Here is a 103,065-nt window from a genome sequence, read left to right as displayed (position 1 = left end):
GATGTTTAGCGCAGCGGTAGTTCAGTCGGTTAGAATACCGGCCTGTCACGCCGGGGGTCGCGGGTTCGAGTCCCGTCCGCTGCGCCATATTTCACTTCCAGGGCCTACTGAACACCCGGAAGTAACAGAGAAAGCGACCTTAGGGTCGCTTTTTTTGTGCCTGTGATTTGGTGTTTCGCCGAAATTTGCAAAAAGTTCGATAAGTGCTTGCCAGAGCGTAAAGTCGCCCGTAGAATGCGCGCCACACCGAGAGACATGGGTGATTAGCTCAGCCGGGAGAGCATCTGCCTTACAAGCAGAGGGTCGGCGGTTCGATCCCGTCATCACCCACCACTCGATGTTTAGCGCAGCGGTAGTTCAGTCGGTTAGAATACCGGCCTGTCACGCCGGGGGTCGCGGGTTCGAGTCCCGTCCGCTGCGCCATATTTCACTTCCAGGGCCTACTGAACACCCGGAAGTAACAAAGAAAGCGACCTTAGGGTCGCTTTTTTTGTTTCTGCATTGAGCAAAAAACCAACAGGCGATGCCTGGCCCCTGTGGGCGCGGGTTTACCCGCTCCCACAGAGGATCTGTAGCAATTTCAGCTACGACGTTCTTCTTCTCGCAACGTCAGCACTTCAAACCCATCCTCGGTCACCGCCACCGTATGCTCCCACTGCGCCGACAGGCTGTGGTCACGGGTAATCACCGTCCAGCCATCCTTCAGCGTGCGCGTCCCGCGCCCACCCTGGTTGATCATCGGTTCGATGGTAAACACCATCCCCGGCTTCAACTTCATGCCCATCCCGCGCTGGCCAACGTGCAGCACCTCAGGCCCTTCATGCATCTGCTGGCCAATGCCATGTCCGCAATACTCACGTACAACGCTGTAACCCGCCGCTTCGGCATGGGTCTGGATGGCATGGCCGATATCACCCAGCGTCGCCCCGGGGCGTACCTGTTCGATGCCTTTCCATAGCGCGTCATAGGTGGTGTCGACCAGGCGCTGCGCCTCATCGCTGATCGGCCCGATGCTGTACATCTTCGACGAGTCGGCGATATAGCCGCCTTGCTCCAGGGTGATGTCGACGTTGATGATCGAGCCTTCCTTCAGCACTTCATCGACCTTGGGCATGCCATGGCACACCACATGGTCCACCGAGGTGTTGAGCGAGTAGGGGAAACCGTACTGGCCCTTGCTTGCCGGGCGGGCCTTGAGCGTGCCGACGATGAACGCATCGGCACGGTCGTTGATCTGCATCGTGGTCACGCCGGGGCGGATGAAGCTGTCGAGGTCGGCGAACACCTGGGCCAGCAACTGGCCGGCGCGGCGCATCAGGTCGAGTTGGGCGGGGGTCTTGAGAATCACCTGGGACATGGGGGAGGGCAGTGGCTCATGCTGGAATGTGCCCCAGCATAGCGCCACGGGGTGCGGGGTTGCCACCGCATGGTGCGCTCCTGTGCCGGCCTCTTCGCGGGTGAACCCGCTCCCACAGGGACTGCACAGTCTGCAAACCTGTGGTGATCCTGTGGGAGCGGGTTTACCCGCGAAAGGGCAGGCACAGCTGGCCCATTAATTGCTGATCTACCGCTACCCAGGGCTATCAACGTCGACAGCCCACAAACCTTCACGACAAAGGCGCCGTGTTGCCCCGCTTGCCCAGCAAGCAGGGGCAGCCGGCGCCTTTTTGCGTTTCTCACAGGAGCCCGCCCATGGCCAACAGCGAAGTGCGCAGCGTCTGCCCTTACTGCGGCGTCGGTTGCGGCATCGTCATGAGCGTTGCCGATGGCAAGGTCGGCAAGATCAGCGGCGACAAGCTGCACCCCAGTAACTTCGGCCGCCTGTGCACCAAAGGCCTCACCGCACACCTGCCGCTGACCGCTGCCGGCCGTATGGAAGATGCCTATGTGCGCCAGCAGCGCAGCCAGCAGCCAGCGCGTACCGGCATCGACCAGGCCATCGCCACTGCCGCTAGCCGCCTGCTCGGCATCATCGACCAGCACGGCCCGGACGCCGTGGCGCTGTACGTTTCCGGGCAAATGTCGCTGGAGGCCCAGTACCTGGCCAACAAGCTGGCCAAGGGCTTTATCCGCACTCGCCACATCGAGTCCAACTCGCGCCTGTGCATGGCCAGCGCTGGCAGCGGCTACAAGTTGTCGCTTGGCGCCGATGGCCCGCCCGGCAGCTACCAGGACTTCGAGCACGCCGACGTATTCCTGGTGATCGGCGCCAACATGGCCGACTGTCACCCGATCCTGTTCCTGCGCCTGCTCGACCGGGTGAGGGCGGGCGCCAAGCTTATCGTCATCGACCCGCGGCGCAGCGCCACCGCCGATAAGGCCGACCTGTTCCTGCAAGTGCGTCCCGGTAGCGACATGGCCTTGCTCAATGGCCTGTTGTATCTGTTGCAGCGCAACGGCCACACCAACCCCGACTTCATCGCCCGCCACACAGAAGGCTGGGACGAACTGCCGGCTTTCCTCGACGACTACACCCCTGAACGCGTGGCCGCCATCACCGGGCTGGCCGAGGCCGACATCATCAGGGCCGCCGAATGGATCGGCGGCGCCAGCAACTGGATGAGCTGCTGGACCATGGGCCTGAACCAGAGCATCCATGGCACCTGGCACACCAATGCGATCTGCAACCTGCATCTGGCCACGGGCGCCATCTGCCGCCCCGGCAGCGGGCCGTTCTCGCTGACCGGCCAGCCCAATGCCATGGGCGGCCGCGAGATGGGCTATATGGGCCCGGGCTTGCCAGGCCAGCGCTCGGCGCTGGTAGCGCAAGACCGCGCCTTCGTCGAGCAGCAGTGGCAACTGGCACCGGGCAGCCTGCGCAGTGAGGGCGGCGAGGGCACGGTGGCGCTGTTCGAACAGATGAAAAGCGGCGCGGTGAAAGCCTGCTGGGTCATCTGTAGCAACCCGGTGGCCAGCGTCGCCAACCGCCAGCAGGTGATCGACGGCCTGCGCCAGGCCGAATTGGTGATTACCCAGGATGCCTTCCTCGACACCGAAACCAACCGTTACGCCGACATCCTCCTGCCGGCCGCACTGTGGGCTGAAGGGGAAGGCGTGATGATCAACAGCGAGCGCAACCTCACCCTGATGCCACGCGCCGTCGAGCCGCCCGGGCAGAGCCTGCCCGACTGGCAGATCATCGCCCGGGTCGCCTGCGCCATGGGCTACGCCGACGGCTTCGACTACCCCGATGCCGAAGCGGTGTACGAGGAGATCCGCCGCTTCCATAACCCGGCCTCCGGCTACGACCTGCGTGGTATCGGCTATGCCGAACTGCGCGAGCAGCCGCGCCAGTGGCCCTGCGCCCCGGGCCGCGACAACCCGCGCAGCCCGCTGCGCTACCGCAACGACGGCAGCAGCCAGGCGCTGTTGCACGACGCCCAGGGCGAATGCCCGGCGTTGGCCTTCCCGACCGCCAGTGGCAAGGCCCGTTTCTTCGCCCGGCCCTGGTTGCCGGCAGCGGAGCTGCCGGATGCCGATTACCCCATGGTGCTCAATACCGGCCGCGTACAGCATCAGTGGCACACCCTGACCAAGACCGGCAAGGTGCCGGCGCTGAACAAGCTGGAGCCTGGCCCCTTCATGGAGATCCACCGCGACGATGCCGCCCGTCTGGGCATCGCCGAAAAGGACCAGGTGGCCATCCGCTCGCGCCGTGGGCAGGCCGTGCTGCCCGCGCGAATCAGCGACCGGGTCATGCCGGGCAACTGCTTTGCCCCATTTCACTGGAACGACCTGATCGGCGAGCAGCTGGCGATCAACGCCGTGACCTGCGATGCGGTCGACCCGCTGTCGCTGCAGCCGGCGTTCAAGCACTGTGCCGTGACCCTGGAGCGGGTTGCAGGCGAGCGGATCGAAGCCCTTGATCTGAACACTGCCATTCCGCCGACCGCCGCCCTGTCCCGTCTGCTTGGCCTGGACACCCTGCCAGCCCCGGTACTGCCCGATGCTGCGCTGGCGGCGCCACGGCACCAGGTGTTGTGGGCCTCGCAGACCGGCAACGGTGAGTTGCTGGCCGAACGCTGTGCCGAGCGCCTGCGTGGTGCCGGCCTCGATGTGCAGCTCAGTTGCATGGACGCGATCAGCCCGCTTCAGTTGCAGGGCGCCGCCAGCGTGGTGCTGATCGCCAGCACCTTTGGCGATGGCGACGCGCCCGACAGCGCGGCGGCGTTCTGGCACGCCTTGCAGGGGGAGCAGGGCGCCCACTGCGCCGAACTGCGCTATGCCGTACTGGCCCTGGGCGATTCCAGTTACGACCAGTTCTGCGGCTTTGGCCGCAAGCTTGACCAACGTCTGGCCGAACTGGGTGGGCGGCGCCTGCTGCAACGGGTGGACTGCGAGCCGGACTTCGACGACGCCTTCGCCGCCTGGCTCGATGCGCTGTTGCCTACGCTGGGCAGTGCCGCCGCACCGCAACCGGTCACCGAGCCTGCGCCCGTGGCGGCTTACAGCAAGCAGCAACCCTGGGCTGCCACCTTGCTGGAAAACCGCCTGCTCAACGGCCCGGGTGCCAGCAAGGAAACCCGTCAACTGGTGTTCGACCTGAGTGGCAGCGGCTTCACCTATGCCGCGGGCGATGCCTTGGGCGTGTGGCCGCGCAACTGCCCGCAGCTGGTCGACGAACTGCTGGCGCTGATGCAGCTCGATGGCCAAACCATGGTCGAGCTCAAAGGCCAGCCCGCCATGCCGCTGACTGAAGCCCTGCAAGCGCACCTGGAGATTGCCAAGGTCACCGCGCAGCAGTTGCAGGCCTTCGCCAGCAATGCCCCGGACCTGCAGCGCCTGCTGCAGCCCGAGTGCAAGGCCGAGCTGCAGGACTGGTTGTGGGGCCGGCAACTGGTCGATGTGTTGCGCGCCTTCCCCCAGCAGTTGCCGCTGGCCAGCTGGCTGGCCCTGCTCAAACCGTTGCAGCCGCGCCTCTATTCGATCAGCTCCAGCCTGCTGGCGCACCCGGAGCAGGTGCACCTGACCGTTTCCACGGTGCGCTATGGTGCGCGCAAAGGGGTGTGTTCAAGCTTTCTTGCCGACCGTGCACAGGCGCTCAAGGTGGCCATCTTCCCGCAGGTGTCGAAGCACTTCCGCCTGCCCGAGGATGACTGCGTGCCGGTGATCATGGTCGGCCCCGGCACTGGTATTGCGCCGTTCAGGGCTTTCCTCGAAGAACGAGAGGCACGCGGGGCGAAAGGGGCTAACTGGCTGTTCTTCGGCGAGCAGTACGCGGCCACCGATTTCTATTACCAGGAGCAGCTACAAGCTTGGCAGGCTGCAGGGCACTTGCGGCTGGACACGGCGTTTTCACGCGACCAGGCCGAGAAGGTCTACGTGCAGCAGCGCATGCTCGAACAGGGCGCGCAGTTGTGGCGGTGGCTGGAGGCGGGGGCGTACTTCTTTGTGTGTGGCGATGCGCAGCGCATGGCCAGGGATGTGGATGCGGCGTTGCGGGCCATCGTGGCCGAGCATGGCGGCATGGATGCGGCGGCGGCGGGGGCTTATGTCGAAGCGCTGGGCAAGGCCAGGCGGTATCGGCGGGATGTGTATTGATGTGCGCCAAGATGGGGAGTGATGCACTTGGAATGTGCACTTGCTGTGCTGGCCTCTTCGCGGGCACGCCCGCTCCCACAGGTACTGCAAAGGTCTGAAAAAACGTGGAGGACCCTGTGGGAGCGGTCGTACACCGCGAAGAGGCCAGTACAGGAAACAGGGTTGGCACAGTCCCTGCTTTATCCCAGTTACAACAAAGCCCACTGATCAACGGCGATCAACCCGGGCCCACTACCGCGATGAATACAGGCAAAGGCGCCTGGAGCTTCGGCTCCAGGCGCTTTTTTTTTGATCGAGGATCGGCTTATGAAGGCAACAGCGAGCAGCGGGCAACGAGAGCGACTGGTCATCGTCGGCAACGGCATGGTCGGCCACCATTGCGTCGAACAACTGGTCAGCCGCGGCGCCCTGCAGCGCTTCGAGGTGCATGTGTTCGGCGAAGAGCGCCAACGCGCCTACGACCGCGTGCACTTGTCCGAGTACTTCGGCGGCAGCTGTGCCGAAACCCTGGCCCTGTGCGGGCAGGACTTCTACGGCGCCAACGGTGTGCACCTGCACCTCGGCGAAGCGGTACTGGAAATTGACCGTGAGTGCGGCGAAGTGGTCACTGCTGAGGGCCGCTACGGTTACGACCACCTGGTGCTGGCCACAGGCTCCTATCCCTTCGTGCCACCGATCGAAGGCTCCAGCGGCAATGCTCGGCTGGTCTACCGCACCCTCGACGACCTCGACGCCATCCGCGCTGCCGCAGCCAGCGCCCGCCGTGGCGTGGTAGTGGGCGGTGGCCTGCTTGGCCTGGAAGCGGCCAACGCCCTCAAGTCGCTGGGCCTGGAAGCCCATGTGGTGGAGTTCGCCCCACGGCTGATGCCGGTGCAGCTGGACGGCGAGGGCGGCGCCGCGCTCAAGGCACAGATCGAAGCGCTGGGCGTGGGTGTGCATCTGTCGCGTGCCACCCAGTCGATCAGTGCGGGGGAAGACTACCGCTACCGCATGAACTTCGATGGCGGCGAGCACCTGGAAACCGACCTGATCGTGTTCTCCGCGGGTATCCGCCCGCAGGATGCCCTGGGCCGTGCCTGTGGCCTGGATATCGCCGCGCGTGGCGGGGTGGTGATCGACAACCACTGCCGCAGCAGCGACCCACGCATTTTCGCCATCGGTGAGTGCGCCTCGTGGAACGGCAGCGTGTTCGGCCTGGTTGCCCCGGGCTACAGCATGGCGCGCAACCTGGCGGCGCTGCTGATGGGGGAAGCCGCTGGCGAATTCACCGGTGCCGACATGTCCACCAAGCTCAAGTTGCTGGGCGTGGATGTCGGCTCCATCGGCGATGCCCATGGCGCCACCCCGGGGGCACGCAGCTACCGCTTCATTGACGAAGCCAACAGCGCCTACCGCCGGCTGGTGGTGGATGCCAGCGGCAAGCACGTACTTGGTGCGGTGCTGGTCGGCGACAACAGCTATTACGACACCCTGTTGCAGTACGCCCAGAACGGCATTGCCCTGCCGGCCGACCCGGCGGCACTGATCCTGCCGCAAGGCGGCGGCGCACCGGCGCTGGGCGCCGATGCGCTGCCCGACAGCGCGACCATCTGCTCCTGCCACAACGTCAGCAAGGGCGCGGTCTGCGCCGCCATCGACAGCGGCTGCGGCGACCTTGCCGCCGTCAAGGGCTGCACCAAAGCTGCCACCGGTTGTGGTGGATGCGCGGCCCTGCTCAAGCAGGTATTCGAGCACGAGCTGACCGCCCGTGGCGTGGCGGTGGACAAGAGCCTGTGCGAGCACTTTGCCTACACCCGCCAGGAGCTGTACGGGCTGGTACGGGTGGAGGGCATCCGCACCTTCAGCGAGCTGCTCGAACGTCACGGCAAAGGCCATGTTGGGTGCGATATCTGCAAGCCGGCGGTGGGCAACATCCTGGCCTCGTGCTGGAACCAGCCGATCATGGACCCGGCGCTGGTGCCGCTACAGGACACCAACGACACCTTCATGGCCAATATGCAGAAGAACGGTACCTACTCGGTGGTGCCGCGTATCCCCGGTGGTGAAATCACCCCCGACAAGCTCATCGTGATCGGCCAGGTGGCCAAGAAGTACGACCTGTACACCAAGATCACCGGTGGCCAGCGCATCGACCTGTTCGGCGCCCAGTTGCACGAACTGCCGCTGATCTGGGGCGAGCTGATCGAAGCCGGCTTTGAAACCGGGCATGCCTATGGCAAGTCGACCCGCACGGTGAAATCGTGCGTCGGCAGCACCTGGTGCCGTTACGGCGTGCAGGACAGTGTTGGCATGGCCCTGCGCCTGGAAGACCGCTACAAAGGCCTGCGCAGCCCGCATAAGCTCAAGTTCGCCGTATCTGGCTGCACCCGTGAATGTGCCGAGGCGCAGAGCAAGGACATCGGCGTGATCGCCACCGACAAGGGCTGGAACCTTTACGTGTGTGGCAACGGCGGCATGCGCCCGCGGCATGCCGAGCTGTTCGCCACCGACCTTGATGACGAGACCCTGGTACGCCTGATCGACCGCGTGCTGATGTTCTACATCCGCACCGCCGACAAGCTGCAGCGCACCTCGGTGTGGCGCGAGAACCTGGAAGGCGGGCTGGACTACCTGAAACAGGTAGTCATCGATGACAGCCTGGGCCTGGCCAGCGAGCTGGAAGCGCAGATGCAGCATGTGGTGGACCAGTACGAATGCGAGTGGGCCAACGCCCTCAACGACCCCGAGAAGCTCAAACGCTTCCGTACCTTCGTCAACGACCGCCGTGCCGATCCGGACGTGCATTTCGTGCGCGAACGCGAACAGCGCCGGCCTGCTGCGCCGCTGCACCTGATCCCAACTGTCGAGGAGGCTGTCTGATGAACCTGTCCAATGCTGCTGTGAAAACCCGAGAAACCTGGCAGGCCGTGTGCCAGGCGGATGACCTGGTGGCGGATTCCGGGGTGGTGGTGTGGCTTGACGGTGCCCAGGTGGCGCTGTTCTACCTGCCAGGGCAGGCGCAGCCGCTGTACGCGGTGGACAACCGCGACCCGCGCTCCGGCGCCAACATCATCGGCCGCGGGCTGGTGGGCAGTGTGCAGGGCGAACTGGTGGTGGCGGCGCCGTTGTACAAGCAGCACTTCAGCCTGCGGAGCGGGGAGTGCCTGGAAGATTCCGGGCAGCGTTTGCGGGTGTGGCCGGTGCGTTTGAGTGGTGAGACGGTGGAGTTGGCTGTGGCCTGATATTCATCTGCCGCCTGCACTGGCCTCTTCGCGGGTAAACCCGCACCCACAGGGATCTGCACAGGTCTGGAGAACTGTGCAGATCCCTGTGGGTGCGGGTTTACCCGCGAAAGGGCCGGTACAGGCTATCTGCATGCGGTAAGCTTGAGCCCATGAACCTCGACACCCGCATCAAGTACCGCCACCTGCTGTGCTTCCTGGAGATTGCCCGGCAGGGCAGCCTGGCCAGGGCTGCCGACATCCTGGCAATCAGCCAGCCGGCCATCTCCAAGACCCTCAAGGAACTCGAAGAGCTGCTGGAAACACGCCTGTTCGCGCGCAGCCGCCAGGGCGTCGAGCTGACCCCGGCCGGCACGCGTTTCATGCGTTACGCCGGACCCAGCGTGCAAGCCCTGCGCGATGGCGTGAGCAGCCTGCGTGGTGAAGCGCGGGCGCCGTCGCAGGTGCGTATCGGCGTGCTGTCCACGGTCGAAGGCCTGCTCATGCCCGAGGTGCTGTGCCGCCTGCACCAGCGGCATGACGCGTTGGTGATCAGTGTGGTCACCGGGGTCAGCGCGCAACTGCTCGGCCAGTTGCGCCTGGGCGAACTGGAGCTGGTGGTCGGGCGCATGACCGACAGCCCGCAGATCCAGGGCCTGTCGTTCGAGCACCTGTACAGCGAGTCGATGAGCCTGGTGGTGCGGCCTGGCCACCCGTTGCTGGCCGGCACGCCGGTGGAGCGGGCGCAGGTGGGGCGTTACCCGTTGGTATTGCCGCCCGCAGGCACCACGATCCGCCAGCATGCCGACAGCCTGTTTGTGCAATGTGGCATCCAGATGCCGGCCCAGCGCCTGGAAACCCTGTCACTGGCGCTGAGCCGGCGCTACCTGCTGGGCAGCGATGCAGTGTGGGTGGCGCCGCGCGACGCGGTGCTGCTCGACCTGCGCCGGGGCGAGCTGGTCGAGCTCGACCTGGGTGTGCGCGAGCCGGGCGGCTCGGTGGGCATCTGCCGTAATGCTGCGTTGCCGCAGAGTCTGCCGGGGCAGTGGGTGTGCGAAGTGCTGCGCGAGGTGGCGGGGCAGTACCGTGAGGGCAATTACCCCTGAGGGCCAATGCAGGCTTCTCGGCATTCAGCGAAATAAATCCCCCGCAAAACCGGGCAAAGGCGGCACAACCGGTCAATACTGGCCAATGGCTGCACATCCTTTGATGAATAACCGTTTAACTACTGAACTTCCTTACCAAAACCCGCTCCTATGCCGGTAGCCATTGGTCATGGCCGCCTGCTAAGCTCGCGGCTTTACCCTGATTGCCCTTATGGCGCATGAACAAGGAAATAGCATGAAACAGCATCGTTTGGCGGCTGCGGTTGCCCTGGTAGGCCTGGTACTGGCTGGCTGTGATCAACAGACCAGCAGCCCCGAGCTGAAGACTCCGGCACAGAAAGCCTCCTACGGTATCGGCCTGAACATGGGCAAGAGCCTGGCTCAGGAAGGCATGGAAGACCTTGATTCGAAAGCAGTCGCCCTCGGCATCGAAGACGCCGTTGGCAAGAAAGAACAGCGCATCAAGGACGAAGAGCTGGTAGAAGCCTTCACCGCGCTGCAGAAGCGTGCCGAAGAGCGCCTGGCCAAGGCCAGCGAAGAAGCCGCCTCCGCCGGCAAGAAATTCCTTGAGGAAAACGCCAAGAAGCCAGGCGTGGTCACCACTGCCTCGGGCCTGCAGTACGAAGTGGTCAAGAAGGCCGACGGCCCGCAGCCCAAGCCGACCGACGTGGTCACTGTCCACTACGAAGGCAAGCTGATCGATGGCAAGGTGTTCGACAGCTCCGTCGAGCGCGGCAGCCCGATCGACCTGCCGGTCAGCGGCGTGATCCCGGGTTGGGTCGAAGGCCTGCAACTGATGCACGTCGGCGAGAAGTACAAGCTGTTCATCCCGGCTGAACTGGCCTACGGCGCGCAGAGCCCAAGCCCGCTGATCCCGGCCAACTCGGTACTGGTGTTCGACCTGGAACTGATCGCCATCAAGGATCCGGCCCAGCTGCAAGGCGCCGAGCCGGAAGCTGAAGCCCCTGCTGACGCTCCAGCCGAAGCGCCTGCCAAGTAACACTGGCTGGCCCACGCAAAACGCCCCGTCCTGACGGGGCGTTTTCGTTTGTGCAGGGTGGTTGGACGAACCTGCAACTGCTGATACTGTCCGAGGAAATGCAGCGTGAAGCAGCAAGATGCTTCTGACGCAAATCGTTTGCGACGTAGGCACCCATGGTGTGAAACGACTGTGTAAAAAACGCCCGATCTGACCGGGGCCCTTGCCTGGCAGGCACCCGGGGTCAGAAACGTCGCCCTGTTCACAAGGTTATCCACAATAAATGTGGATAACCTTTTCCGCCTGGAGGCTCCATGAGCGCACCCTGGAATTTCGCCCGTTTCCTGCCCTTGGCCGAGCGCCTGCTCAGCCGTGGCCGGTTGCCGGCCTTGCTGTTCGCAGTCGCCCGCAAAGGCCCGCGCATCGGCCAGCTGCGTGAAGACGTGAAGCTGCTGCAGTCATTGTGCCTGGCCTGGTGGCGCGGCGAGTACCGTGCCATCAGCCCCAGGGCCCTGGTCACCATCGTCGCTGGCCTGTTGTATTTCGTCAGCCCCATCGATGCCATCCCCGACTGGTTGCTGGGCGTGGGTTTCCTCGACGACATCGCGGTGCTGGGTTGGGTACTGAAGACCGTGGCCGACGAACTGGCGCGCTTCAAGGCCTGGCGCGACAGCCAGGCGCCCGAGCGGCTGCGTGTGGTCGAGCGCCTGCCGGCCACTCCCGAAGCCCTGCGTTTGGAGCGCAATACGCAGTGAAACTGGCCCGAGCTACTCCTCAACTGCACAGACCCCGGAGTTGGTAATATAATTGGCATAAGGGTTATGCCTACGGATTACATGCTGTAATCCTTTTTAAAGGGGTTTGTAATGGGTATTCAGGTCATCAGCCGGGACGGTCAGCCCGAGTACGCCGTCGTTCCCTGGGAGCAGTACCAGGCACTGCTCAAGGCTGCGGGGCAGGCGCCTGCCGAGGTGGTTGCCATTGAAGCGCAGGGCGATGCAGCCAGTGCGCCATTGCCGGCCTTCAGCGAAGTGGCACAGATTCGCCAGGCCAAGGGCATAGCCCCTGAGCAACTGGCGCGCAATGTCGGCGTGAGCCCGGCTTACCTGGCCATGATCGAATCGGGCGAACGCCAGCCTGATGCTGCCATCCGCCGCGCCCTGGCCTGGCATCTGGGGGTGGCTGGCTGGAGCGAGCCATCATGAGCCAGGTCAGGATCAGCCGTCAGCACTGGGATAACCTGCTGGGCGAGCTTGACCTGGCCCGTCGTCAACGTCACTTGCTGACATACCGAGCGTTGATCGAACGCTTGCAATTACCCAGCCCGGCCATGCAGACGCTGACCGCCGCGCTGGAGTACCTGGCGGTGCTGGACGCCCGCGCCGAGCAACCATTGCGCAGCTCGCTGGTGATCAGCCAGGGTGCCAGCCGTTTGCCGCGTACCGGCTTCTTCGAGTGCGTTGAACGGTTGGGCCGATTTTCCGGGCCGGTCGACGGCATGGAGGCGGCCTCATGGCATGCCTCCGAGGTGGTCAGGGTGTTCGAGTACAGCTACCCCGAATCGGCCTGAAGCGTTGCCTGTTCCGGCCTCTTCGCGGGCACGCCCGCTCCCACAGGTACAGCACAAGGCTCAAGATCCGTGATGAACCTGTGGGAGCGGGCGTGCCCGCGAAGAGGCCATAACAGGCAGTGCATGCCTGTGAATCAATCCACAAGCCCGGCCATCGGCATCCACCACCTCCAATGCCTCCAGGTGCTGATGCCGGCCAAACAGCTCCAGCAACTGCCCAATCGTGGCATTGAGCCGCACCGTCGGCTGTTCGGCCAACGGCAGCTTCATCAGCGCCGGTAGTGGCAGGCTTTCGCGCACCCCCAGCTCCTGCGGCCGCCCCAGCAGGTAACCCTGCACCAGGTCCACGCCCATCTCCATCAGCACCGCCAGCTCCTCCGCCAACTCGATGCCTTCGGCAATCACCTGCGCCTTCGACGCCCGGGCGATCTGCAATATCGACCCGACGAACTCACGCTTGAGCGGGTCGCGGTGGATGCCGTCGATGAAATGCCGGTCGATCTTCACATATTCGGGGCGCAGCTCCGACCACAGGCGCAGGCTCGAATAACCCGCCCCCAGATCGTCGATTGCAATCGAGAAGCCCATGTCACGGTAGTGGTGCAGGGCATTGGATAGCAGCTGGAAGTCGTCGGTCGGGGTATGTTCGGTCAGCTCGATCACCACCCGGCTGGGCGACAGGCCGACCTGCTCAAGCAGTTTCAGGGTCTGGCCGGATGGGTAATGCGGCTCCAGCAGCGTCTCCGGCGAGACGTTGAGAAACAGCTTGCCCTGCAACTGCTGTTCGCTGAAACGCCGGCAGGCGCTTTCCCGGCAGGCGGCCTCCAGCTCGGTCAGGCGACCGGCCTGGCGGGCGATGGTAAACAGGTTCAGCGGTGCGTGCAGTGGGCTGTTGGACGGCCCGCGGCTCAGCGCCTCATGGCCGTAAACCCGTTGTTCGCTCAGGCACATGATCGGCTGGAACAGACTGTGAATGCTGCGTTGAGCCAGGATGGCACTCAAGGCACTGAGCTGCTCGGCAACGGTCATGACGTATTCCTGAAAATGAAAGGGCCGGGCGTTTCCACGCCCGGCCCCTCCATTTCACGACAGCGCGATGACTGCTTGATGACAGGTCGCATTATTCTGCCATCATTGCCATTGCGCCTTACTTCTTGGCCACCTTGGTGCTCGCACTCAGGTAGTCGATCAGGATGCGACCGGTTTCCGACAGGTAGGCATCGTCTTCCGGCTTGGTGTTCTCATCCTCGGTCGGCAGCGCATCCTCGTCCTCTTTCTTCAGCTCTTTCAGCGGCTCTTCACCCTTGGCCTTGCGACGGATGTTTTCCAGCGCCAGCTGCTTGGCCTCGATCTCATCGTGGCGTGCGCGGCGGTCCTGCTCGTTGAGGCTGACGGTCTTCTCGTTCAGCAGCTTCTGGGTCAGGGCCAGGCGGTCGCGGATGTAGGTGAACTCCGCGTCCTTGTCGCTGCGGGCTTCATGCTGGGCTTTCAGCTGGGCCAGGAACGGCTTGAACGGATCGGCCGCCGGCTTGACTACCGGGCGGATGGTGTCCCACGGCATGGCCTCGGGCAGGGCGCTCTCGCCGATTTCCTTGGTGTCGATGATCGATGGGTAGTCGATGTCCGGCAGCACGCCCTGGTGCTGGGTGCTCTGCCCGGAAACCCGGTAGAACTTGGCCAGGGTCAGCTTCAGCTCGCCATGGTTGAGTGGCTGGATGGTCTGCACGGTGCCTTTGCCGAAGGTCTGGCCGCCGATGATCAGCGCGCGGTGGTAGTCCTGCATGGCACCGGCGAAGATCTCCGAAGCCGAGGCCGACAGGCGGTTGACCAGCAACGCCAGCGGGCCCTTGTAGAAGGCACCGGGGTTTTCGTCTTCCAGCACGTCGACGCGGCCGTCGCTGTTGCGTACCAGTACGGTCGGGCCTTTTTCGATGAACAGGCTGGTCAGTTCGGTGGCTTCCTGCAGCGAGCCGCCGCCGTTGTTGCGCAGGTCGATGACCACGCCGTCGACTTTCTCTTTCTGCAGTTCGGTGAGCAGTTTCTTCACGTCACGCGTGGTGCTCTTGTACTCCGGATCACCGGCGCGGTAGGCCTTGAAGTCCAGGTAGAAGGCCGGGATCTCGATGATGCCCAGCTTGTAGTCACGCCCGTCCTGCTTGAGCTTGAGCACCGACTTCTTCGCCGCCTGCTCTTCAAGCTTAACCGCCTCGCGGGTGATCGCCACGATCTTGCTGGTCTGGTCGCTAGGCGCGTTGCTGGCCGGGATGATTTCCAGGCGCACCACCGAGCCTTTCGGGCCACGGATCAGCTTGACCACTTCGTCCAGGCGCCAGCCGACCACGTCGACCATTTCCTTGTTGCCCTGGGCCACACCGATGATCTTGTCGGCCGGGGCCACCTGCTTGGTCTTGGCCGCCGGGCCTGCCGGCACCAGGCGCACGATCTTGACCTGGTCGTTGTCGCTTTGCAGCACCGCACCAATGCCTTCGAGCGACAGGCTCATGTTGATGTCGAAGTTCTCGGCGTTGTCCGGCGACAGGTAGTTGGTGTGCGGGTCGTAGGACTGGGCGAAGGTGTTGATGTAGGCCTGGAAGATATCTTCGGCACGGGTCTGGTCCAGGCGCGCCAGCTGGTTCTTGTAGCGCTTGGTCAGGGTTTCCTGGATCTGCTTGGGTTCCTTGCCGGCGATCTTCTGGCGCAGCACTTCGTCCTTGACGCGTTTGCGCCACAAGTCGTCGAGCTCGGCCTGGTCCTTCATCCACGGGGCATCCTTGCGGTCGATCAGCAAGGTTTCCTTGGCGTTGAAGTCGATCTTGTCCACGCCTTTGTTCAGCTCGGCCAGGGCGAAGTCCAGGCGTTGCTTGACGCGGTCCAGGTAGCGTTTGTAGATGGTGAAGCCCGGGTCGAGGTTACCGCTCTTGAGGAAATCGTCGAATTGCGTTTTCCATTTGTCGAATTCGGCAATGTCGGCAGCGGTGAAGTAGCTGCGCGCCGGGTCCAGCAGCTTGATGTAGCTGTCATAGATGATGACCGAGCGGGCGTCGTCCAGCGGCGGCTTGCTGTAGTGGTGGCGCTTGAGCAATTCCACCACGTTGAGGCTGGCGACGATCTCGTCGCGGTCCGGCTGCAGGCTGTCCCACTTGTTGGCGGCCGCCGCATTGCCGCCGAGCGTGAGGCTGCCCAGGCCGATCATCAGCGCCAGGGCGGTGCTTGGGAGGAAATGCTTCATGCTGATTCGACGTGGAGACAATTGATCACGCATAGTAGGCCGTCTTTTCTGTTCACCGGTTGCAAAAAACCGGATGCATACTGCAAAAAGCCTGGGGACTTGGCGTTCCCAGGCTCGGTCATATGATTCAACTATGGAGGCACTGTGAAGGCATTGCAAGGCGTTGACGGACATGTGGCCTGGGTCGAGGCCGAACGCCCGACCTGCGACGCGGGCCAAGTGCGCATTCGCGTGGCTGCTGCGGGGCTGAACCGCGCCGATCTGCTGCAGATGAAAGGTTTGTACCCACCACCGCCAGGCGCCAGCCCGTACATGGGCCTGGAGTGTTCCGGCGTGATCGAAGAAGTGGGCGCCGGTGCCGACTGGCGCGTGGGTGACCGTGTTTGCGCGCTGCTGGCCAGCGGCGCCATGGCCGAGGAAGTGGTGGTCGATGCCCGCCACGTGCTGCCGGTACCCGAGGGCCTGAGCCTGCATGAAGCGGCGGCGTTGCCGGAAGTGTATGCCACTGCCTGGCTGAACATCTTCCAGCTGGGTGGCGTGAAAGCTGGCGAGAAGGTGCTGGTGCACGCTGGCGCCAGCGGCGTTGGCTCGGCCGCGATCCAGCTGTGCAAGGCGTTCGGCAGCCCGGTGTGGGTCAGTGTCGGTTCGCAGGACCGCCTGGCCTACTGCGAGGCGCTGGGCGCTGCCGGTGGCGTGGTACGTAACGAGAACCTGGAGGCGCTGGAAGGTTTCGGCCCGTTCGATGTGATTCTCGACCCGGTGGGTGCCAGCTACGGCGAGCTCAACCTCAAGCTGCTGGCCCGTGACGGCCGCTGGGTGATCATCGGCCTGATGGGCGGGCGCAAGTTCGAGCTGGACCTGGCACAGGTACTGGGCAAGCGTCTGGAGATTACCGGTTCCACGTTGCGCAACCGCGATGACGGCTTCAAGGCCGAGCTGCTGCGCGAGTTGCAGCAGCAGGTGTGGCCGCTGTTTGCCGAAGGGCGCCTGTCGCCGCAACTGGTGGATACCTACCCGGTGGAGTTTGCCCAGGCGGCGTATGCCGAGCTTGAGACCAACCAGGTGTCGGGCAAGCTGGTGATGGTGATAGACCCTGGCCTGGCGTAGGCAGGCCCGGCCTCTTCGCGGGTAAACCCGCTCCCACAGGGATTACCACAGGCTTGAAAACTGTGTGGTCCCTGTGGGAGCGGGTTTACCCGCGAAAGGGCCGGTGCAGGCGATGCGATTACCTCAGGCCCAGCTCAGGATCGGCCACTTGTTGATCTCGGCATGCTCCCGCAACACCGCATCCGGGTTCACCACATGCGGATGATCCACCTTCAGCAACAGTGGTAAATCATTCCGCGAATCGGAATAGAAACTTGCCCCCTCCAGGTTCTCCTGCTCCTGGTCCAGCCACTCCAGCAACCGCGTGATCTTCCCTTCGCGATAGGTCAGTACCCCATGGGTGTTGCCGGTATACACCCCGTTCACCGCCTCCAGCTCGATCGCCAGGTACTCGTCCACCCCCAGCCGCGCCGCAATCGGCCCGACCAGGTGCGTACCCGAAGCCGAAATGATCAGGATGCGATCCCCGCGTTTGCGGTGCTCGGCAATGCAGCGGCAGGCGTCGCCGTAGATGATCGGCTCGATCACCTCTTCGACCCATGGCTCCACCAGGTGCTCGACCTCTTCCAGGGTACGCCCGGCAATCGGCTCCAGGCTGAAGGCCATGTACTCCTCCATGCTCAGGTGGCCCCTGCCGTAGGCTTCCATCAGTTCATGGTCGCGGCGCAGGAACGCCTTGCCGTCGACCCAGCCCAGCCGGGCCATCTGCTCACTCCACAGCGACGCGCAGTCGCCATGGATCAGGGTTTCATCCAGATCGAAAATTGCCAGTGCCATGTGTTGATGCTCCTTAGGCCACTTCCCGTAGCGCCGTGGGGTCGATCGACAAGCTTACCCGTTGCCCGTCCGCATGCAGGTCGGCCGGTGAGCGGTTGAGCACGTCGACCACCAGTTCCACCTCGCGCACCTGCACCCGGTAGCGGATCACGTTGCCCAGCAGGCTGTGGCTGCGCACTTCGGCGTCCAGTTCGCCGTTGATACCCAGGGTGATCGACTCGGGGCGGATCGCCAGGCGGCTGGCCACCGGGCGTTGCAGCAGGCGGCTGGCGCTGTCGGCGTCGAGCAGGTTGTAGTTGCCGATGAAGCCGGCGGCAAACAGGTCCACCGGCGCGGTGTAGAGGGTTTCGGCATCGCCGCTCTGGACGATGCGCCCCTGGTTCATCAGGAAGATGCGGTCGGACAGGGTCAGCGCCTCTTCCTGGTCGTGGGTGACGAAGATGGTGGTCAGCCCCAGCTCACGCTGGATGGCGCGGATCTGCTCGCGCAGGTGCTTGCGGATGCGCGCATCCAGTGCCGACAGCGGCTCGTCGAGCAGCAGCAGGCGCGGACGGGTGACCAGTGAGCGGGCCAGGGCCACGCGCTGGCACTGGCCGCCGGACAACTGGTGCGGGTAGCGCCCGGCGAAGTTGCCCAGCTCCACCAGTTCCAGCGCCTCGCGCACCCGGGCCTGGCTTTCATCGGCCTTGACCTTCTGCATGCGCAGACCGAAGGCGACGTTCTGCTCCACGGTCATGTTGGGGAACAGCGCGTAGCTCTGGAACACCATGCCAATGCCGCGCTTTTGCGGGCTCAGCGGCACGATGTCATGGCCGTCGAGCAGGATCTGCCCACTGTCCACCGGGGTTAGCCCGGCGATGCAGCGCAACAGCGTGGACTTGCCGCAACCGGACGGGCCAAGCAGGGTGACGAACTCGCCCCGTTCGATATGGCAGTCGATGTTCTCGAACACCGGGCTGCCGGCGTAGCTTTTTTGCAGTTTCTGTACGCTGACGAAGCTCATGTCAGGTCTTGTCCTTGTTCAGGCGGTTGGCGACCCAGGTCAGTACCAGCACGAAGGCGAAGTACGAGATCACCAGCGCGCTGTTGAAGTGGCCGCTGCTGTTGCGCATGTTGTTCAGGTACACCTGCAGGGTCTCGTAGCGGGTACCGACCAGCAGGTTGGCGAACACGAACTCGCCGAACAGGAACGAGAACGACAGCAGCAATGCCACCATCAGGCCCTTGCGCAGGTTCGGCAGGACCACCAGCAGCGCCGCCTGCCAGGTGTTGGCGCCCAGCAGCTGGGCGGCGTCCATCAGGTCGCGCAGGTTGATCGCCTGCAGGTTGTTGGTGATGGCCCGGTACATGAATGGCAGGGCGATGGTGAAGTAGCAGCCGATCAGGATCCACGGTGTACCGACCATGGCCATGGGCCCGCTGCCATACAGCTGCAGCAGCCCCACCGACGACACCACCGGCGGCACCGCGAACGGCAGCAGGATGAGGATGTTCATCAGTGCATCGAGCCTGGGGAAGTGGTAGTGCACCACGAACAGCAGCGGCAGGATCAGCACCACTGACAGCAGCAGCGCGCCCACGCACACCAGCAGCGACTGGCCGAAGGCAGCCAGGAAGCGCGGCTCGCTCCACAGCGCGATGTACCACTTGAAGGTCAGACCGCTGGGCAGCAGGCTGGCCGACCAGCTGGTGGCCAGCGAGTAGAGCAGGGTGCCAGCCAGCGGCAGCAGCAGGATGAGGAACAGCAGGTAGACCACGACGCGGTGGTACCAGCCGCCGGAACGGGCGTCAGCGCGCATGGTAGCTCCTTTTCAGCAGCCATTGATGCACCACCGTGACCAGTGTCATCAGCCCCACCAGGACCATCGCCAGGGCGCTGGCCAGGTTGGGGTCGAGGCTGATGTCACCGGCTACCAGGCCGGCGATGCGGATCGGCAGTACGTTGAAGTTGCCGGTGGTCAGCGCGTACACGGTGGCGTAGGCACCGAGGGCGTTGGCCAGCAGGATGACGAAGGTGCCCAGCAGTGCCGGGGTCAGCACCGGCAGGCCGATGTGCCGCCAGAACTGCCAGTGGCTGGCACCCAGCAGCGCAGCCGACTCACGCCAGTCTTCACGCAGGGCGTCGAACGCGGGGTACAGCAGCAACACGCCAAGCGGGATCTGGAAATAGGTGTACACCAGGATCAGCCCGCTCTTGGAATAGATGCTGAAGTCTTCCAGCAGGCCGACCTGCTTCAGCAGCAGGGTCAGTGCGCCGTTGAAACCGAGCAGGATGATGAAGGCGAAGGCCAGCGGCACCCCGGCGAAGTTGCTGGTCATGTTGGCGAAGGCGCTGACGAAGTCGCGCAGCTTCGAGTCCACCTGGCGCAGCGAGTAGGCGCCGACCGTGGCGATGACGATGCCGAACAGGCTCGACCAGAAGCTGATCTCCAGGCTGCGTTGCAGGGCCTGCAGGTAGAACTTCGAGGCGAACACCTTGCTGAAGTTGTCCACGCCCCAGCCCGCTTCCGATTGCAGGCTGTTGATCGCCACCCAGGCCAGCGGGGCGATCTGGAAGATGACGAAGAACACGGCGAACGGTAGCAGGCAGAGCAAGGCCAGGTAGCGGCCACGGGTGCTGCTGCTCTTGGCTGTAGTCACTTCAGCAGCTCCCGGCAGACGCTCTTGTCATGTGGCGCGCCGAGCAGCTCGCAGATGGTCCCGCACAGCTCGGTCTGCAGCGGTTTGGCTGCCGGGTCCAGGCTGAAGGCATCGCCGAAGACGAACAGCGGCACTTCGCGCTCCTCGGCCAGCAGGCCATTGTGCGAGCGGTCGTTGTTCATGCCGTGGTCGGCGGTGACCAGTACCTGGTAGCCTTCCTCAAGCCAGTCTGGCAGGTAGTCGGCCAGCAGGATGTCGGCGCTGCGCGCGGCGTTACGGTACTGGCTGCTATCCAGACCATGGCGGTGGCCGATGTCGTCGATACTCATCGGGTGCACCAGCAGGAAGTTGGGGGCGTGGCGGCGGCGCAGGTATTCGCCATCGGCCAGCAGGTGCGAATCGGGGTAACGGTCGTCCCAGTAGAACAGCCCGTGCTGAATCGGCAGCTTCGGCGCGTGGGTATGGCGGTCGCGCTGCGGGTCGAAGGGCGAGCGGTTGTACAGCTCGCTGATCCAGTGATAGGCCGCCGCCGCAGTGCCCAGGTTGGCCTCGCGGGCGTAATGGAACACGCTGCGCTGGTTGGACAAGCGGTTGACGTTGTTGTGCACGATGCCGCTGTCGATTGGTGGTACACCGGTGAGGATGCACTCGTACAGTGGCCGCGACAGCGACGGCAGTTCGCATTCCACGCGGTACAGCGCGGCACGGTCGGCCTCGACGTAGGCGTGCAGGTGGCCCATGGCGTGGTGGGCGACCTGGTAGTTGAGGCCGTCGAGCAGGACCAGGATGACGTTGTGTTGCATGGTGGCTCCAGTCATAAACCGCGTTGGCTTCTTCGCGGGTAAACCCGCTCCCACAGGGTCATGCGCCAGCCATGAGACGCGTGCTTTACCTGTGGGAGCGGGTTTACCCGCGAAAGGGCCCGTCCAGGCGCTAGAGAAGCTAGCCCCTTACTCCATCTCGATGATCACCTGCTCCTGCCACATCTGCGGCAGTTTCTTCGAGCTCGCTTCCCAGGCCTCGGCATTCTTGATCGGCTGCGCGGCCTTGTACTGTTCGTTGGGCAGCAACTTGGCCTGCACATCGTCCGGCAGCTTCAGGTGCTCGGCACGGATCGGCCGCGCGTGCCCCTTGGCCAGGTTGATCTGCCCGGCGTCGCTGAAGATGTATTCACGGGCCAGCTTGGCCGCATTCGGGTGCTTGGCGTACTTGTTGATGATGGTGGTATAGCCGGAGATCACCGAGCCATCCGACGGGATCAGTACGTCGAAACGCTTGGGGTCGATCTGTTCACGGTAGCTCAGGCCGTTGAAGTCCCACACCACACCCACTTCCACCTCGCCCTTTTCCAGGGTCTGGATGGTCGGGTTGGCCAGCGACAGGCGCTTCTGCTGGGCCAGCTTGGTGAACAGTTGCAGGCCCGGCGCCAGGTTGGTTTCGTCACCCTTGTAGGCGATCGCCGCAGCCAGCACGCCGTTGGCGGCCTGGGCGGCGGTGCCGACGTCACCGATGGCGACCTTGTACTTGCCTTTTTCCAGGTCATGCCACGAGGTTGGCCGCTCACCTTCCTTGACCAGGTCCTTGTTGATGATGAAGGCGATGGTGCCGGTATAGGCCAGCGCCCAATGGCCGTCCTTGTCCTTGGCCCAGGTCGGTACCTGGTCCCAGGTGCTCGGTTTGTATGCCTGGCTCACGCCCTTGCTCACGGCGATCGGGCCGAAGGCGGCACCCACGTCGCCGATGTCGGCGCTGGCGTTGTCCTTCTCGGCTTCGAACTTGGCGATTTCCTGGGCCGAGCTCATGTCGGTGTCGCTGTGCTTGAGGCCGTACTTGCTGGCCAGGTCTTCCCAGGTGCCTTTCCAGTTGGCCCAGGCGTCGGGCATGCCCACGCTGTTGACAGTGCCTTCCTTGCGGGCGGCGTCTTCCAGGGCCTTGAGGTCGGTGCCGGCGGCCATGGCCGTGGTGCACAACGCGATGGCCGAACCGAGCAGTGACGCCATGAAGAACTTTTTCATCCGAAGCTCCTTTGGGTGGGTGCCTTTGCGATCGTTGTTCTGGGTAAAACCGTTGCAAGCCGTTGACTGGCACCTTTGGTCTAGGTCAGCAAACCTTGAGCCAAGGTAGGCCGCTTGCATGACAGTTTGATGTAGGGACGGGCCGGTGAAGGCCCTGAAGCTACAGCGTAGACCACGCAACCAACCCGGTTCTGCTGGCTTGGCGCGTTTCTGGTAGTGTCTGGCCAAAGCCTTTGTCACAGGATGTTCATCAGCCCTGCCTAGGCTTGCACTATTCTCCACATGCCCTGTGATGGGGCTGGACTAGTCCAGATAGGTAACCTTTCGATGCAGTCGATGCCACCGCGTGCGGTAACAGCCATCTGCCATGCCTTGCAGGAGCAGATCGAGCACGGCCTGCTGGCGCCGGGCGGCAAGCTGCCGGCCGAGCGCAGGCTCAGCGAGGTATTCGATACCACGCGCATTACCCTGCGTGAGGCGCTGGTGCAGCTGGAAGCCCAGGGGCTGATCTATCGCGAAGAGCGCCGTGGCTGGTTCGTCGCGCCCGAGCGGCTGACCTACGACCTGATCGAGCGCAGCCACTTCCATGCCATGGTCCGCGACCAAGGGCGGGAGCCCAGTACCGAACTGTTGTCGGCGCGACTGCAGCCGGCCTCGGCGGCCATCTGTGCGCGCTTGCAGCTGCCAGCGTTGTCCAGCGTGGTGCGTATCTGCCGGTTACGGCGGATCGATGGTCGGGCGGTGCTGTATGCCGAGCACTACCTCAACCCCCGGTACTTTCCGGAGATTCTCGAACAGGACCTGGCGCAGTCGCTGACCGAGATTTATGGGCGGGTGTATGGCATCCAGTATGGGCAGGTGTGCTTCGAGATCTTGCCGACGGCGTTGCCGGTGGAGGCGGCCAGTGCCTTGAAGGTATCGGCGGGAAGCCCGGGGTTGCATATCACCCGGGTCAACAGTGACCAGCATGGGCACCTGATCGACTGTGACCTGGAGTATTGGCGGCATGATGCCATCCGCATCCGCGCTCAGGCTGGATGAAATGTTGGCCTCTTCGCGGGTAAATCCGCTCCCACAGGGACCGCACAGGTTTCAGCCTTTGCGCAGTACTTGTGGGAGCGGGTTCACCCGCGAAGAGGCCCTAACTGGAGGAACCGGCAGTCACTACCTGCACTGACAACCTTGGCGTTGCCAAATCCAGCCCGGCCTCATCCAGCTGCCGCTTCAACGCCAGGTTGAACGCCCGCGAAACCTCCCACTGCTTGATCGGTGCGGTCTTGAACCGCGCCCTCAAGATCGCCGAACCCGACTCGAAGCTCTCCACCCCCTGCAGCTCCAGCGGCGACCAGATGTTGCGGCGCATCAGCGGGTCGTTGCGCAGCTTCTGCCCCACCTCGCGAATCAGCGTGATCGCCTGGTCGATGTTCATGCTGTGCGGGATCGCCACGCGGAAGATCGCGTAGCCGAACTCGCGCGAGTAGTTCTTGATGCTCTTGATCTCGCTGAACGGGATGGTATGCACGATGCCGTCGATATCCCGCAGGCGCACGGTACGGATGGTCAGTCCCTCCACCGTGCCCAGGTGCCCGCCCACATCCACGTAGTCGTCGATGGCCAGCGAGTCCTCGATGATGATGAACAACCCGGTGATCAGGTCGGCCACCAACGACTGCGCACCAAAGCCGATGGCCAGGCCGATCACACCGGCACCGGCCAGCAGCGGGGTGACGTTCATGCCCATGTTGGCCAGGGCGACGATCACCGCGATGATGAAAATGACCACGAACATCACGTTGCGGATCAACGGCATCATGGTTTGCGCGCGGGCGTTGGCCAGGCCCCGGCGCGAACGCACCAGGGCGTGGTGCACGGCGGTGTCGGCCAGGATCCACACCAGCCAGGCGACGATCAGCGTGCCGGCCAGGCCCAGCAGGCGCACGCTGATGTCGTGGCCGTCGCCCTCGGCGAAGCCGATCATCGACAGGCCCCACACGCGCAGGCCCAGCTCGATGAACACCAGCCAGATGAACAGGTGCACCAGCAGGTAGCCGAAGTTGCGCAGGCGTTCGGCGTACACTGCCTGGCGCTTGCTGGCGCGCTTGGGGTTGGCGGCGTGGCGGCGCACCAGGCCGTTGAGCACCATGCACACCACCACCAGCACCGTGCACATCAGCGACTGGCGCAGGGCGGTGCTGGTATCGCCGGCCGAGATGAAGGTAGCGAACAGCGAAATCGCCACCAGGATCAATGCCGGCACGAACCAGAAGCTGCCGAGGATCTCGATGGTGTCGCTGAGGGTGCGCCGGGTCAGGCGCCGTGACAGCGGCTGGTTGCGGATCAGGTGGGCGATCGGGCGGCGGAAGCGCAGAATGAACAGCCCGGTGCACAGCGCCGCAATCACGTTGGCCAGGGTGGCCAGGGCGTGGGCCAGGTGGGTGCCGAGGGCGACAGTCAGGCGCGGGTCGCTCATCGCTTCGCCAAACGCGGCGAAGCTGCCGATCAGCCACAGCGGGCGGAACGCCTGGTGGCGCAGGATGTGCAGGGCGCGGTGGCGGTGCGGGCCGTCGAGCAGCGAGAAGGCGATCACGCAGATGGCCGAGAAGCAGGTGCCGACCACCAGCGCGTAGGCCAGCACCATGGCCAGCGATTTGCCCAGTGACGGTGGTAGCACGACGCTCAGGTACACGGTGAACACCAGTGCCACCAGCCACGGGCCCAGCTTGCGCAGGGCAAAGCGCACCAGGTCCCAGGTGCGCGGGTGCTGCGGCAGTTCCTCGCTCAGGCCAAAGCGCAGGCGTACCCGGTGGCCGACCCAGTTGAAGGCGTAGGCCAGCACGCTCCAGACGGCGATGACGGCGGCAAAGCCGAACAGGATGGCCGGCCACTGGTGTACCGGCACCATCAACTCGGTCAGTTCGGCCTGGGCCTGTTCGATTTCTGCGGCCCAGCGATGGAACGGGCTGGCATCGCCGCTGAACTGTTTTTCGAAGTCATTCAGGGCGCCGCCGATCAGGCCGAGCACGCCCTGTTCGACGGTGGGTTGCGATTGCCTGGTGGCGTCGCGCAGTTTTTTCAGGTCGGCCAGCAGCTTGGCCCGCTGCTGGTCGTTTTCCAGGTTCTTGATCACCTCGTCCAGCGACTTGCCCAACGGTTCGGTCGCTTCCGGCTGTGCGGGCGCACTGCCACCAAGCAGGCCGGGCAGGCCAGCGGCCTGTACCGGGGTGACAAACAGGAACAGCAGCAGGAAAAGGCAACGCAGAAGGGCAGGCACTGGCAAAACTACCTCAGGTCAAACGATTGACCGAGTGTAGAGGTTCACGACGGCAGTTGCTCCAGGATTTTCCAGCAGGTGAGGCCGAAGATACCCAGCGTGCCGACCCACATCATCAGTACGCCGATGTTGCGCTCGCGCAGGCTGAAACCGATGGTCAGCAGCATCAGGAACAGGAACACCGGCACGAACAGGGAAAGGAACGGGGACATGGACAGCAATCCTTTTGCAGTGGGGCCATGTAACAAGCATAGCGGGTGACAGGCGAAGCGGGATTGACCTTGAGCAGGCCTGGCCTCTTCGCGGGTAAACCGCTCCCACAGGTACCGCACAGCTCCTGAAGGTTGTGCGGTCCGTGTGGGAGCGGGTTTACCCGCGAAGAGGCCGGGCCTGACTACATCAAGGCAGCTCGCGGCTACGGTAGAAGGCGCTCAGCACTTTCACCAGGTGCGCCAGGTCATGGCTACCGCACAGCTCGCGAATCGAATGCATGGCAAAGGTTGGCAAGCCGATATCCACCGTACGCACGCCCAGGTGGCTGGCCGCAATCGGACCGATGGTCGAGCCACAGCCCATGTCGCTGCGCACCACAAAGCTCTGCACCGGCACTTCCTCGGCCATGCACAGATGGCGGAAGAACCCGGCGGTCTCGCTGTTGGTGGCGTAGCGCTGGTTGTTGTTCACCTTGATTACCGGCCCGGCGTTGAGCTTGGGCCCGTGGTTGCCGTCGTGCTTGTCGGCGTAGTTGGGGTGCACGCCGTGGGCGTTGTCGGCCGACACCATCAGCGAGCGCTGGATGGTGCGCACGTAGGCGTCGCCATCCGGCAGCAGGCGCTGCAGGGTCTGCTCCAGCATCGGGCCGTCGGCACCACAGGCCGAGCAGCTGCCGACTTCTTCATGGTCGTTGCACACCAGTACGCAGGTTTCGTCGCTGTCGGCGGCCAGCAGGGCCTGCAGGCCGGCGTAGCACGACAACAGGTTGTCCAGGCGCGCACCGGCGATGAAGTCGCCGTTCAGGCCGACCAGGGCGGCGTCCTGGGTGTCGTAGAAGCTCAGCTCGTAATCCAGCACCACGTCGGCGATCAGCTCGTGCTCGCGGGCCAGTTGCTCGGTGAGCAGGGCGCGGAAATCGATGCGCTCGTCACCCGCCACCTGGGCCAGGATGGGCGGCAGCTCGTTCTGCGGGTTGATCGCCCAGCCTTCGTTGGCGGTGCGGTTGAGATGGATGGCCAGGTTGGGGATGATCGCGATCGGCAGCTTGAAGTCGATCAGCTGGCTTTCGACCTTGCCGTCACGGCGATAGGTGACCCGGCCGGCCAGCGACAGGTCGCGGTCGAACCATGGCGCCAGCAAGGCGCCGCCATACACTTCTACACCCAGCTGCAGGAAGCCCTGGCGCTGCAGTTCAGGCTGCGGCTTGACGCGCAGGCACGGGCTGTCGGTGTGGGCACCGACCATGCGGATACCGTTCAGCAGTGGGGCTTGCTTGCCCAGCTTGATGGCGATGATCGACGAGTCGTTACGGGTGACGTAGTAGCGACCGCCAGGCACTGTGGCCCAGCTGTCGCGCTCGTCCAGGCGCTGGTAGCCGGCAGCTTCCAGGCGCTGGGCCAGGCTGGCGGTGGCGTGGAAGGGCGTGGGGGAGGCCTTGAGGAAGTCGATAAGGCCAGAATTCAGTGCGTCGCGCATAGCTCACTCCAGACAGCAGTGGCGCGAGTTTAGCGTATTAAGTCGACAAATTGTGTCTGCCTCTTCGCGGCTGCAGCCCCACAGGTACTGCACAACCCTCGAAAGCGGTGCGGTCCCTGTGGGAGCGGCTTTAGCCGCGAAGAGGCCAGTACAGGCTGTACACATTCAGAAGGGCGCAGGGCACTCGAACTTCAGCCGCTCCCCGGACACCGGGTGGGTAAAGCTCAGCATCGAGGCATGCAGGCACAACCGCTCATGGGCCGCCAGTGCCTCGGGGTTGGCATACAGCCGGTCGCCCAGCAGCGGGTGCCCGATCGACAGCATGTGCACGCGCAACTGGTGCGAGCGCCCGGTAATCGGTGTCAGTTCTACCCGGCAGTAATCACCGCAGCGCTCGACGATGCGCCAGAAGGTCAGCGCGTGCTTGCCCTGTTCGTGGTCCACCACATGCCGTGGCTTGGTCGGCGGGTCGTAGCGCAGCGGCAGGTCGATGCTGCCGCTGTCCAGCGCCGGTTGGCCCCAGCACAGCGCGGTGTAGGCCTTTTCGGTTTCGCGGTCGTGGAACTGGCGCGACAGCTCACGGTGGCTGTCGGCATCCCGGGCCAGCAGGATGATGCCAGAGGTTTCCCAGTCCAGGCGGTGCACGATCAGCGCGTCGGGGTAGCCGTTTTCCTGCAGGCGGGTGATCAGGCAGTCCTTGTTGTCCTCGGCGCGGCCGGGTACCGACAGCAGCAGGGTCGGTTTGTTGATCACCAGGATGGCGGCGTCTTCGTGCAGGATCTGGATGTTGGACAGCGGCATTGCTTGGTCTCGGTTATATCGGGGAAAACACTGGGGCCGCTTTGCGGCCCATCGCCGGCAAGCCAGCTCCCACAGGTACAGCGCGAACCCTGTGGGAGCTGGCTTGCCGGCGATGGGCTGCAAAGCAGCCCCAATGATCCAGGCCTGGTCGCGAAATCAGCGATCCGGCAAGGTGATGTTCAGCTCCAGAATCGAGCAGCTACCCTGGTTTTCCAGCTCGATATGCACATCATCGTTGCCGATGTTTACATATTTGCGGATCACTTCCAGCAGTTCTTTCTGCAGCGCTGGCAGGTAGTCCGGTTCGCTGCGTTGGCCGCGCTCGTGCGCCACGATGATCTGTAGACGCTCTTTCGCTACCGACGCGCTGGTCTGTTTCTGTCTGCCACGAAAGAAGTCAAAAAGGTTCATGGTTTACTTGCCTCCAAACAGGCGCGCGAAGAATCCTTGCTTCGGCACTTCGATGAACCGCAGGGGCTTTTCTTTGCCCAGCAGACGGTCGACGGTATCGCTATAGGCCTGGCCGGCATCGCTCTGGTCGTCGAGGATGACCGGGATACCCTGGTTGGAAGCCTTGAGCACGGCCTGGCTCTCGGGGATCACACCCTTGAGCTTGATCGCCAGGATTTCTTCGACGTCGGCGATGCTCAGCATCTCGCCCTTTTCCACGCGCTCCGGGTGGTAGCGGGTGATCAGCAGGTGTTCCTTGATCGGCTCTTCGCCATTCTCGGAGCGGCGCGACTTGCTCGACAGGATGCCCAGCATGCGGTCGGAGTCACGTACCGAGGACACCTCGGGGTTGGTGACCACGACGGCTTCGTCGGCAAAGTACATGGCCAGGTGTGCGCCTTTCTCGATACCGGCTGGCGAGTCGCAGATGACAAAGTCGAAGTCTTTCTTCAGCTCCATCAGGACCTTTTCCACGCCTTCCTGGGTTAGCGCGTCCTTGTCACGGGTCTGGCTGGCGGCCAGCACGTACAGGTTCTCGAGGCGCTTGTCCTTGATCAGGGCCTGTTGCAGGTTGGCTTCGCCGTTGACCACGTTGACGAAGTCATACACCACGCGGCGTTCGCAGCCCATGATCAGGTCGAGGTTACGCAGGCCCACGTCGAAGTCGACGATGACGGTCTTGTGGCCACGCAGTGCGAGGCCGGTACCAATGGCGGCGCTGGTAGTGGTCTTGCCCACCCCCCCCTTGCCGGAAGTAACCACGATAATCTTGGCCAAGGTGTTTCACCCCTAAAATAATCGGGACACAAGTCCCTGCAAAAATACAAAAAAATGGCAACGGTAAGAAAAGTTGCACTAAAAATGCTGGCAAGTATCCGTTAAAGACGGGTGATGTTCAACACGTCGCCAGACAGGCTGACTTGCACGCCGGTGCCCCACAGCGGGTCGCGGCGCAGGTCTTCGCAGACCTTGTACTGGCCGGCGATGGAGACCATTTCGGCGGTCATCTGCTGGCAGAAGATACGTGCCTTGGTATTGCCTTTGATGCCGGCCAGGGCGCGGCCGCGCATGGCGCCGTACACATGGATGTTGCCATCGGCCAGAAGTTCCGCCCCCGGGCTGACCGAACCGGTCACCACCAGGTCGCCGCCCTGGGCGTAGATCTGCTGGCCGCCACGTACTGGCGAAGTGATGATGCGGGTCGGGCGCACCTCGGGTTCAAGGATCGGCGGCGGGACCGGGGCCGGCTCGGGCTTCTTCACCTCGGGCTCGGGCTCCAGCGGCCGTTCGCGGGCGCCGGATGGCGGCAGCACCGGCAGGTCGATGGCGATGGCCGCGGCGATGTCTTCGATACGGCTGGCGCGGATGGCCAGGGTGCGCAGGCCGTGGTGGCGGCAGATCCGCATCAAGCCGGGCAGGTCGATTGCCCCTTCGCCGGCCGGCAGCTTGTCCAGCGCCAGCACCAGCGGCGTGTTGCTGAAGAAGTTCGGTGCCTGGGCGACTTTGGCCGCCAGTTGGCGGTCGAGGGCCTCAAGGTCATTGCGCGCCAGCTCCAGCACTGTAATGGCGAGCATGCTGCCCTTGAGCTGGAACACGGAGGCGGTATCGGGTGTGTGGTTTGGGCTCATGGTCTGCATAGACGGCTTGTTGCGAAAAAAGTGCCCTGACTTATAACGATAAGACCGGTTGCCCGCAACATGCGCTGATCCGTTGTAGAATGCGCGGCCTTTGTCTTTCCGGAAGCTTCAATGGAACGCCCGCGTTTTCGTCCCTATTTCCTTCACCCACGTTTCTGGGGCCTGTGGTTGGGCCTGGGCCTGCTGTGGCTGGTGGTCCAGTTGCCGTACCGGGTCCTGTTGAAAGTCGGTGCCGCGCTGGGTGCGGTGATGTACCGCTTTGCCGGTGAGCGGCGGCGCATTGCCGCGCGCAACCTGGAACTGTGCTTCCCGGAGCTGTCGGTCGACGAACGGCAGCGTCTGCTCAAGGCCAACTTCGCCTCCACCGGTATCGCCTTCTTCGAAATGGCCATGAGCTGGTGGTGGCCCAAGGCCCGGCTGGCGCGCCTTGCCCATGTCGAGGGGCTGGAGCACCTGCAGGCCGCCCAGCAGGCGGGGCAGGGTGCCATCCTGATGGCGGTGCACTTCACCACCCTGGAAATCGGCGCCGCGCTGCTCGGCCAGCAGCACACCATCGACGGCATGTACCGCGAGCACGGCAACCCGCTGTTCGACTTCATCCAGCGCAGCGGCCGCGAGCGGCATAACCTCGACTCGCTGGCGGTGGAGCGCGAGGATGTGCGCGGCATGCTCAAGCTGCTGCGTTCGGGCCGGGCGATCTGGTACGCACCGGACCAGGACTACGGCGCCAAGCAGAGCCTGTTCGTGCCGCTGTTCGGCATCCCGGCGGCGACGGTGACGGCCACCACCAAGTTTGCCCGGTTGGGCAAGGCGCAGGTGATTCCGTTCACCCAGAAGCGCCTGGAAGATGGCAGCGGCTATCGTCTGGTGATCCACCCGCCGTTGGCGGACTTCCCCGGGGAGAGCGAAGAGGCGGACTGCCTGCGCATCAACCAGTGGGTCGAAAGCGTGTTGCGCGAATGCCCCGAGCAGTACCTGTGGGCGCATCGCCGGTTCAAGTCGCGGCCCGAAGGGGCGCCGCGGCTGTATGACAAGAAGAAGCGTTGAATCTTGTTTTGCCTGTGCCGGCCTATTCGCGGGTGAACCCGCTCCCACAGGTTTTCCACAGGCCCTGAAGGCTTTGTAATACCTGTGGGAGCGGGTTTACCCGCGAAAGGGCCGGCACTGACAGCACATCAACCCCAGGAAGGACTCCTATGGCGCCACCCCCGGTAACCGGTCTCATCCTTTCTGGCGGCGGCGCCCGCGCCGCCTACCAGGTCGGCGTGCTGGCCGGCATTGCCGAGTTGCTGCCCGCCGGCGCGCACAACCCGTTCCCGGTCATCGTCGGTACCTCCGCCGGCGCCATCAACGCCGTCACCCTGGCCAGCGGCGCCACCCATTTCAGCGAAGCCGTACAACGGCTCACCGCCTTCTGGCAGAACTTTCGCAGCCATCTGGTGATCCGCAGCGACTGGCCTGGCGTGGTCCGCCAGGCCAGCCGCTTCGTCGGCCACAACCTGCTGGGCCTGGGTGGCCCGGCGCCGGTGGCGCTACTGGACAGCAGCCCATTGCGCGGCCTGCTGCAGGCGCACCTGAACCTGGACGGCATCGCCCACTCCCTGGCCGCCGAGCAACTGCGCGCCGTCGCAGTGACCGCCTTTGGCTACGAATCCGGCCAGGCGGTGACTTTCTACCAGGGCCGCGGCACCATCGAAGCCTGGTTGCGCCACCGCCGCATCGGCATGCCCACGCCGTTGACCATCGACCACCTGCTGGCCAGTGCGGCCATCCCGCTGCTGTTCGCCCCGGTGCGGCTGGGCGACGAATATTTCGGTGATGGTGCGGTACGCCAGTCGGCGCCGATCAGCCCAGCCTTGCACCTGGGCGCCAGCCGGGTACTGGTCGTCGGGGTCAGTGGCAACCCGCAGCGGCCGGCGCCACCGTTGCCGACCCAGCGCGTGTTCAGCGGGCAGCAGCCGAGCCTGGCGCAGATCGGCGGGCACATGCTCAACAGCACGTTCATTGACAGCCTGGAAGATGATATCGAGCTGCTGCAGCGCCTGAACCACCTGAGCCACCTGTTGCCGGCGCACCTGGATGCCCGGCGCCTGGGCCTGGCGCCTATCGACGTGCTGGTGGTGGCGCCCAGTCAGCCGCTGGACGAGATTGCCGCGCGGCACCGGCGCGAGTTGCCGGCGGCGTTGCGCGTGTTCCTGCGCGGGCCAGGGGCGACGCGTACCAGCGGGGCGGGGGTGTTGAGCTATTTGCTGTTCGAGGCCAGTTACTGCAGCGAGCTGATAGAGCTGGGGCGAAAGGATGCCTTGGCCAAGAAGCGGGAGCTTTGCCAGTTCCTGGGGACTTGATGTTGCCAGTGCCGGCCTCTTCGCGGGTAAACCCGCTCCCACAGGGATCGCACAATACCTGAGGGTGGTGCAGTCCCTGTGGGAGCGGGTTTACCCGCGAAGAGGCCTGGCCGGCCTACTCGGCTATCTGCAGCTTGCGCGCCTGGGTATACACATACCGCACCTTCTCGTACTCGAACGGCGAGTTGAGCTGGCCATAGCGGAATTTGGTGCTGTAGCGCTTGTCCACCACACGCAGGACGGAGATTTCCGGGTGGTCGCTGCTGGCTTCGGCCACATTCAGGTAGTTGATCGCCTGTTCGCCCGCATAATCCACCACCAGCCCGGTCGTATCGCGCAGGTTCGACGGCCCCAGCACTGGCAGCATCAGGTACGGCCCGTCCGGTACGCCGTAGAAGCCCAAGGTCTGGCCGAAGTCTTCACTTTGCCGCGGCAGGCCCATGCTGGTAGCCGGGTCCCACAGCCCACCCACGCCGATGATGGTGTTGAACATCAGCCGTGCGGTGATCTCCGCCGAGCGCTTGGCCTTCAACTGCAACACGCTGTTGAACAGGTTCGGCACGTCGCCCAGGTTGTTGAAGAAGTTGGTCACCCCGGTGCGCACGAAGCGCGGCGTGACGTACTGGTAGCCGCTTACCATGGGCAGCAGCACCCATTGGTCCAGGCGGTAGTTGAAGTGATAGACGCGCCGGTTGATCGACTCCAGCGGGTCGTACACGTTCAGTGCCTGCAGGGTAGAGCGCTCGAACTCGCGCTGGTCCAGCCCCGGGTTGAATTTCAGCTCGCGCAGCGGGTCGAGGAAACCATCGGCCTCGGGCGCCAGTGGTGCTTCGGTAACTTGCGGGTCGGCTTCGACCACGCTGGCCCGGGGGGCGGTTTCGGCGGCCAGGGCATGGCCGGTGGCGAACAGGGCAGTGGCGAAGAGGAGTTTGTTAACCACGGAAGAACTCCAGCATGGCGTCACTGTTGACGCGGTAATTGAGGTTGCCGCAATGGCCGCCGTGGGGGTAAAGGGTCAGGCGCTCACCGAATACCTTGCGCAGGAAGCCGATGTCGCCGGGGCCGAGGATGACGTCGTCGGCGTTGTGCATCACGGCGATCTTGTCGCTGCTGCTCAGGTAGTCCTCCAGCGCATACAGGCTGACCTGGTTGACCAGTTGCAGGATGCTGTTGCCATCGGTGCGGGCGCGCCACATGGGGATGACCTGCTCGGTCATGTAGCAGTCGAAGTCGCACTGCAGGGCACGCTTGAAGAACGGCGTGAGGCTGCTGCCTTCGGTGATCGGGAACTTCGGCGGAATGATCAGGCCGCGGCGGTTGATCAGGTCGGAGGTGAAGGCAATGTCGGCCGCCGAGAAGCGGAACGAGGTGCCAATCAGCATGGCCATCTGCTCGTTGGACAGGTGCTGGCGCGACTGCTGGAAGTCGTACAGCAGGGCTTCATTGAGGTCGATGTAGCCCTTTTCCTGGAAGTAGCGGGTCAGCTTGGCCAGCATCAGCTCGTAGAAGGTAGTGCTGCGGTCGATACCCTTGACCTGGGTCTGTACCAGCTTGTCGAGGTTGTTGATCGAGGTGTACAGGTTGACCGGCGGGTTCAGCAGCAGCACGCGCTTGAAGTTGAAGCTGCGGCGGGTTTCGTCCAGGTGGCTGACGAAGGCCGCGTCGAGTGCGCCCAGGCTGTAGCCGGTGAGGTAGAACTCGCTGATTGGCAGGCGCGGGTGCTGGGCGCGCACGGCCTGCATCACCCGGTACATGTCTTCGGCATCCTCCTGGCTGACGCCGGGGGTGGCGAAGCGCGAGGCGGCGCTCATGAAGTCGTAGCTGGTGGGCGACGACAGCTGCACCACGTGGAAGCCGGCCTGGTAGAACAGCTTTTTCAGGTATTCGTTGATGCTGCTGGTGTAGGGCGCACCGGTGCCGGCGATGATGAAGATCAGCGGTGCCTCGTGGTCCTGGCGGGCCAGGCGGTACTTGAGTTTTTTCACTGCCCAGAAGTTGTCGGGCAGGGTGAACTCACGGTCCGGGCGCAGATTGAGGCTGTAGTCGGACTGGCTGATTTCGTCATCGTCGGGCAGGGTGGGGCGCTGGTCTGGTGGCGTGGTGGCGATGGTTGCCTCGAACGGGTTGGTCAAGGGGTAGCCATAGCTCGCGGCGTCGATATCCCGCGCCGAAGCGGCCACAGCCATGAGCAGGCCGCCGAGCAAGGCAGCGAGGCGCAAAGATCGAAGCATGTAATCCCCCAGAAGAACGCAAGGTCGAGCAGTGTGCAGGCTAGGACCACAGCGGACCGGGCAAAGTTGCCAAGTGCGGTGGTCTTTGGTGTGCTTGTTAACTGCAACATAGCTGCAGAGATGTGATTTTGCCTTACAACAGGGCATAAGCGATCATGGATGCTTTCGATTACCGCTATTGGAGAACTGGATGTCTCGTTCGCTGCCGGCTGCGCTGCTTTTGCTGTTTCTGGGGCTGTGGCTTGCTGCCAGTTATGGCGTGCGCTACGGGCTGATGGAAGACGGGCAATGGGTTGGGCTGTGCACGGCGCCGGCGGCGTACTGGCAGTGTGAGGTGCGGTCGTTGCTGGGGTTGGGCATTCATCATCAGGTGATGGCCTGGAGCGGGCTGGCGCTGGCGCTGCTGGCGCAGGTCGTTGCTGGCCGTAGCGGCTGGTGGCTGGCAGTGGTGGCGTTGGTGTTCGCAGTACCGGCGCTGGTGCTGTATACCGCCAGCATTGCCGTGTTCGCGCTGGTGCTGGCGGGGTTGCGGTTGGTCAGGCAAGCGCGGCGTGGCTGACAGGGAGATGCCATGGTTGTTGTGCCCCTGCCGGCCCCACCCTAATGCTCAAGCCGGTCGCAATCGCAAGCTCCGCCACAAGGCAGCCGTCATCAGCACACTCACCCCGGCCCACCCCCAGGCCTGCTGGTTCTCCAGCCCTTCCACAAACAACTGCGGCGCCACCCCGGCACCGACGATGAACGCCAGCAACGCCACCTCCGCCCGCGGCGCCCGCACCGGCCACCGTGCAAACACCAGCGCCGGCAGCGCCAGCGCTGCGCTGGGGAAGCTGCGATAGCGTGGGTCGAACACCATCGCCAGCATGCTGACCGCTGCGGCAAAACCTGCCGCCAGCAACAACCAGCCGGCCCGCGCCTGCAGCCAGGCGTACAGGCGCTCGCGCCAGCCCGTGCGCCGCGCCAGGGCCAGCACGGCATGGGCCAGTACCAATAGGTTCAGCCCCGCCAGCAGCAGCGCCCACAGCCATTCCCCGGCAAACCGCGCATGGGTGCGCATCAGCTCGCCCCAAAGCCCCAGGCAAGCGGCACCAAACGCCGCCAGCAACGGCAGCAATATGGCCGCTGTCGGGGTGGCAGGGCGCCCGGCAAGCATCAGCATCAGCACCATCAGCACGGCACCGGCCAGCAACCATTGCGGCCAGTTAGGCAGGTTGCTCACCGGCCCTTCAAGTACGCCCTTGTCCTGCCGGTCGGCATCGTAAAGCCCCCAGTAACCACCGACCGCCCCTTCATTGGCGCGCTTCCATGGCTGGTCGAACGCCTCGATCAGGTTGTAGTGCCAGCCGTTGTTTTCGGCCATGGCCACAAACCCACGAATGAAGCGCGCCTCGTTGACCCGGCTGGGCTCCGCGGTCTCGCGCTGGCGGCCTTCGCTGGGCCAGCCGGTTTCGCCGATCAGAATGTCCTTGGGCGCGAAGCGCGTGCCAAACACCCGGCGCACATCGGCGACGTGGGCCAGGGCTTCGTCGATGCCTCGCGGGTCGTCTTCCCAGTAAGGCAGCAGGTGGATAGTCAGGAAGTCCACCGCAGGTGCCACCTGCGGGTGCTGCAACCAGAATTCCCACACATCGGCGTAGGTTACCGGCACCTTGACCTGGCTTTTCACCCGGGCGATCAGCGTGGCCAGGTGCGCGCCGGTTACTTCCTTGCGAAGCAGCGTCTCGTTGCCGACGATCACCGCGCTGACCACGTCGGGGTTGGCGTTGGCGGCGGCGATCAGCAGGTCGATTTCTTTCTCGGTGTCTGCCGGGTGGGCATTGACCCAGGCACCCAGCATCACTTTCAGGCCATGCTTGCGCGCCAGCGCCGGGATCGCCTCAAGACCGGTCTGGGAATAGGTACGGATGCACTGAAAACGCTCGGCCAGCAACGCCAGGTCGGCATCCATGCGTGCCGGGCGCAGGCGCAACGGCTGGTCGTAGGGCGACTGGTCCTTGTCGAACGGGGTGTACGAGGCGCATTGCAACTTGTGTGTCGGGCTGGCCGCGTCGGGCAGTTGCACCGGCTTGCCAAGCCCGTACCAGAGCCCTCCGAGCCCGAGCAGGGCGAGCAGGCAGGCAAGCAGGTACAACGGCAGCAGCAGGCGGGCAGAACTGGGCATCGGGCGGTCCATCGTCAGGCGCAAAAGGGTAGATAGTAGCCCGGCGCCAAACCTTTGGCATGCAAGGATCGCGCAGGTCGGCGTACGCCGATGCCGCTAATGGCATAGTGCTGTCGCATATGGGGCGGCTACAGGTCGTAGCTGGAGCAGGTCGACTATTGTTGCAGGACGATGATGCAAATTCCGAGACCTGACGAGGGGATGCTTTGATGGCTGCTATTACAAGAATGCGACGTTTCCTGGGTGTGGGCACCGCCATGGTACTGGCCATGAGTGCGGCACAGGCAATGGCCAAAGAAGTAAGCATTGGTTACGTGGATGGTTGGGCTGACAGCGTGGCGACCACCAACGTGGCCGCCGAAGTGATCAAGCAGAAACTCGGTTACGACGTGAAGTTGCAGGCCGTGGCCACCGGGATCATGTGGCAGGGCGTGGCAACCGGCAAACTCGACGCCATGTTGTCGGCCTGGTTGCCGGTGACCCATGGCGAGTACTGGGCCAAGAACAAGGACAACGTGGTCGACTACGGCCCGAACTTCAAGGACGCCAAGATCGGCCTGATCGTCCCCGAGTACGTCAAGGCGGTGAGCATCGCCGACCTCAAGACCGACGACACCTTCAAGCAGAAGATCGTCGGCATCGACGCAGGCTCCGGCGTGATGCTCAAGACCGACCAGGCCATCAAGGACTACGACCTGACCGGGTACAAGCTGCAGGCCAGCTCCGGCGCGGCGATGACCGCGGAGCTGGGCCGTGCCTATGCCAAGCAGCAGTCGATTGCAGTGACTGGCTGGGTACCGCACTGGATGTTCGCCAAGTGGAAGCTGAAGTTCCTCGAAGACCCGAAAGGCGTGTATGGCGCCGCGGAAACCGTGAACAGCATCGGCAGCAAGGAACTGGCGACCAAGGCCCCGGAAGTGGCGGAGTTCCTGAAGAAGTTCAACTGGCAGTCGAAGGACGAGATTGGCGAAGTGATGCTGGCGATCCAGGAAGGCGCCAAGCCTGAAGCGGCGGCCAAGGACTGGGTGGCCAAGCACCCTGATCGTGTGAAGGAGTGGACTGGCAAGTAACAACCTGTCAGGACCAGTTTTGCTGCTTCGCGGGTAAACCCGCTCCCACAGGGATATCCACAGTCTTCAGGCTTGTGCACATCCCTTGTGGGAGCGGGTTTACCCGCGAAGAGGCCATCACTTTGTTACGCAACCGGTAAAACACCGTTGCATCTAAGACTAAGGTCGTCTGGTTGGCGTCCGATAGCCGCATAAAGTAAGGGTCGTGGGTTCCACCCCTATCTGTGCTGCTAGGACAAAAACAATGAACGACAGCATTTACCTCTCGATACAAAACAGCCCCCGCTTCAAGGAGCTGGTCACCAAACGCGAACGGTTCGCCTGGATTCTCTCGGCGATCATGCTCGGCCTGTACTGCGCCTTCATCCTCCTGATCGCCTACGGTCCTCAGATCCTGGGCACCAAGCTCAGCCCTGAGTCATCGATTACCTGGGGTATTCCCCTGGGCGTCGGCCTGATCGTCTCGGCATTCGTCCTGACCGCCATCTACGTACGCCGTGCCAACGGCGAATTCGATGAGCTGAACAAGGCCATCCTGAAGGAGGCGCAACAATGATTCGCCATGCCAAAGCCCTGGCCGTACTGGCCTGCGGAGCCTTCGCACCCGCCGTGTGGGCCGCCGATGCCCTGACCGGCGAGGTGCAGAAGCAACCGCTGAACGTTTCCGCGATCGCCATGTTCGTGGCTTTCGTCGCCTTCACCCTCGGCATTACCTACTGGGCCTCCAAGCGCAACAAGTCGGCGTCGGACTACTACGCCGCCGGTGGCAAGATCACCGGCTTCCAGAACGGCCTGGCGATTGCCGGTGACTACATGTCGGCTGCCTCGTTCCTGGGTATTTCCGCACTTGTGTTCACCTCTGGCTACGACGGCCTGATCTACTCGATCGGCTTCCTGGTCGGCTGGCCGATCATTCTCTTCCTGATCGCCGAACGCCTGCGCAACCTGGGCAAATACACCTTCGCCGACGTGGCCTCGTACCGCCTCGGGCAGAAAGAAATCCGCACCCTGTCGGCCTCCGGCTCGCTGGTGGTAGTGGCCTTCTACCTGATCGCCCAGATGGTCGGTGCTGGCAAGCTGATCGAGCTGCTGTTCGGCCTGGACTACCATGTGGCGGTGATCCTGGTGGGTATCCTGATGTGCCTGTACGTACTGTTCGGCGGCATGCTGGCCACCACCTGGGTACAGATCATCAAGGCCGTGCTGTTGCTGTCCGGTGCCAGCTTCATGGCGCTGATGGTGATGAAGCACGTGGGCTTCGATTTCAACACACTGTTCTCCGAAGCGATCAAGGTGCACGCCAAGGGCGAGGCGATCATGAGCCCGGGCGGCCTGGTCAAGGACCCGATCTCGGCGTTCTCGCTGGGCCTGGCACTGATGTTCGGTACTGCCGGCCTGCCGCACATCCTGATGCGCTTCTTCACCGTCAGTGACGCCAAGGAAGCGCGCAAGAGCGTGCTGTACGCCACCGGCTTCATTGGCTACTTCTACATCCTCACCTTCATCATCGGCTTTGGCGCCATCCTGCTGGTCAGCACCAACCCGGACTTCAAGGACGCCGCTGGCGCTCTGCTGGGCGGTAACAACATGGCCGCGGTGCACCTGGCCAACGCCGTGGGTGGCAGCGTGTTCCTCGGCTTCATCTCGGCGGTGGCCTTCGCCACCATCCTGGCGGTGGTTGCCGGCCTGACCCTGGCCGGTGCCTCGGCGGTGTCCCACGACCTGTACGCCAGTGTATGGCGCAAGGGCAAGGCCAACGACAAGGACGAGATCCGCGTGTCGAAGATCACCACCGTTGCCCTGGGCGTGCTGGCGATCGGCCTGGGCATCCTGTTCGAGAAGCAGAACATCGCCTTCATGGTCGGCCTGGCGTTCTCCATCGCGGCCAGCTGCAACTTCCCGGTACTGCTGCTCTCGATGTACTGGAAGAAGCTGACCACCCGCGGCGCCATGATCGGCGGCTGGCTGGGCCTGGTGAGTGCGGTGACGCTGATGATCCTCGGCCCGACCATCTGGGTACAGATCCTCGGCCACGAGAAGCCGATCTACCCGTACGAGTACCCGGCGCTGTTCTCCATGGCTATTGCCTTCGTCAGCATCTGGTTCTTCTCGGTCACCGACAAGTCCAAGGCTGCTGAAGACGAACGTGCGCTGTTCTTCCCGCAGTTCGTGCGTTCGCAGACTGGCCTGGGGGCTTCGGGGGCTGTTTCGCACTGATCCTTCCGGCAATGAAAAAACCGCGCTTCGGCGCGGTTTTTTTGTTTTCGCCGCTAGATCATGCCTAGCAGCAACAACACCAACAGGACAACCAGCACCACGCCGATGATGCCGGACGGGCCGTAGCCCCAGCTGCGCGAGTGCGGGAAGACCGGTAAGCCACCAATCAGCAGAAGGATCAGGATGATGATGAGGATCGTGGTCATGACGGAGTCCTTGCGTGGTTGAAGGTCAAGGGCCTCGGACTGCTGGCCTCTTGCAAGTAGGGACTAGTGGGGGGTGTAAAAAATTCCATTTGAGTGGTTGCTTGGGCCGGCCTCTTCGCGAGTAAACCTGCTCCCACAGGATCATCACAGGCCTGTGGGTTGCGCTGTCCCTGTGGGAGCGGGTTTACCCGCGAAGAGGCCGGAACTGACCACACAATCATGCCCTTCCATTCACTACCCTGATGAACCCTGCCTGCCCCCGAGGCCTTGATTAGACTTGTTGCTCAACCCATCAGAACAAGGCCAGCCACCATGCAAAACCGCATCATGATCACCGGCGCCGGGTCCGGCCTCGGTCGCGAGATCGCCCTGCGCTGGGCGCGTGAGGGCTGGCGCCTGGCGCTGGCCGATGTCAACGAAGCCGGCCTGCGCGAAACCCTGGCGCTGGCCCGCGCGGCCGGCGGCGAGGGCTTCGTCCAGCGCTGTGACGTGCGCGACTACAGCCAGCTCACTGCCCTGGCCCAGGCCTGCACCGAGCAATTCGGCGGCATCGATGTGATCGTCAACAATGCCGGCGTCGCCTCGGGCGGGTTCTTCGCCGAACTTTCGCTGGAGGACTGGGACTGGCAGATCGCGGTCAACCTGATGGGCGTGGTCAAGGGCTGCAAAGCCTTCCTGCCGTTGCTGGAGCGCAGCAAGGGGCGGATCATCAATATCGCCTCGATGGCCGCGCTGATGCAGGGCCCGGGCATGAGCAACTACAACGTGGCCAAGGCCGGCGTGCTGGCCCTGTCGGAAAGCCTGCTGGTAGAGCTGCGCCAGCTGGAGGTGGCGGTGCACGTGGTGTGCCCGTCATTCTTCCAGACCAACCTGCTGGACTCGTTCCGCGGGCCGAACCCGGCGATGAAAGCGCAGGTTGGCAAGCTGCTGGAAGGCTCGCCGATCAATGCAGCGGAAATCGCCGACTACATCCACCAGCAGGTTGGCGCGGGTGAGTTCCTGATCCTGCCCCATGAGGCCGGGCGCCAGGCCTGGCAACTGAAGCGTCAGGCCCCCGAGCGGCTGTATGACGAGATGGCTGAAATGGCGGTGAAAATGCGGGCCAAGGCTCATTCGCGATGACACGTCTGTAAGGAAAATTACCTCAAGATGTAGGGTGCTTCTGATTCGCAGCAGAGCTATTGAGTAGCCGAATGCCATCAAGGCAGGCTCCGGTTTTCCCTTTCGTCAGGAGGATCGGAGCATGCTGGTAATAGGGCGCGAAGTAGGGGAGGTCATCGTGATTGGTGATGACATTCGGATCATGGTGGTAGAGACGCGGGAAGGGGTGGTGCGCTTTGGCGTGGATGCCCCGCGCCAGGTGCCGGTGCATCGGGCCGAGGTGTACAAGCGCATCAAGGAAGGGCAGCAGGGTAAAGCCCGCAGGTTTTGATGTTGCCTGTGCCCGCGAAGAGGCCGTACCTGCTAGTCGAGCAGCTCGCGGGGCACATCATGCCTGGCCAGCAACTGGCACTGCTGGCTTTCCGGGTCGAACAGGATGAACGCCTGCCCCTTGGCCAAGGCCTGGCGCACTCGCAGCACACGGGTTTCCAGCGGGGTGTCGTCGCCGTTGTCGGTGCCGTCGCGGGTGACGAAGTCCTCGATCAGGCGGGTCAGGGTTTCGGCTTGCAGTTGGTCGTAGGGGATCAGCATGGTGGGCGTTGCCTAGGGTGTTGGTGGGGACATGCTACGCGAAACATTCGGGATTTTGGGGCTGCAAAGCAGCCCCCTGGGCCCTCAAGGCTTGTTCCCGACCAGGCTATCCACCGCCGGCACCCGCGTATCGCTCTCCATCTGCGCATCATGCTCCAGCTGATGGCTGAAACGTTCCAACGATGCATTGGCCGGTTGCGAATCACTGGCAAACACCGGCGGGCTCAGCAGGTACGCTGACAGCAACCGGCTCAGCGCCGCCAGGCTGTCGATATGGGTCCGCTCATACCCATGGGTGGCATCGCAGCCAAACGCCACCAGCGCGGTACGAATATCGTGCCCCGCCGTCACCGCCGAATGGGCATCGCTGAAGTAGTAACGGAACACATCGCGCCGCACCGGCAGGTCGTGGTCACCGGCCAGCTTCAGCAGATGGCGGGACAAATGGTAGTCATAAGGCCCCGACGAGTCCTGCATGGCCACGCTCACCGCATGCTCGCTGGAGGCCTGTCCTGGCGCTACCGGAGCGATGTCGATGCCCACGAACTCGCTGACATCCCAAGGCAGCGCGCCAGCGGCGCCCGAGCCGGTCTCCTCGGTGATGGTGAACAGTGGATGGCAGTCGATCAGCGGCTGGCGGCCGCTTTCCACCACGGCTTTCAGCGCCGCCAGCAGTGCTGCCACACCGGCTTTATCGTCCAGGTGGCGGGCGCTGATGTGGCCACTTTCGGTGAATTCGGGCAGTGGGTCGAAGGCAACGAAATCACCGATGCTCACGCCTAGCGCCTCGCAGTCGGCACGGGTGGCGCAGTAGGCATCCAGACGTACCTCCACGTGTTCCCAACTGATCGGCATCTGGTCGATGGCGGTATTGAAGGCGTGCCCGCTGGCCATCAGCGGCAGCACGCTGCCACGGTATATGCCCGTGTCGGTGAACACACTGACCCGGCTGCCTTCGGCAAAGCGGCTGGACCAGCAACCGACCGGCGCCAGGGCCAGGCGGCCGTTGTCCTGCAACTGGCGCACGCTGGCGCCGATGGTGTCCAGGTGGGCGGATACAGCGCGGTCGGGTGAGGTCTGCCGGCCCTTGAGGGTAGCGCGTATGGTGCCGCGGCGGGTCAGCTCGAAGGGGATGCCCAGCTCGTCCAGGCGTTCGGCCACGTAGCGCACGATGGTGTCGGTGAAACCGGTGGGGCTGGGGATGGCGAGCATCTCCAGCAGCACGCGTTTGAGGTAGTCGAGATCGGGTTCGGGATGGCGGTCGGACATGGTTGGGGCTCCTTATATCCTGCGGCGGCCTCTTCGCGGGTAAACCCGCTCCCACAGGGACCCCACAGGGCCTGAGCGCAGCGCCGTACCTGTGGGAGCGGGTTTACCCGCGAAGAGGCCAGCAGCGGTTACGCCAGAGGCCGGCTATGCGGAAACAGCAGGTCGATAAAACGCTCGGCGGTCGGCTGTGGTTCATGGTTGGCCAAGCCGGCACGCTCGTTGGCCTCGATGATCACGTACTCCGGTTGCCCGGCATCACGCACCATGAAGTCCAGCCCCACCACTGGAATCTCCAGCGCCCGCGCAGCGCGTATGGCGGCGTCGGCCAGCACCGGGTGCAGGCGTTCGGTCACGTCCTCCAGGGTGCCGCCGGTGTGCAGGTTGGCGGTGCGCCGCACGGCCAGGCGCTGGCTGGCGGGCAACACGTCGTCGTAGCCAAAGCCCGCTGCGCGCAGGGTGCGCTCGGTTTCGTCGTCCAGTGGAATGCGGCTTTCGCCAGCGGTTGCCGCCTGGCGTCGGCGGCTCTGGGCATCGATCAGCTGGCGGATGCTGTGCTTGCCATCACCCAGCACCTGCGCCGGGTGACGGATGGCGGCAGCGACCACTTCATAGCCGATCACCACGATGCGCAGGTCATGCCCGGCGTGGAAGCTTTCCAGCAACACGCGGCTGTCGAACTGGCGGGCATGCGCCACGGCGTGGGTGATGTCTTCGATGCAGGTGAGGTTCACCGCCACCCCCTGGCCTTGCTCGCCATCGACCGGCTTGACCACCACCGCGCCGTGCTCGTCGAGAAACGCCAGGTTGTCGTCGGCATTGCCGGCCATTTGCTGCGCCGGCACCTGCAACCCGGCGTTGTGCAGGGCATGCCGGGTCAGGCGCTTGTCCTGGCACAGGGTCATGGTCACGGCGCTGGTCAGGTCGCTGAGCGACTCACGGCAGCGAATGCGGCGCCCGCCCAGGCTGAGGGTGAACAGCCCGCCGGCGGCATCGTCCACTTGTACCTCGATGCCTCGACGCAGCGCTTCGTCGACGATGATGCGTGCGTACGGGTTGAGGTCGGCTTGTGGCCCAGGCCCCAGAAACAGCTGCTCGTTGATGCCGTTCTTGCGCTTGACCGCGAAGGTCGGCAGGTTGCGAAAACCCAGCTTCTGGTACAGGCGCTTGGCCTGGCGGTTGTCGTGCAGCACCGACAGGTCCAGGTAGGCCAGGCCGCGGCTCATGAAGTGCTCGATCAGGTGGCGCACCAGCACTTCACCCACGCCGGGGCGGGTGCAGTGCGGGTCTACTGCCAGGCACCACAGGCTGCTGCCGTGCTCGGGGTCGTCGAACGCCTTGGCGTGGTTCAGGCCCATGACGCTGCCGATCACTGCGCCGCTGTCTTCGTCCTCGGCCAGCCAGTACACCGGGCCGCCCAGGTGCAGTGGAGTGAGCAGCTCGGCGTCGACCGGTAGCATGCTGCGCGCCTGGTACAGGGTGTTGATCGCCTGCCAGTCGCCCGGGTTCTGCGCCCGGCGCACGCGGAAGCCGCGGAACACGCGCTGCGCCGGGCGGTAGTCGGTGAACCACAGGCGCAGGGTGTCGGAGGGGTCGAGGAACAGTTGCTGCGGGGCCTGGGCCAGCAGCTGTTGTGGCGCGGCCACGTACAGGGCGATGTCGCGCTCGCCGGGGCGTTCTTCCAGCAGGTCGGCGGCCAGGTCGGCCGGGTTGGGGTAGGTGTGGCCGATCAGCAGCCGGCCCCAGCCGCAATGCACGGCGCGCGGCTGGTCGTGGGGCTGACTGCCATCGCCGGCCAGGCGCGCCTGCAAGCGCTCGTAGGACGGCGCCTGGCCGCGCAGCAGGCGCTGACCGTAAGCAGTTTCGTGAGCTTTCATCGGTCAGATTCCTTGTTCGCTCAGCCACAGGTTCAGCGCCGCCAGCTGCCACAGCTTGGAGCCGCGCAGCGGCGTCAACTGGCCGTGTGGGTTGCTCAGCAGGCGGTCGAGCATGGTCGGGTTGAACAGCCCGCGGTCCTGGCTGGGGTCGGTCAGCAGCTCACGCACCCAGCCGAGGGTAGCGCCTTCCAGGTGCTTCAGGCCCGGCACCGGGAAGTAGCCCTTCTTGCGGTCGATCACCTCGTGCGGGATCACCCGCCGCGCCGCCTGCTTGAGCACCTGCTTGCCACCGTCAGGCAGCTTGAAACGTGCCGGAATGCGCGCCGAAAGCTCCACCAGGCGGTAGTCGAGGAATGGCGTGCGCGCCTCCAGGCCCCAGGCCATGGTCATGTTGTCGACCCGTTTGACCGGGTCGTCGACCAGCATCACCGTGCTGTCCAGGCGCAGCGCCTTGTCTACCGCATCGGGGGCACCAGGGCGGGCGAAGTGTTCACGGACGAAGTCGCCGGCCGCGTCGGTTTCCAGCAGCCAAGGTGCCTGCACCGTGTCTCGGTACTCGGCGTGGCTGCGATCGAAGAAGGCCTCGCGGTAGGCGGCAAAGGCATCCGCGGCGCCGTCCACCTGCGGGTACCAGTGGTAGCCGGCGAACAATTCGTCGGCGCCCTGGCCGCTCTGCACGCCCTTGCAGTGTCTGGCCACTTCCCGCGACAGCAGGTAGAAGGCGATGCAGTCATGGCTGACCATCGGCTCGCTCATGGCGCGGAAGGCGGCGGGCAGTTGTTCGATGATCTCGTGCTCGGCGATGCGCAGCTGATGGTGACGGGTGCCGTAGTGCCTGGCAATCAGGTCGGAATACTGGAATTCGTCGCCGCGTTCGCCGCCGGCATCCTCGAAACCGATGGAGAAGGTCGACAGGTCGTCCACGCCCACTTCGCGCAGCAGGCCGACCAGCAGGCTGGAGTCGACCCCGCCAGACAGCAGCACACCCACATCCACTGCTGCCCGTTGGCGGATGGCCACGGCGTCGCGGGTGGCGTCGAGTACGCGGGTGGTCCAGCCTTCCAGGTCCAGCTCACGTTCGTCGGGGTTGGCGCCGTAGTGCAGCTGCCACCAGGTCTGGCGTTCCACTTCGCCATGGTGGTCGATGCGCATCCAGGTGCCGGGTTCCAGCTTTTGCACGTTGGCCAGCAGGGTGCGTGGCGCCGGCACCACGGCGTGGAAATTCAGGTAGTGGTTGAGTGCCACCGGGTCGAGCATCGGGTCGATGTCACCCCCCTTGAGCAGCGCTGGGAGGGTCGAGGCGAAACGCAGGCGCTCGCCGTTGCGCGACAGGTACAGGGGTTTGACGCCCAGGCGGTCGCGGGCGAGGAACAGGCGCTGGTTGTCGCGCTCCCAGATGGCCAGGGCGAACATGCCATTGAGCTTGGGCAGCAAGGCCGCGCCCCAGGCGTGGTAGCCCTTGAGCAGCACCTCGGTGTCGCCATCGGACCAGAAGCTGTAGCCCAGGGCCTGCAGCTCCTGGCGCAGTTCGGGGAAGTTGTAGATGGCGCCGTTGAAGGCCAGCGAAAGGCCCAGGGTGTTGTCGACCATCGGCTGGGCAGAGCCGTCGGACAGGTCCATGATTTTCAGGCGCCGGTGGCCGAGGGCGATCGGGCCTTGGCTATGGAAGCCCCAGGCATCCGGGCCGCGGGGCGCCAGGTGGTGGGTGATGCGCTCTACCGCAGCCAGGTCGGCTGGGCGAGGGGCTTGATCGATGGGGGTGAAACGCAACTCTCCTGCTAATCCGCACATAGGTCCTTACCGGTTTTTCCGTTGGGGAGGGGGTGCCCCGGATTAGGGCACCTTAAGGAACTGACCCATGTGGTTTGTGAGAGTTTTAGATCGATCTGTTATATGAGGTTGGAGTGAAGGGGATGGCGTTGGATTTGTTGTGGCTTTGAGACCGAGCGCCGCCCGCGCGGCGCTCGGTCTCAAAGCCACAACAAATTCAACGGCATGTACCCGATGCAATCACTTCCCGCGGATCAACCTGCGCAAGGCAAACCGGTTCGGGTGGCAGGCCTCCGCCACCGCCCGTGGCAACGGCAGCGGTTCCCCGCACACCCACGCCGCCACCAGTTCGCCGCTCAACGGCGCCGTGATCAACCCGCGTGACCCATGCCCACTGTTCACATACAACCCGCCCAGCCAGGGGCAGGCCACATCCGGCACCTGGCGCGCATCCCGGCCCAGCACTGCGTAGGCCTCGGCGAACGCCTGCGCATCCGCCACCGGCCCGACGATCGGCAGGTAATCCGGGCTGGTGCAACGGAACGCCGCACGCCCCTGCAATTGCCCGGGGTCCAGTTCGGTGGTGCCCAGGCGCCGGGCCAGGTCGACAGAGATCTCGTCCAGCAATGCCAGGTTGCCCTGGTGCTCGGCCGCCGTCGGCGCCAGGTCTGTGCTGTGGAAGTCGAAGCTCGCGCCCAGGGTATGTTCATCCCCGCGCGGCGGTGCCACATAGCCTTCCGCGCACACCACGGTTCGCAGCGCGCGGCTTTCGGCGGTTGCCGGCAGGCGGGTGATCTGCCCGCGGATGCGCTTGAGTGGCAACTGCGCGCACGGCTCGAAGCGCTGTACGTCGGCGGCACCGGCCAGGACCACCACCGGCGCGCTGGCCAGCAGGCGTTCGCCAGCCCAGGCTTGCCACTGCCCGTCGACTTTGCGCAGGTCGAGCACCTCCTGGTGCGTCAGCAGGCGAATACCCGGGTGCTGCAACTGCTGCTCGCACAGCGCCGGCGGGTGCACCCAGCCACCTTCGGGATAGAACAGGCCACCCGCCGGCAAGGCCACCCCGGCGATGGCTTCAGCCTCTGCACGTTCCAGTGGCTGCAGCAGGTCATGTTCGAAGGCGGCGGCCAGTTTGCCCTGGCGTTCGGCTTCCTTGCTGTCGAAGGCCAGTTGCAGCACGCCACAGGCATCCCAGTCGCGGCCACGTTGCAGGCGCTGCAGCTGGCGCCGGGTGTAGCCGAAACCGGCCAGGATCATCTGCGACAGCGCCGTGCCATGGGCGGACAGCTTGAGGTACAGCACCCCTTGCGGGTTACCCGAAGCTTCCTGTGCCGGGGTATCGTGGCGTTCCAGCACGGTAACCTGCCAGCCACGCCGGGCCAGGCTGGCGGCGGTTGTGCTGCCGGCGAGCCCGGCGCCTATGACCAGTGCTTCACGCGGCCCTGCTGCGGCAGCCGGGCGCGCGTACCACGGTGCGCCGGGGCTGGGCACAGGGCCGACGTAGGCGCCGCTCATCACTTCCCATTTCTTGCCGATGCCCGGCACCTTCTTCATGGCGAAGCCGGCGTCGACCAGGCTGCGGCGTACCCAGCCGGTAGTGGTGAAGGTGCCTAGCACCGTGCCCGGGTGTGACAGCCGTGCCAGCTGCGCGAACAGCTCCGGGGTCCACATGTCGGGGTTCTTGGCCGGGGCGAAGCCGTCGAGGAACCACACATCGATCTGCGCATCGAGTTGCGGCAGCTGTTCCAGCACATCACCGATCAGCAGGGTGAGGGTGACCCGGCCGTTGTCGAAGGTGAACTGCTGGAAGCCCGGGTGCACTGCCACGTACTGCTCCAGCAGGGGCTGGCTGTAGGCCGCCAGTTCCGGCCACAGGCGTATGGCGCGGGCCATGTCGTCGCGACCGAGGGGGTACTTTTCGACGCTGACGAAATGCAGGCGGGTCTCGGCGTGGGCGTGTTGCTCGAACAGTTGCCAGGCACAGTAGAAGTTCATGCCGGTGCCGAAACCGGTTTCGCCGATCACCAGGCAGGTGTGCGGGGCGAGGTTGGCAAAGCGCTCGGCCAGGCGGGTTTGCCCAAGAAACACGTGCCTGGTTTCTTCGATGCCTTCGTTGACCGCGAAATAGACGTCGTTGTATTGCCGCGAATGGGGGCGGCCCTGGTCGTCCCAGTCGATCTGGGCGTGCTGGAGGAGGGTGGACATGGTTGGCTCGGTTGCAGCGGATGGGCGGATTTTATGCCATCCGGGACGTTTGCGCAGGCTGTGCCGGCCTCTTCGCGGGCACGCCCGCTCCCACAGGTACTGCACAAGCCTTCAAATCCGCTAGTCTTGCTTATCCATTGAAGGAGCCAGTGCATGTTCGAATCCGCTGAAATCGGCCACAGCATCGACAAGGAGGCTTATGACGCCGAGGTACCCGCTTTACGCGAGTCCCTGCTCGAAGCCCAGTACGAACTCAAGCAGCAGGCGCGCTTCCCGGTGATCGTGCTGATCAACGGTATCGAAGGCGCCGGCAAGGGCGAGACGGTCAAGCTGCTCAACGAGTGGATGGACCCGCGCATGATCGATGTGCTCACCTTCGACCAGCAGACCGACGAAGAGCTGGCCCGCCCACCGGCCTGGCGCTACTGGCGGGCGCTGCCACCAAAGGGGCGGATGGGCGTGTTCTTCGGCAACTGGTACAGCCAGATGCTGCAGGGGCGGGTACACGGGGTGTTCAAGGATGCCGTGCTCGACCAGGCCATCACCGGCGCCGAACGGCTGGAGGAGATGCTGTGCGACGAAGGTGCGCTGATCATCAAGTTCTGGTTCCACCTGTCCAAGAAGCAGATGAAGGCAAGGCTGAAGTCGCTCAAGGACGACCCGCTGCACAGCTGGAAGATCAGCCCGCTGGACTGGCAGCAGTCGGAAACCTACGACCGTTTCGTGCGCTTTGGTGAACGCGTGCTGCGCCGCACCAGCCGCGACTATGCGCCTTGGCATATCATCGAGGGCGTCGACCCGAACTACCGCAGCCTGGCGGTAGGGCGCATCCTGCTGGAAAGCCTGCAGGCGGCACTGGCCAACAACCCCAAAGGCAAGCATCAGGGCAACGTCGCCCCGCTGGGCCGCAGTATCGACCAGCGCAGCCTGCTCGGTGCGCTGGACATGACCCTGCGCCTGGACAAGGCCGACTATCAGGAGCAACTGGTCACCGAGCAGGCCCGCCTGGCTGGCCTGCTGCGCCACAAGCACATGCGCCGACATGCCCTGGTGGCGGTGTTCGAAGGCAACGATGCTGCCGGCAAGGGCGGTGCCATCCGCCGCGTGGCCGCCGCGCTGGACCCGCGCCAGTACCGCATCGTGCCGATTGCCGCGCCCACTGAAGAAGAGCGTGCGCAGCCATACCTGTGGCGGTTCTGGCGGCACATTCCGGCGCGCGGCAAGTTCACCATCTTCGACCGCTCCTGGTATGGCCGGGTGCTGGTGGAGCGGGTGGAAGGCTTCTGCAGCCCGGCTGACTGGATGCGCGCCTACAGCGAGATCAACGATTTCGAAGAACAGTTGGTGAATGCCGGCACGGTGGTGGTCAAGTTCTGGCTGGCGATCGACCAGCAGACCCAGCTGGAGCGCTTCGAAGAACGCGAACAGATCCCGTTCAAGCGCTACAAGATCACCGAGGATGACTGGCGCAACCGTGACAAGTGGGACGACTATGTCCAGGCGGTGGGGGACATGGTCGACCGCACCAGCACCGAGATCGCACCGTGGACGCTGGTGGAGGCCAACGACAAGCGCTGGGCGCGGGTGAAGGTACTGCGTACCATCAACCAGGCGCTTGAGGCGGCGTTTGCCAGGGACAAGAAATAATCGAAGTTCCTGTTTGCATGTGCCGGCCTCTTCGCGGGTGAACCCGCTCCCACAGGGATCACACAAAATTCGACTCTGTGATATTCCTGTGGGAGCGGGTTTACCCGCGAAGAGGCCAGAACAGGCAGCACACCTGCCAAGCCATGCCGTAGAAGAATGACCTGATGAATTCTTTTCCCGGCACCCGCCACCGTCCCCGCCCTCCAAGCCCGTAGAATTCAATCACCCCCACCACGGGCTTGAACGAGGACTTTATGCATACCACTACCGGCCGCTGGGGCTATGGCCTGTTCCTGGCACTTCTGACTGCGCTGCTGTGGGGCATCCTGCCGATCAAGCTCAAGCAGGTGCTGCAAGTGGTCGACCCGGTCACCGTCACCTGGTACCGCCTGCTGGTCTCCGGCGGCCTGCTGTTCGCCTGGCTGGCTGCCAAGCGCAGGTTGCCTTCCCTCAGCAAACTGACGCCCAAGGGCAAAGGCCTGGTGCTAGTGGCCGTGCTCGGCCTGATGGGCAACTACGTGCTGTACCTGATCGGCCTCAACCTGCTCAGCCCGGGCACCGCGCAACTGGTCGTGCAGATCGGCCCGGTGCTGTTGCTGGTGGCCAGCGTGTTCGTGTTCCGCGAGCGTTTCAGCCTGGGGCAGGGGGTGGGCCTGCTGATCCTGCTGGCGGGGTTTGGCCTGTTTTTCAACCAGCGCCTGGAAGAGCTGCTGACCTCGCTCGGCGCCTATACCACCGGGGTGCTGACCATCCTGCTGGCCACCAGCATCTGGGTGTTCTATGCGCTTAGCCAGAAGCAACTGCTGACTGTGTGGCATTCGCAGCAGGTAATGATGGTGATCTACCTCGGCTGCGCCGCGCTGCTGACGCCCTGGGTCCACCCGTTGGAGGCCTTGCAGCTGACCCCGGTGCAAGGCTGGCTGTTGCTGGCCTGTTGCCTGAATACCCTGGTGGCCTATGGCGCGTTTGCCGAGGCGCTGGCGCACTGGGAGGCGTCGCGGGTGAGTGCCACGCTGGCGTTGACCCCGCTGGTGACCTTTGTCGCGGTGGCGCTGGCGGCGTTGGTGTGGCCTGAGTATGTGCATGCCGAGGCCATCAATGCCTTGGGTTATGTGGGGGCGGTGACCGTGGTGCTGGGCTCGGCGCTGGTGGCACTGGGGCCGTCGCTGGTGGCCGGGTGGCGGGCGCGCAGGGCGCGGTTGGCCCAGGCTCATTGATCGCCTGTACCGGCCTCTTCGCGGGTGAACCCGCTCCCACAGGGATCCTACAATATTCAGCCTTGTGGTAATCCTGTGGGAGCGGGTTCACCCGCGAAAGGGCCGGTAAAGGCAGTGCACTACTCAGCCCTTGCCCCCCGGGGCCAGCATGTTCTCCGGCCTCACCCACTGGTCGAACTGCTCATTGGTCAGGTACTTCAACTCCAATGCCGCCTCGCGCAAGGTCTTGCCTTCGCCATAGGCCTTCTTGGCAATTTCCGCCGCCTTGTCATAGCCAATATGCGGGTTCAGCGCCGTTACCAGCATCAGCCCCCGCTCCAGGTGCGCCGCCATCTGCTCGGCATCCGGCTCGATGCCCGCCACGCAGTGCTGCTGGAAGTTGCGGCAGCCGTCAGCCAGCAATTCGATCGACTGCAGCAGGTTGTGGATGATCACCGGCTTGAACACGTTCAGCTGCAAATGCCCCTGGCTGGCGGCAAAGCCGATTGCAGCATCGTTGCCCAGCACCTGGCAGGCCAGCATCGACAGCGCTTCGCACTGGGTAGGGTTGACCTTGCCTGGCATGATCGAGCTGCCTGGCTCGTTGGCCGGCAGGCGTACCTCGGCCAGCCCGGCGCGCGGGCCGGAACCCAGCAGGCGCAGGTCGTTGGCGATTTTCATCAGGGCCACGGCCAGGGTCTTCAGGGCGCCAGCCAGGCTGGTCAGCGGCTCGTGGCCGGCGAGGGCGGCGAACTTGTTCGGCGCAGTGACGAATGGCAGGCCAGACAGCGCTGCCAGCTCGGCGGCGACGGCTTCGGCAAAACCATGCGGTGCATTGAGCCCGGTGCCCACGGCAGTGCCGCCCTGGGCCAGTTCGCACACCGCCGGCAGGGTGGCGCGGATGGCGCGCTGGGCATAGTCGAGCTGGGCGACGAAGGCCGACACCTCCTGGCCGAAGGTGATCGGCGTGGCGTCCATCATGTGCGTGCGGCCGGTCTTCACCAGCTTGTGGTGGCGTGCCGACAACTCGGCCAGCCCCGAGGACAGCTCGGCGATGGCCGGCAGCAGCTTGTCGTGCACCGCCTGCGCCGCGGCAATGTGCATGGCAGTGGGGAAGCAGTCGTTGGAACTCTGCGAGCGGTTGACGTGGTCGTTGGGGTGCACGGGTGCCTTGCCGCCACGGCCCTTGCCGGCCAGTTCGTTGGCCCGCCCGGCGATCACTTCGTTGACGTTCATGTTGCTCTGGGTGCCGCTGCCGGTCTGCCAGACCACCAGCGGGAACTGGTCGTCATGCTGGCCGTCCAGCACTTCGTCGGCGGCCTGCTCGATCAGCCGGGCGATGTCGGCCGGCAAGTCGCCATTACGGTCGTTGACGCGTGCCGCGGCCTTCTTGATCAGCGCCAGGGCGTGCAGCACCGCGATGGGCATGCGTTCCTTGCCAATGGCGAAGTTGATCAGCGAACGCTGGGTCTGCGCACCCCAGTAGGCGTCCTCAGGAACTTCGACCGGGCCCAGGCTGTCTGTCTCGATACGGCTCATTCTGTACTCACTCCTGTGTAGTTCGAAATCGCAGTTTAGGCCCTGATTCGACCGAGCGGTTCAGTCGCTCGTCGTGCCACTTGAGCACATCGCCACCACGGCGCAGAATGCTCTACTTTGAGGTACCCGCCTCCCTCTCTTGTGAAGGAAATGCAATGACCCGTCTCCGTGTCCTTTGTGCCGCCGTTGCCCTGGCTTGCGCCAGCGGCCAGGTATTCGCTGCCACCGCCAGCCACAATGCTGCTGCCGAGAAATTCCTGACCCTGGCCAACGCTGACAAGCTGGGTACCCCGGTATACATGCAGGTCCAGCAGATGTTCGCCCAGCGTTTCGCCCAGACCAAGGCCCCGGCCACCAAGCAGCCAGTGCTGGAAAGCTACCAGGCCAAGGCCAACGCCGCGCTGGACAACGCCATCGGCTGGAACAAGCTGAAGCCGAAGATGGTCGACCTGTACACCCAGACCTTCACCGAGCAGGAGCTCAAGGACCTGGTCAAGTTCTACGAATCGCCGCTGGGCAAGAAAGTGCTGCGCGAAATGCCCAAGGTCACCCAGCAGTCGGCCCAGCTGACCCAGCAGAGCCTGGAGCCAGCGGTACCGGTGGTGAACAAGCTGCTGGACGACATGACCAAGGAACTGGACCCGAACGCTGGCAAGGCCGCCGCCCCGGCGAAGAAGTGAGTACGCCGCGATGACCATGCAACAGCGTATCGAACAGCAACTGGCCGCCCTGGCGCCGCAACACCTGCAAGTGCTCAACGAAAGCCACATGCACAGTCGTGGTCAGGAGACCCACTACAAGGCAGTGATCGTCAGCGAGCAGTTTGCCGGGTTGAACAGCGTCAAGCGCCACCAGAAGGTGTACGCCACCATGGGTGAGCTGATGGGCGAGATCCATGCTCTGGCCATCCACACCTACACCGCCGAAGAGTGGGCCAAGGTCGGCGTTGCACCGGCCTCGCCGGTATGCGCGGGCGGCGGGCACTGAAACCTTGCTGTTGTTCTGGTAGAATCCGCAACATCCCAAAAGGGGGCTGCTGTGCAGCCCATCGCCGGCAAGCCGGCTCCCACAGGTAAAGTGCCCTCCTTGAGTGTGGCGCAATACCTGTGGGAGCTGGCTTGCCGGCGATGGGGCGCGCAGCGGCCCCCTGTTTCTTGTGTAACCCGGTCCGCCCCTTACGAGGGCAACCACCTGGAGAACCTGCTTCATGTCCCAACCCATCGTCGTCGCGGCGCTGTACAAGTTCGTCACCCTGGAAGACTACGTCGAGATGCGTGAGCCGCTGCTCAAGACCATGCTCGACAACAACGTCAAAGGCACCCTGCTGCTGGCCCACGAGGGCATCAACGGCACCGTGTCTGCCACCCGCGAAGGCATCGACGGCCTGCTGGCCTGGCTGCGCAACGACCCGCGCCTGGTCGATGTCGACCACAAGGAATCGTACTGCGACGAACAGCCGTTCTACCGCACCAAGGTCAAGCTCAAGAAAGAGATCGTCACCCTCGGCGTGCCGGGCGTGGACCCGAACCAGGCGGTCGGCACCTACGTCGAGCCCAAGGACTGGAATGCGCTGATCAGCGACCCGGAAGTGCTGCTGATCGACACCCGCAACGACTACGAAGTGGCCATCGGCACCTTCAAGGGCGCCATCGACCCGAAGACCGAAACATTCCGCGAGTTCCCCGACTACATCAAGGCCAACTTCGACCCCAGCAAGCACAAGAAGGTTGCCATGTTCTGCACCGGTGGTATCCGTTGCGAAAAAGCCTCCAGCTACATGCTCGGTGAAGGCTTCGAGGCGGTCTATCATCTTAAGGGCGGCATCCTGAAATACTTCGAGGAAGTGCCTCAGGAAGAAAGCCTGTGGGACGGCGACTGCTTCGTCTTCGACAACCGCGTCACGGTGCGCCATGACCTGAGCGAGGGCGAGTACGACCAGTGCCACGCCTGCCGCCACCCGATCAATGCGGAGGAGCGCGCGTCGGAGCACTATTCGCCAGGGGTCAGCTGCCCGCATTGCTGGGACACCCTGAGCGAGAAGACCCGGCGTAGCGCTATCGACCGGCAGAAGCAGATCGAGCTGGCCAAGGCCCGCAACCTGCCGCACCCGATCGGTTACAACTACAAAGCCGAGGCTTGATGCATGTCTGCACGCCTGATCTATGTGATGGACCCGATGTGCTCCTGGTGCTGGGGTTTTGCGCCAGTGGCCGCGGCCCTGATCGCCCAGGCGCGTGAGGCAGGCGTGCCGACCCGCCTGGTGCCGGGCGGGCTGCGCACCGGCGGCAGTGCCCTGGACAGCGCTACCCGCAAGTACATCCTCGAACACTGGCAGGCAGTGGCCGATGCCACCGGCCAGCCGTTCCGCTTCGAGGGGGCCATGCCCGACGGCTTCGTCTACGACACCGAGCCGGCTTGCCGTGCCCTGGTCACTGCCCGCGAGCTGGACGCCGAGCGCGTCTGGCTGCTGCTGGCGCTGATCCAGCGTTCGTTCTACGAGCAGGGCGTGGATGTGACCGTTGCACCGCATCTGGTCGAACTGGCCGAACAGGCAGGCTTTGACCGGGCCGTGTTCGCCGAGGCCTTTGCCCGTGCCGACACCCGCGCCGCCACCGCAGCCGATTTCAGCTGGGCCCATGACTTGGGCATCGCCGGTTTCCCGACCCTGCTGGCCGAACGCAAGGGTCAACTGGCCCTGCTGACCAATGGCTACCAGCCGCTGGAGCGCCTGCAACCCTTGCTCGGCCGCTGGCTGCAGCAGGCCGCCTGTGCTTGATGTGCCTGGGTCACCCGACCCGGTGCCGGGTAAGCCTCACGCTGTGGCCGATCGACTGAGCTGGGCGGAAATCCGCCGCCTGGCCCTGCACCACAAGAAAAACCTCTGGTCCGCCAACTTCATCGCCGTATTGGCGGCTTGCTGCAGCGTGCCCATCCCGCTGCTGCTGCCGCTGCTGGTGGACGAAGTGCTGCTGGGCCATGGCGACGCCGCGCTGAAGTGGATGAACCACTTGCTGCCGTCCAGCTGGCAGGTGGCGGCCGGCTACATCGGCCTGATGTTGCTGCTGACCCTGTGCCTGCGCCTGTCCGCCCTGGCGTTCAACGTGATCCAGGCCAAGCTGTTCGCCGGCCTGGCCAAGGACATCGTCTATCGTCTGCGCATCCGCCTGATCGAGCGGCTCAAGCGCATCTCGCTGAAGGAATACGAAAGCCTGGGCAGCGGGACGGTGACCACCCACCTGGTCACCGACCTGGACACCCTCGACAAATTCGTCGGCGAAACCCTCAGCCGCTTCCTGGTGGCCATGCTGACCCTGACCGGCACGGCGGCCATCCTGATCTGGATGCACTGGCAGCTGGCCTTGCTGATATTGCTGTTCAACCCGCTGGTGATCTACTTCACCGTGCAGTTGGGCAAGCGCGTCAAGCACCTGAAAAAACTCGAGAACGACAGTACCGCGCGGTTTACCCAGGCGTTGGCGGAAACCCTCGATGCCATCCAGGAAATCCGCGCTGGCAACCGCCAGGGCTACTTCCTCGGTCGCCTTGGCCTGCGCGCCCGCGAAGTGCGTGACTACGCCGTGGACTCGCAATGGAAGAGCGATGCCAGTGGCCGTGCCAGTGGCCTGCTGTTCCAGTTCGGCATCGATATCTTCCGCGCCGCGGCCATGCTCACCGTGCTGTTCTCCGACCTGTCGATCGGCCAGATGCTGGCGGTGTTCAGCTACCTGTGGTTCATGATCGGCCCGGTGGAGCAGTTGCTCAACCTGCAATATGCCTACTACGCCGCCGGTGGTGCGTTGAGCCGCCTCAACGAACTGCTGGCGCGTGCCGACGAGCCGCAGTACCCGGCCGCCAGTGACCCGTTCGCCGGCCGCGAGACGGTGGGCATCGAAGTGCGCGACCTGCGCTTTGCCTATGCCGACGAGCCGGTGCTCGAGCACCTCGACCTGTCCATCGCCCCAGGCGAGAAGGTAGCGATCGTCGGTGCCAGCGGTGGTGGCAAGAGCACCCTGGTGCAACTGTTGCTGGGCCTTTATAGCGCCCAGGCCGGCACCATCCGCTTTGGCGGTGCCAGCCTGCAGGAAATCGGCCTGGAAACCCTGCGCGAGAACGTCGCGGTGGTGTTGCAGCACCCGTCATTGTTCAACGACACCGTGCGCGCCAACCTGACCATGGGCCGTGACAGCAGCGACGAGGCCTGCTGGCAGGCACTGCGCATCGCCCAGCTGGATGCCACCATCGCCGCCTTGCCACAGGGCCTGGACAGTGTGGTGGGGCGCTCCGGCGTGCGCTTGTCCGGTGGCCAGCGCCAGCGCCTGGCCATTGCCCGCATGGTGCTGGCCGAGCCCAAGGTGGTGATCCTCGACGAAGCCACCTCGGCCCTGGATGCCGCCACCGAATACAACCTGCACCAGGCCCTGGCGCGCTTCCTCAGCGGCCGTACCACACTGATCATCGCCCACCGCCTGTCGGCGGTGAAACAGGCCGACCGGGTGCTGGTGTTCGATGGCGGACATGTGGCCGAGGATGGCGACCATCAGCAGCTGATTGCCGAGGGTGGGTTGTATGCCAAGTTGTATGGGCACCTGCAGCAGAGCTGAATTTTTGCCAGCCAGTGCGGGCCCTGTCGTCGGCAAGCCAGCTCCCGCAGGATTACCACAGGCCTGAGTATTGTGGGGTACCTGTGGGAGCTGGCGTGCCTGCGACAGGGCCGGGAAGTCCGTGTGAAAATCCCCAGGCTCCCTGTCATAAAAAACCCAGCCATGGGGATGGCAAATGGCCTACGCTGTGCTTGTCTGGGTTGATTTGCGCCTTATCTGCTCTGTGACAGGGACTCCATGAAGGGACATCGCACTCTAGAAGCGCCAAAGTTGCTCGGCATCACCTGGCCCTTCATCGCCGTGGTGGTCTTCCAGGTCGCCTTGGGCAGCCTCAGCCTTTATACGCTCTCGGCCGTGCGTGCCTATGTCGCGGGCGAAAGCCTTTGGTCCAAGGCACAGAAAGACGCCATCTACTACCTCAACCTGTACGCCGAAACCCGCGACGACAGCACCTACCAGCGCTATCGCCAGGCTATCACCGTGCCCCAGGGCGACTACCAGCTGCGCGAGGTGCTCGACCAGCCCAGCCCCGACCTGAACGCCGCGCGCCAGGCCGTGCTGCAAGGCGGCAACCATCCTGACGATGTCGAGCGGATCATCTGGTTCTACCGCAACTTTCGCAACGTCAGCTACATGCAGACGGCAATCGACTACTGGGACATCGGCGACGACTACCTGGGCAAGCTGGATATGCTGGCCGTGGAAATGCGCAGCAGCTTCGCCGCTGGCCCGGTCGACGCCCGCACGGTCAGCGACTGGAAGGCGCGCATCGTCACCATCAACGAAGGGGTAACCCCGGCCGCCAGGGCGTTCAGCGATGCTCTGGGCGAAGGCTCGCGCATGCTGCTGCGGGTACTGCTGATCACCAACCTGCTGACTGCGATGTTCCTGATTGCCATTGCCTGGCGTCGCTCCAGCAAGCTGCTGGCCCAGCGCCAGGCCTTTGCCAGCGCCCTGCAGGAAGAAAAGGAGCGGGCGCAGATCACCCTGCAGGCCATCGGCGATGCGGTGATTGCCGCTGATGTGGAGGGCAGTATCGGCTACATGAACCCGGCCGCCGAGCAACTGACCCACTGGCAGGCCGGCCAGGCCCAGGGCCTGCCGCTGTCGGCGCTGTTCAGCCTGGTGGACGAGCAGGCCGAGGAAGACGGCCGCAGCCTGGTGGAGCAGGTGCTCAGCGGCAGCCTCAAGGGCGGCGCTGAACATGCCCGGCTCATCCAGCGCCTGGACGGTAGCACTGTGTCGGTCAACCTGGTCGGTTCGCCGATCGTCAGTGACGGCCAGGTCAGCGGCATCGTGCTGGTGCTGCACGACATGACCCAGGAGCGCCAGTACATCGCCAACCTGTCCTGGCAGGCCACCCACGACGCCCTGACCGGCCTGGCCAATCGCCGCGAGTTCGAATACCGCCTGGAGCAGGCGCTCAATGACCTGGCGCGCCAGGCCGGGCGGCATTCGCTGATGTTCCTCGACCTTGACCAGTTCAAGCTGGTCAACGACACCTGCGGGCATGCCGCCGGCGACGAACTGCTGCGGCACATCTGCGCCGTGCTGCAATCCGGCCTGCGCGAAGGCGACACCCTGGCCCGGCTGGGGGGTGACGAATTTGGTGTGCTGTTGGAAAACTGCCCGCCCGACCAGGCCGAGCGCATTGCCGAGCAACTGCGCCAGCTGGTGCAGAGCCTGCATTTCGTGTGGAAGGGGCGACCGTTCGTCACCACCGTCAGCGTCGGCCTGGTGCACATGGCCCAGGCTCCCGGCACCCTCGAAAGCTCGCTGCGCGCCGCCGACATGGCCTGCTACATGGCCAAGGAAAAGGGCCGCAACCGCGTGCAGGTGTACCATGCCGACGACAGCGAGCTGTCCATGCGTTTTGGCGAAATGGCCTGGATCCAGCGCTTGCATGTGGCCCTGGAGGAAAACCGCTTCTGCCTGTACGCCCAGGAAATCGCCCCGCTGAAAACCTTCGAAGGCCCCGGCCATATCGAGATTCTGCTGCGTCTGCACGACGAAAGCGGCCGTACCATTCTGCCCAGCAGTTTCATCCCGGCGGCCGAGCGCTACGGCCTGATGACCGCGCTGGACCGCTGGGTGGTGCGCAATGTGTTCCAGGTCATTCGCCAGTGCCTGGACGAAGGGCGCGAGGGGCCGCTGTCGATCTGCGCGATCAACCTGTCGGGCTCGAGCATTGGCGACGACAAGTTCCTCGAATACCTGCAGCGCCTGTTCGTCGAATACGCCATCCCGCCGCGGATGATCTGTTTCGAAATCACCGAAACCAGTGCCATAGCCAACCTTGGCAGCGCCATTCGCTTCATCAACGAGCTGAAGGGGCTGGGTTGTCGCTTCTCGCTCGATGACTTCTGCGCCGGCATGTCGTCGTTCGCCTATCTCAAGCATTTGCCGGTGGATTACCTGAAGATCGACGGGAGTTTCGTCAAGGACATGCTCGACGACCCGGTCAACCGGGCCATGGTCGAGGTCATCAACCATATCGGTCACGTAATGGGCAAGCGCACCATTGCCGAATTCGTCGAAACACCCTTGATCGAGCAGGCCTTGCAGGAAATTGGCGTGGATTACGCTCAGGGCTATCTCATCGAACGCCCCCAGGTGTTCACCTGTGACAGTCTGCAGCGCCAACGGATCGCCGCCCGGCCTCTGTTGCAGCGGGCACCTGGCACGTTTCGTTAGCTAGAAATCACAAGGATCAAGGAGCTGAAAGTGATTGATGCATTCGTTCGTATCGGGCCTTTGATGGATCCCGCCAGCTATCCCCAATGGGCCCAGCAACTGATTGAAGACTGTCGCGAGAGCAAGCGCCGGGTAGTTGAGCATGAGTTCTACACGCGCCTGCGCGATGGCCAGTTGAAACAATCGACCATTCGCCAGTACCTGATCGGTGGCTGGCCGGTGGTGGAGCAATTCTCGCTGTACATGGCCCACAACCTGACCAAGACCCGCTATGGCCGGCACCAGGGCGAAGACATGGCGCGGCGCTGGCTGATGCGCAACATCCGTGTCGAGCTCAACCACGCCGACTACTGGGTGAACTGGTGCCAGGCGCATGGCGTGCACCTGCACGAGTTGCAGGCCCAGGAAGTGCCGCCTGAGCTGAACGGCCTGAACGACTGGTGCTGGCGCGTATGCGCTACCGAGAACCTGGCCATTTCCATGGCGGCGACCAACTACGCCATCGAAGGTGCGACCGGCGAATGGTCGGCGGTGGTGTGCTCCACCGACACCTATGCGTTGGGTTTTCCGGAGGATCAGCGCAAGCGGGCGATGAAGTGGCTGAAGATGCATGCCCAGTATGACGACGCGCACCCGTGGGAGGCGCTGGAGATCATCTGCACCCTGGCCGGCGAGAACCCGACCCTGGGGCTGCGCAACGAACTGCGCAGGGCGATTTGCAAGAGTTATGACTGCATGTACCTGTTCCTGGAGCGGTGCATGCAGCTGGAAGGGCGCCAGCAGGGGCGCATGCGCCCGGCACTGGCCGCGGGCTGATCGCTCTCCTGTCCTGGCCTCTTCGCGGGTAAACCCGCTCCTACAAGTGCTGCGCTGCCCTCATGGCGGTGAATAACCCTGTGGTAGCGGGCGTGCCCGCGAAGAGGCCGGTGCAAGCCTACTGGGCGTTGAACGCCTGCCCATTCACCCCTTTGCTGTCCGGCCCCATCAGGTACAGGTACACCGGCATGATCTCTTCCGGCAGCGGGTTGTTCTGCGGGTTTTCGCTGGGGTAGGCCTGTGCCCGCATCGCCGTGCGCGTTGCGCCCGGGTTGATGCTGTTGGAGCGCACCGGTGCCACGCCGTCCAGTTCATCGGCCAGGGTTTGCATCAGGCCCTCGGTGGCGAACTTGGACACGCCATAGGCGCCCCAGTAGGCCCGGCCCTTGCGCCCGACGCTGCTGCTGGTGAATACCACCGAAGCGTCTTCCGACAGCTTCAGCAGCGGTAGCAGGGTGCTGGTGAGCATGAAGGTGGCATTGACGTTGATGTGCATCACGCGCATGAAGTTGTCGCCCGACAGCTGCTCCAGCGGCGTGCGCGGGCCGATGATCGAAGCATTGTTCAGCAGGCCGTCGAGGCGGCCGAACTGCTCCTCGATCATCACCGCCAGTTCGTCGTACTGGTGGGGCAGGGCGGTTTCCAGGTTGAACGGGATCACCACCGGTTGCGGGTGCCCCGCGGCTTCGATCTGGTCGTAGACCTCGTTGAGGTTGGCCTCGGTCTTGCCCAGCAGCAGCACGGTGGCGCCCAGTGCAGCGTAGGCCTTGGCGGCAGCGGCGCCGATGCCGCGGCCGGCACCGGTAACCAGGATGACCCGGCCTTGCAGCAGGTCGGGGCGGGCGGTGTAGTCGAACATGGTAGGTCCTTCGAGTTCGTTGGCGCGGCACCGTCCCCTGTGGGAGCGGGTTTACCCGCGAATGCGTGCGATCAGGCGCCGTTGTCGTCTGGGCTGACGCATTCGCGGGTAAACCCGCTCCCACAGGGGCTGTGCTGCGGTCTAGACGGGGTTCAGCAGCCGCACAGCGCGCTGTCGATCACTTTGCGCAGCTCCAGCGGGTGGTCCACCACCACGTCGGCGCCCCAGTTGTTGGGGTTGTCCTCTGGATGAATATAGCCGTAGCGCACCGCCGCCGTGCGGGTGCCGGCGTCGCGGCCAGACTCGATGTCGCGCAGGTCGTCGCCGACGAACAGCACGCTGGCGGGGTCCAGGCCCAGGGTCTTGCAGGCCAGGATCAGCGGCTCGGGGTCGGGTTTGCTGTTCTTGACGTGGTCCGGGCAGATCAATAGCGCCGAACGCTCGGCCAGGCCCAGCTGTTGCATGATCGGCTCGGCGAAGCGCACCGGCTTGTTGGTGACCACGCCCCACAGCAGGTTGCCTTTCTCGATGTCGGCCAGCAGCTCGGCCATGCCGTCGAACAGCTTGCTGTGCACCGCGCAGTCGCGCTGGTAACGTTCGAGGAACTCCAGGCGCAGGGGCTCGAAGCCTTCGGCCTCCGGGCTCATGGCGAAGGTGGCGGCGACCATCGCCCGGGCACCGCCGGAGATCACGTCGCGGATCAGCTTGTCATCGACGGCCGGCAGGCCGCGCTCGGCGAGCATGGCCTGGCAGATGGCGATGAAGTCCGGCGCCGTGTCGAGCAAGGTGCCGTCCATGTCGAAGAGTACTGCTTGCAAGCGCATGCTCATTCCTCGCGCAGGGTCTGGATCATGTAGTTGACGTCAACGTCGCTGCTGAGCTTGTAATGCTTGGTCAGCGGGTTGTAGGTCAGGCCGATGATGTCCTTCACCTGCAGGCCGGCAACGCGGCTCCAGGCGCCCAGCTCGGACGGGCGGATGAACTTCTTGAAGTCATGGGTGCCGCGCGGCAGCATCTTCAGGATGTATTCGGCGCCGACAATGGCCAGCAGGTAGGCCTTGGGGTTGCGGTTGATGGTGGAGAAGAACACCTGGCCGCCAGGCTTGACCATGCGGTAGCAGGCGCGGATGACCGAAGACGGGTCGGGCACGTGCTCGAGCATTTCCAGGCAGGTGACCACGTCGAACTGTTCGGGCATTTCCTCGGCCAGGGCTTCGGCGGTGATCTGCCGGTATTCCACCTGCACGCCCGACTCCAGCTGGTGCAGCTGGGCCACGGCCAGCGGCGCCTCACCCATGTCGATGCCGGTGACCGTGGCGCCGCGCAGGGCCATGGCCTCGCTGAGGATGCCGCCACCGCAACCCACGTCCAGCACTTTCTTGCCGGCCAGGCTGGCGCGCTCGTCGATCCAGTTGACGCGCAGCGGGTTGATTTCGTGCAGCGGCTTGAACTCGCTTTCGCGGTCCCACCAGCGGTGGGCCAGCGCTTCGAACTTGGCGATTTCGGCGCGGTCGACGTTGCTCATTGAACAGTCCTCTGAAACTTCGCAAAATTGCGCCGGAGTATACCCGAGCGCTCGGCCCCGAGGGTCGCTATAATCGCCGGCTTTTGATATCCGAACGACGGGGAGAGGCGATGCGCGAGCGACTTTTGGCGGCGGAGAAGGTGACCGGGATCCGCTGGCAGGACGGCGTCTTGCATCTGCTCGACCAGCGCCTGCTGCCGTCAGAAGAACGCTGGCTGGCCTGCGACAATGTCGCGCAGGTGGCGGCGGCGATCCGCGACATGGTCGTGCGCGGCGCCTCGGCCATCGGCATTGCCGCGGCCTATGGCCTGGTGCTGGCCCTGGAAGAGCGGCTGGCCGAGGGGGGTGATTGGGAAATGGACCTGGAAGATGACTTCCTCACCCTGGCCGAAGCGCGCCCTACCGCCGCCAACCTGTTCTGGGCGCTGAACCGCATGCGCGAGCGCCTGCAGCGCCTGCGTCCGGATGAGGGCGTGCTGGCGGCGCTGGAGGCCGAAGCGGTGGCCATTCATGAAAGCGACCGCGAAGCCAACCTGACCATGGCCCAGCAGGGTGTCGAGCTGATTCGCCGTCACCAGGGCAACGCCCAGACCCTGCTCACCTACGGCAATGCCGGCGCCCTGGCCGGTGGTGGTTTCGGCACTGCGCTGGGGGTGATCCGCGCCGGCTACCTGGAGGGCATGGTCGAGCGGGTGTATGCCGGCGAGACACGCCCCTGGCTGCATGGCTCGCGCCTGACCGCCTGGGAACTGGCCAACGAAGGCATCCCGGTGACCCTGTGCGCCGACTCGGCGCTGGCCCACCTGATGAAGAGCAAGGGCATCACCTGGGTGGTGGTAGGTGCGGACTGCATTGCCGCCAACGGCGACGTTGCCAGCAAGATCGGCACCTACCAGCTGGCAGTCAGCGCCATGCACCATGGCGTGCGTTTCATGGTGGTGGCGCCGAGCACCAGCATCGACCTGAACCTGGCCACGGGTGAGGACATCCCGCTGGAAGAGCGCGCTGCCGACGAGTTGCTGGACATTGGCGGCACCCGCGTGGCGCCGGATGTCGAGGTATTCAACCCGGTATTCGACGTGACCCCGGCCGACCTGATCGACGTGATCGTGACCGAGCGCGGCATCGTCGAGCGGCCGGATACCGCCAAGCTGGCGCAACTGATATGCCGCAAGCGGTTGCACTGATATTCGTAGTGCCTGTGCCGGCCTCTTCGCGGGTAAACCCGCTCCCACAGGTGTGCCGTCTCCCTCAGGCCTTGTGATAACCCTGTGGGAGCGGGTTCACCCGCGAAGAGGCCGGCACAGGTTATGGAAGATCAATATCCAAAGCCGCTTGAGGCCACCTGCCACATCTCCCCACCGCCCCTGCCTTTGTGATAACATCCGGCAGTTTCCAAGACCGCCCACCACAGCGGCCTTCATTGCGCAGATCCATGGCACAACTCATTGATTTGTCGTAAGTCGTCGCACCCTTATGCGCTGCGGCGGCGAGCTTCGTTCGGCCCTTGATGGAGCTGCGAAGTTTCACCAGAAAAAGGAATCAGGCTTCTCATGGGCGAACTGGCCAAAGAAATCCTCCCGGTCAATATCGAAGACGAACTGAGACAGTCCTACCTCGACTACGCGATGAGCGTGATTGTCGGGCGAGCGCTGCCCGATGCGCGTGACGGCTTGAAGCCCGTGCATCGCCGCGTTCTCTATGCGATGAGCGAACTGGGCAACGACTGGAACAAGCCGTACAAGAAATCCGCCCGTGTGGTCGGTGACGTGATCGGTAAGTACCACCCGCATGGCGACACTGCGGTCTACGACACCATCGTGCGTATGGCCCAGCCGTTCTCGCTGCGCTACCTGCTGGTCGATGGCCAGGGCAACTTCGGTTCGGTGGACGGCGACAACGCCGCAGCCATGCGATACACCGAAGTGCGCATGGCCAAGCTGGCCCACGAACTGCTGGCCGACCTGCACAAAGAGACCGTCGACTGGGTGCCCAACTACGACGGCACCGAGCAGATCCCGGCGGTCATGCCGACCCGTATCCCCAACCTGCTGGTCAACGGTTCCAGCGGTATCGCCGTGGGCATGGCAACCAACATCCCGCCGCACAACCTCGGCGAGGTCATCGATGGCTGCCTGGCACTCATCGACAACCCCGAAGTCACCATCGATGAGCTGATGCAGCACATCCCCGGCCCGGACTTCCCGACTGCCGGCCTGATCAACGGCCGCCAGGGCATCATCGAGGCCTATCGCACAGGCCGCGGCCGCATCTACATGCGCGCCCGCTCCGAAATCGAAGACATCGACAAGGTCGGCGGCCGCCAGCAGATCGTGGTCACCGAGCTGCCGTACCAGCTGAACAAGGCACGCCTGATCGAGAAGATCGCCGAGCTGGTCAAAGAGAAGAAGATCGAAGGCATCACCGAGCTGCGCGACGAGTCCGACAAGGACGGCATGCGCATCGTCATCGAGCTGCGTCGCGGCGAGGTGCCGGAGGTGGTGCTCAACAACCTGTATTCGCAGACCCAGCTGCAGAGCGTGTTCGGCATCAACGTCGTCGCCCTGGTCGACGGTCGTCCGCGCCTGCTCAACCTCAAGGACCTGCTCGAGGCGTTCGTCCGTCACCGCCGTGAAGTGGTGACCCGCCGTACCGTGTTCGAGCTGCGCAAGGCCCGCGAACGCGGCCACATCCTTGAAGGCCAGGCGGTCGCACTGTCCAACATCGACCCGGTCATCGCCCTGATCAAGGCCTCGCCGACCCCGTCCGAAGCCAAGGAGGCCCTGGTCTCCACCGCCTGGGAATCCAGTGCCGTGCAGGTCATGGTCGAGCGCGCCGGCGCCGATTCCTGCCGCCCTGAGGACCTGCCGGAGCAGTACGGCCTGCGTGAAGGCAAGTACTACCTGTCGCCGGAACAGGCACAAGCCATTCTCGACCTGCGCCTGCACCGCCTGACCGGTCTTGAGCACGAGAAGCTGCTGGCCGAGTACCAGGAAATCCTCGAGCAGATCGGTGAGCTGATCCGCATCCTCAGCAGCGCCGAGCGCCTGATGGAAGTGATCCGCGAAGAGCTGGAAGCCATCCGCGCCGAATACGGCGATGCCCGCCGCACCGAAATTCTCGATGCGCGCCACGACCTCAACTACGGCGACATGATCCCGGAAGAAGAGCGCGTGGTGACCATTTCCCACGGCGGCTACGCCAAGACCCAGCCGCTGTCCGCCTACCAGGCCCAGCGCCGTGGCGGCAAAGGCAAGTCGGCTACCGGGGTGAAGGACGAGGACTACGTCGAGCACCTGCTGGTTGCCAACAGCCACGCCACCCTGCTGCTGTTCTCCAGCAAGGGCAAGGTTTACTGGCTGAAGACCTACGACATCCCTGAAGCGTCCCGCGCCGCCCGCGGCCGCCCACTGGTCAACCTGTTGCCGCTGGAGGAAGGTGAGCGCATCACCGCCATGCTGCAGATCGACCTCGAGGCCCTGCAGCAGAATGCTGGCGCCGATGAAGAGCTGGAGGACGCGGAAGACACCGTGCTCGAAGGTGAAGTGGTCGAGGCCGAGGAAGTGGACGAGGAAGACGGCGACACCCCTGAGTGGGTGGCCGAGCCGACCGGCGCCTACATCTTCATGGCCACCGCTTCGGGTACCGTGAAGAAGACCCCGCTGGTGCAGTTCGCCCGTCCGCGCTCCAACGGCCTGATCGCCCTGAAGCTGAAGGAAGGTGACACCCTGATCGCTGCGGCCATCACCGACGGTGCCAAGGAAGTCATGATGTTCTCCGACGCCGGCAAGGTGATCCGCTTCGCTGAAAGCGTGGTGCGCGAGATGGGCCGTAACGCCCGTGGCGTGCGCGGCATGAAGCTGGGCAAGGGCCAGCAGATCATCTCCATGCTGATCCCGGAATCCGGCGCGCAGATCCTCACCGCCTCCGAGCGTGGCTTTGGCAAGCGCACCCCGCTATCCAAGTTCCCGCGTCGCGGCCGTGGTGGCCAGGGCGTGATCGCCATGGGCACCAAGGGGCGCAACGGCCTGCTGATCGGCGCCATCCAGGTGCAGGAAGGCGAAGAGATCATGCTGATCTCCGACCAGGGCACGCTGGTGCGTACCCGCGTTGGCGAAGTGTCCAGCCTGGGGCGTAACACCCAGGGTGTGACCTTGATCAAGCTGGCCACTGACGAGACACTGGTAGGCCTGGAGCGTATCCAGGAGCCGTCCGAGGAAGAGCTCGATGATGTGATCGAGACGGACGAAGAGGGCGTCGAGGCTGAAGCGCCAGACAACGAAGAAGCTGCTGGCGCCGAAGAGGCCCCGCAGGAGTAAGCAAGCGTAGAACCCGAACGGGGCGACCAAGGTCGCCCCGTTTGACTGATTAGAGTTGGCAACGTCCTCAAGGGCGGTGCAATAGCCTGTGGGAGCGGGTTTACCCGCGAAGAAGACACCGCGGTGCATGGCAAGGGCTTCGCCCTTGTTCGCGGGTAAACCCGCTCCCACAGGGTTCCTGGCAGCATCGAAGATTGACGATTTGTTCTATTTGGCAGAGCGAGAGTGGATGTGAGCAAACGAGCCTTTAACTTCTGCGCGGGCCCTGCCGCGCTTCCTGACGCTGTTCTGCAGCGCGCCCAGGCCGAGATGCTGGATTGGCGTGGCAAGGGCTTGTCGGTGATGGAAATGAGCCATCGCAGCGACGATTACGTGGCCATCGCCGAAAAGGCCGAACAGGACCTGCGTGACCTGCTTTCCGTCCCCTCCAACTACAAGGTGCTGTTCCTGCAGGGCGGCGCCAGCCAGCAGTTCGCCGAAATCCCGCTGAACCTGCTGCCGGAAAACGGCACCGCCGACTACATCGAGACCGGCATCTGGTCGAAAAAGGCCATCGAGGAAGCGCGCCGCTTTGGCAACGTCAACGTCGCCGCCAGCGCCAAGCCCTACGACTACCTGGCCATCCCGGGCCAGAATGAGTGGAAGCTGACCAAGGACGCCGCTTACGTGCATTACGCGTCCAACGAGACCATCGGTGGCCTGCAGTTCGACTGGGTGCCGGAAACCGGTGACGTGCCGCTGGTGGTCGACATGTCCTCCGACATTCTCTCGCGCCCGATCGACGTATCGCAGTACGGCCTGATCTACGCCGGCGCGCAGAAGAACATCGGCCCGAGCGGCCTGGTAGTGGTGATCGTGCGTGAAGACCTGCTGGGCCACGCCCGCAGCTGCTGCCCGACCATGCTCGACTACAAGGTCTCGGCCGACAACGGCTCGATGTACAACACCCCGGCCACCTACTCCTGGTACCTCTCGGGCCTGGTGTTCGAGTGGCTGAAAGAGCAGGGTGGCGTCGATGCCATGGAGCAGCGCAACCGCGCCAAGAAAGACCGCCTGTACGGCTTCATCGACAGCAGCGAGTTCTACACCAACCCGATCAGCCACAACGCCCGTTCGTGGATGAACGTGCCGTTCCGCCTGGCTGACGAGCGGCTGGACAAGGCCTTCCTCGCCGGCGCCGATGCCCGTGGCCTGCTCAACCTCAAGGGCCACCGTTCGGTAGGCGGCATGCGCGCCTCGATCTACAACGCCCTGGGCCTTGACGCAGTCGAAGCCCTGGTGGCCTACATGGCCGAATTCGAGAAGGAGCACGGCTGATGTCCGAGCACGAACTGAAGGCGCTGCGCGTTCGCATCGACAGCCTCGACGAGAAGATCCTCGAGCTGATCAGCGAGCGCGCCCGTTGCGCCCAGGAAGTGGCCAAGGTCAAGACCGCCTCGCTGGCCGAGGGCGAAAAGCCGGTGTTCTACCGCCCCGAGCGTGAAGCTGCCGTGCTCAAGCGCGTTATGGAGCGCAACAAGGGCCCGTTGGACAACGAAGAGATGGCGCGGCTGTTCCGCGAAATCATGTCATCGTGCCTGGCCCTGGAAGAGCCGCTGAAAATCGCCTACCTCGGCCCTGAAGGTACCTTCACCCAGGCTGCGGCCATGAAGCACTTCGGCCACGCGGTGATCAGCCGGCCGATGGCGGCCATCGACGAAGTGTTCCGCGAAGTGGCGGCCGGTGCCGTCAACTTCGGCGTGGTGCCGGTGGAAAACTCCACCGAAGGTGCGGTCAGCCACACCCTGGACAGCTTCCTCGAGCACGACATGGTGATTTGCGGCGAGGTCGAACTGCGCATCCACCACCACCTGCTGGTGGGCGAGAACACCAAGACCGACAGCATCACCCGCATCTACTCCCATGCCCAGTCGCTGGCCCAGTGCCGCAAGTGGCTGGATGCGCACTACCCGAACGTGGAACGCGTGGCTGTGTCGAGCAATGCCGAGGCAGCCAAGCGGGTCAAGGGCGAGTGGAACTCGGCGGCGATCGCCGGCGATATGGCGGCCAACCTGTATGGTTTGACGCGCCTGGCCGAGAAGATCGAAGACCGCCCGGACAACTCCACGCGCTTCCTTATGATCGGCAGCCAGGAAGTGCCGCCGACCGGCGACGACAAAACCTCGATCATCGTTTCGATGAGCAACAAGCCGGGTGCCTTGCACGAGCTGCTGGTGCCGTTCCACCAGAACGGCATCGACCTGACCCGCATCGAGACCCGCCCGTCGCGCAGCGGCAAGTGGACCTACGTGTTCTTCATCGATTTCGTCGGCCACCACCGCGACCCGCTGATCAAGGCGGTGCTCGAGCAGATCAGCCAGGAGGCTGTGGCGCTGAAGGTGCTGGGGTCGTATCCGAAGGCGGTGCTTTGATTTGAGATGGTTGGGGCCGCTTCGCGCCCCATCGCGACACAAGGCCGCTCCTACAGGTATTGTGCAGACCTCGAAACTGTACTGGCCCCTGTAGGAGCGGCCTTGTGTCGCGATGGGCTGCAAGACAGCCCCAATGGCCCTCACAGGCTGTCTAGATTTCTGAACAGGGTTCGCACCAGTGGTAAAAGCAGTAACAACCAAACCCGCGCCAATCATCAACCGCCTGGTCGTGGTCGGCCTCGGCCTGATCGGTGGCTCGTTCGCCAAGGGCCTGCGTGAAAGCGGCCTGTGCCGCGAAGTGGTCGGTGTCGACCTGGACGCCCCCTCGCGCAAGCAGGCCGTGGCTTTGGGCGTGGTCGATCGCTGCGAAGAAGACCTTGCCGCCGCCTGCGTCGGTGCCGATGTCATCCAGTTGGCCGTGCCGATCCTGGCCATGGAGAAGGTCCTGGCCCGCCTGGCCGCGCTCGACCTTGGCGATGCCGTCATCACCGACGTCGGCAGCGCCAAGGGCAACGTCGTGCGTGAGGCGCGGGCCGTCTTTGGAGAGCGCCTGCCGCGCTTCGTCCCCGGCCACCCCATCGCCGGCTCCGAGCAGAGCGGGGTAGAGGCCTCCAATGCCGCCCTGTTCCGCCGGCACAAGGTCATTCTCACGCCGCTGGCCGAAACCGACCCGACCGCCCTGGCCCTGGTCGATCGCCTGTGGCGCGCGCTGGATGCCGATGTGGAGCACATGTCGGTCGAGCGCCACGACGAAGTGCTGGCTGCCACCAGTCACCTGCCGCACCTGCTGGCCTTCGGCCTGGTGGATTCACTGGCCAAGCGCAATGAAAACCTCGAGATCTTCCGGTACGCTGCGGGGGGCTTCCGCGATTTCACGAGAATCGCCGGCAGCGACCCGACCATGTGGCACGACATCTTCCTCGCCAACCGCGACGCTGTCCTGCGCACGCTTGATACATATCGCAGTGATCTCGACGCTTTGCGCGACGCGATCGCTGAAGGGGACGGGCACCAGTTGCTGGGTGTATTCACCCGCGCACGCGTTGCCCGCGAGCATTTCAGTAAAATCCTGGCCCGACGGGCCTATGTGGACGCTATGAACGCCAACGATCTGATTTTCCTGGCCCAACCGGGTGGCCGCCTGTCCGGGCGAATCCGCGTACCGGGCGACAAGTCGATTTCCCACCGCTCGATCATGCTCGGCTCGCTGGCCGAAGGTACCACCGAGGTCGAGGGCTTCCTCGAAGGTGAGGACGCGCTGGCGACCCTGCAGGCATTCCGTGACATGGGTGTGGTCATCGAAGGGCCCAACCATGGTCGCGTGACCATTCACGGCGTTGGCCTGCACGGCCTCAAGCCGCCACCCGGGCCGCTGTACGTGGGCAACTCGGGTACCTCGATGCGGCTGCTGTCGGGCCTGCTGGCTGGCCAGCCGTTCGACGTGACCATGACCGGCGACGCTTCGCTGTCCAAGCGCCCGATGAACCGTGTGGCCAATCCGCTGCGCGAAATGGGTGCCGTGGTCGAGACCGGCCCGGACGGCCGCCCGCCGCTGACCATCCGTGGTGGCCACAAGCTCAAGGCGCTGACCTACACGCTGCCGATGGCCAGTGCCCAGGTCAAATCCTGCCTGCTGCTGGCCGGCCTGTACGCCGAAGGCAAAACCACCGTCACCGAGCCTGCACCTACCCGTGACCACACCGAGCGCATGCTGCGCGGCTTCGGCTACAGCGTCGAGAGTAACGGCCCGGTAGCCTCGCTGCAGTCCGGCGGCAAGCTCACTGCCACCCGTATCGAAGTGCCGGCCGACATTTCCTCGGCAGCGTTCTTCCTGGTGGCAGCGTCCATTGCCGAAGGCTCCGAGCTGGTGCTGGAACACGTTGGCATCAACCCGACCCGCACCGGCGTGATCGACATCCTGCGCCTGATGGGCGGCGACATCACCCTGGAAAACCAGCGTGAAGTCGGCGGCGAGCCAGTGGCCGACCTGCGTGTGCGCGGTGCCAAGCTGAAAGGTATCGATATCCCTGAAGAGCTGGTGCCACTGGCTATTGACGAATTCCCGGTGCTGTTCGTTGCCGCTGCCTGCGCCGAGGGGCGTACCGTGCTGCGTGGTGCCGAAGAACTGCGGGTGAAGGAATCCGACCGCATCCAGGTCATGGCCGACGGCCTGATCACCCTGGGCATCAAGTGCGAGCCGACCCCGGACGGCATCATCATCGACGGCGGCCAGCTCGGCGGCGGCGAAGTGCATGGCCACGGTGACCACCGTATCGCCATGGCGTTCAGCGTTGCCTCGCTGCGCGCCAGCGCGCCGATCCGCATCCATGACTGCGCCAACGTCGCCACCTCGTTCCCCAACTTCCTGGCACTGTGCGCCGAAGTGGGCATCCGCGTGGCGGAAGAGGGCAAGTCGTGAGTGCCCTGGCGCCGGTCATCACCATCGACGGGCCAAGCGGCTCGGGCAAGGGCACGGTCGCCGGGCTGCTGGCTCGCGAGCTGGGCTGGAAGCTGCTGGACTCCGGCGCGCTGTACCGGTTGCTGGCGTTCAATGCCAGCAACCACGGTGTCGACCTGACCAACGAAGAGCTGCTGACCAAGCTTGCCGCCCATCTGGATGTGCAGTTCATCGCCGCCGAGCCCGGTAAGCTGCAACAAATCATCCTTGAGGGTGAGGACGTCAGCAACGTCATCCGCACCGAAACCGTCGGCGCCGGTGCGTCGATGGTTGCCTCGCTGCCGGCCGTGCGGGATGCACTGCTGGTGCGTCAGCGCGAATTCCGCGAGGCTCCGGGCCTGATCGCCGACGGCCGCGACATGGGCACCGTGGTGTTCCCGGACGCGCCGTTGAAAGTCTTCCTCACCGCCAGCGCGGAGGAGCGCGCGCGTCGCCGCTACCTGCAGTTGAAGGACAAGGGTGAAGATGTTAGTCTGTCGAGTCTGCTGGATGAGATTCGTGCGCGTGATGAGCGCGACACCCAACGTGCAGTGGCCCCGCTGAAGCCAGCGGCCGACGCCATTCAGTTGGACTCTACCGAGTTGTCCATCGAGCAGGTGTTGCAACGTATCAGGAGCGAGATCGCGCTGCGCGACCTTCTCTGATAGCCAGGAGAGCAGGCAGGGGCACCAGTCAACGTCCTGCCGGCTTTCCTTTACTTAAAACAAACCCACATTGTCTGGAATGTGGCGATGGGCGTCTGTTTCGCCCGAATCTACAGGAATTAAAATGAGCGAAAGCTTTGCAGAACTCTTTGAAGAAAGCCTGAAAACCCTCAATCTTCAGCCGGGTGCCATCATCACCGGTATCGTTGTCGACATCGACGGCGACTGGGTTACCGTACACGCTGGCCTGAAGTCCGAGGGCGTCATCCCGCTCGAGCAGTTCTACAACGAAGCTGGCGAGCTGACCATCAAGGTCGGTGACGAAGTTCACGTTGCGCTGGACGCGGTCGAAGACGGCTTTGGCGAAACCAAACTGTCCCGTGAAAAAGCCAAGCGCGCCGAGTGCTGGATTGTTCTGGAAGCAGCTTTCGCCGCCGAAGAAGTGGTCAAGGGCGTTATCAACGGTAAGGTTAAGGGCGGCTTCACTGTCGACGTTAACGGCATCCGTGCGTTCCTGCCGGGCTCCCTGGTTGATGTCCGCCCTGTGCGCGACACCACCCACCTGGAAGGCAAAGAGCTGGAATTCAAGGTCATCAAGCTGGACCAGAAGCGCAACAACGTTGTCGTTTCCCGTCGCAGCGTGCTGGAAGCCGAGAACAGCGCCGAGCGCGAAGCCCTGCTGGAAACCCTGCAGGAAGGCCAACAAGTCAAAGGTATCGTCAAGAACCTCACCGACTACGGCGCCTTCGTGGACCTGGGCGGTATCGACGGCCTGCTGCACATCACCGACATGGCCTGGAAGCGCATCAAGCACCCATCGGAAATCGTTAACGTTGGCGACGAAGTCGACGTACGCGTTCTGAAGTTCGACCGCGAGCGCAACCGCGTTTCGCTGGGTCTGAAGCAGATGGGCGAAGATCCGTGGGTAGCTATCACTGCCCGCTACCCGGAAGGTACTCGCGTACAAGCTCGCGTTACCAACCTGACCGACTACGGCTGCTTCGCTGAGCTGGAAGAAGGCGTTGAAGGTCTGGTACACGTTTCCGAAATGGACTGGACCAACAAGAACATCCACCCGTCGAAAGTCGTTCAGGTTGGCGACGAAGTGGAAGTCATGGTTCTGGACATCGACGAAGAGCGTCGTCGTATCTCCCTGGGCATCAAGCAGTGCAAGTCCAACCCATGGGAAGACTTCTCCGGCCAGTTCAACAAGGGTGACAAGATCACCGGTACCATCAAGTCGATCACCGACTTCGGTATCTTCATCGGTCTGGACGGCGGCATCGACGGCCTGGTTCACCTGTCCGACATCTCCTGGAACGAAACCGGCGAAGAAGCCGTACGTCGTTTCAAGAAGGGCGACGAGCTGGAAACCGTCATCCTGTCGGTCGACCCAGAGCGCGAGCGCATCTCCCTGGGCATCAAGCAGCTGGAAGACGATCCGTTCTCCAACTTCGTTGCTGTCAATGACAAGGGCGCTATCGTCAAGGGCATCGTGAAAGAAGTTGACGCCAAAGGCGCCATCGTCACTCTGGCCGACGACATCGAAGCTACTCTGAAAGCTTCCGAAATCAGCCGTGACCGCGTTGAAGACGCGCGTAACGTCCTGAAGGAAGGCGAAGAGATCGAAGCCAAGATCATCAGCGTTGACCGCAAGTCCCGCGTTATCAGCCTGTCCATCAAGTCGAAGGACGATGCTGAAGAGCGCGAAGCCATCCAGAGCCTGAAAAACGCTCCGGAAGCGGCTGCCGACACCACCATGGCTGCGCTGCTGCGCGAAGCAATGGCCAAGCAGAACTGAGTTCTGTTTGATCGGTAAAAAAGGGCGACCCTCGGGTCGCCCTTTTTTTATGTCGGAAATGGGTCATTTCAAGGAGTGTGGATGATGTTGATGTTTGGCGACGTCATGAAAGGTCGCGGGCGTGATAACAATTTCCTGATTATCAGGTTGCTGGCGGCAACCGCTGTGGTGGTTGGGCATTCCTTTGCTCTGTCCTACCTGGAGTGCCTGAGTTGTACCGACCCGGCGCTGCTGCTGGGTATGCCGGTGCCGGTTCACAGCCTGGGCGTTGAAGTGTTCTTCATGGTTAGCGGTTTTTTGATCGCTGCCAGTGGTGAGAGGAATGATGCCCGGGATTTCTACCTGGCGCGTGCGCTGAGGATCTTGCCTGGTTTGCTGGTGTGTCTGTTGCTCATGGCCTTTGTGCTGGGGCCTGTGGTTACCTCGTTGCCGCTTGCCGAGTATTTGGCGAAAGGCCAGGTTTACAAGTACGTCTATAGCCCGCTGTTGATATTCAAGGACGCCCAGTTCGTGCTGCCCGGGGTGAGCTTTACCCCGCGCTTCCATGGGGTATCGGTCAATGGCAGCTTGTGGACCATTCCGCTGGAAATGCGCATGTACCTGGTGCTGGGGGTGTTGGTGCTGGTGGCCAGGGTTTGTCGATGGCCATTGGCAGGGCTGACGCTGGCGGCGCTGGTGATTGCGCTGGGGCTGCATACCCTGCATCCGGCTTATGGGGAGTATCCGTTCAAGTTGGTGGTGTGCTTCCTGGCGGGTTCGGCGTTCTATTCGTGCCGGGCGGTGATCCCGCATCGGTGGTGGCTGCTGCTTGCCTGTGCCGGGCTGTTCCTGCTGAGCAAGGGTGGGCGCTTTGAGGTGTTCACCTGTGCCATCCTGACGCTTTACGGCACGCTGTACTTTGCTTACTGCCCGCAGGTGAAGCTGCCTTCGTGGGTGCAGGATTACTCGTACGGCATCTACCTGTATGCATTTCCGATCCAGCAAGTGTTGGCGGGTGCGATGCCATGGGCCGGGCCATATTGGTTGATGTTGGCTGCCGTGCCGGCGTCCTGGTTGGCCGGGTATGTGTCGTGGGAGCTGGTAGAGAAGCCAGCCCTGGCGATGCGAAAGCGCTTTTCCCGAGCGGACTCCCGGCAGCAATTGGCATAGGCGCATGGGGTAACGGTGTACCCAGCTCTCGAGAAACTGGCGCGATACCCTGCGGGAGCGGGCACGTCGATGCGTCGGGCCGCCGCGAAGCAGGTGGTGCGGTGGACGGCACGGGCTTCGCCCGTGTTCGCGGGCGCGCCCGCTCTCGCATAGGAATGCGTAGCCTCCAAGGCAGGTGCTGCCCGGCGATGAAGCCGGGCCTTTCTATCCCCGCCGGCTAGACCATTCCTGTAAAACTTCAATCTTGAATTTTTTTATTAAGTCAAGAACCACCCTGTTCAAATCCCTCCCAGCGTGCTACAAACTGGTTAAGCAATGATCTAGCTGCTTGATAACGAAGGGAAAAATATGACGAAGTCGGAGCTGATCGAACGTATTGTCACCCATCAGGGGCTGCTCTCGTCCAAGGACGTGGAGTTGGCCATCAAGACCATGCTTGAGCAGATGTCACAATGCCTTGCCACTGGTGATCGCATCGAAATCCGCGGTTTTGGCAGCTTCTCGCTGCACTATCGCGCCCCTCGCGTAGGCCGTAACCCGAAGACTGGCCAGTCGGTCAGCCTCGAAGGCAAGTTCGTGCCGCACTTCAAACCCGGCAAAGAGTTGCGCGACCGGGTCAATGAAGAAGAGCATGAGGCCCACACCTGATTCCACAAGGAGCAATCTGATGCGTAACCTCAAGCGCGCCCTGGCGGCGGTGTTCGTGCTGCTGTTGGCGGCTGTGGTGCTGTTCTTCGTGCTGGAGAACCAGCAAACCGTCTCGTTGGTCCTGTTCGGTTGGGCAGCCCCGGCCATGCCGGTCGCCGTGCTGGTGCTGGCCGCCCTGGTCATTGGCCTGGCAGTCGGGCCACTGCTGGGTGCCTACGGCGTACTGCGCAGCAAGCGCAAGATCAGGGCTTCTGCCCGCCAGGCAGCTCTGAGCGGTAACTAAGGATATTTCCTACACCTGTTTGGGAAAGTCTCACCTATGCCTGCGCCGGCTGTCATGGAGTAATAGCGCACTTCATTTTCGGCCCAGGCGAGTGTGCGCAGCATGGATTTTCCCGTCCTTTCCCATCACGGTGGTACCCGCGGCGTTACCGGCTCCTGCCATCAACTGCACCTCGGCCCGACCAGTAGCCTGCTGATCGACTGCGGCCTGGAGCAGGGCGCCGAGGCGGCGCCAGGCGCAGCGTCGGCGCCACTGGGCTTCGACGTGCAGGGCATTCAGGCCCTGGTCATCACCCATGTGCATCTCGACCACGTTGGTCGCATCCCGGCGCTGCTGGCGGCAGGCTATCGTGGCCCCATCCTGTGCAGCGTGCCGTCTGCCCGGCTGCTGCCACTGGTGCTGGAAGACGCTTACAAGCTGAGCATCAGTAGCCAGCCCGCCCATGTGGCGAGGTACCTCGAATTCATCCGCGACCTGATCGTGCCCCTGCCTTTCGAGCAATGGCACACCCTGGTCGAGCACCCCGGTCTCAACTGTCGCGTTCGCCTGCAGCGCGCCGGCCATCTGCTGGGTTCGGCCTATGTCGAATGCGACGTGCAGTACGAACGAGCCAACACCCGCTACGTGTTCTCCGGTGACCTCGGTGCTTGTGGCAACCCCTTGCTGCGCCCCGTGCAGCCTCCGGAACGGGCCGATGTCCTCGTGTTGGAAAGCACCTACGGCGACCGCCTGCACCCGCCTGCAGGCGACCGTCAGCAACGGCTGGAAGCGGCCATCGACCGCGCCCTGGCCGATGAGGGGACACTCCTCATTCCGGCCTTCAGCCTCGGCCGGACCCAGGAGCTGCTGTACGAGCTCGAAGGCATTCTTCACCGCAAGGCCTTGCTGAACAATGCCGGCCCGGCCCCCGATGGCGACCCGCTCGACTGGTCGCAGCTGCCCATCATCCTTGACTCACCCCTGGCACAGCGCATTACCGGTGTGTACCGGGAGCTGCACGACTACTGGAATGCCGAAGCCAGGGCACGCTTTGCCGAAGGGCGCGACCCGCTGGGTTTCAGTCAGTTGATCAGCGTGGACACCCATGCCCGTCACCAGCAAGTGGTCAATTATCTCAAGAGCACCGGGCGGCCAGCGATCGTCATTGCCGGCAATGGCATGTGCTCGGGCGGGCGCATCGTCAATTACCTCAAGGCCATGCTTGGGGACCCGCGGCATGAGGTGATGTTTGTCGGTTATCAGGCCAAAGGGACGCCGGGCTCGGTGATACAGGCCAGCGAAGGGGCGGAAGGCTTCGTGCAGATAGACCTGGATGGGCAGATGCATGAGCTGCGGGCCAAGGTCATGACATTACCGGGATATTCCGGGCATGCGGACCAGCAGGGGCTGGTGCGGTTTGCCTTGGGCGGCCAGGTGCAGCCCGCGAAGGTGGTGCTGGTACATGGCGAAACGGGCGCAAAAAAGGCCCTGCAAGGAGCGTTGCGCCAGCAGGCTGAGCAGGCGGGTGCCTGCCTGGAGGTTTCGATACCTTGAACCCTTGGTCTGACCAGGCGTGCTGGCCGACGCAAGGCGGGAACTAATCCAGGTGTGGTTTATCTACTGCGGCTAACCCCGACGCTGGATGGGCTGGATATTGGCATATTGCCGCTACACTGGGGAGGGAGCGCGTCTTTGCCAGTTTCCATGCAGTCGCTCGTGTTGTTTTGGTATACCAGAAACCGTGCACACAGTCAGACCCAAGGAAAAACCCAAGAAATGCGCAATGACGTTGAGCACCGCAGTAGCAATAGTGAAGAAGTTGACTTGTTGGAGTTTCTGGAGGGGGTATGGCGGCAAAAGCTTCTCATCTTTCTGGTGACGATTGCTGTCACTGCGGTTGCACTGGCTTATGCGCTGTTGGCCAAGCCGGTTTATGAGGCGAAAGTTTTTCTGGCGGCGCCTTCGTCCAGTGATATTGCCGACTTGAACTATGGGCGCACTAACCAGACCGGGCTCGAGCCTTTTACCTCGCGCAAGGTCTTTGATATCTTCGTCGAACATTTGAACGGTGAGACCCTGCGCCGGCAGTTTTTCAAGGAAGTGTACTTGCCTTCCATGCCGCCGGGGCAGGGCGCACAAGGCGCATTGTATGCTGCGTTCAATGGCTCTTTTGACGTGGTGCAAATGGCGGGTGAGCCGGCGCGGGCCTACGTGGCCTTCCGCGGTCGTGACCCTGCTGTGGCGTCCGAGTGGGCTGCGGCTTATGTCGACAAGGCCAGCACCGCCGCCAAGGCCGAATTGTTGCACGATGCGACCAAGGAGGCCGAGGTCCGCGCCAGCGCGCTGCAACTGGAACTCGACAACCTGCGGGAGAACGGCCAGCGGGAACGTGAAGACAAGATCACCCGCTTGCAAGAGGCATTGCGCATTGCAACTGCGATTGGCCTGGAAAATCCACCGCTGATAGACGGCGAAGTTTCCAAGGCGTTGTCGTCGAAAATGGACGGCGAACTGACTTACATGCGCGGGAGCAAAGCGCTGGCTGCGGAAATTGGTAATTTGCAGCAGCGTAAAAGCGAAGATCCGTTCATTCTTGAACTTCGTGACCTGCAAACAAGGCAGCAGTTTTACCAAGGGCTTGTAGCCGCGAAGCGCAATTTTAGTGTTTATCAGCTTGACGGCACGATAGAACAACCGGACGTGCCGATTAAACCCCGGCGCAACTTGATCATTGCGCTGGGTGTGATTGTTGGCCTTGGCCTGGGTTGCCTGGTTGCAACCCTCAGATATGCCTTGCAAAATCTGCAAAGACGCCGGGCCTGACCCGGAAGATGAACATCAGCGCGCCCGCCACATTTTGCGCGAGACATTTGCCGTGCAAACGGTGAAACTGCCGTAATAAAGGGGGCTGGCCAGGCTGGCCCCGACAAAAAATCATGCCAAAGGTTTACCGATGAAGCTTGTTCAAACGAACATTCCCGATGTAGTCATAGTGGAACCCGCCGTGTATGAGGATGATCGCGGGTGGTTCACGGAAACCTTCAATGAGACCCGCTTTCATGGTGCATTGCTGGAGCTTGGCCTGAGCAAGCCCCGTGCGTTCGTCCAGGACAACCATTCCATGTCTCACCGCGGTGTCTTGCGCGGGCTGCATTTCCAGCGCGCACCGCACGCCCAGGGCAAGCTGGTGCGGGTGGTGCGTGGTGCGGTCTATGACGTGGCTGTCGATATCCGCCCGGGCTCCCCGACCTTCGGGCAGTGGGTGGGAGTGGAACTGAGCGAACGCAACAACCGCATGCTGTGGATCCCCGAAGGGTTTGCGCACGGTTTTATCGCCCTCGAGGACGACACCCACTTCCTGTACAAAACCACGGATGTGTACAACAAGGAGGCCGAAGGCAGTATTCACTGGGATGACCCCGACCTGGCGATCGACTGGCCCATGCGCGATGGCCTTATCGTCAGCGAAAAGGACAACCAGGCCCCATCGTTCCGGCACCACCTCAGTGCTGCCGACGAAGGCGCCCTGGCCCAGATCGAACTGTTCAAGGTACTGGGTGACCACCGCGGCCAGCTGGTGGCCCTGCAAGCCCTGGACAACGTACCGTTCGCCATCCAGCGGGTGTATTACCTGACCGAGACGCTGCCCGGGGTTTCCCGAGGCTTCCACGCCCACAAGGAGCTCAACCAGCTGGCCATCTGCGTGTCCGGGCGCTGCCGGATGCTGATGGATGACGGTACCACCCGCAGCGACCATTGGCTGGACGCCTTCAACAAGGGCATCCTGATTCCGCCCATGGTCTGGCACGAAATGCATGATTTCAGCCCGGATTGCGTGCTGCTGGTACTGGCCGACGCGCATTACGACGAGTCCGACTACATTCGTGACTACACCACGTTCACGGAGCTCAAGCGCGATGCCTAGCATTCATCAACTGGCCGATGTGAAAAGCGACGCCATCGGCGAAGGCACCCGGGTCTGGCAGTTTGTCGTGATCATGAAAGGTGCGCAGGTCGGGCGTAATTGCAACATCTGCGCGCATACCCTGATTGAGGGCGATGTGGTGCTGGGCGATAACGTCACGGTCAAGTCTGGCGTTTACCTGTGGGACGGTACCCGCATTGCCGATGATGTGTTCATCGGCCCCAATGCCACCTTTACCAACGACGCGATGCCACGTTCCAAGGTTTACCCGGAGCAGTTCAACGGCATTACCCTGGAGCGCGGCGCCAGCATCGGTGCCAATGCCACCTTGCTGCCAGGCGTTGTCGTAGGCGAGTACGCCATGGTGGGGGCAGGGGCGGTGGTGACCAAGAACGTCCCGCCTTATGCCGTCGTTGTAGGCAATCCAGCAAAAATTATCAGGGTGATAGACCGCAATGGTTAAGTTTCTCGATCTGCAGGGTGTGAATGCGCAGTACCGTCAGGCATTGATCGATGCCTGCACCGAGGTCATCGACTCGGGCTGGTACATCATGGGCGAGAAGCTCAAGCAGTTCGAAGCCCAGTTCGCCAGCTACTGCGGTGTAAAGCACTGCATTGGCGTGGCCAACGGCCTGGATGCGCTGATACTGACCCTACGTGCCTGGAAACAACTGGGCCGTATCGCCGAGGGCGACGAGGTGCTGGTACCTGCCAACACCTATATCGCTACCATCCTCGCGATTACCGAGAACAAGCTGGTGCCGGTGCTGGTGGAGCCCGATGAAGCCAGCTTCAACCTGGGCGCCCATAACCTGGCGCAGGCGCTTACCCCGCGTACCCGGGTGATCATGCCGGTACACCTGTACGGGCGTTTGGCCGACATGCCAGCGATCAACGCATTCGCCAGGCAGCATGGCCTGCTGGTGCTGGAGGACTCTGCCCAGTCCCACGCTGCCGAGCTGGACGGGCGTCGCGCGGGTGCCTGGGGCGATGCCTCGGGCTTCAGCTTCTACCCGGGCAAGAACCTGGGGGCGCTGGGGGACGCCGGTGCGGTCACCACCAACGACGATGCGCTGGCCGAGACGCTGAAATCGTTGCGCAACTATGGCTCGCACGTGAAGTACATGAATATGTACCAAGGGGTGAACAGCCGCCTGGACGAACTGCAGGCTGCGCTGCTGAGCGTGAAGCTGCCGTACCTGGACGAAGAAACCCGCTTGCGCCAGCAGGTTGCACAGCAGTACCTGGCCGGCATCGACAACCCGGCCATCCAGTTGCCTGACCCGGGCGTTGCCGGCCAGCATGCCTGGCACCTGTTCGTGGTGCGCAGTGAATGCCGTGAACAGTTGCAGCAGCATCTGGCCCGGCACGGTGTACAGACCCTGGTGCACTACCCGATTCCGCCGCACCGGCAGCAGGCCTACCCGCAGCTGGCTGACCTGTCGCTGCCGCTGACCGAGCGGCTGCATGAGCAGGTGCTGAGCCTGCCCATGGATCCAACCTTGACTGCATCCTCAGTCCAGCACGTCATTGACGCCTGCAACAGCTTTTCGCGTCCTTGAGTGCCAGGTATGACCCTGATCAGAACTAGCCTGCTCAATGCCATAGCGGTTGCGGTAAGAATGGCCACCTTGCTTGGCCTCAACAAGGTGCTGGCCCTGTACGTAGGGCCGGCCGGGTATGCGGCCATCGGCCAGCTGCAGAATGCGGTGACCATGTTTACCACCCTGGCCAGCGGTGCTGTCAGCACGGGTGTGACCAAGTACACGGCGGAGTTTGCCGAACAGCCCGAAGAACAACGCAAGGTGTGGAAAACCGCCGGTACGTTGTCGGTACTGGTGTCGCTGCTGCTTGCGGTGCTGATCATCGTGCTGCGCAAACCCTTGGCCAGTTGGTTCTTCAATGATGAATCGCTGGCTTCGGTGCTGCTGTGGTTTGCCGCTACCCTGGTGTTCTTTGCCTTCAACTCGTTGTTGCTGGGGGTACTCAATGGCAAGAAGGATGTGCCCCGCTATGTGCTGGCCAACATTCTTGGTAGCCTGATTTCGCTGGTCGTCACCTGTGCGTTGACCATCCAGTTGGGGTTGTACGGCGCACTGGTGGCCCTGGCCGTGTACCAGTCGTTGAGCTTTGTGGCCACCTTGCTTATCTGCATGCGTACACCCTGGTTCCACCTGGCCGACTTTTTTGGTGGCCTGGACCGGCAGGCTCTGAGCCGGCTCTCGAAGTTCGCGCTGATGGCCGTGGTCACGGCCTGCTCCCTGCCGGTTTGCCATGTGTTCCTGCGGGACTACCTGGGCAACACCTTCGGCTGGGAGCAAGCCGGCTATTGGGAGGCCATGTGGCGCCTGAGCTCGGCGTATCTGATGCTGATCACCACCACCCTGGCGGTGTATTACCTGCCGCGGCTGTCCGAACTGGCAGATGCCGGCGAGTTGCGCCGGGAAATTTTGCAAGGCTACAAGCTGATCCTGCCCATGACCATTCTCGCCGGGCTGGTGATCTACCTGCTGCGCGACTTCATCATCCAGGTGCTGTTCTCCGAATCGTTCCTGCCAATGCGCGAGCTGTTCGCCTGGCAGATGGTCGGCGACAGCCTGAAGATCGCCAGCTGGCTGATGGCCTACCTGATGTTGGGCAAGGCCCTGACGCGGCTGTACCTGGTAACGGAAATCCTCGCCACCCTGTCGCTGTACGCATTGACGGTGTACCTCACGCAGCTCTGGGGGTACGAGAAGGTCACACTGGCCTATGCAGTCAATTACCTTTTGTACGCGATCGTCATGTATTTCACGGTTTTCCGGCGTTTGTCGTCGATTGTCGCTGATTCGGCACGGAGCTGAGCAATGAAGCAAGTGGTAGAGCAGCTGCAGGCACGGATACAGAAGGCAGCGCCGGGGCCGGCTTTGACCCAGGCGCAAGTCTATGGCGCGCTGCTCTGGGCCGTGGACCTGAACATCTATGAAGCGGCCACGCTGGAGCGCCAGTTGGTGGCCAAGTGCGCCAGCCAGGTTACGCTGCCGGCTGCCAGCAGCGTATCGCGCGGCTGCCTGCATGTGGTCAGCGAACCCTATATGCAAGGCGGGCACACCCGGCTGATGGAGCGCCTGGCGCACATGCACGAGGGGCCTGTGGACCTGCTGGTGGCGCGCAGCGCCAAGCCCCAGGTGCTCGAACGCCTGGCAGGCTATTTCGCCCATATCGAGGTAGCGCGCGGCGATGACCCGTGCGCCCGCCTGCAGTCCATCGTCGACACCCTGGCCCAGTACGACAAGGTGGTGCTGCACATTCATCCGGACGACATCATCACCACCGTCGCCTGCGGCCTGCTGAAGCAGCAGCGTGGCGCTGCGCTGACGGTGTATTTCGTCAACCATGCCGACCACGTGTTCAGCTTTGGCGCGTCGGTGGCCGATGTGTATTTCGAGATCAGCGCCTACGGGCACCACCTGGACAAGAAAAAGCACCTCACCTGCCAGAAGAGCTTCCTGGCGATCCCGATCGAGACCAGCGGCGCCAAAGTGCCGAATGCCGTGCCCACTCACGAGCGGATCAAGGTGTTCAGCGCTGCCTCGGCAGCCAAGTACAAGCCCCACGGCGGCCTGGACATGCGCCCGTCGATCACGGCGATTCTCGAGCGCTTCCCCAATGCCGAGTGCTGGATCATCGGCGCCAACCCCCTGACCAACACTTGGTGGTGGACAGTGAAGCTGCGCTACCCCAGGCGTTTCTTCATCCGCCGCCACCTGCCGTACAAGGACTACCTGGCCTTTGCGGAAAAGGCCGACTTCTACCTGGACAGCTACCCTGTGCCCGGTGGCACGGCGTTCGCCGAGCAGTTGCTCAAGGGCCGGCGTTGCGTGGGGCTGGTTGCGCCGATCCAGGGCTACTCCCCCGCAGACAGCCTGAAGGTGGCCAGTGTCGACCAGCTGCTGGCCAGCATCGCACAGCCCCGGCCCAGTGCCCCGGTGGTGGAGGCGGTGCAGCGGGTCAACTCGGTGGAGGCGGTGAAAGCGCGTTACCTGGCCTGCATCGAGCGGGGCGAATTCAGTGAGAACGAACTGGCAGCCATGTTGCCGTGGACGGGCAACCTCGATTTCATGAAACCGACAGGTAAGGTCACTAGCATGATCCCTACGGATGTTTTCGACGCCCTGTGCCGCATAGACACGAACCTGGCGCTGCGAACTCTGCTTTCCTACGCCTGGGTGCCGAGAATCAAGCTCTTGATCAAGGTCACGCTGTTCCGGCTGGCCAGGCTGACCAGAGCGCGAGGGTGAGTGTGATCAGGATCTTTATCGGCGTGCTGTTCTGCCTGCTGTTCTTCAGCGACTTCGTCGTGTTGACGCTGGGGCTGGGCAGTGTGTTTGCCGGTTGGCGAGAAATGATCAGCCTGCTGATGATCTCGGGGCTGTTGCTGCGGGCACTGGCCAGCGTCACGGCACGTGGCATGGTCAACCTCGAAGTCGGGCGGTGGTTGCTGGTCGTGCTGTTCTTTGCCTTCCTGTACCTGCTGTTCGGCGACCTGAGCGCATCGTCGGTGCGCATGTTCCGTGCATTGGCCGTGCCGGTGTTCGTCGGTATGGCGGTGGCCATCTGGGCCCAGGCGGTGTCGACCGAGAAGAAGCTGCGCCATGTGTACTGGTCGGTGCTGGCAATGAGCATCCTCACCGGCGTGTATGCGTTGTACCAGTACCTGACCATAGCCTCGGCCGAGCAATTCTGGTACTGGCCGCTGCTTACCGCCAAAGGCTATGAACTGCAACCGTACAACTCGATGCGTGACGGGCTGCCGCGGGTTTCCGGCTTCTTTACCGGCACGCTGGAATTTTCTGCAGTAATCCTCAACACCGCCGCCATGACCCTGGCTGTGTTGCTCAGTGGGCGCAACTGGTCGTTGATCCGGCGCCTGCTGCTGAGTGCCGCTTTCCTGCTGCTGTGCGGGCTGGTTGTGATCGGTTCGGTACGCACGGCCATGATCGGCCTGGTGTGCATCTGCACGATGCTGGTGGCGGCCCGGGTACTGCGCACGGCCTGGTTGATCTCGCTGTTGGGTTATTTGCAGTTCGTTGGCCTGACCGTGGCGATTTTCGTATACCTGTCGATGGGCTACACCCAGGATTTGTCGGCGCTGGACCGCGAGCGCCAGTGGCTGCACATGTATGAGGTGCTGAGCACGCACCCCATGGGTTATGGCTTTGGCGCGGTGGGCCCGGGCCAGCCGCACTGGTTCGATTCATTCTGGCTCAACCTGCTGGCCACCTGTGGTTGGGTCGGCCTGCTGATCATGGCCGGGTTGATCCTTTGGTATCACAAGCTGGTGACGATCGTCGTCCGGGACAGGGCCCATGCCAGCTCCTGGAAAAACGGCCTGGGCAATTTCGTGATTGCCAGCTACCCGTTCTTCCTGAGCTCGTTCTTTTTCCAGTCCTATACGAACAGTGTTGTCCTCTACATTTTCGCGATCGTGGTGATGGTGATCATTGGTGAAAACAGAAGAACAAAAGTTGAGCCTGGCAGTCCTGATCGTTCTGTATCGGAAAGCTAGCCATGACTCGATTGCCCTGCAGTCACTACTCGCGCAGCAGGCGCTGCTGCGTGACGAGGGTATCGACCTGCAGCTGTACGTCTGGAACAACTCCCCCGGCGTGGCGCAGCCGTGCCCGGGGGTGCGCTGGTACGAGGCGGACAACCAGCGGCTTTCGGTGGTCTACAACCAGGTTGCCGAACAGGCGTTTGCCGCTGGGGTCGACCTGTTCATGATCTCGGACGACGATACCAACTACTCGAACATCCGCCTGTCCAGCTGCCTGGCGCAGATCGGCCAGGTGCGCCTGGCGGCGGGGGGCGACCAGGTGGGCGTGTTCATGCCCCGGCTGGTCAGCCATGGGCAACTGGTCAGCCCCGGCAAGCGCTGGCTGTTCATGGGCCGCCTCACGCCCAACGTGGCCGCCGGCCTGGTGGATTCGAAGAACCTGCTGGGCATCAACAGCGGCCTGATCTTCACCCGCGAGTGCTTCCAGCGCATGACGCCGTTCTATGACGAGCGGTTGCGTTTCTATGCCACCGATACCGACTTTTTCATCCGTTACGAGGGGTATTTCCCCAAGGCCTGCGTGCTGGATGTGGAAATTGCCCACGACCTGTCCGAGCACAGCGCCGATACCCCCGAGCGTGCCTTGTTCCGCTTCGAGGAAATGATCCACGGGCTGCGTATCAGCTTCCATTCCCACGGCCTGCTGGAGCGCGGCCTGCTTGACCTGTACCTGGTCTATGCGGCCATTCGCAAAGCGGTGGCTTACCGCCGTCCGGCCTTCGTCAAGGCCTTGTTTACCCAGGTGAGGGCCGTGAAATGATGCATGCCTTGCTCGAAAAGCTGGTGCTGCTGGTTAAAAAGCGCCCATTGGTGGTCGACCGGCGCATCTCGTCGGGCTACCTGCTGGGGCTGTTCGTGACCAAGCTGCTGATGGCCTGCCGCGGCGTGATCCGCCTGCGCCGGCGGCGCCTGGCGTTCATCGGCTCGGGGGTAACCCTTAAGGAAGTGGGCAAGATCGAGTACGGCCCGGGGCTGGTCATCGACCAGGGCTGTTTCGTCGATGCCTTGTCCAATGACGGCATCCGCTTCGGCACCGCCGTGTCGCTCAACAAGCACATCATCATCGAGTGCACCGGCAGCCTGGCCAACATCGGCAAGGGCCTGGTGATTGGCGACAACGTCGGCCTGGGTGCTGGCTGCTTCCTGGGCTGCGCCGGCGGCATCGAGATTGGCAGTGACACCATCATCGGCAACTTCGTCAGCTTCCATTCGGAAAACCACAACTTCGAAGACCCGCTGCAACCCATCCGTCTGCAGGGTGTGAGCCGCCAGGGCATCAAGGTGGGACGCAACTGCTGGATCGGTGCCAAGGTGACCGTGCTCGATGGCGCGGTGATCGAAGACGGCTGCGTGTTCGCTGCAGGGGCGGTGGTGGCTGCGGGCGTTTACCGCAAGAATTCGATATATGGCGGCGTGCCGGCCAAGTTCATCAAGGCGCGCGTAGCGGAAGAAGGGGTGGCATGAAAACGTTGCACTTTGTCCATCTGCTGAATGACTACAGCGGTAGCCCCCGGGTATTGAACCAGACCATCACCGCGCTGCAGCAACATGGCGCCGACTGCACCCTGCATGTAGGCAGCAGCGGCCACGGCGTGCTCGATGAACTGCAGGTACGCACCTGCAAGTTTGCCTACAAGCGCTTCGACAACCGCTGGCTGACCTTGCTGGCGTATGCCGGCTCACAGGTGGCGCTGTTCTTCAGCCTGTTGCGCCAGGTGCGGCCGGGGTCGGTCGTGCTGGTGAACACCATGCTGCCCTTTGGTGCCGCCCTGGCCGCCCGTTTGCGCGGTGCCAAGGTGGTTTACCACGTGCACGAAACCTCCATCCGGCCTGCGCTGCTCAAGGCGTTCCTGCGCCGGGTGATTGCCGGCTGTGCCAGCAAGGTGGTCTACGTGTCGAAATACTTGCAGGTACAAGAGGGTGTCGCCGGCGTGCCGGCGGTAACCGTTTACAACGGCTTGGCCGAGGGCTTCCAGCAGCAGGCGATGGCCACGCCGTACCAGCCCTTGCACGACGGCCGCTTCAATGTGCTGATGCTGGCGTCGTTGAAGGGCTACAAGGGAGTGGACGAGTTCGTCGCCCTGGCCACGGCACTGGCCGCGCACCCTGTGCTGAAGTTCACCTTGGTGCTCAACGCCAGCCCGCAGGAAGTGGACGCCTACTTCGCCGGCAAGGCGCTGCCGCAAAACCTCATGCTCAGCCCGGCCAGTGCCGAGGTAGCGAAGTTCTACCGCAATGCCAGCCTGGTGCTGAACCTGTCCCATGTGGATGGCTGGGTCGAAACCTTTGGCCTGACCATTCTCGAGGCGATGGCCTTCGGCATCCCGACCATCGTGCCCCCGGTAGGTGGCCCGGTCGAACTGGTCAGCGACGGGGTAGAGGGCTACCAGATCGATTCGAAGAACCATGAACAACTGGTGCGCACCGTTGCGCGCCTGTCGCAGGACTCACAGGCGTGCCTGGCACTGTCCGAGCGCGCACGCAGGAAAGCGAGTGAGTTTTCCACTGCCAACTTCCAGAAAAATATCGTGATGGTGTTTGATGACCTATAAGATTGCAGTGATTGGCACGGTAGGTTTACCTGCTCAATACGGTGGTTGGGAAACACTGACCGAACAATTGGTGCGCAACCTGCCGGGTGACTGCGAACTCACTGTTTATTGCAGTGCGCCCCATTACCCCCAGCGCCCGAAGTTTTTCGAGCGTGCCCGCCTGGTCTACCTGAACCTCAAGGCCAATGGCGTGCAAAGCATCCCGTACGATGTGCTGAGTATGCTGCACGCCTACCGCAAGCATGACCTGATGCTGATTCTGGGGGTTTCCGGCTGCATTGCCCTGCCGTTCATGCGCCTGCTGACCCGCAAGCCGATCGTGGTGAACATCGACGGCTACGAGTGGAAGCGCGCCAAATGGTCCAACTTTGCCCGTTGGTTCCTGAAGTTGTCCGAAGCGGTGGCCGTGCGTTTTGCCCATGCGGTCATCACCGACAACAAGGTGCTGCAGGAATACGTGACCGCCGAATACAACAAGCCCAGCGAACTGATTGCCTATGGTGGCGACCAGGCGCGGGCGGGTGAGCCAACCGAGCAAGCCCGCCAGGCTTACCCGTTCCTTGGTGCGCCCTATGCCTTTACGGTGTGCCGCATAGAGCCGGAGAACAACATCCATGTCATTCTCGAGGCCTTCGCCGGCTCTGGCATGCCGCTGGCGATCATTGGCAACTGGAATCACAGCGAATATGGCGTGCAACTGCGCAAGCAATACGAAGGGGTAAGCAATATTCACCTGCTGGACCCGATCTACGACGTGGAGCAACTGAGCCCGCTGCGCAGCAATGCCACGGTGTACCTGCATGGCCACAGTGCCGGCGGCACCAACCCTTCGCTGGTCGAAGCCATGTGGCTGGGCCTGCCGGTGGTAGCCTTCGATGTGTCGTTCAACCGCGCCACCACCGAAGACCAGGCGCTTTACTTTGCCGACAGCACCTCGCTGCGCAACCACGCCCAGGCACTGTTTGCCGATGAGGGCGCCCGTGCGCAACTGTCTGCGCGCCTGCACGAAATTGCCAACCGCCGTTACCGCTGGTCGGTTGTGGCAGACCAATACCGCAGCGTGTTCACCCGCCTGCTGGGCCGGGCGGGGAGAGGCTGATGGCCGGGCAAGGCAACGTGCAACGGCCGAGTATCCTGGTCACCGGCGGTAGCGGTTTTGTCGGCAAGGTGTTGCTGCAGCGTCTTGCTGCGGACACACGCTGGGCACCGCGCGCACTGGTGCGGCAGTCGCCCGGCCAGCGGCTGGCTGGTGTCGATTACCGGCCATTCAGCGAGTTGGCGGCGGTAGAGGTGGCGTCCGGGCATTTCGAGCAGGTCGACACCGTGATCCACCTGGCCTCCCGCGTGCATGTGATGCAGGAAACCGCCGCCGACCCGCTGGCCGAATTCCGTCGGGTAAACGTGGAAGGCACCCTGAGCCTGGCCCGGGCCGCTGTCCAGGCCGGCGTGCGGCGCTTCATTTTTGTAAGCTCGGTGAAGGTCAACGGCGAAACCACTGACGGCCGCCGGCCCTTCACCGCCGATGAGGCCCCCGCGCCTTCGGACCCGTACGGCATCTCCAAGCGCGAGGCCGAAGACGGCCTGCGCCAACAGGCGGTTGAAACCGGGCTGGAAGTGGTGATCGTGCGCCCGGTGCTGGTGTATGGCCCGGGCGTGAAAGCCAACTTCCGCAGCATGATGAACTGGCTGAGCAAAGGCGTGCCGCTGCCGTTTGGTGCCATCCACAACCAACGCAGCCTGGTGGCGCTGGACAACCTGGTGGACCTGCTGGTGACCTGCATCGACCACCCGGCCGCCGCCAACCAGACCTTTCTGGCCAGCGATGGCCACGACCTGTCCACCACCGAACTGCTGCAACGGCTGGGCAAGGCGCTGGGCAAGCCAGCCAGATTGCTGCCTGTGCCCGCCGCCTGGTTGAAGGGCGCGGCCACCTTGGCCGGCAAGGGCGGGCTGGCCCAGCGCCTGTGCGGTTCGCTGCAGGTAGACATTGGCAAAACCCGTGAACTGCTGGGCTGGCAGCCCCCGCTGGATGTCGACCAGGCACTGCGGGCCACGGCACTCAACTTTTTGAAAGAGCAAGACAAATGACGGCATGGTGGCTTATTCCCCTGGTCGCGGGGGCATCCCTGCTTTTGACCGCAGCGCTGCGGCGCTACGCCCTGAACAAGCAGATCATCGACGTGCCCAACGCGCGCAGTTCGCACACCGTGCCCACCCCACGGGGTGGCGGTGTGGCCATTGTGCTGAGCTTTCTGGGCTGTCTGCCGCTACTGGGCCTGGCCGGTGCGGTGCCGCTGCCGGCGCTGGTCGCCATCGGCGGGGCAGGGGCACTGATCGCGGTAATCGGCTTCATGGACGACCACGGCCACATCGCCGCCCGCTGGCGCCTGCTCGGCCACTTCGCCGCAGCCGCCTGGATGCTGTACTGGCTGGGCGGCCTGGCGCCGCTGCAGGTGTTCGGCTTTACCCTGGACCTGCAGTGGTTCGGCTACATCCTGGCCGCGCTCTACTGTGTGTGGATGCTCAACCTGTATAACTTCATGGACGGCATCGACGGCATCGCCAGCGTCGAAGCGGTGACCGCCTGCCTGGGCATGGTGCTGCTCTCGGCCCTGGCCGGTGCGCCGCAACTGATGGCGCTGCCACTGTTGCTGGCTGCGGCCACGTTCGGCTTCCTGTTCTGGAACTTCCCGCCGGCCAGGATCTTCATGGGTGACGCCGGCAGCGGCTTTCTTGGCATCGTGCTGGCTGGCCTGTCGCTGCAGGCGGCCTGGGCCGCGCCACAGCTGTTCTGGTGCTGGCTGATTCTGCTGGGCGTGTTCGTGGTCGACGCCACCTTCACCCTGATCCGCCGCCTGCTGCGCGGTGACAAGGTGTACGAAGCGCACCGCAGCCACGCCTACCAGTTCGCCTCGCGCCACTACGGCAAGCACCTGCCGGTGACTCTGGCGGTAGCCGCGCTCAACCTGTTCTGGCTGCTGCCGATAGCCCTGTGCGTGCTGTTGCTTGGTCTGGACGGCGTGTGGGGCGTGATCATCGCCTACCTGCCATTGGCATTTCTGGCCGTGCGCTGGCGCGCCGGCGAACTCGAACACTAGCTAGAGTGATAGAAAGAAGACGCTAGACATGTCACTTTGTAAAGCTCTCAGAGGTTCTATGGATAAGCTGCGCTCAAGACTGCTTGGACTACCTCGGCGCCACAAGCGGGCGATCCAGGTAGCGACTGATGTCATTCTGGTCTGGTTTGCGCTGTGGCTGGCGTTTGTCGTACGCCTGGGTATCGATGACCTGGCCAACCCTGTCCGTGACCACACCTGGCTGTTCATCACGGCACCGATCATCTCGATTCCGCTGTTCATCCGCTTTGGCCTGTACCGGGCGGTGATGCGCTATTTCGGCAATGATGCACTGATCGCCATCATCAAGGCCGTGACCCTGTCGGCACTGATCCTCGGCTTCATCATCTACTGGGCCAGCAACCACCAGAACGTGGTGCCGCGCTCGATCACCTTCAACTACTGGTGGCTGAGCCTGATCATGGTCGGCGGCCTGCGCCTGGCCATGCGCCAGTACTTCCTCGGTGACTGGTTCGCCACTGCCGTGCAGCACGTGCCTTTTGCCAACCGTGACGACGGCCTGCCACGGGTGGCCATCTATGGTGCCGGCTCGGCCGGTAACCAGCTGGTGGCGGCGCTGCGCATGGGCAAGGCCATGCGCCCGGTCGCCTTCATCGACGACGATGCCAGCATCACCGATCGGGTGATTGCCGGCCTGCAGGTTTACCAGCCGGAACAGCTGCAGCGCATGATCGACGACACAGGCGCCGAAGAAATCCTGCTGGCGTTACCCTCGGTCAGCCGCAGCCGCCGCCGCGAAATCCTCAACTTGCTGGAGGGCTACCCGCTGCACGTGCGCAGTGTGCCCGGCTTCATGGACCTGGCCAGCGGCCGGGTCAAGGTGGACGACATCCAGGAAGTGGACATTGCCGACCTGCTGGGCCGCGACGCGGTGCCGGCGCAAGGCGACCTGCTGCAACACTGCATCATCGACCAGACGGTGATGGTGACCGGTGCCGGCGGCTCGATCGGCTCCGAACTGTGCCGCCAGATCCTTGGGCAGGCGCCGCGCACCCTGCTGTTGTTCGAACATAGCGAATTCAACCTGTACACCATTGCCGGCGAACTGGAACAGCGCATTATCCGAGAAGGCCTGGCTGTGCAGTTGATCCCCATCCTCGGCTCGGTACGCGACCAGGCCAAGATGCTTGACGTGATGCGCGCCTGGCAGGTGGACACCGTGTACCACGCCGCAGCCTACAAGCACGTGCCAATTGTCGAGCACAACATCGCCGAAGGCCTGTCGAACAACGTGTTCGGTACCCTGTACACCGCCCAGGCAGCGCTGCAGGCCGGCGTTGCCAACTTCGTGCTTATTTCCACCGACAAGGCCGTGCGCCCGACCAACGTGATGGGCAGTACCAAGCGCCTGGCCGAAATGGTGCTGCAGGCCCTTAGCCGCGAGGTGGCGCCGGTACTGATGGGCGATACCGGCAATGTCTCGCAGGTGAACAAGACCCGCTTCACCATGGTGCGCTTCGGCAACGTGCTGGGCTCGTCGGGCTCGGTCATTCCGCTGTTCCACAAGCAGATCAAGGCCGGTGGGCCGCTGACCGTGACCCACCCGAAAATCACCCGCTACTTCATGACCATCCCCGAGGCCGCGCAGCTGGTGATCCAGGCCGGCTCCATGGGGCAGGGCGGTGATGTGTTCGTGCTGGACATGGGCGAGCCGGTGAAAATTGTGGAACTGGCGGAAAAGATGATTCACCTGTCCGGCTTCAGCATCCGCTCCGAGCGCAACCCGCTGGGTGACATCGCCATCAACTTCACCGGCCTGCGCCCGGGCGAGAAGTTGTACGAAGAACTGCTGATCGGCGACAACGTGATTGCCACCCGCCACCCCATGATCATGAGCGCTCACGAGGACTACCTGCCCTGGGATGTGCTTAAGCAGCGCCTTGACGCCCTGCGCGCGGCGACTGCGGAGGATGACTTTGCCACCGTGCGCCAGCTGCTGCGTGACACCGTAAGCGGTTATGTACCAGGTGGGGATATTGTGGATTGGCTGTACCAGCGCCGGCGCATGGAGCCCTGAGCGCTGCACCCATAACAACAGGCGTTGCCGGCGGTGCAACGCCCACATGAACTTCAAGCGTTGTGAAGTTTGAACGCGGGAATTGGGAAGAACTGAACGATGACTATTCTGGTAACTGGTGGTGCGGGCTTCATTGGCGCGAACTTCGTGCTGGATTGGCTGGCCGGCAATGACGAGCCCGTGGTCAACCTCGACAAACTCACCTACGCAGGCAACCTGCAAACCCTGAGCAGCCTGCAGGGCGACAAGCGCCATATCTTCGTACATGGCGATATTGGCGACTCCGAACTGGTTGCCCGCCTGCTCGCGGAGCACCAGCCGCGCGCGATCGTCAACTTTGCTGCCGAGTCCCACGTGGACCGCTCGATCCACGGCCCGGAAGACTTCATTGAAACCAACATCGTCGGCACCTTCCGCCTGCTGGAAGCCGTGCGCGCCTACTGGGGCGGCCTGGACGAACAGGCGCGCCAGGCGTTCCGCTTCCTGCATGTGTCCACCGACGAAGTGTATGGCTCGCTGGCCGCCGACGAACCGGCCTTCACCGAAACCCACCAGTACCAGCCCAACAGCCCGTACTCGGCCAGCAAAGCCGCCAGCGACCATCTGGTGCGCTCGTATCACCATACCTACGGCCTGCCGGTGCTGACCACCAACTGCTCGAACAACTACGGCCCGTACCACTTCCCGGAAAAGCTCATCCCGCTGATGATCGTCAACGCGCTGGCCGGCAAGCCGCTGCCGGTGTATGGCGACGGCCAGCAGATCCGTGACTGGCTGTACGTCAAGGACCACTGCAGCGCCATCCGCCGCGTGCTGGAAGCCGGTAAAACCGGCGAGGTGTACAACGTGGGCGGCTGGAACGAAAAGCCCAACCTGGAGATCGTCAACCGCGTGTGTGCCCTGCTGGACGAACTGCGCCCCCGCGCCGACGGCAAGCCCTACGCCGAACAGATCACCTACGTGACCGACCGCCCCGGCCATGACCGCCGCTACGCCATCGACGCCCGCAAGCTCGAGCGCGAACTGGGATGGAAGCCTGCCGAAACCTTCGAAACCGGCATTCGCAAGACCGTGGCCTGGTACCTCGACAACCAGGAATGGGTGCAGAACGTACAGTCCGGCAGCTACCGCGACTGGGTCGAGAAAAACTACGCAGGGCGCTCGGCATGAAGATTCTGCTACTGGGCAAGGACGGCCAGGTAGGCTGGGAACTGCAACGCAGCCTGGCCCCGTTGGGCCAGGTGCTGGCGCTGAATTCCCGCAGCCAGGCACACTGCGGCGACCTGGCCAACCTGCCGGCCCTGGCTGAAACCGTGCGTGCCTACACCCCCGATGTAATCGTCAACGCCGCCGCCTACACCGCCGTGGACAAGGCGGAAAGCGACCGCGAGCAAGCCTTCAAGGTAAACGCCGACGCTGTCGGCGTGCTGGCCCGTGCTGCTGCCGATTGCGGGGCACTGCTGGTGCATTACTCCACCGACTACGTGTTCCCGGGGCAGGGCACCCAGGCCTGGCGCGAAGACGACGCCGTCGGCCCGCTGAATGCCTATGGCGAAAGCAAGCTGGCCGGCGAACAGGCCATCCAGGCTGCCGGTTGCCGGCACCTGATCTTCCGCACCTGCTGGGTGTATGCCGCACGCGGCAACAACTTCGCCAAGACCATGCTGCGCCTGGCTGCGGAGCGCGAAAGCCTGGGTGTGATCGACGACCAGCACGGCGCCCCGACCGGTGCCGAACTGATCGCCGACATCACCGCCCACGCCATCACCGCTACCCGCCGCGACCCGGCCTTGGCCGGGCTGTACCACCTGGCGGCGGCCGGCGAAACCACCTGGTGCGGCTACGCCCGTTACGTGCTGGAGCAGGCAGAGGCCCTGGGTATGCCCTTGAAAGCCCATGCCGAACAGGTCAACCCGTTGACCACCGATGCCTACCCGACCCCGGCCAAGCGGCCGGCCAATTCGCGTCTGGACACCCATAAACTGCAGAAAGCCTTTGCCCTGACCCTGCCAGACTGGCGCCTGGGTGTGGCTCGCATGCTTACGGAAATACACGAGAAATGACCACTATGAAGCGTAAAGGCATCATTCTGGCGGGCGGGTCGGGTACCCGTCTGCATCCGGCGACCCTGGCAATTTCCAAGCAACTGCTGCCGGTGTACGACAAACCGATGATCTATTACCCGCTGACTACCCTGATGCTGGCGGGTATCCAGGACATCCTGATCATTTCCACCCCGCAAGATACCCCCCGTTTCGAGCAACTGCTGGGCGACGGCCACCAGTGGGGCATCAACATCAGCTACGCCGTGCAGGCCTCGCCAGACGGTCTGGCACAGGCCTTCCTGATTGGTGAAGACTTCATCGGCAACGACCTGTCGGCGCTGGTGCTGGGCGACAACATCTATTACGGCCACGACTTCCAGCAACTGCTGCGCAACGCCATGGACCGCGGCGAAGGTGCCAGCGTGTTCGCCTACCACGTGCACGACCCCGAGCGTTACGGTGTGGTGGAGTTCGATGACCAGGGCAAGGCGATCAGCCTGGAAGAAAAACCGGCCAAGCCGAAGTCCAGCTATGCCGTGACCGGGCTGTACTTCTACGACAAGGACGTGGTCGAGATTGCCAAAGGCATCAAGCCGTCTGCGCGGGGCGAGTTGGAGATTACCGATCTGAACCGGGTGTACCTGGAGCAGAACCGCTTGTCGGTGGAGATCATGGGGCGCGGGTATGCCTGGCTGGATACCGGGACGCATGATTCGTTGCTGGAGGCTAGCGGGTATATTGCGACCATCGAACGCCGGCAGGGGTTGAAGGTGGCTTGCCCGGAAGAGGTGGCGTACAGGCAGGGGTGGATTGGGGCGGAGCAGTTGCTGAAGCTGGCTGAGCCGTTGGCCAAGAATGGGTATGGGCAGTATTTGAAGAGGTTGGTGCAGGATAGAGTTTATTGAGAGGGGGTGAGCTCAGCCTTTGAGCTATCGGACCTTGAGGGGGGCGGTAGGTTCTTGTTGGGAGGCGTTGTCTTTCTTGGCCATACTCCTAAAAATGCGTCGCATGTATCGCATGGTACAAGCCAGCGGAGTCATGGTGGCGTAACCTTTTGCTAGGTTTGTACGAAAAGTGCCTACGCGACGATCATGCTGCGTTGAAAATAGGCTCCGAATTCTCATTTGTCGTGCGCGAGCCCAGCCGTCCCTCGCCTGTTTCACCTGGCCTGATCGCCGTTCAGCGACGCTTCGTATAAACCCTAGCTTGTCGAAACACATGAGGATTCGGCTGCCTTCTTTCTACCAGTCATACATGCGTCCAAAATCTTACAACGGCGGTTTTTGAACGCTCGACCAAAGTGGGCAAACCTAGTTCGGTTTTCCACTTAATCCTCGGGCGCTGCACCTGATGCCCGTAACGTTCATAAGCTCCTTTGAACGCACCTCGTGAGCGCACCTTACAGCGGGTTTTCTATTTCAGTTCGTCAAGATATCCCGGTACAATCGCTAATTTTTACAGGGAAAGATCGGTGAATAGACGAAGCTTTTTAACAGTTGCAGCTCTTGCAGCAGCATATCCGGCCTATCGAGGGCTTGGATCGCTATTTAACGATCGACTGGTTCACTTTAATGGTGGGCAACTTCGCAGGCTTAAAGCTGCCCTTACCAATCCCAATCAGGCTATGACTGGTATCACGTTTATTGGGGATTCAATAACCTGGGGTACAGGCACTCGGCAAGGTCCTAATCCGGATCCTCGAAACGGTACATTGTCTGATCCTAGAGACAATTTTTCGAGTGAAAGCTATGTCAATAATGTCAAGCGCTTCATTGGTAATAAATTTGTACCAAGCGCGTCGGTGAAATTGTCTAATTGGCCTACATCGCCCTCTGGGCAATCCGTGGTGGAGTTTCTTGATGGGGGCACTAATAAAGCGGTGCGCATCAGCAACCAAGGCATCAACGGAGCAAGCACTACCAGCTATATGGCCCGTAATTTAGTTGCTTCTGATGAAGACAATTTTGCTTTGCTTCCCGACGACAATTTTGTATTTGTGCAGCTGGGGACCAATGACCGAATTGTCGATCGCCGGAATCCGAAAAGCGGTAGCGAGTTAGCGGCCAATTTGGAGCGTCTTGTTTCCCAGATTAATGATAAGGCTGATGTGATTTTAATGTGTGCAAATCCATCAACTGTAGAGGCGTCTGGAAAATATTTGTTTAATATGGGAGTGGTGAGAGAGGCTGTTCTTGCAGTGGCAAAAAATTGCCGAGTTGATTTTATTGATAACTATGCATTGTTTGACGGTCTTGATCTCAAGGCACACGTGAGTGATGGGAGTCACCCAAACGTTAAAGGTCATTCAGTAATTGCCGGGAATATAATATCAGCAATAGAGTTGGCGTAAATGTAAGGGTGCATGCTGCGCCCTATTATTAAGGCTTGGATTGTCTGGGTGCTTGAAGAAAAATGTGGTGAGGTACGTCATTACAAAGATGTCGTCTGGTAGTTACAGGGCGTAGCTTTATCCTTATCACTGGCATCCTCTCCAAGAGGTACAAAGCTAAAGGACGTACCGTTGACCTCACAAAGCAGATGGATTTTTGCTGTCAGGTAGCCAAGGGAAGCCAGGACGGTGATCAGTATGCTCTCGGGGCCTTTTTCCACCTGATGAGGCCCGGCTTGCCTGCTCCTGGAGATGCAACCGTATAGGCATCTGATCGTTCAGGCGCCAAAGCGCTCTGGCACGGTATTTCATCGAGCGTCAACCGTTGACTGAGCATTATCCTGTGCCTTTTGGCGAAAAGCTCTGCAATCACATGCCTTGGTTTGCCCTGCAGTCGCATTCACGCAGAGCCTGGAGGTCTTAGGTAGATGGATCAATGGTCTTGATACCCATGGAGCAAACAACCCTGGTTTCACCCTCGGCAGGCTCCCCGGCTTTGCGCGGCATTTGAGTATCGTCTCCGGTACCATATGAGTTTGCTGCAGGTCATACGAGCATCCCTGAATAGCTTGAGATAGCCGCTTCAGGATGGGCAAAGCATCATCAGTATGACTTTTTTGTGAGAAAAATTGAGCAGTCTGATCAAAAAAAAGTTCGCAAACGCTAGCAAAACGGTATCATTCGCAGTTTCTTCACGGGGCCCATGACAGGGAATTTAGAGATGCAAGTCAAGAAAATGTCCTACCGTCCAGACATAGATGGATTACGGGCTCTGGCGGTATTAGCGGTAGTGATATTTCACTTTAACAAACATTGGCTGCCTGGTGGTTTTGTTGGTGTCGATATATTTTTCGTGATTTCAGGATATTTAATCACGGGTATCATCTTGAAGGAAGTTTCAGGGGGAGAGTTTTCCTTTGTGGACTTTTATATGCGAAGAGTCCGAAGAATTCTTCCGGCTGCATTCTTCCTTATTTTTGTTACTGCGCTGTTCGGGCTGGCCTTTATGGTGCCCATGGATGCGAAGGATCTGGCTTCCTCGGCAATCGCATCCACTTTTTCGGTTGCAAATATTTACTTCTGGAAATATCTGGATGTGAGCTATTTTGCAGCATCTTCTGACATGGTGCCATTGCTGCACATGTGGTCGCTAGGTGTAGAGGAACAGTTTTATCTTGTCTGGCCAGCCTTGCTACTCGTTTTGTACAAGATCGGAGGGCGGAAGGGAATCGTTTCGGCTGCGCTGCTGATATCCTTAGCATCTGTTCTGTATGGTGAAAGCAAACTGGTCTCCGATCCAAAGTTTGCCTATTATATGCTTCCTTCTCGAGCTGGTGAACTGTTGATTGGTGCGCTTGCTTTTTTTGCAAGTGAAACCTGGAAAGGTCGTGTCAATAAAAATGTCGCTCAAGTGCTGGCGCTAGTCGGTATAGCTGCAGTTGGTTTGTCAATTGCATTTATAAGTGAGGCAGGTGGCTTCCCGGGAGTTATTTCGTTATTGCCAGTAGTAGGAGTAGCTTGTGTTATTTTTGCGGGCGCAGTTGGTAATAACGTTGTGAGCTCATTGTTATCATTGCGGCCTCTGGTGTTTATTGGGCTTGTATCATTTTCTCTGTATCTGTGGCACTGGCCGATCTTGGCATTCTATCGCTATGCATACGGTCAGCCGGCGGGCTCCGGGTATATTGTCTGTGCTGCGTTGCTAATCGCAGCGACGTTGATTTCTTATTATCTGGTTGAAGTTCCATTCAGGCGTCCAGCAAAACGGGTCGTAAACCTTAAAGGTTTTGCGGTCGCTCTGATGGCTGTTTTGACTGTTTCCGTATCTTATTACGCCATCGGCACAAAAGGCTTGGTAAGAGAACTCTCGCCAGAGGGCTATCATGCCAAAGTGACTGAACATTTTAATCAGACTAAGGCTGCATACCGCTACGAATATAATTGCCAAACTTCACGTTATGATGCCAATCTGATAAATTTGGATCGATGCCTTATCGGTCCTGGCGATAAAAAACCACGTGTTTTGATTTTTGGTGATTCTAATTCTGCCCATTACGTTGGTTACTGGAAGGTAATTGCAGAAAATCAAGGTGTCACTATGCGCAATATTGCGCATGATTCTTGTGTGCCATTTTCTGGAGAAAAAAGTCGCCCGTATGTGAAGGTGGCTAGTCGAGATTCTTGCCAGAAATTTAACTCGTTGGTCAGAGAGAATTCTGGTAATTATGATACGCTAATTGTTAGTGCTGATTGGGAAGGCTATAAATACAGAACAAAAAACTATGTGGAAGACATTGAAGGGCTTGTTAAGGAACTGTCAGCTACCGGGAAAAATATCATAATCGGGCTGAAAGTACCGATCTTTAAGGAATATGATAGGTCGTGTGATCTCAAAGCCATTAAGATCCCTGGGGTCGATTGTGCAGCACGAGGCGTGTATGCCGATACCGGTGAGACTGAAATAAACGACCAGATTATTGCTATTGCTGGAAAGTACAATAACGTCAAGACCTTTACGCTGAGAAACTATGTCTGTACCAACGGTACATGCTCTGCCTATTTGCGAGGAAAGCCCATCTATTTTGACCTGGGTCACTTGAGCATGGCCGGGTCAGAGCAGATTGGGCGGATATCGGTTGCCGAGAAAAATATGCCTGGATTGATTTCTCAAAAATAGAGGTCAACGAGGCGGCCCAGTGGTCGCCTCTATCTAGAGAGCTATGGCATGAACGCAGTTTACCTACCCAGTAGTTCATTCACAGGCGAGTTTCCGATGCTCGCGTCCTACGTACCTGACCAAGGGCAATGCCCTACGAAAGGGAATTCATGAGTAACAAAATTATTGCCTATCGTCCAGATATTGATGGATTGAGGGCCCTTGCCGTATTGGCAGTCGTGATATTTCACTTCAACAAGCAATGGTTGCCAGGCGGCTTTGTAGGGGTTGATGTTTTCTTTGTGATTTCTGGATACCTGATCACAGGGATCGTAGCGAGACAACTATCTGCAGGGGAGTTCAGGTTTACAGATTTTTATTTGCGAAGAATCAGGCGTATTTTCCCCGCCACTGCTTTCATGATCTTCGTTACCTTGTTGGCCGGTATTGCTCTGATGTTGCCAGCTGACGTAAATGATCTGTCAGGATCAGCACTTGCCTCTCTTTTATCGGTGGCAAATGTATATTTTTGGAAGTATTTGGACGTAAGTTACTTTGCAGCGTCTTCAGATATGGTTCCGTTGCTTCATATGTGGTCCTTAGGCGTTGAGGAACAGTTCTATTTGCTGTGGCCCGCTTGCCTATTCATTGCATTTGCTTGGGGGGGGAGGCATTGGCTGGTAATTGTTGCAGTGCTTGTGGCAATAGCATCTTTCATCTGCGGGCAACTAAACTTGGCTGCTGATCAGAAGTTTGCATATTATATGTTGCCTTCGCGTGCTGGTGAACTGTTGATTGGGGCAGTCACCTATTTCATATGCCAGAACAGCAATTACAAAATTCAGCGGATTTATGCTGAGCTTATGGCTGTTATCGGCCTTGTGATTGTAGTCTGGTCTTTGGTAACGATCCGGGAGTCGAACGGTTTCCCTGGCCTCATCTCGATATTGCCTACAATCGGTGTTGCGCTGCTTATTGCAGCTGGTACATTCGGCCCTACAGTCATTGGTAAACTGTTTTCCTTGCGTCCGATAGTCGCTATCGGACTGGTCTCATTCTCTCTCTATTTGTGGCATTGGCCGGTATTGGCGTTCTATCGATACGCAATGGGGGAGCCGGATCTACTG

General features: G+C 62.7%; 87 protein-coding genes, 3 tRNA genes and 1 pseudogene. 62 read left to right on the top strand and 29 right to left on the bottom strand.

Translation table 11 applies throughout. From position 1 onward, the window contains the following. Positions 1-10: 10 nt before the first annotated feature. The 3 genes from J5M71_RS02015 to J5M71_RS02005 all read left to right on the top strand — a co-directional run bounded on the left by J5M71_RS02015 (position 11) and on the right by J5M71_RS02005 (position 423). A tRNA-Asp gene (locus tag J5M71_RS02015) sits at positions 11-87 on the top strand. A 170-nt stretch (positions 88-257) separates the two neighbouring features. Beyond that, positions 258-333, top strand: a tRNA-Val gene (locus tag J5M71_RS02010). A 13-nt stretch (positions 334-346) separates the two neighbouring features. Then, positions 347-423 (top strand) — tRNA-Asp (locus tag J5M71_RS02005). Between the two features lie 157 nt (positions 424-580). Here the strand turns inward: J5M71_RS02005 and map are convergent. Continuing rightward, positions 581-1,357 carry a type I methionyl aminopeptidase gene (gene map / locus J5M71_RS02000; protein ID WP_207829229.1) on the bottom strand — a complete coding sequence of 259 codons (777 nt, stop codon included), beginning with the start codon at positions 1,355-1,357 and terminating at the stop codon, positions 581-583. Positions 1,358-1,692: 335 nt separating this feature from the next. Here map and J5M71_RS01995 point away from each other — a divergent pair, with 335 nt between their 5' ends. From J5M71_RS01995 to J5M71_RS01960, 8 genes are all read left to right on the top strand, one after another. After that, a complete protein-coding gene (locus J5M71_RS01995) occupies positions 1,693-5,541 on the top strand; it encodes a bifunctional nitrate reductase/sulfite reductase flavoprotein subunit alpha (RefSeq protein WP_207829212.1) in 3,849 nt (1,282 codons plus the stop codon). A gap of 306 nt (positions 5,542-5,847) precedes the next feature. After that, positions 5,848-8,400 carry a nitrite reductase large subunit NirB gene (gene nirB / locus J5M71_RS01990; protein WP_207829202.1) on the top strand — a complete coding sequence of 851 codons (2,553 nt, stop codon included), beginning with the start codon at positions 5,848-5,850 and terminating at the stop codon, positions 8,398-8,400. Further along, on the top strand, positions 8,400-8,762 hold the full coding sequence (gene nirD / locus J5M71_RS01985) for a nitrite reductase small subunit NirD (protein ID WP_207829200.1): 363 nt from the start codon (positions 8,400-8,402) through the stop codon (positions 8,760-8,762). Before nirB ends, nirD begins: the two co-directional genes overlap by 1 nt. A gap of 152 nt (positions 8,763-8,914) precedes the next feature. Further along, a complete protein-coding gene (pcaQ, locus tag J5M71_RS01980) occupies positions 8,915-9,847 on the top strand; it encodes a pca operon transcription factor PcaQ (RefSeq protein ID WP_207829198.1) in 933 nt (310 codons plus the stop codon). A 235-nt stretch (positions 9,848-10,082) separates the two neighbouring features. Then, positions 10,083-10,847 (top strand): FKBP-type peptidyl-prolyl cis-trans isomerase, encoded by a 765-nt coding sequence (locus tag J5M71_RS01975; RefSeq protein WP_063911580.1) that lies wholly within the window; start codon positions 10,083-10,085, stop codon positions 10,845-10,847. 293 nt (positions 10,848-11,140) lie between these two features. Next, positions 11,141-11,581, top strand: coding sequence for a YkvA family protein (locus tag J5M71_RS01970; RefSeq protein WP_112249352.1), 441 nt, complete (start codon positions 11,141-11,143; stop codon positions 11,579-11,581). A gap of 111 nt (positions 11,582-11,692) precedes the next feature. After that, entirely contained in the window at positions 11,693-12,031 is a 339-nt protein-coding gene (locus tag J5M71_RS01965) for a helix-turn-helix transcriptional regulator (protein WP_063911581.1), read from the top strand. Beyond that, entirely contained in the window at positions 12,028-12,396 is a 369-nt protein-coding gene (locus J5M71_RS01960; protein WP_063911582.1) for a hypothetical protein, read from the top strand. The genes J5M71_RS01965 and J5M71_RS01960 overlap by 4 nt, the downstream gene beginning before the upstream one ends. A 60-nt stretch (positions 12,397-12,456) precedes the next feature. On the opposite strand, the gene J5M71_RS01955 is transcribed toward J5M71_RS01960, so the two are convergent. Both J5M71_RS01955 and J5M71_RS01950 read right to left on the bottom strand, forming a co-directional pair. Then, positions 12,457-13,425 (bottom strand): EAL domain-containing protein, encoded by a 969-nt coding sequence (locus tag J5M71_RS01955; RefSeq protein ID WP_207829189.1) that lies wholly within the window; start codon positions 13,423-13,425, stop codon positions 12,457-12,459. 118 nt (positions 13,426-13,543) lie between these two features. Continuing rightward, positions 13,544-15,625: a carboxy terminal-processing peptidase gene (locus J5M71_RS01950; protein WP_172827471.1), complete on the bottom strand. Its 2,082-nt coding sequence runs from the start codon at positions 15,623-15,625 to the stop codon at positions 13,544-13,546. A gap of 144 nt (positions 15,626-15,769) precedes the next feature. Here J5M71_RS01950 and J5M71_RS01945 point away from each other — a divergent pair, with 144 nt between their 5' ends. Next, a complete protein-coding gene (locus J5M71_RS01945; RefSeq protein ID WP_207829181.1) occupies positions 15,770-16,732 on the top strand; it encodes an NAD(P)H-quinone oxidoreductase in 963 nt (320 codons plus the stop codon). 123 nt (positions 16,733-16,855) lie between these two features. Here the strand turns inward: J5M71_RS01945 and J5M71_RS01940 are convergent, their stop codons facing one another. From J5M71_RS01940 to J5M71_RS01915, 6 genes are all read right to left on the bottom strand, one after another. Then, positions 16,856-17,509, bottom strand: coding sequence for an HAD family hydrolase (locus J5M71_RS01940; RefSeq protein WP_207829179.1), 654 nt, complete (start codon positions 17,507-17,509; stop codon positions 16,856-16,858). Between the two features lie 13 nt (positions 17,510-17,522). Next, entirely contained in the window at positions 17,523-18,512 is a 990-nt protein-coding gene (locus tag J5M71_RS01935) for an ABC transporter ATP-binding protein (RefSeq protein ID WP_207829177.1), read from the bottom strand. 1 nt (position 18,513) lies between these two features. Next, positions 18,514-19,308: an ABC transporter permease gene (locus J5M71_RS01930; RefSeq protein WP_063911588.1), complete on the bottom strand. Its 795-nt coding sequence runs from the start codon at positions 19,306-19,308 to the stop codon at positions 18,514-18,516. After that, positions 19,298-20,149 carry an ABC transporter permease subunit gene (locus J5M71_RS01925; RefSeq protein ID WP_207829175.1) on the bottom strand — a complete coding sequence of 284 codons (852 nt, stop codon included), beginning with the start codon at positions 20,147-20,149 and terminating at the stop codon, positions 19,298-19,300. The genes J5M71_RS01930 and J5M71_RS01925 overlap by 11 nt, the downstream gene beginning before the upstream one ends. Further along, a complete protein-coding gene (locus tag J5M71_RS01920) occupies positions 20,146-20,952 on the bottom strand; it encodes an alkaline phosphatase family protein (protein ID WP_063911590.1) in 807 nt (268 codons plus the stop codon). Before J5M71_RS01920 ends, J5M71_RS01925 begins: the two co-directional genes overlap by 4 nt. 147 nt (positions 20,953-21,099) lie before the next feature. Continuing rightward, complete coding sequence (locus J5M71_RS01915; protein WP_207829173.1) at positions 21,100-22,164, bottom strand: ABC transporter substrate-binding protein; 1,065 nt, start codon at positions 22,162-22,164, stop codon at positions 21,100-21,102. Between the two features lie 327 nt (positions 22,165-22,491). On the opposite strand from J5M71_RS01915, the gene phnR reads away from it, so the two are divergent. Further along, positions 22,492-23,205, top strand: coding sequence for a phosphonate utilization transcriptional regulator PhnR (gene phnR / locus J5M71_RS01910; RefSeq protein ID WP_063911592.1), 714 nt, complete (start codon positions 22,492-22,494; stop codon positions 23,203-23,205). A gap of 100 nt (positions 23,206-23,305) precedes the next feature. On the opposite strand, the gene J5M71_RS01905 is transcribed toward phnR, so the two are convergent. From J5M71_RS01905 to minC, 7 genes are all read right to left on the bottom strand, one after another. Further along, entirely contained in the window at positions 23,306-25,435 is a 2,130-nt protein-coding gene (locus tag J5M71_RS01905; protein WP_207829171.1) for a mechanosensitive ion channel domain-containing protein, read from the bottom strand. A 44-nt stretch (positions 25,436-25,479) separates the two neighbouring features. Beyond that, a complete protein-coding gene (locus J5M71_RS01900; protein ID WP_166674223.1) occupies positions 25,480-25,647 on the bottom strand; it encodes a hypothetical protein in 168 nt (55 codons plus the stop codon). Between the two features lie 187 nt (positions 25,648-25,834). Continuing rightward, the gene (locus J5M71_RS01895; RefSeq protein ID WP_207829169.1) at positions 25,835-27,124 is read right to left on the bottom strand and encodes a M18 family aminopeptidase; all 1,290 of its coding nucleotides are present in this window, start codon (positions 27,122-27,124) and stop codon (positions 25,835-25,837) included. A 165-nt stretch (positions 27,125-27,289) separates the two neighbouring features. Further along, positions 27,290-27,925, bottom strand: coding sequence for an RluA family pseudouridine synthase (locus J5M71_RS01890; protein WP_011532730.1), 636 nt, complete (start codon positions 27,923-27,925; stop codon positions 27,290-27,292). A gap of 156 nt (positions 27,926-28,081) precedes the next feature. Continuing rightward, positions 28,082-28,336 (bottom strand): cell division topological specificity factor MinE, encoded by a 255-nt coding sequence (gene minE, locus J5M71_RS01885; RefSeq protein WP_003252572.1) that lies wholly within the window; start codon positions 28,334-28,336, stop codon positions 28,082-28,084. 3 nt (positions 28,337-28,339) lie between these two features. Continuing rightward, a complete protein-coding gene (gene minD / locus J5M71_RS01880) occupies positions 28,340-29,152 on the bottom strand; it encodes a septum site-determining protein MinD (RefSeq protein WP_013971423.1) in 813 nt (270 codons plus the stop codon). Between the two features lie 101 nt (positions 29,153-29,253). Continuing rightward, entirely contained in the window at positions 29,254-30,012 is a 759-nt protein-coding gene (gene minC / locus J5M71_RS01875) for a septum site-determining protein MinC (protein ID WP_063911594.1), read from the bottom strand. A gap of 111 nt (positions 30,013-30,123) precedes the next feature. Here minC and J5M71_RS01870 point away from each other — a divergent pair, with 111 nt between their 5' ends. Beyond that, a complete protein-coding gene (locus tag J5M71_RS01870; RefSeq protein ID WP_063911595.1) occupies positions 30,124-31,059 on the top strand; it encodes a lipid A biosynthesis lauroyl acyltransferase in 936 nt (311 codons plus the stop codon). A gap of 149 nt (positions 31,060-31,208) precedes the next feature. Continuing rightward, on the top strand, positions 31,209-32,357 hold the full coding sequence (locus J5M71_RS01865; protein ID WP_207829167.1) for a patatin-like phospholipase family protein: 1,149 nt from the start codon (positions 31,209-31,211) through the stop codon (positions 32,355-32,357). Between the two features lie 115 nt (positions 32,358-32,472). Here the strand turns inward: J5M71_RS01865 and J5M71_RS01860 are convergent, their stop codons facing one another. Both J5M71_RS01860 and J5M71_RS01855 read right to left on the bottom strand, forming a co-directional pair. After that, positions 32,473-33,297: a VacJ family lipoprotein gene (locus J5M71_RS01860; protein WP_207829158.1), complete on the bottom strand. Its 825-nt coding sequence runs from the start codon at positions 33,295-33,297 to the stop codon at positions 32,473-32,475. Then, on the bottom strand, positions 33,290-34,588 hold the full coding sequence (locus J5M71_RS01855; RefSeq protein WP_046616718.1) for a serine/threonine protein kinase: 1,299 nt from the start codon (positions 34,586-34,588) through the stop codon (positions 33,290-33,292). Before J5M71_RS01855 ends, J5M71_RS01860 begins: the two co-directional genes overlap by 8 nt. A gap of 190 nt (positions 34,589-34,778) precedes the next feature. On the opposite strand from J5M71_RS01855, the gene J5M71_RS01850 reads away from it, so the two are divergent. Next, entirely contained in the window at positions 34,779-35,147 is a 369-nt protein-coding gene (locus J5M71_RS01850) for a hypothetical protein (protein WP_207829156.1), read from the top strand. Positions 35,148-35,195: 48 nt separating this feature from the next. Here J5M71_RS01850 and J5M71_RS01845 read toward each other — a convergent pair whose 3' ends face one another. Then, entirely contained in the window at positions 35,196-36,761 is a 1,566-nt protein-coding gene (locus J5M71_RS01845; RefSeq protein WP_207829154.1) for a beta (1-6) glucans synthase, read from the bottom strand. Positions 36,762-36,958: 197 nt separating this feature from the next. Here J5M71_RS01845 and J5M71_RS01840 point away from each other — a divergent pair, with 197 nt between their 5' ends. From J5M71_RS01840 to J5M71_RS01830, 3 genes are all read left to right on the top strand, one after another. Further along, positions 36,959-37,819 carry a glycine betaine ABC transporter substrate-binding protein gene (locus J5M71_RS01840; RefSeq protein WP_085692401.1) on the top strand — a complete coding sequence of 287 codons (861 nt, stop codon included), beginning with the start codon at positions 36,959-36,961 and terminating at the stop codon, positions 37,817-37,819. Between the two features lie 244 nt (positions 37,820-38,063). Beyond that, a complete protein-coding gene (locus tag J5M71_RS01835; RefSeq protein ID WP_003260090.1) occupies positions 38,064-38,375 on the top strand; it encodes a DUF485 domain-containing protein in 312 nt (103 codons plus the stop codon). Then, entirely contained in the window at positions 38,372-40,036 is a 1,665-nt protein-coding gene (locus J5M71_RS01830; RefSeq protein WP_063911601.1) for a cation acetate symporter, read from the top strand. Before J5M71_RS01835 ends, J5M71_RS01830 begins: the two co-directional genes overlap by 4 nt. A 53-nt stretch (positions 40,037-40,089) precedes the next feature. Here J5M71_RS01830 and J5M71_RS01825 read toward each other — a convergent pair whose 3' ends face one another. After that, positions 40,090-40,242, bottom strand: a complete 153-nt coding sequence (locus J5M71_RS01825) for a DUF3309 family protein (RefSeq protein ID WP_013971433.1) — start codon at positions 40,240-40,242, stop codon at positions 40,090-40,092. Between the two features lie 312 nt (positions 40,243-40,554). Here J5M71_RS01825 and J5M71_RS01820 point away from each other — a divergent pair, with 312 nt between their 5' ends. Further along, entirely contained in the window at positions 40,555-41,364 is an 810-nt protein-coding gene (locus J5M71_RS01820; protein WP_207829152.1) for an SDR family oxidoreductase, read from the top strand. A 121-nt stretch (positions 41,365-41,485) separates the two neighbouring features. Continuing rightward, on the top strand, positions 41,486-41,674 hold the full coding sequence (gene csrA, locus J5M71_RS01815; RefSeq protein WP_207829142.1) for a carbon storage regulator CsrA: 189 nt from the start codon (positions 41,486-41,488) through the stop codon (positions 41,672-41,674). A gap of 32 nt (positions 41,675-41,706) precedes the next feature. On the opposite strand, the gene J5M71_RS01810 is transcribed toward csrA, so the two are convergent. The 5 genes from J5M71_RS01810 to mnmC all read right to left on the bottom strand — a co-directional run bounded on the left by J5M71_RS01810 (position 41,707) and on the right by mnmC (position 49,052). After that, positions 41,707-41,934: a YheU family protein gene (locus tag J5M71_RS01810; protein ID WP_051099660.1), complete on the bottom strand. Its 228-nt coding sequence runs from the start codon at positions 41,932-41,934 to the stop codon at positions 41,707-41,709. 84 nt (positions 41,935-42,018) lie between these two features. Further along, positions 42,019-43,203: an osmoprotectant NAGGN system M42 family peptidase gene (locus J5M71_RS01805; protein ID WP_207829140.1), complete on the bottom strand. Its 1,185-nt coding sequence runs from the start codon at positions 43,201-43,203 to the stop codon at positions 42,019-42,021. 128 nt (positions 43,204-43,331) lie between these two features. Next, positions 43,332-45,077: an N-acetylglutaminylglutamine synthetase gene (ngg, locus tag J5M71_RS01800; RefSeq protein WP_207829131.1), complete on the bottom strand. Its 1,746-nt coding sequence runs from the start codon at positions 45,075-45,077 to the stop codon at positions 43,332-43,334. A 3-nt stretch (positions 45,078-45,080) separates the two neighbouring features. Further along, a complete protein-coding gene (locus tag J5M71_RS01795; RefSeq protein ID WP_207829128.1) occupies positions 45,081-46,868 on the bottom strand; it encodes an N-acetylglutaminylglutamine amidotransferase in 1,788 nt (595 codons plus the stop codon). 219 nt (positions 46,869-47,087) lie between these two features. Beyond that, positions 47,088-49,052, bottom strand: coding sequence for a bifunctional tRNA (5-methylaminomethyl-2-thiouridine)(34)-methyltransferase MnmD/FAD-dependent 5-carboxymethylaminomethyl-2-thiouridine(34) oxidoreductase MnmC (mnmC, locus tag J5M71_RS01790; protein WP_207829126.1), 1,965 nt, complete (start codon positions 49,050-49,052; stop codon positions 47,088-47,090). Between the two features lie 153 nt (positions 49,053-49,205). Between mnmC and pap the strand changes: the two genes are divergently transcribed. Next, positions 49,206-50,699 carry a polyphosphate:AMP phosphotransferase gene (gene pap / locus J5M71_RS01785; RefSeq protein ID WP_207829110.1) on the top strand — a complete coding sequence of 498 codons (1,494 nt, stop codon included), beginning with the start codon at positions 49,206-49,208 and terminating at the stop codon, positions 50,697-50,699. 254 nt (positions 50,700-50,953) lie between these two features. Then, positions 50,954-51,916, top strand: coding sequence for a DMT family transporter (locus tag J5M71_RS01780; RefSeq protein WP_207829108.1), 963 nt, complete (start codon positions 50,954-50,956; stop codon positions 51,914-51,916). A 123-nt stretch (positions 51,917-52,039) separates the two neighbouring features. Here J5M71_RS01780 and J5M71_RS01775 read toward each other — a convergent pair whose 3' ends face one another. Continuing rightward, a complete protein-coding gene (locus J5M71_RS01775) occupies positions 52,040-53,434 on the bottom strand; it encodes a class II fumarate hydratase (RefSeq protein ID WP_207829105.1) in 1,395 nt (464 codons plus the stop codon). A 155-nt stretch (positions 53,435-53,589) separates the two neighbouring features. Here J5M71_RS01775 and J5M71_RS01770 point away from each other — a divergent pair, with 155 nt between their 5' ends. From J5M71_RS01770 to J5M71_RS01740, 7 genes are all read left to right on the top strand, one after another. After that, positions 53,590-54,114: a DUF2059 domain-containing protein gene (locus J5M71_RS01770; protein ID WP_207829102.1), complete on the top strand. Its 525-nt coding sequence runs from the start codon at positions 53,590-53,592 to the stop codon at positions 54,112-54,114. Positions 54,115-54,124: 10 nt separating this feature from the next. Beyond that, entirely contained in the window at positions 54,125-54,421 is a 297-nt protein-coding gene (locus tag J5M71_RS01765) for a BolA family protein (protein ID WP_003252644.1), read from the top strand. A gap of 220 nt (positions 54,422-54,641) precedes the next feature. Next, a complete protein-coding gene (locus tag J5M71_RS01760; protein ID WP_207829100.1) occupies positions 54,642-55,574 on the top strand; it encodes a rhodanese-related sulfurtransferase in 933 nt (310 codons plus the stop codon). Positions 55,575-55,577: 3 nt separating this feature from the next. Further along, entirely contained in the window at positions 55,578-56,210 is a 633-nt protein-coding gene (locus J5M71_RS01755) for a DsbA family protein (protein WP_207829098.1), read from the top strand. Then, positions 56,203-58,035 carry an ABC transporter ATP-binding protein gene (locus J5M71_RS01750; RefSeq protein ID WP_207829090.1) on the top strand — a complete coding sequence of 611 codons (1,833 nt, stop codon included), beginning with the start codon at positions 56,203-56,205 and terminating at the stop codon, positions 58,033-58,035. Before J5M71_RS01755 ends, J5M71_RS01750 begins: the two co-directional genes overlap by 8 nt. Positions 58,036-58,272: 237 nt before the next feature. Next, positions 58,273-60,729: an EAL domain-containing protein gene (locus J5M71_RS01745; protein WP_207829088.1), complete on the top strand. Its 2,457-nt coding sequence runs from the start codon at positions 58,273-58,275 to the stop codon at positions 60,727-60,729. 30 nt (positions 60,730-60,759) lie between these two features. Next, on the top strand, positions 60,760-61,545 hold the full coding sequence (locus J5M71_RS01740; protein ID WP_207829086.1) for an iron-containing redox enzyme family protein: 786 nt from the start codon (positions 60,760-60,762) through the stop codon (positions 61,543-61,545). Positions 61,546-61,663: 118 nt separating this feature from the next. Here J5M71_RS01740 and J5M71_RS01735 read toward each other — a convergent pair whose 3' ends face one another. The 3 genes from J5M71_RS01735 to ubiG form a co-directional block, all read right to left on the bottom strand. After that, positions 61,664-62,404 carry a YciK family oxidoreductase gene (locus J5M71_RS01735; RefSeq protein ID WP_207829084.1) on the bottom strand — a complete coding sequence of 247 codons (741 nt, stop codon included), beginning with the start codon at positions 62,402-62,404 and terminating at the stop codon, positions 61,664-61,666. A 152-nt stretch (positions 62,405-62,556) separates the two neighbouring features. Next, positions 62,557-63,228, bottom strand: coding sequence for an N-acetylmuramic acid 6-phosphate phosphatase MupP (gene mupP, locus J5M71_RS01730; RefSeq protein WP_207829082.1), 672 nt, complete (start codon positions 63,226-63,228; stop codon positions 62,557-62,559). A gap of 2 nt (positions 63,229-63,230) precedes the next feature. Further along, on the bottom strand, positions 63,231-63,929 hold the full coding sequence (gene ubiG / locus J5M71_RS01725) for a bifunctional 2-polyprenyl-6-hydroxyphenol methylase/3-demethylubiquinol 3-O-methyltransferase UbiG (protein WP_025338098.1): 699 nt from the start codon (positions 63,927-63,929) through the stop codon (positions 63,231-63,233). Between the two features lie 110 nt (positions 63,930-64,039). On the opposite strand from ubiG, the gene mtnA reads away from it, so the two are divergent. The 32 genes and pseudogenes from mtnA to J5M71_RS01570 all read left to right on the top strand — a co-directional run. Next, positions 64,040-65,116, top strand: a complete 1,077-nt coding sequence (mtnA, locus tag J5M71_RS01720) for an S-methyl-5-thioribose-1-phosphate isomerase (RefSeq protein ID WP_207829075.1) — start codon at positions 64,040-64,042, stop codon at positions 65,114-65,116. A gap of 366 nt (positions 65,117-65,482) precedes the next feature. Next, positions 65,483-68,248, top strand: coding sequence for a DNA gyrase subunit A (gene gyrA / locus J5M71_RS01715; protein ID WP_207829065.1), 2,766 nt, complete (start codon positions 65,483-65,485; stop codon positions 68,246-68,248). A 231-nt stretch (positions 68,249-68,479) separates the two neighbouring features. Further along, entirely contained in the window at positions 68,480-69,565 is a 1,086-nt protein-coding gene (gene serC / locus J5M71_RS01710; protein ID WP_207829062.1) for a 3-phosphoserine/phosphohydroxythreonine transaminase, read from the top strand. Further along, the gene (gene pheA / locus J5M71_RS01705; RefSeq protein WP_025338102.1) at positions 69,565-70,659 is read left to right on the top strand and encodes a prephenate dehydratase; all 1,095 of its coding nucleotides are present in this window, start codon (positions 69,565-69,567) and stop codon (positions 70,657-70,659) included. Before serC ends, pheA begins: the two co-directional genes overlap by 1 nt. A 211-nt stretch (positions 70,660-70,870) precedes the next feature. Then, positions 70,871-73,078, top strand: a complete 2,208-nt coding sequence (locus J5M71_RS01700; protein ID WP_233687214.1) for a bifunctional prephenate dehydrogenase/3-phosphoshikimate 1-carboxyvinyltransferase — start codon at positions 70,871-70,873, stop codon at positions 73,076-73,078. Further along, positions 73,075-73,761 carry a (d)CMP kinase gene (cmk, locus tag J5M71_RS01695; protein ID WP_063911621.1) on the top strand — a complete coding sequence of 229 codons (687 nt, stop codon included), beginning with the start codon at positions 73,075-73,077 and terminating at the stop codon, positions 73,759-73,761. The genes J5M71_RS01700 and cmk overlap by 4 nt, the downstream gene beginning before the upstream one ends. Before the next feature lie 124 nt (positions 73,762-73,885). Next, entirely contained in the window at positions 73,886-75,562 is a 1,677-nt protein-coding gene (rpsA, locus tag J5M71_RS01690) for a 30S ribosomal protein S1 (protein WP_003252673.1), read from the top strand. An 81-nt stretch (positions 75,563-75,643) separates the two neighbouring features. After that, positions 75,644-76,711 carry an acyltransferase gene (locus tag J5M71_RS01685; protein ID WP_207829058.1) on the top strand — a complete coding sequence of 356 codons (1,068 nt, stop codon included), beginning with the start codon at positions 75,644-75,646 and terminating at the stop codon, positions 76,709-76,711. A gap of 348 nt (positions 76,712-77,059) precedes the next feature. Continuing rightward, positions 77,060-77,359: an integration host factor subunit beta gene (gene ihfB, locus J5M71_RS01680; protein ID WP_013971456.1), complete on the top strand. Its 300-nt coding sequence runs from the start codon at positions 77,060-77,062 to the stop codon at positions 77,357-77,359. Between the two features lie 19 nt (positions 77,360-77,378). Beyond that, entirely contained in the window at positions 77,379-77,642 is a 264-nt protein-coding gene (locus J5M71_RS01675; RefSeq protein WP_207829056.1) for a lipopolysaccharide assembly protein LapA domain-containing protein, read from the top strand. A 102-nt stretch (positions 77,643-77,744) separates the two neighbouring features. After that, positions 77,745-79,175: an MBL fold metallo-hydrolase gene (locus J5M71_RS01670; RefSeq protein WP_207829048.1), complete on the top strand. Its 1,431-nt coding sequence runs from the start codon at positions 77,745-77,747 to the stop codon at positions 79,173-79,175. 222 nt (positions 79,176-79,397) lie between these two features. Continuing rightward, positions 79,398-80,444, top strand: coding sequence for a Wzz/FepE/Etk N-terminal domain-containing protein (locus J5M71_RS01665; RefSeq protein WP_207829041.1), 1,047 nt, complete (start codon positions 79,398-79,400; stop codon positions 80,442-80,444). Positions 80,445-80,574: 130 nt separating this feature from the next. Continuing rightward, a pseudogene (rfbC, locus tag J5M71_RS29190) lies at positions 80,575-81,114 on the top strand (dTDP-4-dehydrorhamnose 3,5-epimerase); the annotation flags it as partial. Between the two features lie 33 nt (positions 81,115-81,147). Further along, positions 81,148-81,546 carry an FdtA/QdtA family cupin domain-containing protein gene (locus tag J5M71_RS29185; RefSeq protein WP_243434041.1) on the top strand — a complete coding sequence of 133 codons (399 nt, stop codon included), beginning with the start codon at positions 81,148-81,150 and terminating at the stop codon, positions 81,544-81,546. Then, positions 81,539-82,009, top strand: a complete 471-nt coding sequence (locus J5M71_RS01655) for an acyltransferase (RefSeq protein ID WP_207829037.1) — start codon at positions 81,539-81,541, stop codon at positions 82,007-82,009. The genes J5M71_RS29185 and J5M71_RS01655 overlap by 8 nt, the downstream gene beginning before the upstream one ends. Next, on the top strand, positions 82,002-83,108 hold the full coding sequence (locus J5M71_RS01650; protein WP_207829035.1) for a DegT/DnrJ/EryC1/StrS family aminotransferase: 1,107 nt from the start codon (positions 82,002-82,004) through the stop codon (positions 83,106-83,108). Before J5M71_RS01655 ends, J5M71_RS01650 begins: the two co-directional genes overlap by 8 nt. A 9-nt stretch (positions 83,109-83,117) precedes the next feature. Beyond that, positions 83,118-84,389, top strand: coding sequence for an O-antigen translocase (locus J5M71_RS01645; protein WP_207829033.1), 1,272 nt, complete (start codon positions 83,118-83,120; stop codon positions 84,387-84,389). A gap of 3 nt (positions 84,390-84,392) precedes the next feature. Beyond that, the gene (locus J5M71_RS01640) at positions 84,393-85,826 is read left to right on the top strand and encodes a hypothetical protein (RefSeq protein WP_207829030.1); all 1,434 of its coding nucleotides are present in this window, start codon (positions 84,393-84,395) and stop codon (positions 85,824-85,826) included. Positions 85,827-85,828: 2 nt separating this feature from the next. Then, on the top strand, positions 85,829-87,094 hold the full coding sequence (locus J5M71_RS01635; protein WP_207829022.1) for a hypothetical protein: 1,266 nt from the start codon (positions 85,829-85,831) through the stop codon (positions 87,092-87,094). Further along, positions 87,054-87,902 (top strand): hypothetical protein, encoded by an 849-nt coding sequence (locus tag J5M71_RS01630; RefSeq protein ID WP_207829019.1) that lies wholly within the window; start codon positions 87,054-87,056, stop codon positions 87,900-87,902. Before J5M71_RS01635 ends, J5M71_RS01630 begins: the two co-directional genes overlap by 41 nt. Further along, positions 87,899-88,606, top strand: a complete 708-nt coding sequence (locus tag J5M71_RS01625) for an acyltransferase (protein WP_063911631.1) — start codon at positions 87,899-87,901, stop codon at positions 88,604-88,606. Before J5M71_RS01630 ends, J5M71_RS01625 begins: the two co-directional genes overlap by 4 nt. Beyond that, a complete protein-coding gene (locus J5M71_RS01620) occupies positions 88,603-89,694 on the top strand; it encodes a glycosyltransferase family 4 protein (RefSeq protein WP_207829017.1) in 1,092 nt (363 codons plus the stop codon). Before J5M71_RS01625 ends, J5M71_RS01620 begins: the two co-directional genes overlap by 4 nt. Beyond that, positions 89,684-90,793 (top strand): DUF1972 domain-containing protein, encoded by a 1,110-nt coding sequence (locus J5M71_RS01615; protein ID WP_087501553.1) that lies wholly within the window; start codon positions 89,684-89,686, stop codon positions 90,791-90,793. The genes J5M71_RS01620 and J5M71_RS01615 overlap by 11 nt, the downstream gene beginning before the upstream one ends. Further along, positions 90,793-91,782: an SDR family oxidoreductase gene (locus tag J5M71_RS01610; protein WP_207829014.1), complete on the top strand. Its 990-nt coding sequence runs from the start codon at positions 90,793-90,795 to the stop codon at positions 91,780-91,782. Before J5M71_RS01615 ends, J5M71_RS01610 begins: the two co-directional genes overlap by 1 nt. Continuing rightward, positions 91,779-92,792, top strand: coding sequence for a glycosyltransferase family 4 protein (locus J5M71_RS01605; protein WP_207829011.1), 1,014 nt, complete (start codon positions 91,779-91,781; stop codon positions 92,790-92,792). The genes J5M71_RS01610 and J5M71_RS01605 overlap by 4 nt, the downstream gene beginning before the upstream one ends. Positions 92,793-92,850: 58 nt before the next feature. Further along, a complete protein-coding gene (locus J5M71_RS01600) occupies positions 92,851-94,848 on the top strand; it encodes a nucleoside-diphosphate sugar epimerase/dehydratase (protein ID WP_207829008.1) in 1,998 nt (665 codons plus the stop codon). Positions 94,849-94,947: 99 nt separating this feature from the next. Continuing rightward, positions 94,948-96,018 (top strand): dTDP-glucose 4,6-dehydratase, encoded by a 1,071-nt coding sequence (rfbB, locus tag J5M71_RS01595; protein WP_207829006.1) that lies wholly within the window; start codon positions 94,948-94,950, stop codon positions 96,016-96,018. Then, positions 96,015-96,911, top strand: coding sequence for a dTDP-4-dehydrorhamnose reductase (gene rfbD, locus J5M71_RS01590; protein WP_207828996.1), 897 nt, complete (start codon positions 96,015-96,017; stop codon positions 96,909-96,911). The genes rfbB and rfbD overlap by 4 nt, the downstream gene beginning before the upstream one ends. Positions 96,912-96,916: 5 nt before the next feature. After that, the gene (gene rfbA / locus J5M71_RS01585) at positions 96,917-97,798 is read left to right on the top strand and encodes a glucose-1-phosphate thymidylyltransferase RfbA (protein ID WP_207829540.1); all 882 of its coding nucleotides are present in this window, start codon (positions 96,917-96,919) and stop codon (positions 97,796-97,798) included. A 566-nt stretch (positions 97,799-98,364) separates the two neighbouring features. Further along, positions 98,365-99,243 (top strand): SGNH/GDSL hydrolase family protein, encoded by an 879-nt coding sequence (locus J5M71_RS01580; RefSeq protein WP_207828994.1) that lies wholly within the window; start codon positions 98,365-98,367, stop codon positions 99,241-99,243. A gap of 760 nt (positions 99,244-100,003) precedes the next feature. Further along, positions 100,004-101,959 carry an acyltransferase family protein gene (locus J5M71_RS01575; protein WP_207828992.1) on the top strand — a complete coding sequence of 652 codons (1,956 nt, stop codon included), beginning with the start codon at positions 100,004-100,006 and terminating at the stop codon, positions 101,957-101,959. A 149-nt stretch (positions 101,960-102,108) separates the two neighbouring features. Next, a partial coding sequence (locus J5M71_RS01570; RefSeq protein WP_207828990.1) for an acyltransferase occupies positions 102,109-103,065 on the top strand: 957 nt, incomplete at its 3' end.

It is taken from the genome of Pseudomonas sp. 43(2021) (genome assembly GCF_017490805.1).
Taxonomy (GTDB): Bacteria; Pseudomonadota; Gammaproteobacteria; order Pseudomonadales; family Pseudomonadaceae; genus Aquipseudomonas.
Note: the sequence above shows the minus strand (reverse complement) of the source record. Positions and strands in the feature narration are given on the sequence as shown.

Coding starts and splice junctions, on each gene's coding strand:
- J5M71_RS01745 (WP_207829088.1), top strand. CDS start 58,273: ATGAAGGGACATCGCACTCTAGAAGCGCCAAAGTTGCTCGGCATCACC.
- J5M71_RS01795 (WP_207829128.1), bottom strand. CDS start 46,868: ATGTGCGGATTAGCAGGAGAGTTGCGTTTCACCCCCATCGATCAAGCC.
- J5M71_RS01670 (WP_207829048.1), top strand. CDS start 77,745: ATGGATTTTCCCGTCCTTTCCCATCACGGTGGTACCCGCGGCGTTACC.
- minE (WP_003252572.1), bottom strand. CDS start 28,336: ATGAACCTTTTTGACTTCTTTCGTGGCAGACAGAAACAGACCAGCGCG.
- rfbB (WP_207829006.1), top strand. CDS start 94,948: ATGACTATTCTGGTAACTGGTGGTGCGGGCTTCATTGGCGCGAACTTC.
- J5M71_RS01865 (WP_207829167.1), top strand. CDS start 31,209: ATGGCGCCACCCCCGGTAACCGGTCTCATCCTTTCTGGCGGCGGCGCC.
- J5M71_RS01780 (WP_207829108.1), top strand. CDS start 50,954: ATGCATACCACTACCGGCCGCTGGGGCTATGGCCTGTTCCTGGCACTT.
- J5M71_RS01615 (WP_087501553.1), top strand. CDS start 89,684: ATGACCTATAAGATTGCAGTGATTGGCACGGTAGGTTTACCTGCTCAA.
- J5M71_RS01950 (WP_172827471.1), bottom strand. CDS start 15,625: ATGAAGCATTTCCTCCCAAGCACCGCCCTGGCGCTGATGATCGGCCTG.
- J5M71_RS01895 (WP_207829169.1), bottom strand. CDS start 27,124: ATGCGCGACGCACTGAATTCTGGCCTTATCGACTTCCTCAAGGCCTCC.
- J5M71_RS01890 (WP_011532730.1), bottom strand. CDS start 27,925: ATGCCGCTGTCCAACATCCAGATCCTGCACGAAGACGCCGCCATCCTG.
- J5M71_RS01965 (WP_063911581.1), top strand. CDS start 11,693: ATGGGTATTCAGGTCATCAGCCGGGACGGTCAGCCCGAGTACGCCGTC.
- J5M71_RS01765 (WP_003252644.1), top strand. CDS start 54,125: ATGACCATGCAACAGCGTATCGAACAGCAACTGGCCGCCCTGGCGCCG.
- map (WP_207829229.1), bottom strand. CDS start 1,357: ATGTCCCAGGTGATTCTCAAGACCCCCGCCCAACTCGACCTGATGCGC.
- J5M71_RS01645 (WP_207829033.1), top strand. CDS start 83,118: ATGACCCTGATCAGAACTAGCCTGCTCAATGCCATAGCGGTTGCGGTA.
- rpsA (WP_003252673.1), top strand. CDS start 73,886: ATGAGCGAAAGCTTTGCAGAACTCTTTGAAGAAAGCCTGAAAACCCTC.
- J5M71_RS01955 (WP_207829189.1), bottom strand. CDS start 13,425: ATGACCGTTGCCGAGCAGCTCAGTGCCTTGAGTGCCATCCTGGCTCAA.
- J5M71_RS01900 (WP_166674223.1), bottom strand. CDS start 25,647: ATGTCCCCGTTCCTTTCCCTGTTCGTGCCGGTGTTCCTGTTCCTGATG.
- J5M71_RS01835 (WP_003260090.1), top strand. CDS start 38,064: ATGAACGACAGCATTTACCTCTCGATACAAAACAGCCCCCGCTTCAAG.
- ihfB (WP_013971456.1), top strand. CDS start 77,060: ATGACGAAGTCGGAGCTGATCGAACGTATTGTCACCCATCAGGGGCTG.
- J5M71_RS01665 (WP_207829041.1), top strand. CDS start 79,398: ATGCGCAATGACGTTGAGCACCGCAGTAGCAATAGTGAAGAAGTTGAC.
- J5M71_RS01975 (WP_063911580.1), top strand. CDS start 10,083: ATGAAACAGCATCGTTTGGCGGCTGCGGTTGCCCTGGTAGGCCTGGTA.
- J5M71_RS01940 (WP_207829179.1), bottom strand. CDS start 17,509: ATGGCACTGGCAATTTTCGATCTGGATGAAACCCTGATCCATGGCGAC.
- J5M71_RS01675 (WP_207829056.1), top strand. CDS start 77,379: ATGCGTAACCTCAAGCGCGCCCTGGCGGCGGTGTTCGTGCTGCTGTTG.
- J5M71_RS01850 (WP_207829156.1), top strand. CDS start 34,779: ATGTCTCGTTCGCTGCCGGCTGCGCTGCTTTTGCTGTTTCTGGGGCTG.
- ubiG (WP_025338098.1), bottom strand. CDS start 63,929: ATGAGCAACGTCGACCGCGCCGAAATCGCCAAGTTCGAAGCGCTGGCC.
- J5M71_RS01610 (WP_207829014.1), top strand. CDS start 90,793: ATGGCCGGGCAAGGCAACGTGCAACGGCCGAGTATCCTGGTCACCGGC.
- pheA (WP_025338102.1), top strand. CDS start 69,565: ATGTCCGAGCACGAACTGAAGGCGCTGCGCGTTCGCATCGACAGCCTC.
- ngg (WP_207829131.1), bottom strand. CDS start 45,077: ATGAAAGCTCACGAAACTGCTTACGGTCAGCGCCTGCTGCGCGGCCAG.
- J5M71_RS01920 (WP_063911590.1), bottom strand. CDS start 20,952: ATGCAACACAACGTCATCCTGGTCCTGCTCGACGGCCTCAACTACCAG.
- J5M71_RS01970 (WP_112249352.1), top strand. CDS start 11,141: ATGAGCGCACCCTGGAATTTCGCCCGTTTCCTGCCCTTGGCCGAGCGC.
- J5M71_RS01830 (WP_063911601.1), top strand. CDS start 38,372: ATGATTCGCCATGCCAAAGCCCTGGCCGTACTGGCCTGCGGAGCCTTC.
- J5M71_RS01755 (WP_207829098.1), top strand. CDS start 55,578: ATGTCTGCACGCCTGATCTATGTGATGGACCCGATGTGCTCCTGGTGC.
- J5M71_RS01760 (WP_207829100.1), top strand. CDS start 54,642: ATGTCCCAACCCATCGTCGTCGCGGCGCTGTACAAGTTCGTCACCCTG.
- J5M71_RS01935 (WP_207829177.1), bottom strand. CDS start 18,512: ATGAGCTTCGTCAGCGTACAGAAACTGCAAAAAAGCTACGCCGGCAGC.
- pcaQ (WP_207829198.1), top strand. CDS start 8,915: ATGAACCTCGACACCCGCATCAAGTACCGCCACCTGCTGTGCTTCCTG.
- mnmC (WP_207829126.1), bottom strand. CDS start 49,052: ATGTCCACCCTCCTCCAGCACGCCCAGATCGACTGGGACGACCAGGGC.
- J5M71_RS01735 (WP_207829084.1), bottom strand. CDS start 62,404: ATGTTCGACTACACCGCCCGCCCCGACCTGCTGCAAGGCCGGGTCATC.
- minC (WP_063911594.1), bottom strand. CDS start 30,012: ATGCAGACCATGAGCCCAAACCACACACCCGATACCGCCTCCGTGTTC.
- J5M71_RS01605 (WP_207829011.1), top strand. CDS start 91,779: ATGACGGCATGGTGGCTTATTCCCCTGGTCGCGGGGGCATCCCTGCTT.
- csrA (WP_207829142.1), top strand. CDS start 41,486: ATGCTGGTAATAGGGCGCGAAGTAGGGGAGGTCATCGTGATTGGTGAT.
- gyrA (WP_207829065.1), top strand. CDS start 65,483: ATGGGCGAACTGGCCAAAGAAATCCTCCCGGTCAATATCGAAGACGAA.
- J5M71_RS01825 (WP_013971433.1), bottom strand. CDS start 40,242: ATGACCACGATCCTCATCATCATCCTGATCCTTCTGCTGATTGGTGGC.
- J5M71_RS01620 (WP_207829017.1), top strand. CDS start 88,603: ATGAAAACGTTGCACTTTGTCCATCTGCTGAATGACTACAGCGGTAGC.
- J5M71_RS01600 (WP_207829008.1), top strand. CDS start 92,851: ATGGATAAGCTGCGCTCAAGACTGCTTGGACTACCTCGGCGCCACAAG.
- nirD (WP_207829200.1), top strand. CDS start 8,400: ATGAACCTGTCCAATGCTGCTGTGAAAACCCGAGAAACCTGGCAGGCC.
- J5M71_RS01640 (WP_207829030.1), top strand. CDS start 84,393: ATGAAGCAAGTGGTAGAGCAGCTGCAGGCACGGATACAGAAGGCAGCG.
- J5M71_RS01820 (WP_207829152.1), top strand. CDS start 40,555: ATGCAAAACCGCATCATGATCACCGGCGCCGGGTCCGGCCTCGGTCGC.
- nirB (WP_207829202.1), top strand. CDS start 5,848: ATGAAGGCAACAGCGAGCAGCGGGCAACGAGAGCGACTGGTCATCGTC.
- J5M71_RS01650 (WP_207829035.1), top strand. CDS start 82,002: ATGGTTAAGTTTCTCGATCTGCAGGGTGTGAATGCGCAGTACCGTCAG.
- J5M71_RS01915 (WP_207829173.1), bottom strand. CDS start 22,164: ATGAAAAAGTTCTTCATGGCGTCACTGCTCGGTTCGGCCATCGCGTTG.
- mtnA (WP_207829075.1), top strand. CDS start 64,040: ATGCGCGAGCGACTTTTGGCGGCGGAGAAGGTGACCGGGATCCGCTGG.
- J5M71_RS01870 (WP_063911595.1), top strand. CDS start 30,124: ATGGAACGCCCGCGTTTTCGTCCCTATTTCCTTCACCCACGTTTCTGG.
- J5M71_RS01810 (WP_051099660.1), bottom strand. CDS start 41,934: ATGCTGATCCCCTACGACCAACTGCAAGCCGAAACCCTGACCCGCCTG.
- J5M71_RS01625 (WP_063911631.1), top strand. CDS start 87,899: ATGATGCATGCCTTGCTCGAAAAGCTGGTGCTGCTGGTTAAAAAGCGC.
- J5M71_RS01805 (WP_207829140.1), bottom strand. CDS start 43,203: ATGTCCGACCGCCATCCCGAACCCGATCTCGACTACCTCAAACGCGTG.
- J5M71_RS01685 (WP_207829058.1), top strand. CDS start 75,644: ATGATGTTGATGTTTGGCGACGTCATGAAAGGTCGCGGGCGTGATAAC.
- J5M71_RS01845 (WP_207829154.1), bottom strand. CDS start 36,761: ATGGACCGCCCGATGCCCAGTTCTGCCCGCCTGCTGCTGCCGTTGTAC.
- J5M71_RS01960 (WP_063911582.1), top strand. CDS start 12,028: ATGAGCCAGGTCAGGATCAGCCGTCAGCACTGGGATAACCTGCTGGGC.
- phnR (WP_063911592.1), top strand. CDS start 22,492: ATGCAGTCGATGCCACCGCGTGCGGTAACAGCCATCTGCCATGCCTTG.
- rfbD (WP_207828996.1), top strand. CDS start 96,015: ATGAAGATTCTGCTACTGGGCAAGGACGGCCAGGTAGGCTGGGAACTG.
- J5M71_RS01655 (WP_207829037.1), top strand. CDS start 81,539: ATGCCTAGCATTCATCAACTGGCCGATGTGAAAAGCGACGCCATCGGC.
- J5M71_RS01840 (WP_085692401.1), top strand. CDS start 36,959: ATGGCTGCTATTACAAGAATGCGACGTTTCCTGGGTGTGGGCACCGCC.
- mupP (WP_207829082.1), bottom strand. CDS start 63,228: ATGCGCTTGCAAGCAGTACTCTTCGACATGGACGGCACCTTGCTCGAC.
- J5M71_RS01930 (WP_063911588.1), bottom strand. CDS start 19,308: ATGCGCGCTGACGCCCGTTCCGGCGGCTGGTACCACCGCGTCGTGGTC.
- J5M71_RS01770 (WP_207829102.1), top strand. CDS start 53,590: ATGACCCGTCTCCGTGTCCTTTGTGCCGCCGTTGCCCTGGCTTGCGCC.
- pap (WP_207829110.1), top strand. CDS start 49,206: ATGTTCGAATCCGCTGAAATCGGCCACAGCATCGACAAGGAGGCTTAT.
- rfbA (WP_207829540.1), top strand. CDS start 96,917: ATGAAGCGTAAAGGCATCATTCTGGCGGGCGGGTCGGGTACCCGTCTG.
- J5M71_RS01995 (WP_207829212.1), top strand. CDS start 1,693: ATGGCCAACAGCGAAGTGCGCAGCGTCTGCCCTTACTGCGGCGTCGGT.
- J5M71_RS01575 (WP_207828992.1), top strand. CDS start 100,004: ATGCAAGTCAAGAAAATGTCCTACCGTCCAGACATAGATGGATTACGG.
- J5M71_RS01855 (WP_046616718.1), bottom strand. CDS start 34,588: ATGCTTCGATCTTTGCGCCTCGCTGCCTTGCTCGGCGGCCTGCTCATG.
- J5M71_RS01775 (WP_207829105.1), bottom strand. CDS start 53,434: ATGAGCCGTATCGAGACAGACAGCCTGGGCCCGGTCGAAGTTCCTGAG.